We start from the raw sequence: 114,572 nt of genomic DNA, 5'->3' as shown, positions 1-114,572 counted from the left end.
CCCGCGGCGCCCGGCTGGGCTGCGGTCGAGGGTCAGAAGATCCTCGAGGAGTTCTTCGGCAAGGTGGCTGCGGGTGGCGACATCAACGCCCTCGCGAAGGAGTACGACCAGAAGATCGACGCCATCATCAACGGCTGATCTCCCGCTCCGGGTCCGGAGGCGACGCCTCCGGACCCGGAGCACCCCCTTGCCTCATCCGACATCCCCGACCTTGAAGGAGGTGCCCCATGGCGATCGCCGCCCCCACCACGAGTGTCACGGCGGGCCCCCGCTCGAATGACGCGGTCGGCTCCCGCCGTCGGCCCCTCACACACCTGTTCCTGCTGTTCCCGGCCATCGCGATCCTGCTGTTCGGCATGGGCTACCCGGTCGTCTGGCAGGTCGTCACCTCGTTCCAGAAGTACGGCGCCATGCAGCAGCTCGGGGGCAAGGCACCCGAGTTCATCGGCCTCGACAACTACATCGCCGTCGCCACGAGCCCCACATTCTGGGCGGTGGCCATCAGGTCCGTCGTCTTCTGCGTCGTCACGGCGGTCCTCACCGTCGTGATCGGCATGCTGCTGGCCGTGCTCATGAGCAAGGTGCCCGCGGCGATCCGCATCACGCTCCAGGTCGCTCTCCTGCTCGCCTGGGCGATGCCGGTCGTCGCTGCCATGACCGTCTGGATCTGGCTCTTCGACCGCCGCCGCGGCGTCGTCAACTATCTCCTGAACATGATCCCCGGCGTCGACATGCACAACTTCAACTGGATCGGCGGTGATCCCACCATCTTCTTCGGAGTGGCATCCATCATCGTCATCTGGATGTCGGTGCCATTCGTCGCCTTCTCGTCCTACGCGGGCCTGACCCAGGTGTCCGACGAGGTCATCGAGGCCTCTGAGCTCGACGGCGCGACCGGATGGCAGCGCCTCCGCTACATCCTGCTTCCGATGGTGCGTCCCGTCATCATGATCGTGCTGCTGCTCAACCTCATCTGGGACCTCCGGGTGTTCACGCAGATCACGATGCTGCAGGATGCCGGACCCCAGGCGAGCGACTACGACCTGCTCGGCACCTACATCTACAAGCAGGGCGTCGCCGGGCTCAACTTCGGCCAGGGCGCCGCCATGGCGATCTTCGTGCTCGCCCTCACGATCCTGATCAGCTGGTTCTACATCCGGAGCCTGCTCAAGGAGGACCAGGCCTGATGTCCACGCAGACCGCCACCGTGCCGGGCACCGCGCAGCGCGCGACCGCCTCGGCCACGCCGATCCCCCCGCGCCGTCACGGCCTCGGCCGCCCCGCCACCTGGGGCTGGAGCATCCTGGCCATCGTCATCGCCATCGCCTGGGCCTTCCCGGTCTACTGGATGGTCAACTCCGCGCTCCTGCCGAAGTCGGCGCTCGAATCGTTCACGCCGACCTTCGTGCCGTTCGGCGGCTCGTTCGCGAACTTCCGTGCCGTCATCGATGAGAGCTTCTTCGCCGCACTGGGCATCAGCCTCAGCGTGACGCTCATCGCGGTGTTCTTCTGCCTCGTGTTCGCGTTCCTCGCCGCGATCGCCATCAGCCGTTTCAAGTTCGGCGGTCGAACGACCTTCATCATCGCGATCCTGCTCATCCAGATGCTTCCGGCCGAGGGCCTGTTCGTCGCGCAGTACAAGATGATGAGCGAACTCGGGCTGCTCAGCAACATCGCGGGCCTGAGCCTGCTCTACATCGCGGCGGTCGTGCCGTTCACGATCTGGATGCTCCGCGGCTTCGTGGCCGGCGTTCCCGCCGAGCTCGAGGAAGCGGCGATGATGGATGGCCTCAGTCGCACCCAGGCGTTCATCCGGATCACGCTGCCCCTGCTCGCCCCGGGGCTGGTCGCATCCGCCGTCTTCGCCTTCCTGCAGTGCTGGAACGAGTTCACCGTCGCCCTCGTGATCATGAGCGCCGACAGCGAGACGCTCCCGCTCTGGCTGCGCGGCTTCGTCCAGGCGAGCGCGACGCGCGCGATCGACTGGGGCCAGGTCATGGCCGCCTCGACGGTCGTCGCGGTGCCCGTGATCATCTTCTTCCTGATCGTCCAGGGCCGCATGACGAGCGGTCTCGTGTCCGGGGCGGTCAAGGGCTGATGCGCGCGCACGCTGCAGCCGCCTTCCGCACGGAGGCCGGCCGATGAAGGTCGGGCTGGATGTCGGGGGCACCAAGACCGATGCGGTCCTGGTCGACGCGCAGGGAGCCATTGCCGGGCGGATCCGCCTCGCGACCGGGTGGGGCGGCGACGAGATCGTCCGCACCGTGGTCGCCGCGGTCCACGCGGTGGCGGCGGAAGCCGGGACAGACCTCCGCTCGATCAGCTCTGTCGGAATCGGCACCCCAGGTCAGGTCGACGCCATCACGGGCCGCGTCGTGCACGCGGTGAACCTCGGCGTCGAGGAGCTCGAACTGGCGGCCGAGGTCGCCCCCAGGCTCGGAATCGCCGTGCGGGTCGAGAACGATGTGAAGGCCGCGGCGCTGGGAGCCAACGCCCTGCGGGTCAGCGCTCGCGGCCTCGATCTGCACCGCGGGTCGATGGCCTATCTTAACCTCGGCACCGGGGTTGCGGCCGGAGTCGTGGTGGACGGCGACCTCTGGCGCGGCGCGCGCGGAACAGCGGGCGAGGTGGGGCACATCTCGATCGACCCCGCGGGTCCGCTCTGCCGGTGCGGGCAGCACGGCTGCATCGAGGCGCTCGCCGGCGGCGGTGCCGTCGCGCAGCGATGGGGACGCCGCGGGCCGCTGCCGGTGCTCGACGTCTTCGACGCCGCGGATGCCGGCGACCAGAAGGCCCGGGAACTGCGCAGCGGCATAGCCCGGGGTGTGGCCGCGGCGATCCGCGTGCTCGTCCTCACCGGCGATGTCGATGTAGTCGTCCTCGGCGGCGGCCTGACGGCACTCGGCGACAGGCTGAAGGCGGACGTCTCCGCCGAGCTCAGGGCCAGCGCCGAGGCGTCGTCGTTCATGCGCTCGCTGAGGCTCGACGAACGCGTGGAGCTCCTGCCCTCGGGTTCGCCCGCCGCAGCGCTCGGAGCGGCCCTCATCGGCGCCGCCCGGGATCCCGAGCCCGAGGAGGCGCTCACCCATGGCTGAGATCGTCATCGTCCCGGATGCAGCGACCGCCGGCTCGCTCGTCGCCGACGAGATCGTCCGACTCATCCGCGGCAACCCCGAGACCGTGCTGGGACTCGCGACCGGTTCCACCCCGCTCCCCGTCTATGAGGCTCTGCCGGCGCGCCTGCGCGGAGTCGACGTGTCGCGCGTGCGCGGCTTCGCACTCGACGAGTACGTCGGCATCGACCCCGGGCATCCCGAGTCGTATCGGTCTGTCATCACGCGCGAGGTCGTCCAGCCCCTCGAGCTCGACCCGTCGCTGATCCGCACGCCGGACGGGTCGCCTGCGGGCATCGAGCACGCCGGCGCCGACTATGACGCCGCGATCACGGAGGCCGGCGGCATCGACCTGCAGCTCCTCGGCATCGGCACGGACGGCCACATCGGCTTCAACGAGCCGGGTTCGTCGTTCGCATCGCTCACTCGGGTGAAGACCCTCACGCAGCAGACGCGCGAGGACAACGCCCGGTTCTTCGACTCGATCGACGACGTGCCGAAGCACTGCATCACACAGGGGCTCGGCACGATACTGCGTGCCCGCCACCTGGTGCTGCTCGCATTCGGCGAGGGCAAGGCCGAGGCGGTCGCCGGCGCCGTCGAGGGTCCGGTGACGGCGTCCCTCCCCGGTTCGGCGATCCAGCTGCACCCGCACACGACCGTCGTCGTCGACGAGGCGGCAGCGTCGCGCCTGCGCTTCGCGGACTACTACCGCTACACCTACGACAGCAAGCCGGCCTGGGAGAGGCTGTAGACCGCGGCGACCACGCGCGCGCCCGAGGCGAGTGCGGTCAGTCCGCGAACACCTTGCCCGGATTCAGGATGCCGAGCGGGTCGAACAGCCGAGTGATCTGACGTTGCAGCTCCCACTGGTCCTCGCCGAGCTCGTCGATGAGCCAGCGGCGCTTGAGCACGCCGACGCCGTGCTCGCCTGTGAGGGTGCCGCCGAGGCGCAGGGCGGCACGGAAGAGGTCGTCTGCGGCATCCCACACCGCTGCCGGCACCTGGATCGTCCCGTCGGCGCCCACGACGCCGTCGAAGATGAAGTTCGGATGCAGGTTGCCGTCGCCCGCGTGGGCGACCGTCGGGATGACGATGCCGTGCTCGCGTTCGACCCGGGCGATCTCGTCGAACATCGCCGGCAGCGCGCTGCGCGGCACGGAGACGTCCTCGATGAGGGTCGACCCGAGCCGCTCCATCGCGGGGTGCATCGACCGGCGGATCGCCAGCAGACGCTCGCCCTCATCGCGGTCGTGGGTCACGGCCACCGTTCCGCCCGCCGCACCGAGGGTCGCCGCGATCGCGTCGGCCTCGACGTCGGCGGCAGGCCCGTCGGTCTGGATCGTCAGCTGCGCGGCCCCACGAGTCGGCGGGTCGAGCTGCAGCAGGTCGTGCACGGCGCGCAGGGACTCGGCATCCATCAGCTCCATGATCGCGGGCTGCACTCCCGAGGCGGTGACGGCCGAGGAGGCCTCGGCCGCTGCGCGCACGTCGGCGAAGGTCGCCGCGATCGTGCAGACAGAGCCGGGAACGAGGCGCCGGAGCTTCAGCGTCGCCCCGACGACGACGCCCAGCGTCCCCTCCGAGCCGATGACGAGCGACGTCAGATCCAGGCCCGTCACGCCCTTCACCGTTCGATGCCCGAGCGTGAGGAGCCGGCCGTCGGCGAGCACGAGGTCGACGCCGAGGACGGCATCCCGCACCACTCCGTACTTCGCGCAGAGGAGCCCACCGGCTCCGGTGGCGATGTTGCCTCCTACCGTCGAGATCGCGCGGCTCGCCGGGTCGGGGGCCCACCACAGACCGTGCTCGCCAAGTGCTGCGTTGAGGTCGGCATTCAGGATGCCGGGCTCGACGACGGCGAGAAGATCAGCGGGGCGCACCTCGATGATGCGGTCCATCCGTCGCACCGACAGCGCGATCTCTCCGCCGCCCGCGTTGGCTCCGCCCGCGAGACCGGTCCCTGCTCCTCGGGTCACGACCGGTGTGCGCGTCTCCGTCGCGATGCGGAGCGTCTGCTGGACATCTTCGACCGAGCGGGCGTGCACGACCGCTATGGGGAGACCCGCGGCCGCGTGCCCCGACTTGTCGGCGCGTGCCGCATGACGGGCCGCCTCGGACACATCGACCCGGTCGCCGAGCGCCTCCTGCAGGGCGCCGACGACGTCGCGCGCGGCATCCGTCACGCGAATCGGCGCCGCCCGGCGATGACGCCGACCGTCACCGCGACGATTCCGAAGCCGAGCCCGATCCACGGTGCGCCCATGCTCCACCACGCCATGGTCGCGGACACGAAGACGAGCAGCTCGACCAGCGCCCGGATGAAGGGGTGCACGGCCAGCACGGCGCGTGGAGAGACGAAGAGCGCCCACACCAGGATCGCCACGATAGGGGCAGCGATGCCGACGACGATGTTCCAGGGGAAGGGCCAGAAGACGAATCCCCAGATCGCGAGCGACGCGAACGCGAAGAGCCCGCACAGGAAGGCGAGGATGTCGATCGCCGAGAGGGGCGCGCGGGTGCCGGGCACGGGCTCGGCCGGCTTCGCGGGAAGGACATGGGGCGAATCGGACATGCCCCAAGTTTAGGCGGGGCCTCAGTCCTGCTTCTCGGGGGCGGCCGACTGCCCGGAGGTCGCGGCGCCCACCGTATCGTCGGCGGGAGAGGACTGCGCGACGGCAGACGAGGGGATGGCGGGCTTCGTCGGGGTGGTGGCGGTCTTGGACGGCCCTGTGGCCTTTACGGCGGTCTTGGTGGGAGTGATGCCGGCGGGCGCGCTCGCGGTCGTCTGCGTGCCGCTCTCCGTCGCTTCCGTCTCGTCGCTGCCCGTGGAGGAGCCGTTCACGGCGCTCCCGGCGGATGCGCCGTCGGCCGGCGCGCCGGAGTCCGCGTTCGAGCCTGCCGGTCGCTGCCCGTTCGCGCCTGCCGGTCCCTGCCCGTTCGAACTTCCCTGTCCCTGCCCGTTCGTGCTGCCCGGTCCCTGCCCGTTCGTGCTGCCCTGGCCTGGGGGGTCCTGGTTCGCGCTGCCGCTGCCCTGTCCCTGCCCGTTGCCCTGGTTTCCGCCGCTCGGCGCAGCCGGGGGCACCTCCGCGTGGGTGCCCTTCATGACGGCGAGAACCGCGGCGAGATCGGCGAGGTCGCTCAGACGCACGGTGAGCGGCTGCCCGGTCAGCTCGCCGACGCGATACCGCGCGTTCACCGTGGCATCATTCGTGACATGGCCGACCGACGGCTGGAAGGCGAGAGTCCCCGCCCCGGCGGCATCCAGCAGAGTGGTGGCTTTGATGCCCCCATTGACGAGCAGCTCGACCGTGCTGCCGGGGGCACCCGACACGGGCACGCTGAAGGTCGCCTCGGTGCCGGCGTAGTCGATCCAGGCAGTCCCGATCGAGGGGATGCCGGAGGGCATCGCCGTCGGGGGTGCACCGGCGTCGCCGGACTCTTCACTCGCGGGGCCGGCGCCCGGCAATGTGCCGGGGGCGGCATCCGCTGCGGAATCCGCCACGGTGTCGGCGTCAGCCGCGGCTTCCGCGATCATCAAGGCTGCGGACTCGGCGGCCCAGGACGAGGGTAGGAGATCGGGGGCGGCGATCGAGGCGGTCACGGCCCCGCCGACGATGAGGGCGGCGACGGCGGTGGCGCCGATCGCGGCGCCGACGCTCGAGAAGATTCCGCCCGCGGTGGCGACGGCAGCGACCGTTGCGGCGGTCCCCGCTCCCACGGCGCCGGTCGTGGCGAGGGTGCCGCCGGCGACGGCCGAAGCGCTCGCGGTGAGCGAGCTGCCCGCGGCGACGGAGCCGCCGGCAGCCGCGGAGCCCCCGGCCGCGACCGTGCCGCTCGCGGCCATCGAGCCGGCGCCGGTCCCGCCCGCTGCCGTCGAGCCCGCGCTGGTGCCACCGGCGACCGAGACCGTGACGCCGGAGCCGGTTGCTCCGGGCGCGATTCCCTGGCCGGCGGCCAGCGCGACCGCCGGAACGCCGCCGCCCTGGAGAGTCGCGAGGTAGGCGGCAGACCCGGTGATGCCGAGGGTGAGGGGAAGGAGCACGAGCGCCAGACGACTCGAGACCTCCTTCGCCTCTGCCGCGACGATCGTGCACCGGGTGCACTCGCCGAGGTGTGCCTCGACCTTGGCCTGGTCGCGCCGCGAGAGATTGGCCCGGGCATGAGCGCCGAGGCGCTCGACGGTCCACTGGCAGTCCGAGCCGTCCGCGAGGCTCTGCAAGTGGACCTGGATCCAGGCCTCGCGCAGCCCTTCTCGCGCGCGGAACGCCAGCTGCGCGACGGCGGTCGGCTTCATCCCGAGCAGGGGCGCGATCTCAGCCGGCTTCATCTGCTCGATCTCGGTGTACCAGAGCACCTCCTGCCACCGTGAAGGAAGACTGCGGAACGCCCGGTGCGTCAGGCCCCGATCGAGCGCCGACTCGGTCGCCTCCTCGCTGGTGGCGGGGTCCACGACGGCGTCCAGGTCTTCCATCGCCGTCTCGCGGCCCGATCGTCCCCACGCCGCCGCCGTGTTGCGGATGCTGGTGAACAGGTACGCCCGGAAGGAACCGGTCGGACCGCCACCCCGGAGGATCGACTGGTAGATGCGGGCGTACGCCTCTTGCACGAGGTCGTCGGGGTCGAGTCCGGACATGGACCGCGCGACGGCGATCCCCGACCGGTAGTGGCGGTACCAGAGTTCGCCGAACGCGCCCCGATCACCCGAACGGGTGCGCAGTACGAGGTCGGCGTCCGCCGCCTCGGGCGCTCCCACCGCGGCGTCCTCGCCCCCGTTGTCGATGCTCGTCATCGCTGTCCCCAGATCGTCCCGGGATCGCGGGCGGCGCCGTCGCCGCCCGATCTGCCGTGCCCCGTCTATTCTGCGGCCCGCGCGCCGTCCGCGCCAGCGTCGAGCAGACCCCGCGATTGCGGGGTCGCGAGAATCGGCCGCAAGAAACTTCGCCGTTTCGCGTCATAGATCGGCCGGGTCTCCGTCTCTTGGTCAGGAGACATTGCCCGCTCCAATCCCGGAGTATTTCCGCGGGCACGACGACACGGGGAACGGAACGCCCCGAGTCGCCGCGGAAGAGAGATTCCGGGAGAGGACTTCTCCTCCCCGGAACTCTCCCGGGAACCTGCGGCCGTTGCATCTTGGGGATGCAACGGCCGCACTGATTTCCGCCAGGTCCTCGCCGGTGGTGCGAGCGCCCGGCAGCGACCGACCCGCCGGGCGAGTCGGCTCAGGCCGGAGCGCCCTCGACCCACACAGCGCGAACATCCAGCTCCGCCGAGAGCAGCACCGCGTCTGCGAGCATGCCCGGCGCCAGGCTTCCCAAGTCGTCGACGCGCCCGATGGCATGGGCGGGGACACGGGTGAGCGCCGCCACGGCGTCGGCGAGGGCGACTCCGGAGGCCACGGCGCAGCGGAGCGCAGCATCCTGGGTCAGCGTCGACCCGGCGATCGCGCCGCCGCCCGCGAGCCGTGCGATCCCGTCCGTGACCTCGACGGAGAGCGATCCCAGGTCGTAGTGCCCGTCGGACGCTCCCGCGGCCGCCATCGCGTCCGTCACGAGCGCGATCCTGCCGGGGGCGGCCGCGAAGGCGATGCGCACCACGGCCGGGTCGAGGTGCACGCCGTCGGCGATGATCTCAAGCGTCACTCGATCATCGGCGGCGGCGGCTCCGACCGGCCCGGGGAGCCGGTGGTGCAGGGGCGGCATCGCGTTGAAGGCGTGGGTCAGGATCGTAGCGCCGGCATCGAACGCCGCCCGCGTCTGCGCGGCATCGGCCGCCGTGTGCCCGACCGCCGCGGCGGCGCCTGCGGCGACCACGGCGCGGATCGCGTCGAGTCCCCCCGGGAGCTCGGGAGCGAGGGTCACCTGGCGGATCGTCCCGCGACCGGCCGTGAGGAGTCGCTCGACGTCGGCCGCCTCGGGTCGGCGGAGGAGCGACGGGTCGTGCGCGCCCTTGTGGCCAGGGTCGAGGAAGGGACCTTCGAGGTGCGAGCCGAGGATGTCGGCATCCGTCGTCATGAGGCCGGCGATCTCGGCGATCTGCTGCTCGAGCGTCTCGAGCGAAGCGGTGACGAGCGAGATGACGGCTCGGGTCGTGCCGTGGGCTCGGTGCAGAGCCCGTGCGCCCCGGATGGCGTCCGATCCGTCGCCGTACGAGAAGCCGCCTCCGCCGTGACCGTGCAGATCGATGAAGCCAGGGGTCAGCAGCGCACCGCCGCCCGCCGCAGCAGTGCCGTCGACGACGGTCGCAGCATCCGGGACATCTCGCCACGAGGCCCCCGTGCCCGTCTCGGCGACGCGACCGCCCTCGAAGCGCACCCAGGCGTCGTCGATGATGCGACCGTCGTCGACGAGTCGCACCGAGTGGACGAGGGTCGTGTTCATTGCGGTGACCATGAGATCTCCTCCGAGGGGTGGAACCCGATGCCGAGGCTCGTCCAGAGCGGCCCGAGCCCGCCGACCCGCTCGCGGAAGGACGGCCAGGTGCGCAGGGCGCTCTTGCCGGTCGGGGGCGACCACGCCGCTTCTGCGGCCGCCGCGATGCGGGGGAACGCGAGCTCGTCGATGTCCCGGAGGTCCCGCACGGTCTCACTCCACATGGGAGCCTCGACCCCGAGGATGTCGGCCTCCTGCACCCCGGCGATGATCGCCGAGGGCTCCCACGAGTACGCGCGCTCGACGCTCGTCGGGCCGTTCGCCCACGTGAGCCCGAGCCGCGCGTCGGCGTCGTACTTCATGTCGAGATAGATCGCGTCGGCGGGGGAGAGGATCAACTGCGCGCCGTTGCGGACGAACCCGCGCGCCTGCTCGTCCATCCCGTCGGTCGGGGTCACGTAGCCCCAGTACTGGCCGATCGTGTCGGGATGCAGCCCCGCTGCGGCACCCGCTTCGTGAAACGCCACCGGCGTCTTGCCGAGGTCGGCGACGATCGTCGAGGCGCGTGCCATGAACGCCGCGAAATCCTCAGGGTCGGTGCCGAGGGCCTCATCGCCTCCGATGTGCAGGTACGGGCCTGGGGTCATCCCGGCGAGCTCGCCGAGGACGTCGGCCACGAAGTCGTAGGTCGCCTCGTCGCCGATCTTGAGTGACGAGAAACCGACCGCCAAGCCGCCGTAGGGCACCCCGGCGGTGGGGATGCCCCCGCCGTATGTCTGCGCGATCTCGGTGATGTGCGCGCTGAGGACGGGTGCCTCGGCGAGCTCGGGGTAGGCCAGCGCGACGGCGTGCGTGTGCCCCGGCATGTCGATCTCGGGTACGACGATCAGGTGACGGGATGCCGCGTGCGCGACGATCTCCCGGTAGTCCGCGGCGGTGTAGAAGCCGCCAGGGTCGCCGCCGACCGAGGATCCGGACCCCACCTCGGTGAGCCGCGGATGCGACCGCAGCTGGAGCCGCCACCCCTGGTCGTCGGTCAGGTGCAGGTGCAGCGCGTTGAACTTGAGGCCGGCCGCACGGTCGATGTAGGCCTTGACCGTCTCCACCGTCTGGAAATGCCGCGCGACGTCGAGCATCACCCCCCGGTACGCGAACCGAGGAGCATCGTCGATCGTCAGTGCGGGGATGCTCCACCCCTCGTCGTCTCGGGCGATCACCTGTCCGAGCGTCTGGACGCCGTAGAAGAGTCCGGCCGCGTCGGCTCCGGTGATGACGACGGATGCCTCGTCCGAGGCGAGCCGGTACGACTCCGCATTCCCCGCCGCGGTCGAAGGGTCGATCCGCAGTGCGATGACCCGATCGTGCGAAGCGGCGCCCTCGGCCAGCGCCAGACCCGTGCGCGCGGTGATGAGCTCCATGAGGGCGGCTGCGGCATCCGGTTCCCCTGTGACGGCGACGGACCCGGTGAGCGCGAAAGGCGCCGAGTCGACTGCCTGAAGCGAGGACGGCGCAGGGACGACGGGGGGAGCGGTCACAGTGTCTCCGTTCGGGTCGAGCGTGACGCGAGCGACCGTGTTTGTCAATCGATGTAAGGGGTCCTAACAAAAGGCGCGACCAGCCTACCAGCGGCGCATCGGCGCACGTGCGGCATCCGTTATGCTCGAGAAGTCGCGACTGGCGTTGAGGTGGGACACCACCGGGGAGCGACCGACAACGGCATTCGACCGCACGCCTGGGCCGATGTGACCACCCGCCGGGCTCCCCGCCGGGAAGCGAATCAAGCCGTCGTCAGGAGAGATCGCCATGACCGATCAGTACTTCAACGCCCCGCTCGCCGAGGTCGACCCCGAGATCGCCGAGGTCCTCGACCGCGAGCTCGACCGCCAGCGCGGGTACCTCGAGATGATCGCGTCCGAGAACTTCGTGCCCGTCTCGGTGCTGCAGTCGCAGGGCTCGGTGCTCACGAACAAGTACGCCGAGGGCTACCCCGGCCGTCGCTACTACGGCGGCTGCGAAGAGGTCGACGTCGCCGAGGAGCTGGCGATCGCGCGGGCCAAGGCGCTCTTCGGAGCGAACTTCGCGAACGTCCAGCCGCACTCGGGCGCCACAGCCAACGCGGCCGTGCTCCACGCCATCGCGCGCCCCGGCGACACGCTGCTCGGCCTCTCGCTCGATCAGGGCGGCCACCTCACGCACGGCATGAAGATCAACTTCTCGGGGCGCCTCTACAACATCGTCGCGTACGGCGTCGATCCCGAGACCTCGATCATCGACCTCGACGAGGTGCGCCGTCTCGCGCTCGAGCACAAGCCGAAGGTCATCATCGCGGGCTGGTCGGCCTACCCGCGTCAGCTCGACTTCGCGCGCTTCCGCGAGATCGCCGACGAGGTCGGCGCACTGCTGTGGGTCGACATGGCGCACTTCGCGGGGCTCGTGGCCGCCGGTGTGCACCCCTCGCCCGTTCCGCACGCGCACGTCGTGTCGTCGACGGTGCACAAGACCATCGGCGGTCCGCGCTCGGGCTTCATCCTCACCAACGACGAGGACATCGCGAAGAAGATCAACTCGGCCGTCTTCCCGGGGCAGCAGGGTGGTCCGCTCATGCACGTGATCGCCGCCAAGGCGACCGCGTTCAAGCTCGCGGCGACTCCCGAGTTCAAGGAGCGCCAGGAGCGCGTGCTCCGCGGTGCGCACATCATCGCCGAGCGCCTCTCGCAGTCCGACGTCGCCGACGCCGGGATCACGGTCCGGTCCGGCGGCACGGACGTGCACCTGATCCTCGTCGACCTGCGCAACGCCGCGATCGACGGCAAGCAGGCCGAGGACCTCCTCCACGAGATCCACATCACGGTCAACCGCAACGCCGTCCCGAACGACCCGCGCCCGCCGCTGGTGACCTCGGGCCTGCGCATCGGAACCCCGGCGCTCGCCACGCGCGGCTTCGGCGACGAGGAGTTCACCGAGGTCGGCGACATCATCGCGAAGGCCCTGCTTCCGGATGCCGATGTCGAGGCTCTCCGCGCGCGCGTCGCCGTTCTCGCCGACGCGTTCCCGCTGTACCCCGGCCTCACGCACTGACGGTCAGTTCGAGCGCGAGACAGGGGATCTCGCCGACGCGGTGGCGCACGACGCCCTGTCTCGGCACGGTCCCCTGTCTCGGCAAGAGTAAGGACGCAACATGACGGCACAGAAGCTCGACGGGCGCGCAGCCGCTGCGGAGATCAAGGACGAGCTGCGCGCTCGCGTGGACGCGCTGAAGGCGCGGGGGATCACGCCGGGCATCGCCACGGTCCTCGTGGGGGCCGACCCCGGCTCACAGCTCTACGTGGGCATGAAGCACCGGGAGTCCGAGGCCATCGGGATGAACTCGATCCAGCGGGAGCTGCCGGCCGACGCGACGCAGGCTGACGTCGAGGCCCTCATCGATGAGCTCAATGCCGACCCGGCGTGCCACGGGTACATCGTGCAGCTGCCGCTCCCGAAGCACCTCGACACCGACGCGATCCTCGAGCGCATCGACCCGGCGAAGGACGCCGACGGCCTGCATCCGACCAACCTCGGGCGACTGGTCCTCAACGTCAATGCGCCCATCACGACGCCGCTCCCGTGCACCCCACGGGGCGTCATCGAGCTGCTCGTGCGCAACGGCTACGACCTCGCGGGCAAGCACGTCGTCGTCGTCGGGCGCGGGGTCACGATCGGGCGCTCGATCGGGCTGCTCCTCACGCGGCGCGAGTACAACGCGACAGTCACGCTGACCCACACCGGCACGGCCGACCTGGGGCACCATCTCCGCGAGGCCGACGTCATCGTCGCCGCAGCGGGCGTCAAGCACATCGTGCAGGCCGCCGACGTGAAGCCGGGCGCCGCGGTGCTCGACGTCGGCGTCACGCGCGAGACGGATGCCGAGACCGGCAAGCACCGCGTGTTCGGCGACGTCCACCCTGACGTGGCCGAGGTCGCCGGGTTCCTGTCGCCGAACCCCGGCGGGGTCGGCCCGATGACCGTGGCGCTGCTGATGACGAACGTGGTCGAGGCCGCGGAGCGCCTCTAGCCACAGCCGCGTCGGAGAATCGCCGCGACGTCGGACGATTCGGCGCAGGATGGCCGACATCCGCCGGATTCTCCGACGCGGCGGCCTCCGTGCGGCGGTTCACCCAGCGCTCAGGCCGTGAAGCGCGCGAGGAACGCCCTCGTCCGCTCTTCTCGAGGGGCGCCGAAGACCTCGCCGGGCGGGCCCTGCTCGAGGATGCGGCCCGCATCGAGGAACACCACGCGGTCGGCGACATCGCGGGCGAATGCCATCTCGTGCGTCGCCATCACGATCGTCATGCCGTCGTCGGCGAGCGAGCGGACGAGGTCGAGCACTTCGCCGACGAGCTCCGGGTCGAGCGCCGAGGTGATCTCGTCGAGGAGCAGCAGATCGGGCGAGGTGGCTATCGCGCGGGCGATCGCCACGCGCTGCTGCTGGCCGCCGGACAGGCGGTCGGGGTGCGACTGCGCCTTGTCGGTCAGGCCGACGCGTTCGAGCAGGGCGAGGGCCGCGGCATCCGCTGATCGTCTTCCCTGTCTGTGGACGTGGCGCAGCGCGAGGGTGATGTTGGCGAGCACGGTGAGGTGCGGGAAGAGGTTGTACTGCTGGAAGACCACGCCGATGCGCGCGCGGACGGCGTCAGGATCGACGCGGGGGTCGCTGATGTCCTCGTCGCGCAGCCAGATGCGGCCGTCGTCGAGCGGCTCGAGCAGGTTCACGGTGCGGAGGAGAGTCGATTTGCCCGAGCCGCTCGCGCCGATGAGGGCGACCACCTCGCCCGCGCCCACCTCGAGGTCGATCCCGCGGAGGACGGCGTGGTCCTCGAACGACTTCCAGACGCCCTCGACGCGCAGCACCGCGGTCATACGATGCCGCCGACCTGCTCGCGGGCCCGCACGCGCGCCGTGTACCAGTCGGTGAGACGGATCGTGGGAATCGCGAGCAGCACGAAGAGCAGACCGGCCACGACGTAGGGGGTGAAGTTGAAGTGCGTGGCGGTCTCGATCTGGGCGGCGCGGACGGCGTCGACCGCGCCGAGCACCGAGATCAGGCCGACATCCTTCTGCAGGGCGACGAAGTCGTTCATGAGGGCGGGCGTGACTTTGCGGATCGCCTGCGGGACGACGATCAGCCGCATCGTCTTGGCGTGGCTGAGCCCGAGAGAGCGTGCGGCCTGCCGCTGCGACGGGTGCACCGCCTCGATGCCGGCACGGAACACCTCCGCGACGTACGCCGAGTATGTGAGCGTGAGGGCGACGACACCCCAGAAGGCGAACGGCAGCCGCACCGGGATGAGGCCGAGACCCGGGATGCCGAAGCCGACGAGGTACAGCACGATGATGAGCGGCAGGCCGCGGAACAGGTCGGTGTAGCCGGCGGCGAGAGCCCGCAACGGCAGCCATACCGGTCCGCGGAGGGTGCGCAGGGTGGCGATCAGCAGTCCGAAGAGGACGACCAGGACCGCTGAGATCGCGAGCACCTGAAGGTTGAGGAGGAAACCCTGCCAGATGCGGGGGAACGAGGCGACGGCGACGTCCCAGTTGAAGAACGACTGCTTGACCTGCTCCCATCCGGGAGTGCTGATGAGCGTCACCCACACCACGCCCGCGAGGACGAGGGTGGAGACGACGCTGACCGCGACAGACTTGGCGCCCTGTCTCTTGCGGAACGCGCGGCGCTCGATTTCGATGTCGCTGAGGGGCCGGACAGCCGGATCCAGGGGCGGGGCCAGGGTCATCGGGCCAGGCTAGCCGAGGCGATCGGGCGCCGACCGCAGCGGGGACGGCGCCCGTCGCTCACTTGAGGAGGGGGGCCGTGTCGTCGCCGCCGAGCCACTCCGCTGCGAGGTCGTCGAGCGTGCCGGCGTCGCGGAGGGCGTCCACCGCTTCGGTGACCTGCGCGGTGAGCGGCGAGTCCTTTGCGAGGACGAGGCCGAACTGGTCGCCCGTCGTCCCCGCGGGGTTGGGGAGCTGACCGACGATAACGCCGTCGCTGAGCTCGGCGCCGGCGATGTAGAACGCGGTCGGCAGATCGACGACGAGCGCATCGATCTGCCCGTTCTCGAGCGCGAGCTTGGCATCCTCGTTCGTGTTGAACGCCTGGGCCCCCTGGCTCGGCTGGATGGTCTGCTCGATCGCGGTGAAGCTCGTCGTGCCGGTCTGGGCTCCGATCAGCAGGTCCTTGAGGTCCGCGATCGATGCGGCGTCGGCTGCGGCGGAGGAGCCCGTCGTGATCACGACCTGGGTCGTCTCGTAGTAGGGCGAGCTGAAGTCGACCGACTGCTTGCGCTCGTCGCTGATCGAGAACTGCTGGAGATTGACGTCGAAGTCTTTCGGCCCCGGGGCGATCGCCTCGTCGAAGCCGGTGCGCACCCAGACCACATCGTCCCTCGAGAACCCGAGCTCATCCGCGACGGCGTACGCGACCGCGGCTTCGAAGCCCTCACCGCTCTCGGGCTTGTCGTCGATCACCCAGGGGTAGTACGCCGGCTCGCCGGTCGCGATCGTGATCTTGCCGGGCGTGACCCAGCCCTCGTCGTCACCGGATGCCGTCGAGTCGCCGCCCGTCCCGGACGCGCAGCCGGCGAGGAGGAGCGCCGCGGCGACGCTCGAGGCGATCAGGGCGGAGCGCAGGGAACGCGACATGGAGGCCTCCGGGGTCGGGTACGGGCGCCGTGCTGTCGGCGCCGACACCCATTTTTCCCGTCGGCAGTCGGCGCGGCGCATCGCGCGTCGGATTGTTACGGGATGCCGGGGCACACGCGGGCCCGCAGGTGCTGGTCAGCTGCCGCCGAGCTCGTCCAGCATGCGGCGCTGCTCCGGCGTCAGGCCGTCATAGGCGTCCGGCTTGGCGCCGGCGGGTGGAGGGGACACCGCGGGTCCGGCCGACGGTGCCGRCACCGGGGGAGCTCCGGCATCCGTCGATCGTCCGACCTTCGCCGACGCGCGGTCGTAGATGACCGCTGCCCGCTCGTGCAGACGGTCGTCGACGGCGTCGTAGATCGCCCACGCGATGAGGAGGAAGACCGGTGGCAGCAGGTAGCCGAACAGCCAGTTGTGGACCTGAACCCCGGAGAACCACACCACGAGGATCCACAGGACGAGTTCGACGGCGAAGACGAGCCCGATCCGCACCATCGTCTCGCCGGCCTTGCTGCGTCGGCTCGCCGACTTCGCCGTCATGTCTCCGAACCACTTCTGGATGAGCGGCTTCACCCAGATGGCGCCCGCGGTGAGGATCACGCTCGCCCACAGGACGCCCCATCCGACGTTCACCCCGGGAGTGAGCAGGCCGATCAGCAGCAGGACGGCGAGGTTGAACACATAGAGGGCCGCGAAGCGCACGATCCAGTTCTTCATGAGACAAGATTCCCACGCCCGGCGCCGGGTGGGCGACACCTGCCCTCGGGTGGTTTCAGACGGTGGCGGCCTCTCGCGAGCGGGTGACGGATGCTGCGGCATCCCGTTTTCCGAGCTTCGCCGTCTCGGTGATCCAGCCGCCCCGCTGCTCATCCTCGCTGAATCGCACGGGCGTGAAGCGCGTGACGCCGATCGTCTTCACGCCGCAGTACCCGAGGATCGGCCGCTGGAGGCTGGTCTCGGCCGCGTTGCGATAGACCAGGCGGTTCCAGAACCGGGGCGAGTCCATCGTCATCACGATGCGGGCGGTCCGGCCCGCGAGCAGCCGCTCCGACAGCGCGGACTTCGGGCGGTAGCGGAACGCGAAGCCCGAAAGGAACACGCGGTCGACGAACGCCTTCAGGGCGGCGGGGTACGTGCCCCACCACTGCGGGTGGAAGAAGACCAGGTGGTCGGCCCACTCCACGTCATCGATGTACCTCGCGACCTCGGGGTCGAGTGCGCGGTCGGCGGCGGTGCGCGGCATCCGCAGCTCGTCGCGACTCGTCGGGTGCGCGGGGATCGGGTCGTTCACGAGGTCGATGACGCGCACGTCGGCGCCTCCCGCACGTGCGGCGTCGGTGTACGAGCCGGCGAGCGCGTGGTTGAGGCTGCCGGCGATCGGAGTGCCGATGATGACGAGGATGCGAGGGTTCATTGGGGTATGCCTTTCTCGGTGACGAGTTCCATGAGTGTCTGGAGCTGCTGGTTGAGGCGCGCGACGTCGATGCCCTCGGCCCCGAGACGGGGGTCGGAGAACAGCGACGTGAACTGGTCGTCCAGCCCGGCGCCGGCGGTGATGACGAGCTGCAGCGCGCGCGGGGTCAGCGTGAGGAGCACGCGCCGGCCATGCCGGGGGTCGTCCGACGTCGTGATCCAGCCCTCGGCGACGAGGGAGGGCACGCGCTTGCTGACGGCGGCCTTCGTGACGAAGAGGCAGCGGGCCAGCGTCGTGATGTCGACCGGCTGCAGATCGGCCACCGCCGCGAGGAACTGGAACTGGCTGAACGTCACGCCGTGGGCGGTCTGCAGCATCTCGTCGGCGTAGCTGTCCATGAGCGACACCAGATGGTGCAGGGTGACGGTGATCCGATCGGACATGCCGATAGTCAACCTGTTGACACTCCAGATGTCAACAGGTTGACATTATTTCCTCAGGAGATCGAGACCAGCTGCGTGATGTCGTCGTTGGGAAGGCTGTCGGCGACCGCGCTGACGGTCACCTCGCGGAGGTCTGCTCGGCCCGACAGGACGTTGAGGAACGCCGTGTCGGCGGCATCCCGTCCTGTCGCGATGCGCAGGAGCGTCTGGCGAGGAGCGAGGGTTGTCGCGTCGACCACGCACCAGCGCCCATCGACCCACGCCTCCGCCACCGCGTGGAAGTCCATCGGCGAAAGCCCGGGCGCGTAGACCGCGGCGAGGCGAGCCGGGATGCCGAGCGCGCGCAGGAATGCGACGCTGAGGTGCGCGTAGTCGCGGCACACGCCCTGGCGGTTGAGCAGCGTGCGGACGGCGCCGTCGGTGGGCAGGGATGAGCCGGATACGTAGGCCAGCCGCGTGCCTACCCACGACGAGACAGAGCCGAGCAGCTCCTCGCTGCCCGTGATGCCGAGGAACTCCGCGCCCGCGGTGGCAGCAAGCGAGTCGGACTCGGAATAGCGGCTGGGCCGCGTGTAGACGAGCAGATCGGCATCGGTGACGCTCGGCGGCTCGCTCGCGCCGTTGACGCTCGCCGTGTACTCGACCACCAGTTGGCCGGTGCCGCTGTGGATGCGGTGAAGGCGGGTGCCGTGGGCGTCCGCGACCTCCTCCACGTCGACGGGCGCGCCGTCGAGGGTGGCGATGAACGATTCTTCTGCGGGAAGGTGCTGCTGTGCGACGGCGATCGCGAAGACCAGGTGCGCCGGTTCGGTGACGGTCAGGACGATGTGTGCGGAGACATCCCTCTTCATATCTCCACGATGGCATGCCCGTGGACCCGGAAGGGGGTCCTTGACAGCGTCGGCCTGGCTCCGAGGTATCAGTAGGACGAGCGGATGCCGCCATCCGACGGGCGGACGAACCGGTCGGCCAGCGCCTCGGAGCCACGTGCCAGCAGCGAGACGTCGGCCCCCACCGCGATGAAGTCGGCGCCCGCATCGAGGTAGGCCTGGGCCACCCCCGGGTCGAAGGCGTTGACCCCGACAGGCTTGCCCGCGGCGCGGACCGCGTCGAACGTGCGCCGCACCGCGTCCACGACATCGGGATGGGTCTGCGCGCCGAGGACACCCATCGAGGCGGCCAGGTCGCTCGGACCGATGAAGACGCCGTCGACGCCCTCCACCGCGGCGATCTCGGCGGCGGCATCGACGCCGGCGGCCGTCTCGATCTGCACGAACAGCGAGACATGGTCGTCCGCTCGGGCCAGGTAGTCGTCGACCCGGTTCCAGCGTCCCGACCTCGCGAGCGCCGAGCCGACGCCGCGCGTGCCGCGCGGCGGGTAGCGGACGGCGGCGACGGCGGCCGCGGCATCCGTCGCCGACGAGATCATGGGAACGAGGATGTTCTGCGCGCCCACGTCGAGCACCTGCTTGATCGTCACGACGTCGCCGATCGGGACCCGCACGACCGGCGCGACCGGGTACCCCGAGACCGCGTGCAGCTGGGCCAGCACGGACTCGAGGCCGTTGGGAGCGTGCTCCATGTCGATCAGCACCCAGTCCATGCCGGAGCCCGCGCAGATCTCCGCGACGAGCGCGCTCCCGCTGCAGACCCAGATGCCGGCGAGGGGGCGGTCGGCGTCTCGGAGGGCGTCGCGGAAGGTCGGGTTCAGCGGAAGCGGCATGTGATGACTCCCATCGGTCCGTAGTCGCAGCGGACGGTGTCGCCGCGCGCCACCCACATGGGCCGGGTGAATGACCCGGCGAGGATGATCTCGCCCGCCTCGAGCCTGGCACCGTGCTGGTGGAACTTGTTGGCGAGCCACGCGACACCGGTCGCCGGGTGATCGAGCACGCCCGCGGCGACGCCGGTCTCTTCGATCTCGTCGTTCCGGTAGAGGAGCGCCGGCACCCAGCGCAGGTCGATCTCGTCGGGGCGCTTGTGCACTGCGCCGAGCACCATGCCGCCGTACGCGGCGTTGTCGGCGATCGTGTCGACGATCGTGCGGCCCTCGAGCTCGATGTGCGAGTTGAGGATCTCGAGGGCGGGAACGGCGTAGTCGATCGCCGCGAGGGCGTCCTGCAGCGTGCAGCCGGGCCCCTCGAGCGCCGTCTTCAGCACGAACGCCAGCTCGACCTCGATGCGGACGTTGGAGAAGTGATCGACCGGGATGTCGGCCCCCGACTCGTACACGGTGTCGTCGAACATGACGCCGTAGTCCGGCTCGGTGATGCCGGTGGCCTGCTGCATCGCCTTGCTCGTCAGGCCGATCTTCCGACCGACGAGCCGGCGTCCGGCCGCGAGGTTCGCGTCGCGCCACACCCCCTGGATCGCGTACGAGTCCTCGACCGTCGCGTCGGGGTAGCGCGCCGTGATGCGCGGGATCACGCTGTGCGCCCGGTCGGCATCGGCGAGCTCGGCCGCGATGGCCGTGATCTGGTCTGGTGGCAGCATCCGTCGTCCTGTCTTGTCGGCCGTCTGCATAACTCCTTCGATCCTCGACCCTCTCGCAGTGGCGACGGCGTGCCGCGAACTACGAGGAGGATTTCGAAGGAGTTCTGCAGAAGAAGGTGATGTCAGAGCTGCGCGCCGAGCTTGTACTCGGGCATCGACGCCGCCCCTTCAGCCGGCCGGGTGTACGAGAACCCGTCCGCCCCGATCGTGACCGCCATCTCGCTCGAGTCGGTGCGTGCGACCACCGGCTGCGGGTTGCCGTCGAGGTCGAGGACGAGGGATGCCTCTGTGTACCACGACGGGACGACGGGGTTGCCCCACCAGTCGCGGCGCTGGTTGTCGTGCACGTCCCAGGTGACGACGGGGTTGTCGGGGTCGCCCGTGTAGTAGTCCTGCGTGTAGATCTCGACGCGGTGCCCGTCCGGGTCGCGGAGGTAGAGGTAGAAGGCGTTCGACACGCCGTGGCGGCCGGGGCCGCGCTCGATGGCGTCGGAGCGGCGGAGAGCTCCGAGCTTGTCGCAGATCGCCAGGATGTTGTGCTTCTCGTGGGTCGCGAAGGCGACGTGGTGCATGCGCGGGCCGTCACCGCCGGTCATCGCGGTGTCGTGCACGGTGGGCTTGCGGCGCATCCATGCCGCGTAGACGGTGCCCTCGTCGTCCTGGATGTCCTCGGTGACCCGGAACCCGAGATCCTGCATGAACGCGACGGCGCGGGGGACGTCGGGGGTCACCTGGTTGAAGTGGTCCAGGCGCACGAGCTCGCCGGGGGTGTGCAGGTCGTAGCGCCAGGAGAGCCGCTCGACGTGCTCGGTCTGGTGGAAGAACTCGTACGGGAATCCGAGCGGGTCGGTCACGCGGACGGAGTCGCCGATGCCCTTCGTGAAGCCCTCGGGACGGCGCTCGATGCGGCATCCGAGCTCCTCGTAGAAAGCGACCGCCTTATCGAGGTCCTCCGCCGCCCGCACCCGGTACGAGAACGCGGCGACCGCCGCGACCGGACCCTGGCGCAGCACGAGGTTGTGGTGGATGAACTCCTCGGTCGAGCGCAGGTAGATCGCCTCGCCGTCCTCTTCTGTGACGTACAGGCCCAGGACGTCGACGTAGAACTCGCGGGATGCCGCGAGGTCGGTGACCACGAGCTCCATGTACGCGCACCGCAGGATGTCGGGCGGGCTCGCCTGGGGCGTGGGCACCGGGTTGTCGGAGTGGATCGGCGCCTCCTGCGAGACGTAGAAGCCGGAGGAGGTGCGGGTCTTGTCGTGTGTCATTTCGCGTCCTTGCGTGTGTGGCTGTCTGGTCCTCGAGTGGTCGATACACGCCGAGCGGATGCTGTCGGGTCGGCGTGTCTTAGCGACTCGAGTGGGCTGGGGAAGTGGTCAGCGCGGGTCGGGGTCGTCGAGGTCGGTGACGTCGTGGTGCGCGGCCTTGCCGAACGTCGGGTTGTGGACCTCGCCGAGCGTGATGTGCACGGCCTGCTGGTCGGTGTAGAAGTCGATCGAGCGGTAGCCGCCCTCGTGCCCGAGTCCTGAGGCCTTCACCCCGCCGAACGGGGTGCGGAGGTCCCGGACGTTGTTCGAGTTGAGCCACACCATCCCCGCCTCGACCGCCTGCGAGAAGTTGTGCGCGCGCTTCAGGTCGTTCGTCCAGATGTAGGCGGCGAGGCCGTACTTGGTGTTGTTCGCCAGCGCCAGCGCCTCTTCGTCCGAGTCGAACGGGGTGATCGCGACGACGGGTCCGAAGATCTCTTCCTGGAAGATCCGCGCGTCGGGCGCGACATCCGCGAACACCGTGGGCTCGACGAAGTTGCCGGTCTCGAAGCCGGCGGGGCGTCCGCCTCCCGCGACGAGCCGGGCCTCGGACTTGCCGATCTCGATGTACGAGACGACCTTGTCGTAGTGCTCGGGATGCACGAGCGCGCCGACCTCGGTGGCGGGGTCGTGCGGGTAGCCGACGACCACGCGCTTCGCCTGCGCGGCGTAGCGCTCGACGAACTCGTCGTACACCTCGCGCTCCACGAGGATCCGCGAGCCCGCCGTGCAGCGCTCGCCGTTGAGGGAGAACACGCCGAAGATCGTCGCGTCGACCGCGGCGTCGAGGTCCGCGTCGGCGAACACCACGGCGGGGGACTTGCCCCCGAGCTCCATCGACAGGCCCTTGAGGAACGGGGCCGCGTTGCCGAAGATCAGCTGCCCAGTCGAGCTCTCGCCCGTGAACGAGATGAGGGGGACATCGGGATGCTTCACCAGCGCGTCTCCGGCATCCTCGCCGAGTCCGTTCACGAGGTTGAAGACGCCCTTCGGGAGTCCGGCCTCTTCGAAGATCCCCGCCCACAGCGACGCCGAGAGCGGAGTGAACTCCGCCGGCTTCAGCACGACCGTGTTGCCGGTGGCCAGGGCCGGGCCGAGCTTCCACGATTCGAGCATGAACGGCGTGTTCCACGGCGTGATGAGCCCGGCGACGCCGATGGGCTTGCGGTTGACGTAGTTGATCTGGCGGCCCGGCACCTTGTAGGTGTCGTCGGCCTGCGCCACGATCAGGTCGGCGAAGAACCGGAAGTTCTCGGCCGCGCGCCGGGCCTGGCCGAGCGCCTGCGTGATGGGAAGGCCGGAGTCGAAGCTCTCGAGCTCGGCGAGCCGGGCGTCGCGGGACTCCACGATGTCGGCGATGCGGTGGAGGACCCGCGAGCGCTCGCGGGGCAGCATCCGGGGCCACGGTCCTTCGGTGAAAGCTCGCCGGGCAGCCGCGACGGCCCTGTCGATGTCGGCCTTCTTGCCGGCCGCGGCCTGCAGGTAGACCTCGTTGGACACCGGGTCGAGGACGTCGAACGTGTCGCCGTCCGCCGAGTCGACGAATTCGCCGTCGATGTAGTGCTGGATGCGCGTGGGCAGGTCGTCGGGCACGTGTCGGGTGCCGAGAGCGGTGGCGGTGTCGGTCATGAGTCGTCCTGTCGTCAGTGGTGCGAAGTATCGGGATGCCGGGCGTCGAGGAACGCGTTCATCGTGCGCCAGCGGTGATTGCGCGCCGCCAGCTCGACCTCGAGCGGGTCGGCGCCGGAGCGGATGAGATCGAGGATCTCGGCGTGCTCGTCGACCGAGTGCTGCGCCCGCCCGGGGACGAACGCGAACGTCGTGTCGCGCAGGCCCGAGAGGCGCGACCAGCCGCGGTGCACGAGGTCGAGGAGGAGGGGGTTCGGGCACGGCTCGTAGAGCACGGAGTGGAACTGCTGGTTGAGCTCGGTGAACGCGTGCGGGTCGAAGTGGTCGAGCAGCGCGTGCATCCGGTCGTTCACAGCCGCTGCGCGGTCGAGGTCATGCCCCGTGAGCAGGGGCGCCGACAGCGCTGTCGCCGAGCCTTCGACGATGCCGAGCGTCTGCATCGTGTGGACGTACTCGGTCTCGTCGACCAGCGTCACGCGTGCCCCCACGTTGCGCTCGAAGGTCACCAGCCCCTCGGCCTCGAGCTGGCGCACGGCCTCGCGCACGGGCACGACGCTCATGTCGAGCTCGCCGGCGATCGTGCCGAGGACGAGCCGGTAGCCCGGCGTGTACTCGTGGCGCGCGATGCGCTCCTTGATCCACTGGTAGGCCCGCTGCGACTTGCTGAACTCCGTGCGCCCTGTGGGTGCGGGGGCCTCGACCCGGGTCATCGGCCCGCACCGCCGTCGATCGCTGCACTCTCGCGCGGGGGCGGGGCAGTCGGTGCCGCGCGCTCGCCGGAAACGTCAGCTGTCCGTTCCGCCTCGAACCGCGCGCGCCACTCGGCGTTCATCGGGAAGAGCCCCTCGACGGGATGCCCCTCCGCGACGCGATCGGCGATCCAGGCGTCTTCGTCCTCCTGGGCGAGCGCGGCGTCGACGACCTCCTCCGCGATCCCCGGCGGGATGACGATGACCCCGTCGGCGTCGCCGACGATGATGTCGCCGGGCTGGACGGTCGTGCCGCCGCAGCCGATCGTCACGTCGGAGTCCCACGGGACGTGCCGGCGCCCGAGGACCGCGGGGTGGGCGCCGTTCGAGAAGACGGGGATGCCGACGGATGCGACGGCCTCGGCATCCCGCACCCCTCCATCCGTGACGATCCCGGCCGCCCGACGGGCGTGGGCGCGGATCGCGAGGACATCCCCGAGCGTGCCCGAGCCGGCCTCGCCGCGCGCCTCGATGACGATGACCTCACCGGCGCCGACGGTGTCGAACGCGCGCTTCTGCGCGTTGTACCCGCCGCCGTGCGAGGCGAAGAGGTCTTCGCGGTTGGGCACGAAGCGGAGCGTCTTGGCGGTGCCCACGAGCTTGACGCCCGGCGTGAGGGCCCGGACGCCGTCGATCGTCACGTTGTCGAGCCCGCGCTTGCGCAGCTGGGCCGAGAGTCCCGCGACCGGGGTGCGCTCGAGCTTGGACCGCAGCTCCGCGCCCAGGGCAGGCGTTCCGCCCGAGGCAGGCTCTTCTGCGCCGGATCGGCCTGCGCCGGGCAGATCTCCTGTTTCCCGTAGGGGAGCGGATGCTTCGGGCAGGGGAGCGGATGCTTCGCGCAGGGGAGCGGATGCCTCAGCAAGGCCGGTCTCCGCCGGAAGCCCCGCGGCCTCCCTCGACCCCCACGCCTCGGCGCGCTGCACGTCGTCCACGGCGGGCAGCGAGCCGATTGCGGGGTCGAAGCCGGCATCCGCTGCCTCGACCACCCTGGTGACCAGCCGCCCCGAGCTCGGCCCGTTCGGCACGTCGACCTCGACCTCGACGACGTCACCGGGGACGACGACGGATGATCCGGCCGGGGTGCCCGTGAGGATCACGTCGCCCGGCTCGAGGGTGAAGTGCTGCGACAGATCGGCGACGAACTGGGCGAGCGGGAAGATGAGTCCCGCGGTGGTGTCGTCCTGCACGACCTCGCCGTTGACCCACGTGCGCAGCCGCAGGGTAGAGGGATCCACTGAGCGGGCGTCGATCAGCGAGGGGCCGATCGGCGTGAAGCCGTCGCCGCCCTTGGACCTCACGTTCGAGCCCTTGTCGTTCGCGCGCAGGTCGTACAGCCCGAAGTCGTTCGCGGCCGTCACCCACGCGACGTGGTTCCAGGCCTCGGCGAGCGAAACCCTGCGTGCTGCCGTGCCGATCACGAGGGCGATCTCACCCTCGAACGCGAGCAGCTCGGTGCCCGCCGGGCGGGCGATGGTGCCGCCGGATACGGCAACCGAACTGGACGGCTTGAAGAAGTACGACGGGTCGGAGGGCCTGCGACCGCGCTGGTCGGCGCGCGAGGCGTAGCTCAGGTGGACCGCGATGATCTTGCCGGGGCGGGCCGGGAGCCCTTCGAACCTGGGGTCCGCAGCATCCGTCTCAGTGGTCATGAGCTCCCTCGCTCTTGCGTCGTATCTCAAATCGTATATCATCGACGGATATCGGGCAACAGCGATTCTCGGCCCGACCCGGACGATGAAGCCGAAACAGACGAGGACGTCACCAAATGAGTACACGAGACACCCGAGCTCCCGAGGGGTTCACCCCCACGGGGACCATCGCCACCACCGCCGACCGGCGGCGCGTCGTCTTCGCGACCGTCGTGGGCACCACGGTCGAGTGGTACGACTTCTTCATCTACGCGACGGCGGTGGGACTGGTCTTCGGCCAGCTCTTCTTCGCCCCCGCCGGTGAGGAGTTCGGCCAGATCCTGGCCTTCCTGACAGTGGGCATCAGCTTCCTGTTCCGTCCGCTGGGCGCCTTCCTCGCGGGGCACTTCGGCGACAAGTACGGTCGCAAGGTCGTGCTGATGCTGACACTCATCCTCATGGGCATCGCGACCGCACTGATCGGCCTGCTGCCCACCTATGAGGCGATCGGCGCATGGGCGCCGGCGCTGCTGATCCTCCTGCGCATCCTGCAGGGCATCTCGGCGGGCGGCGAGTGGGGCGGCGCGGTGCTGATGGCCGTCGAGCATGCCCCCAAGGCCAAGCGCGGGCTGTTCGGCGCCTCCCCGCAGATCGGAGTGCCGCTCGGCCTGCTGCTGGCCTCGGGCGTCATGGCGCTGATGGCCCTGATCGCTCCCGGTGACGCGTTCCTCGCGTGGGGCTGGCGCGTGCCGTTCCTGCTCTCGGTCGTGCTCATCGTGATCGGCTACTACGTCCGCCGGCGCGTCGAGGAGAGCCCCGTCTTCACCGAGCTCGCCGAGCGCAAGGAAGTCACCCGGATGCCGATCGTGCAGCTGTTCCGCAAGCACGCCCTGCTCGTCCTGATCGCCGCCCTCGTCTTCGCCGGCAACAACGCGGTCGGCTACATGACGACCGGCGGCTACATCCAGAACTACTCCACGAACCCCGACGGACCGATCGGACTCGAGCGCGGCCCGGTGCTCTGGGCCGTCGCCGGCTCGGCCGTGGTCTGGCTCCTGTCGACGTTCTTCGCCGGCTGGCTCTCGGACCGCATCGGCCGCCGCACGACGTACATCATCGGCTGGATCATGCAGCTCGTCGGCGTCTTCACCCTGTTCCCGCTGGTCAACACCGGCGAGCTCGGGATGCTGTTCCTCGGCCTCGCGATCCTGACGATCGGCCTCGGCTTCACCTACGGGCCGCAGGCGGCGCTGTACTCCGAACTGTTCCCGGCATCGATCCGCTTCTCGGGCGTCTCGATCTCGTACGCGATCGGCGCGATCATCGGCGGCGCGTTCGCACCCACGATCGCCGCGGCGCTCGTGGCGGCAACCGGTTCGACCTGGTCGGTGGCGTACTACCTCGCGGGCATGACGCTCGTGGGTCTCGTCGCGACGCTGCTGCTGCGGGACCGCTCGCGCATCCCGCTCGGACCCGACCACGAGGCCGAGCAGTCGGTCAGCCCGATCTACGGCATGGCGAAGGCCTGACGCGCAGCCTGATCACCTCGAAAGGGCGGTTCCGGATGCCGGGACCGCCCTTTCGGCGTGTGCCTCGGCGGGCGCCTACGCTACGAGTTCACCCGGATGATCTCGTGCTGATAGGGAGCGATCACCGCGCCCGAGATGCGGCAGTCGAGGAGGAAGAAGGGCCGGGATGCCGCATCCTCCGCAGCCCATGACTGAAGGCGATCCAGATCGGCGAGGGTCCGCACGATGACGCCCTCGGCACCGACAGACCGGGCGAGTCCCGCGAAGTCGACCTCGGGGATCAGCATCGGCTCCTGCGCCACCCCCTTGAGGCCGTAGAGGTTGACCTCGGCGCCGTAGGCGCCGTCGTTCCAGACGACAGCCATGCCCCGTCCACCGGCCACCCGGACCGCCGATTCGAGGTCGGCGAGGGCCATCAGGCCGCCGCCGTCGCCGGTCGTGAGGACGACCGTGGACTCGGGCTTGGCCAGGACGGCCCCGGGTACCGACGGGAACCCCAGGCCGATGGACTGGTAGGCGGTGCCGACCATCATCATGCGATCGGGCGACGCCACCGGCCAGTACATGTTCGCCCAGCCGATGAAGTGCCCGCCGTCCGAGACGACGACGCGGTCCTCCGGCAGGAGCTCGCCGATGCGCGCAGCGACGCTGCGCGGATCCAGCCTGCCGTCAGCTGCGACCTCATCGCCGGCGTCGTACGCTCGCAGCGGTGCGAGCTCGACCCGCTCGCGCCATCCGGACGGCGTCGCGTCGAGGCGGCGAAGCTCGTCGACGAGCGTCTGCGCGACGACGGTCGCGTCGGCGCGGAGATATCCGCCGACGTGCGGGTGGGTCGCGGCTGGCGCGACATCGACCTGCACGACCCGTGTCCCGGGCGCGAACAGCTCGCCGAACCGCATGGTGAACGGGTTGAGCGAGGCCCCGAACACCACCGCGACGTCGGCCTGGCGCACGAGCGCCATGGCGCCCTCGGCGCCGAACCCTCCTGTGACCCCCAGGTCGAACTCGGCCCGAGGGAAGACCCCGCGGCCGAGCGCGGTCGAGGCGGTCACCGCGCCGGTCGCGTCGGCCAGCGCGCCGAGCGCCGCACCCGCTCCCGAAACCCACGCGCCGCGCCCGGCGAGGAGGAACGGCCGCTCCGCTGACGCGAGAGCACGGGCGAGGTCGGCGACGGCGGCAGCGGCGAAGGGACCGGTCGGGGAGAGCGGCGCCGGCAGCACCGGAGCGGGCGCTTCGGGCACGGGACCCGCCTCACGGGTGGCGACGTCGTACGGGATCGCGAGCACCGCGGGCAGGCGGTAGGTCAGCGCGTGCTCGATGGCGATGACGGTCGTGGCAGCGGCATCCGCTCGTCCGACCGTGTAGGTCCGAGCTCCCACGGCCGAGGCGAGGGCGATCTGGTCGACGTCCCACGGACGCGGACCCGAGGTCGGCTCGTCTCCCACGACGAGCACGAGCGGCACGTGGGCCTGCACCGCCTCGGCGAGGGCCGTCAGCGTGTTCGTGAAGCCCGCCCCGTAGGTCGCGGTCGCCGCCGCGAGACCGCCGCCCGCCCGATAGTGAGCGTCGGCCGCGACGACGGCCCCCGCCTCGTGACGGACGGCGGTGTAGGTGGCGGCGGTGTCGCGCACGAGCGCGTCGAGGAACCAGGCGTTTCCGTTGCCCATCACCCCGAACACGTGATCGATGTGGTGGGCGAGGGTGACGGCGACGTGCGCGGACACGGTGGGCATGGGGACTCCCGGAGAGACAGGAACGGAGGATGAGGCCGTATGTGTCTCGCGCGCCCGGGTCTGACCGGATCGGCTGCGTGCCCATTTTTCGAGCACCGGCGGGTTCGCTCCCACCGGACACGTCGAGTATAGGGACCTGCGGCTGTGGGAGGATCGCCGAATGAGGACGATCCAGCTGCGCCGGTACACGCTCGTCGACGGAGAGTACGACGCCTTCCTCGCCTGGTGGGATGAGTGGATGCCGACCGTCCGTCCGGCCACGGGCTTCGCGATCGAGTATGCCTACGGGCTTCGCGACACGAACGAGTTCGTGTGGGCTGTGAGCGCCGAGGGTGACCGTGAGGCGTTCCTCGCCTTGGAGCAGGCCTACATGGCCTCACCGGAGCGAGCGGGGGCCTTCGAAGGGGTGCCTCAGCGGGTGGCCGCGTACGACATCGGCTTCGTCGACGACGTGCGGGGCGCGTCGCGCTGACCTGCCTGCCTCGACGCCCGGGCGTGATGACCTGCCCTGGCGCCCGCCGCCCCTGGCGCTGAGCGACCTGATCAGCCCCCGATCGCCGACCGGATCGCCGAGGCCACGCGCGTGAGCCGGGCGGCGATGTCGTCATCCGGGTGCGGGTCCGAGAGATAGACGACCGCGATCGCCGCACGCTCGCCCTTCGGGAGCATGAGCGGCACGGCGATCGACCGCAGGCCCGGGATCACCTCGTCGTGGCTGGTCGCCCATCCGCGCTCGCGCGCCCGTCGCACCTCATCGCGGTGTCCCTGGTCGAGATCAGCCGGCCACGCCGCCTCGGCGACCAGTGAGAGGATCGCCTTGCCCGGCGCTCCGATCGTGACGGGATGCCGGGTGCCGGGCCGCTGCGCGACCGAGGCGACGCCGTGGCGGGGCTCGACGCTCGCCAGCGTCACGCACTCGTCGCGGTCGAGGATCGACAGGAAGCAGGTCATTCCCAGTTCGTTCGCCGCGGCGGTGAGCTCGGGGAGCGCTTCGGCCTGCAGGTCGTGGGCGACACCGGCGGCGAGAGCCGCCATGCGTGCGCCGAGGGTGAGCCGTCCGCTGCCGTCGCGCACCACCAGCCCGTGCTCCTCGAGGGTCCGCACGAGCCGGTACGCGACCGAGCGGTGCACGCCGAGACGGTTCGCAACCTCGTCGATCGACAGCGCCTCGCGGGCGTCGGCGAGGATCTCGAGGATCCGGATGCCGCGACTCAGCGTCTGAGACGCGGGGGCGGTGTCGGGCACGGAGGGTCCTTCCGAGTGCGTGAAGCCTTGTGCCGAGCATCCGCTTCGTATACGATCTGTTCAATAGTAGAACGATGCGTTCGAATATAGAACGCATGGCCGACGCACGCAAGACCCTCGACGCCGACGTCCGAGGAAGGGATCGACGAAGATGCAGTTCCACCACCACGGGTACGTGTCGGGAGAACCTCGGGTTCAAGACGCGGCGGGGACGGGCATCGACCGGCCCGCCGACCTGCCCGACGAGATGGACGTGCTCATCGTCGGCTCCGGCCCCGCCGGCATGCTGCTGGCCGCGCAGCTCTCGCAGTTCCCCGACATCACGACGCGCATCATCGAGCGGCGGGACGGCCGCCTCGTGCTCGGCCAGGCGGACGGCATCCAGCCCCGCAGCGTCGAGACGTTCCAGGCGTTCGGGTTCGCCGAGCGGATCGTCGCCGAGGCCTACAACATCGCGTACATGAACTTCTGGGGTCCMGACCCCGAGAACCCGGGCGAGATCCACCGCATCACCCGCACCGACGACTACGCCCTGAAGATCAGCGAGTTCCCGCACCTCATTGTCAACCAGGCGCGCGTGCTCGACTATTTCGCCGAGGCCGCCGCCCACGGACCGGGCCGGATCGTCCCGGACTACGGCATCGAGTTCCTGGGGCTCACCATGCACCCCGAAGGGCAGCATCCCGTCGAAGTCCGGCTCCGGTACACGGCAGGCGAGCGCGCCGGTGAGGAGCGCACCGTGCGGGTGACCTATGTGGTGGGCTGCGACGGCGCGCGCAGCGGCGTGCGCGAAGCCATCGGCCGGGTGCACGTGGGCGGCATCTCGGCCCACGCCTGGGGTGTCATGGACGTGCTCGTCAACACCGACTTCCCCGACTGGCGGACGAAGTGCGCCATCAACGCCGAGGCGGGCAACATCCTGCACATCCCGCGCGAGGGCGGCTACCTCAGCCGCATGTACATCGACCTCGGAGCGGTGTCGGACGACGACGACCATCGCGTGCGCCAGACCCCCGTCGAAGACATCATCCGCAAGGCCAACGAGATCCTGCACCCCTACTCGATCGACGTGAAGCAGGTCGCATGGCACAGCGTCTACGAGGTGGGCCACCGCATCACCGACAAGTTCGACGACGTCGACCCGGGTAGCGACGACGCGCCGCACGTCTTCCTCACCGGCGACGCGTGCCACACGCACAGCGCCAAGGCCGGCCAGGGGATGAACGTCTCGATGCAGGACGGCTTCAACCTGGGCTGGAAGCTCGGGCATGTGCTCACGGGCCTCGCCCCGGAGTCGCTGCTGTCGACCTACTCCGCCGAGCGTCAGCCCGTCGCGCAGCAGCTCATCGACTTCGACAAGGAGTGGTCGTCGCTGATGGCCCGCAAGCCCGAGGAGATCGCTGACCCCGAGGACCTCGCCAACTACTACCTCGCCACGGCCGAATTCCCCTCCGGCTTCATGACCCAGTACGGCCCTTCGGCGATCACGGCCGACCCCGTGGATCCGGAGCTCGCCCCCGGCTTCCCCCTGGGCAAGCGGTTCCAGTCGGTCGAGGTGGTCCGCGTGTGCGACGGCAACGTCGTGCACCTCGGGCATCATGCGAAGGCCGACGGGCGGTGGCGCATCTATGCGTTCGCCGATGAGCCGGGAGCCGGCGAGCCCTCGCTGCTGGGTGCGTGGGCAGACTGGCTCGCGTCAGACGAGTCGCCGATCGCGCGGTTCACGCCGGAAGGCGCCGACGTCGATTCCGTGTTCGACGTCAAGGTGATCTACCAGCAGCGCTTCGAGAAGGTCGACATCTCCCAGGTGCCGCCGGTGTTCCTGCCCGAGACGGGGCCCCTCGGTCTTCGGGACTGGGAGAAGGTCTATTCGGGCGCACCGAGCACCTGGAGCACCGCCGACATCTTCGAGGAGCGGGAGCTGTCCCGCAGCGGCGTGGTCGTCGTCGTGCGACCCGATCAGTACGTCGCCGCGGTGCTTCCGCTGTCGGCGACTGCCGCGCTGGCCGACTTCTTCGCGGGTGCTCTCATCGAACAGCACCCCGTTTCCGCAGCGACGGTGTGATGTTGTCCATGGGGGCGGCTCCGCGGACCACGCTGTACACGGCGTCTAGCGGATGTTGATCCCTGTGGCGGGCAGAATTGGCCCCGAAACCAAGAACGAAGGGATGCGGCGGGAGCAGCATCCGGAACCGACGAGGGAGTCCTGGCGTGAGTGAGAACCGTGAGACCGCACTGCTGGCCAAGGTGCCGGACGGCCTCTACATCGGGGGCGAGTGGCTCGCCGCCGATGGGGGCAAGACGCTCAAGGTGTACGACCCTGCGACCGGCACCGTGATCAAGGAGATCGCGGATGCCTCGCCCGGCGACGGCGCGGCGGCCATGGATGCCGCAGCGGACGCGTTCCCCTCGTGGTCTCAGACGCCCGCGCGGGAGCGGGGCGAAATCCTCCGCCGCGCCTTCGACCTCCTGCAGGAGCGCAAGGAGGAGTTCGCGCTCCTCATGACGCTGGAGATGGGCAAGACGCTGGCCGAAGCTCGGGGCGAAGTGGGATACGGCGGTGAGTTCCTGCGGTGGTTCAGCGAGGAGGCCCCGCGCATCCAGGGCCGCTACGGAGCGAACCCCGAGGGCACCGGCCGGATCGTCGTGACGCAGCACCCGGTGGGGCCGTGCTTCCTGATCACGCCGTGGAACTTCCCGCTGGCGATGGCGACGCGCAAGATCGCCCCCGCTCTGGCGGCCGGCTGCACTGTCGTGATCAAGCCGGCCGAGCTCACTCCGCTCACCACCCTGTACTTCGTGAAGCTGCTGGAAGACGCGGGGCTCCCGGCCGGCGTGGTGAACGTCTTCACGACCTCGACCTCCGGTGGGGTCTCCGAGCCGATCATCCGCGACCCGCGGCTGCGGAAGCTCTCGTTCACGGGGTCGACGCCTGTGGGCGTGAAGCTGCTCGAGCAGGCTGCCAGCGGCATCCTGCGCACCTCGATGGAGCTTGGCGGCAATGCGCCGTTCATCGTCTTCGACGACGCCGATCTCGACAAGGCGGTGGAGGGCGCGATGCTCGCCAAGTTCCGCAACATCGGGCAGGCGTGCACCGCCGCGAACCGGTTCATCGTGCACCGCTCGGTCGCCGACGAGTTCGCCCGCCGTGTCACCGAGAAGGTGCAGGGCTTCACGATGGGGCGCGGCACCGAGGAGGGCGTCTCGATCGGCCCGCTCATCGATCACCGTGCCGTGGAGAAGGCGTCCGCTCTGGTCGAGGATGCCGTCTCGCGCGGCGCGACCGTCACGATCGGCGGCAGTGCCGTGGACGGTCCGGGGACCTTCTACGAGCCGACGGTCATCACCGACGTGCGGCCGGGGAGCGACATCCTGCGTGAGGAGATCTTCGGGCCGGTGCTCGCCATCGTCCCGTTCGATGACGAAGACGAAGCCGTGCGGATCGCCAACGACACCGAGTACGGCCTGGTGTCGTACGTGTACACCGAGAACCTCGGCCGCGGCCAGCGCATGATCGAGCGACTCGAGACCGGGATGATGGGCCTCAACGTCGGCGTCGTCTCCAACGCCGCCGCCCCGTTCGGGGGCTGGAAGTCGTCGGGCCTCGGCCGCGAGGGCGGCGCCGAGGGCATCCACGAGTACTTGCAGACGAAGTACACGCTGACGCCCAACCCGTTCTGATCGCGCTGCGCGGCCGCTCCTGGGCGTTCCGTTCGCGCGGGTAGCGGAGGAGATGTCCCGCAACGGAGGACGATACGCGGGTTCACGTCCTGCGATCTCCCACATCTCCTCCGAAAGGCACCAGTTCCCCGCGGGCGCGAGCGGCGGGGCTGGGCCAGGATGGGCCCATGGTTCCCACGCCTCCTCCCGGCGCGGCCGGCGCCTCAGCGGGAGACTCCGGGCGCGCGGCGGATGTCGCGTCCGTCCGTGCGGCACGGCTGCGGTCGCATCGGCTGAGCGCGCCGGCCGCCACCGTCGCCCAGGCGGCCGAGCACATGCTCGCGACGCAGGCTCAGGAGTTCTGGGGCGGGCGATTCGCGATCGCCGCGCGCACGCGAGGCGTCGTCACCGTGCGGGACGTGGACGCTGCATTCGACAGCGGCGAGATCCTCCGGTCGTGGACCATGCGGGGAACCATCCACATCATCCCCGCGCGGGAACTGGCCTGGGTCCTGTCCATCACGGGGGAGCGGCAGTTCCGCAAAGCGGCGCTCGTCCATCGCCGTGAGGGGATCGATGCCGGCGAGCTCGCGCGTGCGGAGGCTCTTGCCCGCGGCGCACTGCGCGGCGGCAACGGCCTCGCCCGCAAGGAGATGTTCGCCGTCTGGGAGGGCGGGGGCGTCTCGACCCAGGGTCAGCGCGGCTACCACCTGCTGTTCGCGCTGTCGGTGCGCGGCATCCTGTGCCAGGGCGGAGTGGTCCCGCGTGCGAGTGGCCCCACCCGGGAGCAGTACTTCGTGCTGCTGGAGGAGTGGGCCCCTGATCAGGTCATGCCCGCCGACCCCCTCGCGGAGTACTTCTTCCGGTACATCGCCTCGCACGGCCCTGCCGGAGCCCGCGACTTCGCGTGGTGGAGCGGGCTGCCGCTGGGTGTCTCACGCGCGGCGGCGGACGCGGCATCCGACCGCCTGCAGGTCGTCTACGACCAGCCCGAGCCGCAGTACATCAGCGCCGGCCCCGCGCCCCGTCGCGCGGCCACGGCGCCCGCCGTCCTGGCCCTGCCGCCGTTCGAGGAGTACTACCTCTCGTACGTCGATCGCACCGTGCCGTGCGCGCCGGAGTTCCTCGCGGCGATCGGCCCGAGCATGAACGGGATCGTGCGGCCCATCCTCGTCGCCAACGGCGAGGTCGTCGGCGTGTGGACGCACTCCCTCGCGGTCGGCCGTCACACGGACGACCCGACCCCGGAGCTGTTCTCGCCAGGTGCGCGCGTCAGCAAGCCGGGGGTTTGGGGTGGAGCCCCATTGGGTGCGGCGACGGATGCCGAGATCGGCGCAGCGCTCGACCGCTACAAGCGGTTCATCACGGCCTGAGCCGCCGTCTCTCACCGAGGCAGGGGATTCCGCCGAGGCAGAGCAGCGAGACGCCATGCCTCGACGAAGCACCATGCCTCGCGCGATGCGGGCCGGAGCCCGGCTCAGGCGTGCCGGTCGAGGAACGCGTAGACCTCGTTGTCATCGACACCAGGGAACGCGCCGCGGGGGAGCGGCGAGAACATCTGCATGTGCACGCGTGCGCTCGGCCAGGCCTTGCCCTGCCAGCGGTTCGCCACCTCGGTGGCTGGCCGCCGGCAGCACGATTCGTCCGGGCAGCGTGACACGGCCCGCTTCTGCGTCTCGCGCCCGCGGAACCACCGGGCGTCGTCGAACGGCACGCCGACCGTGATGGAGAACTCGCCCGCCGACGTCGTGCCCGTCTGCGTCGAGCACCAGAAGGTTCCGCTGGGGGTGTCGGTGTACTGGTAGTGCTCGGTGGTGCGGTTCTGCTCCTCGAACGCCGATCGAGCGAGGAACTTGCGGCAGACGATCTGACCCTCGACCGAGCCGGTGACATCCATCGGGACGGGCAGATCGTCGTTCTCGTACACGCGAGAGATCGCGCCCGACCCGTCGACACGAAGGAAGTGCAGCGGGATGCCGGTGTGCACGGTCAGGAGGTTGGTCATGCGCATGCCCGCCGCCTCGTGGGTCACGCCGAACGCGTCGCGGAAGTCTTCGACGGCGAGGTTGCGGTCCTTCTTCGCCTGCTGCAGGAACGCGGCTGACGCGCCCTCGGGCATGAGGCAGCATGCGGCGTAGTAGTTGATCTCGAGCCGCTGCTGCAGGAAGTCGGCGTAATCGGTGGGCGCCTTGTGGCCGAGCAGGCGGTGCGCCATCGCCTGCAGCGCCATCGACCGCAGACCGTGTCCACCGGGGATCGAGGCGGGCGGCAGGTAGATGCGGCCGTTCTCGAGGTCGGTCACCGAGCGCGCCGAGTGCGGCAGGTCGTTGACGTAGATGAGCTCGAAGCCGAGCTGGTCGGCCATGATGCTCACCGTCCGATGCGTGAGCGCCCCCGAGATGTGCCCCGCGGCCTTGAGCTGCTTCTCGGCGAGCTTCTCGATGTCGGGGAGATAGTTGCTGTGTGCGCGCATGCGAAGGCGCAGATCGGTGTTCGCGCGGCGGGCCTCTTCTGGGGTGGCGATCGCCTCGCGCTCCCGTCGCTGAAGCTCGCGGTGCAGGCCCAGGATCGACTCGAGCGTCTCGTCGCCCATCCCTTTGGTCACCTTGACCGGAGCGATGCCGAGCTGTCGAAAGACCGAGCTCGACTGAGCGCGCTCCAGCTCGATCTCGAGGGCCGCGCGTCGGTTGGGCGGTTCCGCTGAGAGCAGCTCGGTGACATCCACTCCCGTCACGTTCGCGATCGCCTGCAGGAGCGACAGTTTCGGCTCGCGCTTACCGTTCTCGATCAGGCTCAGCTGACTGCCCGCGACGCCGACCTTCTCGCCGAGCTCATCGAGAGTGAAGCCGTGCGAGACGCGCTGATGCCGGATGCGGTGACCGAGCGTCGAGAGCTCGAGAGGCGTCGGGGTCATTACTTGAGAATAGCGAAAGATCGTGCGTTCTTATGATGGCGGATGCCTGAAATCGTGGCCGGATCGTCGCAAAGTGGTATCAGAACCCACGCGAAACCGCAGTTCGAGGAGGAACATCGAATGGCACTTGCCGAAATCTTCACTCGCCCCACCCCGCAATCCACTGCCCCCATCGGTCCGGCGACTCAGAAGACCGGCGCGCGCCCCGAGATCGCCGGTCCCGGCATGGCCGCGCTCGCGGCATGGGTGGACGAGATCGCCGCACTGACCGAGCCGGCCGCCGTCCACTGGGTGGACGGCTCGCGCGGCGAGAACGAGGCACTTCTGCGCCAGATGGTCGACGAGGGCAAGCTGATCAAGCTCAACCCGGAGTGGCGCCCGGGCTCCTACCTCGCCCGTTCGCACCCCAGCGACGTCGCCCGCACCGAGGGGCGCACCTTCATCGCCTCCGAGAACGAGGAAGACGCCGGACCGACCAACAACTGGGCCCCGCCGTCCGAGATCCGCGCCACGATCACGCCCTTGTTCCAGGGCAGCATGCGCGGCCGCACGATGTACGTCGTGCCCTTCTCGATGGGGCCGGTGGGCGGGCCCCTCTCGCACATCGGCGTGCAGGTCACCGACAGCGCCTATGCCGTCACCTCGATCGGGATCATGACGCGCGTCGGCGCGCACGTCCTGCGCGAGATCGCGGCGGGCGCGCACTGGGTGAAGACGGTGCACTCCGTGGGGGCGCCCCTCGCCCCCGGCGAGAAGGATGTCGCCTGGCCCTGCAACGACGAGAAGTACATCGTCCACTTCCCCGACACGCTCGAAGTGTGGTCGTTCGGCTCGGGCTACGGCGGAAATGCGATCCTCGCGAAGAAGTGCTTCGCCCTGCGCATCGCCTCCGTCATCGGCCGCGACGAGGGGTGGCTCGCCGAGCACATGCTCCTCATCCGGGTGATCGACCCGGCCGGACGGGCGTACCACGTCGCGGCGGCGTTCCCCTCGGCGTGCGGCAAGACGAACCTCGCGATGCTGCGCCCCACCATCCCGGGATGGCGCGTCGAGACGCTGGGCGACGACATCGCGTGGCTGCGCCCCGGCGACGACGGGCGCCTCTGGGCCATCAACCCCGAGGCCGGGTTCTTCGGCGTGGCGCCCGGCACGGGCGAGTCGACCAACGTGACGGCCGTCGAGACGCTGTGGGGCAACACGATCTTCACCAACGTCGCGCTGCGCCCCGACGGGGACGTCTGGTGGGAGGGCCTCACCGACGAGGCGCCGGCCGAGCTCATCGACTGGGAGGGCAATCGCTGGACCCCCGACATGGACCGTCCGGCCGCCCACCCCAACTCGCGCTTCACGGTGAGCGCGGGGCAGTGCCCGCAGATCGCCGACGACTGGGATGCGCCCCAGGGGGTGCCGCTCGACGCGATCCTGTTCGGCGGGCGCCGCGCCACGAATGTGCCGCTCGTGGTGGAGGCGACCGACTGGACGCACGGCGTGTTCATGGGCTCCAACATCTCCTCCGAGCGCACGGCGGCCGCGGAGGGCACAGTCGGTGAACTGCGCCGCGACCCCTTCGCCATGCTGCCCTTCTGCGGCTACAACATGGCCGACTACTTCGGCCACTGGCTGAAGGTCGGTCAGAAGCTGCGCTTCGACCGCGCCCCCCGCATCTTCCAGGTCAACTGGTTCCGCAAGGGCACGGACGGCCGGTTCCTGTGGCCCGGCTTCGGCGACAACTCGCGGGTCGTCGACTGGATCATCCGCCGCATCGAGGGCGCGGTGCCCGCGGTCGCGAGCCCCATCGGCCGGCTTCCCCGCACCGAGGACCTGAACCTCGACGGACTCGATGTCTCGCAGAACGACCTCGACGAGCTGTTCGCCGTCGATGCGGTCTCGTGGCAGCGCGAGGCCGACCTCACCGAGGAGTTCTACGCGACCTTCGCCGGCCGCGTCCCCGCGGCGCTGCAGGCCGAACTCGCCGCTCTCCGCTACCGGCTGAAGGCCGCGCAGCAGTCCTGACGACGATGAGCGGATGCCTCGCCCCGCCCTGAAGCGGCGGGTCGAGGCGTCCGCTTCTCCGTGCGCCGGATCAGCCTCGGCCGGTCTTCTGCTGCAGCCGTTCGATGTGCTCGGATGCCTCGGCCTTGGTGATGTCGGCGGGGACCGTCTCGCCGGCCTCGCGGGCGAGCGTGTCGAGGTAGCTGCGCTGCGCGGCCGTGATCGGCTCGTCGCCCGTGACCCACTCGGACGGATCCTTCGCGGCGGGATTGCCCGTCGGCTCGGTCGCACCGAGCACGTCGCCCACCGCCGGGTCCTGTCCGGGGTCCTCCTGGCTGTTCTGCTTTTCGGTCATGCCTCCGACCGTAGGCCGGGAAGGGGCGGACCGGGCCGGGGTTGACAGAGAGAAGCAGCTGTCGCCTGCATCGCGCGACGGTCTCCGCCACTGCTAGCGTCCGACCATGGGACTCGTACGGTTCTCGCCCCCGGCAGGCATCGACGATACGGGCGGCGACTCCCGGTTCCTGGATCAGTGGCACGAACTGGTCAGCGGACTCGTCGCCGACACCACCGCCATCGCAGGACGTGGGCAGTACGTGAACCCGGCCCGGCGACAGGTGTCTCGCGACCGGCCGAGGGCGATCACGTGGACGGGGCTCTCGCGTCCGCTCCTGATGGAGCACCGGGATGACCGGCGGGCGGCCTATGTGGCCGCGGAGGACCGCGCGGTGCAGATCGAGTACCTCGAGTGGCACGTCGAGCGGATCGACGGGAAGATCTCGGCTGTCGTCTTCACGACCGAGACGCCGGAGTACTGGCGGCTGCTTGCGGCGCTGCACCCCGACGCCGTGCTCGACCTGTACCGCCGTCTCGTCTCGCCCGACGTGAAGCGCGAGGACCTCTTCGGGGACGACGGCGAATACGACCCGGCGAACAGCTGGAACACCACGGGCGGGGCTGTCCACTTCGTCATGCCGATCAACTCGCTGCGCGACCTCCTCGGGGTCTCGCAGGAGGTCGAGCCCTCACAGCACGCCGACGACGGCTACGACGCCCTCCCGTACTCGCGGGCCACGGGAGCGGATGCGCGGATCAACTTCGACCTCTGGGCGCTGTCGCGGCAGGGGCTCAGCATCGCCGCCGATGATCCGCCGGGGCTCTACATGATCGGCTGGGACGACTCGGGGTGGACCACGCCGGCCGGTCTTCCGGTCGGCCACTACTGGAGGATCGTCCGAGGGTGGCGCGGCGCGGCGCTCCGGGTCGAGTACCGGGTGCCTGAGAGCGAGGGATTCCTCGTCGGCGACATCTCGATCGGGGGACGGCCCATCGAGTTCGGCAGCCAGATCGCGGAGCACATCACGATGTCGGCGCACGTCATCACAGGAGCAGCGGCGTGAACGATCGGGCCTCCGCGGCGCTCGCGAACCTCGGCGGAGTGGGGGTGGAGCGGCTCTCAGGCATCACGCTGCCGCAGCCGGCGCCTGTCGAGCACGCATCATCCGGGCTGCTCGGCGAAGGCGAGCCTTCGGCGGAGAACGGGGTGGATGCCTCGGCAGAGCCGCTCTTCGACGCCGCGGCGACCGGCGACATCCAGGGGAACGTCATCCCGGGGTTCAACAAAGACCATCAGCGCTTCCTCTTCTTCACGGCGAGCGATGCGCCGCGGGCGCGCGAGTGGCTCCGCTGGCTCGCTCCTCGGCTCGCGAGCATGGCCGAGGTCCTCGACTTCCGCAGGGAGTTCCGGCGCGAGCGCCTCGAGTCGGGTGACGCGAAGCCGACCAACACGGCGACCTGGACGGCCTTCGCGCTGTCGCGGTCCGGTGTGGAGAAGCTCCTCGGAGGCGAGGCACTGCAGGAGATGGGCGATCAGGCATTCCGGCAGGGGATGGCCGCGCGGTCGACCTACCTCGGCGACCCCGCCGATCCCCGGACTCCTGGCCATCGCGACGGCTGGCGCGTGGGCGGGACGGCGACGGATGCCGACTTCCTCGTGATCGTCGCGTCGGACAGGCTCGATGAGCTCGAGGCAGCGGCATCCGAGATCGTCGGCGAAGCCTCGCGGCGGGGAGTCGCACTCGCCTTCGACCAGCTGGGCGAGAACCTCCCCGGGAACCTCTCCGGACACGAGCATTTCGGGTTCAAGGACGGTATCTCGCAGCCCGGGGTGCGAGGCATGACCGCGGACGGCGAGTACGTGAGCCCCCGCTACATCGATCCGCGCAACCCGCACTCGAGGATCTTCGGGAAGCCCGGGCAGCCTCTCGTCTGGCCGGGGCAGTTCGTCGTGGGCTGGCCGCGACAGAGTCCCGCCGACCCGCTCGTTCCCGACGCCGGAGCCGGCGCCTTCCCGGACTGGGCCCGCAACGGGTCGTACCTCGTCTTCCGGCGTCTGACGCAGGATGTGCCGGCGTTCTGGGACTTCGCCGCGCAGGCTGCCCAGGCGCACGGGACCGATCCCGTGCACTTCGCGGCCATGATGGTCGGCCGCTGGCCCAGCGGCGCCCCGATCTCGAGGACCCCCGACGCCGACGACCTGGCGCTCGCCGGCGACGAGTTCGCCCACAATCACTTCCAGTTCGACGACGACACCGGGGGATGGATGCCGAGCCCCGAACTCACTCAGGCGGGCTATGGCGGCGACCTCCACGCGCGGGCGCGCAGCGACATGTTCGGCCAGGCCTGTCCCGTCGCCGGGCACATCCGCAAGGTCAACCCGCGCGACAGTGCCACGGACTTCGGGGCGCCGGCCGACACGTTCCTGCGGCTGATGCTGCGTCGCGGCATCCCTTTCGGGCCGCCGCTCGCCGGCGTGTCCGACCCTTCGGCCGAGCTCGTGGCGACAGAGCGCGGTCTGCTGTTCGCCGCCTACATGACCTCGATCGAGGATCAGTTCGAGTTCGTCATCCGGCGCTGGGCGAACTCAGCGCTCCAGCCTCAGGCCGGCGGCCACGACCCGATCATCGGCCAGTCCGACGTGCACGGCGATCGCAGGCGGCACATCGACGTGTCCTCGCCGACGGGCCAGGCTCGCACCGTCGAGATCGATCGCGCGTTCGTGACGGCGACCGGCGGAGGCTACTTCTTCGCCCCCGGCATCTCGGCGGTGCGCGAGGTGCTCGGCACGCCGTAGCAGCCAGCCCGCCAGCCACGGTTCCGCTTGGCGAACCGATACATGGTGCGCGGGCCGATACGGCATGGACCGCCCGCGATGTATCGGCTCGTCCGGGACGTAGCGGCTCGCCACGAGGCCGGTTGAGTCAGACCAGCAGCTGGTGCCTCGCCAGGTCGCGATAGAGGGGGGTCGTCTCGACCAGCTCGGAGTGCGTCCCCTGGCCGACGACCTGACCGTGATCCATCACGACGATGTGATCGCTGTCGACGACGGTCGAGAGGCGGTGCGCGATGACGACCAGCGTGCGGCCGGTCGCGACCGCGTCGATGGCGTCGCRCATGCGCTGCTCGTTGAGACCGTCGAGCGACGAGGTCGATTCGTCGAGCAGCAGGATCGGGGGAGCGGCGAGCAGTGCGCGGGCGATCGCCAGGCGCTGACGCTCGCCGCCGGACAGCATCACCCCGCTCTCGCCCACGGGCGCCTCGATGCCCAGTGGGCTGCGCTCGAGCACTTCCCCGAGGTTGACCGCGCGCAGCACGCGCTCGCACTCGTCGTCGGATGCCGCCGGCGACGCCAGGCGGAGGTTCTCGGCGATGGTGCCGGCGAGGGTCGGGGCATCCTGCTCGACGTAGCCGAGCTGGGCCCGGAGGGCGATCCGGTCCAGAGTCCGGACATCGGCACCGTCGAGCAGAACCGCGCCTTCGGTCGGGTCGTAGAACCGCTCGATGAGTGCGAGCGTCGTGCTCTTGCCGGCCCCGGACGGGCCCACGAGTGCGACGCGCGCGCCCCGGGGGACCGAGAACGAGACCCCTCGCAGCACTTCACCGTCGAGCCGCGGCGTCGGGGTGGCAGGGTCCTCCCTTGCGAAGTCCTCGGCCACCACCCGGTCGACATGCGCGTTCTCGAGCACGGCGATCGCCTCGGACTCCGCCTTGCGGCGAGCGGCCACGACGGCTTCGGGGTAGCGGAAATGGACCCCCCGGAACTCGATCGCCGGCTGCGGGTGGCGCGTGGCGCCCGCAGCGAGGATCTCTTCCCGAGCGAGGAGGGAGGTGGCAGCATCCGTCCTCGTTTCGGCATCCATCCTCGCCTCGGTATCCGCCACCCCCTGAGCGCGCTCCCGAACCGAGACCGCGATCGCGGCATCGTCCTGCGTCTCGGTGGGCAGGTCGAGGACCTCTTGAATGCGCCCCAACGCGCCGAGCGCCTGGTTGACCGAGGTGATCGCGCCGAAGAACGAGCCGAGCGGCGCGATGAGCAGGAACAGGAACATGACGAAGGTCACGAGCGCTGCGACGGTGATGGCACCGGCGGCGACCCGCAGGCCACCGACTCCCAGGACCACGAGCAGCGACACCTGGAGTGCGATCCCCGCGATCGGCACGACGAGGGCCGACACCTTCGCGATCCGCACACCCTGGTCGTAGGCGTCTTCGGCGAGGCTCGCGATGGCTGCCTCTTCGCGGTCGCTCGCCCCGGCCGCGCGCACGGTGCGAATCGATCCGACCGCCCGCTCCACTCCCGAGGCGAGCTCGCCGACGCGCTCCTGCTGGTCGCGGGTGGCGGTGCGGATGCGGCCGCTCAGCAGCGTCACGACGGCGATCGACACGCCGATCACCAGCACGATGAGTCCGAGCAGCACCGGGTCGATGACCGCCATCGCGATCAGCGCGCCCACGAAGACGATCGAGTTGCCGATCGCATCGGCGAGGCCCTGCGTGAGGACGGCGTACAGGAGCGTCGTGTCGGTGCCGACGCGAGAGACGAGGTCGCCGGTTCGGCGCGCGTCGAACTCGCGGATGGGCAGGTGCAGGATCCGGCCGATCAGCCTGCGTCGCGACGAGTACACGACGGCGGTGCCGGTGCGCTGCAGGAGGAAGTGCTGGAAGCCCGACGTGATCGACGCGGCGATCACCAGCACCACGATTCCCCAGACGAGCATGCCGAGCGGCTCGCCGGCCTGGACGCGTCCGATCAGGACTCCGACCAGCAGAGGCTGCAGGAGCGTCGCGGCGGCGCCGATCACGCTCAGGATCGCGACGACGATGAGCACCCGCTTGTGCTCGAGCAGGAACGGCACGAGCTGCTTCAGGCTCGCGCGGGGGCCGTCTTCGGCTGAACGGCTGCCTCGTCGTGAACGCGCGGGGCGGGTGGTCGTGGACATGCGGATTCTCCGTCGTTGTTGCTGGGAGAGGAGGGCGATCGCCCTACCTTCGACCGTACTTCTTGTGAACGGCTTGCCTGCTCACTCCGAGGGCGTCGGCGATCGCGACCCACGAATACGCCTGCGCCCGCGCCCGCCGCACCTGCTCGGCTTCCGCACGAGCGAGCTCGGCGTGGAGGGCCCGCAGCCGTCGCAGCTCGGCCAGCGGCTCGCCGCCCTGGGCTGACGCGATTGCGGTGCGGATGTTGTCGCTCACGGTTGTCAACCTTAGTTGACACTCCGAATGCTGTCAACTCAGGTTGACGGCCGCGTGAATTCGGGAGGACTTGTGCCGTTCGGGAGGATCCGCGGACAGCATCCGTCCTCCGGAAGGGCACAATGCCTCCCGAAGGGCGCAAGCCCTTTGCGAGGATCGGTGGCCGGCATCCRTCCTCCGGAAGGGCACGAGACCTCCGGAGTCCCCTCCGGACTCCCGAGGCGACGTCGCACCCCGGCGCTAGGGTTGTCCAGTGCCTGCCCCCGTGATCGATGCGAAGAACCTCGTGAAGGCCTACAAGGTCAAGGGCAAGCCCGACTTCCTGGCGGTCGACGGGCTCTCGTTCGAGGTCGCGCCGGGCGAGTCCTTCGGCCTGCTCGGCCCCAACGGTGCCGGCAAATCGACCACCATGAAGATGATCGGCGCCGTCTCGACGCGCACTCAGGGCGACCTCACGATCCTCGGCCTCGACCCCGACCAGTACGGGCCCGAGATCCGCTCGCGCCTCGGGGTCGTCCCTCAGCAGGACAACCTCGACGGCGAGCTGAACGCGCGCGAGAACCTCTACATCTACGGCCGGTACTTCGGCCTGCCCCCGAAGGTCTGCCACGAGAAGGCCGACGAGCTGCTCGCCTTCGCCGCCCTCGAAGACAAGGCCAAGAGCAGGGTCGACCAGCTCTCGGGCGGCATGAAGCGACGGCTGACGATCGCCCGCGGCCTCATCAACGACCCCCGCATCCTCCTGCTCGACGAGCCGACGACCGGGCTCGACCCGCAGGCCCGGCACGTGCTGTGGGACCGCCTGTTCCGGTTGAAGGAGCGCGGGACCACCCTGGTGCTCACGACGCACTACATGGACGAGGCCGAGCAGCTCTGCGATCGGCTGATCGTGGTCGACAAGGGCCGGATCATGGCCGAAGGCACCCCTGCCTCCCTCATTCGCGAGCATTCGAGTCGCGAAGTGCTCGAGGTCCGCTTCGGCTCCGACCGCAACGAGGGGGTCGCCGCCGAGCTGACCGGCATCGGCGACCGCATCGAAGTGCTGCCCGACCGCATCCTCATCTACACCGACGACGGCGAGAAGGTGCTCGAGCACATCACCCACTCGGGCCACGAGCCGCTCACCTCCCTGGTGCGGCGCTCGAGCCTCGAAGACGTCTTCCTCCGGCTCACCGGAAGGTCGCTGATCGAATGAGCGACGCGCACGACCAGCCCGACGACGGATCCGGGATGCCGGTCCCGGCGTCGACGGGGGGAGCGGCATCCGCCACCGTGGTCCACCCGTCGCTCGACGAACTGCGTGCCGAGGCGATGGAATGGGGCCGCAAGCCTCGCGCTCTCGGCACCTGGTATGTCACCGAGCACATGGTGCGCGCGATGCGCGCCTACGGCTGGACGATCATCGTCGGCGCCGTGGGCCAGCCGGTCCTGTATCTGCTCGGTCTCGCGGTCGGTCTCGCGGCGCTCATCGAGGCGCCCGTCGACGATCGCGGCATGGAGGTGCCGTACCTCGTCTTCGTCGCGCCGGCTCTGCTCATGACGGCCGCGATCTCGGTGGCGTCCGAGGAGTTCACCTATCCGGTGATGGCCGGCTTCAAGTGGCGGCGCTACTTCTACGGGTTCAACTCGTCGGCGCTCTCGTCGAACCAGATCGCTGCCGGTGTGGTGGTCGGCGCGGCGGCGCGCATGCTGCTGACGGTCGGCCTCTACTACCTGTTCATCTGGTTCTTCTTCGCCTGGCTCCAGCCTGACGCGACGTCCCCCGAGACGGCATGGCTCATGATTCCGATCGGCGTGCTCGCCGGGCTCTCCTTCGGGATTCCGCTCATGGCATATGCCGCGTCACTCGAGGACGACCGGGGTCAGTTCGCGCTCGTGCAGCGCTTCATCTTCATGCCGATGTTCCTGTTCTCGGGCACCTTCTACCCGCTCGCCAACCTTCCGCTCTGGCTGCAGTGGATCGGCTGGATCTCGCCGCTCTGGCATGCATCCGAGCTCGGGCGGATCGTCACCTACGGCAGCTGGGCCGATGAGCCCATCGCCTGGGTGCATCTCGCCTACCTGCTCGTCCTCGCGATCGCCGGCTTCATCATGGGCCGTCGGGTGTTCACCAAGAGGCTCGCGAAATGACCGCGGTGACGACGACGGTTGCCTCGCCCCGGCGCGGCGGCGTACGGGCGCTGTGGGCCGGCAACCCCGGCGCGGTGGTGCAGCGGGGTCTGGTCGCCGCCCGATCGTCGAGCTGGGTCGTCGTGCTCTCGGGCTTCTTCGAGCCGGTCTTCTACCTGGCGTCGATGGGCTTGGGCCTCGGCTCGCTGATCGGCGACGTCGAGACGTCCGGCGGCGTCGAGGTGTCGTATGCCGCGTTCATCGCGCCGGCGCTGCTCGCCGTCTCGGCGATGAACGGCGCCATGTACGACTCCACCTGGAACGTCTTCTTCAAGCTCAACTACGGCAAACTCTACGAGGGCATGCTGGCGACCTCGCTCGGACCGCTGGATGTCGCGCTCGGCGAGATCCTCTACGCGCTGCTGCGCGGTCTGCTCTATGCCACGGGCTTCATGATCGTCATGCAGCTGCTCGGCCTCAACCTGGCGCCCACCGCGATCCTCGCGATCCCCGCCGTCCTGCTCATCGCGTTCGGCTTCGCGGCCCTCGGCATGGCCGTGACGAGCTACATGAAGACCTTCCAGCAGATGGACTGGATCAACTTCGTCCTGCTGCCGATGTTCCTGTTCTCCGCGACCCTGTACCCCATCACGGTCTACCCGGAGTGGATTCAGAAGGTGGTGATGGCATTCCCGCTGTGGCACGGCGTCGAGCTCGTCCGCGGCCTCACGACCGGGGTTCTCTCGCCCGACATGCTGTGGCACGTCCTGTACTACCTGGTGATGATCGCCGTGGGCCTGGTGTTCACGACCAAGCGGCTGCGGGCGCTCTTCCTCGACTGACGTGGCAGCCTGCACGGGCTCAGAGCAGCCCGCGCCTCGCAAGTTCCGGCCGCACGCCCTCGGCGAACCAGTACGCCTCCTCGAGGTGCGGGTAGCCCGAGAGCACGAATTCCCTGAAGCCGACCGCGCGATACTCCTCGATCAGGCCGGCGACCTCCGCATAGCTCCCGACCAGGGCAGTGCCGGCACCGCCGCGGACGAGCGACGCCCCGGCCCAGAGCCCGGGATGGATCTCGAGGTCGGCGCGAGTGGTGCCGCCGTTGGTCAGGGCGAACTGCCTCCGCTGGCCCGTCGATCCCGACGCGCCGAACGCGGCGCGGCGGTCCGCCACGAGCGCGGGATCCAGGCCTGCGATCAGCGAGTCGGCGATCTGCCACGCCTCTTCCGAGGTCGGTCGGGCGATCACGTGCAGCCGGATGCCGTAGCGCAGCGCGCGTCCGTATCCCGCCGCCCGCTCGGCCACGCGGTCGATCTTCTCGCCGGCCTGGACAGGCGGCTCGCCCCACGTCAGATACACGTCGGCGTGCTCGGCTGCGACGTCGATGGCGGCATCCGATGATCCCCCCAGGTAGATCTCGGGCACGCGCGAGATCTCCGGGATGTATGCGTCCTCGATGTCGAAGAAGGTGCCGCGATGCGTGACCCGCTCGCCGGTCCACAGGCGGCGCAGGATGCTGACGTACTCTGCGGCGCGCTGGTATCGCCCGTCGTGGCCGATGGTGTCGCCGAAGCGGCGCTGCTCGGCGTCCTCACCGCCGGCGACCACGTTGATCCGGAGGCGGCCTTCGCTCACGCTCTGGAAAGTCGCCGTCACTTGGGCCTGCAGGGTGGGGGAGACGAGTCCCGGCCGCACGGCGACGAGGTACTCGAGGCGCCGGGTGTGCTGGGTGAGGGCGGTCGCCATCGTCCAGCTTTCTTCGTTTCCGCCCCCGGTCGGAATGAGGACAGCCTCGTAGTCGAGCTGCTCCGCCGCCTGCGCGATCTGCGTGAGGTACCCGAGCGTCGGCTTTCGCGATGCCGCCTGCAGACGCGCCGGATCGTTGTCGGTCGCGCTGCCCAGCGCCAGGTTCGTCCTCGAGTCGCCCGTGAGCGGGAGGAACCAGTCGAGGATCACCTTCTGCGACGCATCCTGGATCTCGGCCACGGCTCCTCCTCGTCGCACCCGAGGGCCGGGCGCCGCCTCATGCTACGGCGCTGCCGCCGTGCGCTTGCTCCCGTTTCCGCGTGTGACACGGCACGCCCGCTCGATCCCCACAGCGTCCGGGGCCCACACGCGAAAGAACCGGCACCGGCGTCGGACGCCGGGTGCCGGTTTCTCCTGTGAGAAGGCGGATGCTGCGGCTCAGCGCCAGAGCACCGCGATCGCCGCGTTGCCCAGCGTGAGGACGCCGATCGACCAGAAGATGGCCGGCGGCACCGAGCCGTTCTTGCGCTGACGCGCCGCGCCGATTCCGAGCAGCGCCCCGATGATGACGAGGATGACCAGCTTGATGCCGATCTTGGCGTAGTTGAGGTCGTACTCGATGCCCCAGGGAGCCGCGAGGATGAGCCCGGCGAGACCCGCGACGGCGAGGCCCCAGTTCATGAGACGAGTGATTCCGCGGTGGCCGTTCACCGCTTCGACGGCCCACGCGCCGAAGAGCAGGGCGAAGCCGACGAGGTGGATCAGGACGACGAGGTGACGCAGGGTTTCCATGCCATCACGGTACCTTATGTACTACTGAAGGTTGAACGTCAGCACGCGGGAGCCGCCTCCCAACCCGGGCCCCACTCCCGGGCCTCAGAAGCCGACGGGCCTCCGCCGGCCGTCGCGCAGCTCACGGAGGACCAGCGCCGTGCGTATTGCGGCATCCGCCGCTTCGGCGCCCTTGTCCTCCTTCGATCCGGGAAGCCCCGCGCGCTGGATCCCCTGTTCCTCGTCGTCCAGGGTCAGCAGGCCGAACCCGACCGGCTTGCCGGTGTCGATCGCCACACGCGTGAGGCCGTCGGTTGCCGCCGACGAGACGTACTCGAAGTGCGGGGTTCCGCCGCGGATGATGACGCCGAGCGCCACGACGGCGTCGGCCCCCGCATCCAGAGCCGCCTTCGCCACGACCGGAAGCTCGAACGATCCCGCTACCCGCACCAGACGCCACGAGGCGCCCGATTCCTCGAGGGTGCGTTCGGCTCCGGCGATGAGTCCGTCGCTGATCACGTCGTGCCACGTTCCGGCGACGATCACGATGTCCAGGCCCGTGGCGTCGGTTCCGCCGACGATCGGCGCTCCCTTGCCGCTCATGCGCTCGCGCCTCCCGCCAGGTGGGTCTCCTTCATCTGGGCGAGGGCATCGCTGAGCTCCTGCTCGTCGATGATGTGGCCCATCCTGTCTCGCTTCGTGGCGAGGTACTGATGGTTGTTCGGGCCGACGCCGACCAGGAGCGGCACCTGCTCGACGATCTCAAGCCCCAGTTCGCGGAGCTGGAAGACCTTGTCGGAGTTGTTCGTGAGCAGACGCACCCTCTCGACGCCCAGGTCGGCGAGGATGCCGGCGGCCGCGGCGTAGTCGCGTGCGTCGGCGGGGAGACCGAGGGCGAGGTTTGCGTCGACTGTGTCGAGGCCGCGCTCCTGCAGGCTGTAGGCGCGCAGCTTGTTGATGAGGCCGATGCCGCGGCCCTCGTGCCCACGCATGTAGATGACGACGCCGCCGTCCCGGTCGATCGCATCGAGGGCGGCGAGGAGTTGTGGGCCGCACTCGCACTTCAGCGAGCCGAAGGCCTCACCGGTGAGGCACTCGGAGTGCACGCGCACGAGCGGTGCGTCCTCGAGGAGCTCGCCCGAGACCACCGCGATGTGATCGGTGCCCGTCACGCGATCCTTGTAGGCGAGGAAGCGGAATCCGCCGTGCGCCGTCGGCACATTGGCTTCCGCACGCAGGCTCACGCGGCGCTTCTGGGCGGAACGCTCTCCGTCGGAGAGGGGCTCGGTCTCGTCGAGGAATGCGATGAGCTGCTCGATCGTGATGACGGGCACGCCGTCGCGGGCGCCGAGGTCGATGAGCCCCGGAAGGCGCATCATCGAGCCGTCCTCGGCCACGATCTCCGCGATCCCGCTGACCGGCTGAAGACCGGCGAGGCGCATGAGCTCCACGGCGGCCTCGGTGTGGCCGCCGCGCTCGCGCACACCGCCGTCGACGGCTCGCAGCGGAAGGATGTGGCCCGGGCGCCGGACGCTCGACGGAATCGAGGTCGGGTCGGCGAGGACGTTGAGGGTGTGGGCGCGGTCGGACGCGCTGATGCCCGTCGTGGTGCGGTCGGCGGCGTCGACGCTCACCGTGTACGCGGTGCCGCGGGCATCCTCGTTGACGGCCACCATCGGCGGCAGGTCGAGACGGTCCGCCCACTCGGCGGGCATCGGGGCGCAGATGAAGCCGCTCGACCAGCGGACGGTCCACGCCACCCACTCGGGCGTGGCGAGCTCGGCCGAGAGGACGACGTCACCCTCGTTCTCGCGGTTCTCGTCGTCCGCCACGATGACGGGGCGCCCGGAGCGCAGCGCCTCGAGGGCTTCGGGGATGGTGGAAAGGCTCATCGTGAGCCTCCTTCCGTGGAGGCGGCCTCCGCCGCGGAACGTGGGAGTGCGGCCGGTGCCGGGAATGCGGCCTCGCGGAGCGCGGGTCCGGCCGGTGGCGGGAATGCGGCCTCGCGGAGCGCGGGTCCGGCCGGTGCCGGGAAAGGGCCCTCGCGGAGCGCGGGTCCGGCCGGTGCCGCAAAAAAGAGAAGCCGCTGCACATGGCGAGCAAGGATGTCGGTCTCGAGGTTGACGCGGTCGCCCGCTCGGCGGGCGCCCAGCGTCGTCGCCTCGAGCGTCTCGGGGATGAGCGACACCTCGAACCAGTGCGCGGTGGCCGCGGCGGTCGCGTCGCTCACGGCACTGACGGTCAGCGAGACGCCGTCGACGGCGATCGAGCCCTTGTCGACGACGAGAGGGGCGAGTTCGCGGGAGAGCGAGATGCGCAGCACACGCCACTGCTCGCCGCGCCGGACCTCCAGAACCTCGCCGGTGCCGTCGATGTGGCCCTGCACGATGTGTCCGCCCAGGCGTCCGTGAGCCTGCGTCGCACGCTCGATGTTGACCGCGCGGCCCGCACCGACCCCGGCCAGCGTCGACATGTCGAGGGTCTGCTTCATGACGTCAGCCGTGAACCAGTCCTCGCCTTGATCGACCACCGTCAGGCACACTCCGCTCACCGAGATCGAGTCTCCGTGGGCGGCGTCCGACACGGCCTGGGGTGCCCGCACGGTGACGCGGACGCCGTCGCCGTAGGGTGCGGCATCCGTCACTTCGCCGATCTCCTCGACGATTCCGGTGAACATCACTCGTCTCCTTCTGCGTGGTGTGCGGGGGCGCCGGTGGTGACGGCGGTGCGCGCGTCCGGCGTCGCGATGACGAGCAGATCGTCGCCGAGACGCTCGACGGACGACACGCTCAGACGCCGTGCCTCTCCGATGGTGCCGATGCCGATGTCTCCGAGCGCGAGCTTGTCGCCGCCGAGCAGCACCGGTGCGATGTACGCGAGCACCTCGTCGGCGAGGCCCTCTCGCAGGAACGCGCTGGCGATCGTGGGTCCGCCCTCCACGAAGACGCGCTGGACGCCCTGCTCGCGAAGGTCGGCGAGGGCGGCCGGCAGGTCATCGCCCCCGTACTGCAGGAGGGGGAGCGGATGCCGGAGCACGGCCGCGCCGGCGGGCACGGGCCGGACGCCGAGAACGACGGGCCGGGGCTGCTGCGGGAGAAGGTCGCCGGCGGCGTCCCGGGCGGTCAGTGCGGGGTCGTCTGCGAGCACGGTGCCGATGCCCGCGACGACGGCATCGGCCACGGCGCGGCGCCGGTGGACGTCCAGGCGCGCCGCGGAGCCGGTGATCCACTGGCTCGTGCCGTCGGACGCCGCAGCCCGGCCGTCGAGGCTCTGGGCCCACTTGACGGTGACGTGCGGCCGGCCGAGCCGCTGCACGGCGAGCCAGGACTCGAGCAGTGCCGACCCCTCGTCCCCGAGGACGCCAGGGACGACCTCCACTCCGGCTGCCCGAAGCCGCGCGCCGCCTCCGGACGAGTGATCGCCCGGGTCGGCGACGGCATAGACGACGCGTGCGACACCTGCGGCGATGAGCGCCTCCGAGCAGGGGCCGGTGCGACCCGTGTGATTGCAGGGCTCGAGGGTCACGACGGCGGTCGCCCCCTGGGCTGCGCCGGGGGCGAGCTTCGAGAGCGCGTCGACCTCGGCGTGCGGAGTGCTCGCACCCCGGTGCCATCCCTCAGCGAGGATGTCGCCGTCGGACGAGAGCAGCACGGCGCCCACCTGCGGGTTGACCCCGCGCGGGCCGTTCAGCGCGAGCGTGAGCGCACGCCTCATCGCGCTCTGCTCCGCGTCTGTCACGGTCATCCGTCTTCTCTGCCTGGCTTTCGAGACCCGGGGGCAAGGGCGAACGACGGCGCGCGCCGCGTCACCCGTGCGCCTCCCATCCGGACTAGCAGCGCGTGTGCACTGCATCACCGTCGGTTCCGGATTCTCACCGGATCGGCCTCGGCATCCTCCCGAAGGGAAGGAAGACCTCGGCTCGCGGACTGTCACCGCCGGTTCGGATTCCCACCGACCCCGGAGCACGTTTGATTCTCTGAGTGTAGTAAACGCGCCTTCGGATGATTCATTCCCGCGTCGTCCCGCGACACGTTGCCCCCCGAGGTCTTCGCCCGGTGTTCACGCGCAGGCCGCATCCGGGATCCCTCCTGCGCGGAACATGGGACATGCCGCCCGCTCGGCGCCGCTGTCGTCGGTGAGACGTAGCCTGGAGCAAGGAGGAACAGACCATGACTGATGGGGGATCCGGCTTCGAATCGCTCGCGGCGCGCCCGTCCGCCGATGTCCTGATCATCGGCGGCGGCATCAACGGACTCGCCACTTTCCGCGACCTCGCCCTGCAGGGAGTCGATGTCGCGCTGGTCGAGCGCTCGGACTTCGTCAGCGGCGCCTCGGCTGCCTCGTCTCACATGATCCACGGCGGCATCCGGTATCTCGAGAACGGCGAGTTCCGCCTCGTCCAAGAGGCGGTGAGCGAGCGCAACGCCCTCCTCCGGCTCGCTCCCCACTTCGTCCGCCCGCTGCAGACGACCATCCCGATCTTCACGACCTTCTCCGGGCTCGTCAGCGCCCCGCTGAGATTCCTGCGGCACGGCGGCGGCGCCAGGCCCCGCGAGCGCGGCGCGGTCCTGATCAAGGTCGGCCTCGTCATCTACGACGCCTTCTCGGGCGGTGGCGGTCGCGTGCCGCGTCACACGTTCCAGGGCCGGGCCGCCTCGCTCGAAGCCCTCCCGCGCCTCAACCCCAAGGTCAAGTACACCGCCACCTACTGGGATGCCTCGCTCCACGACCCTGAGCGGCTCGCGATCGACATCCTGGGCGATGCCCTGGCCATCGGACGAGGTCGCGCCCGGGCGGCCAACTACACCGCGGGTGCCCGCGTCGAGGGCGGCCGCGTCGTCCTCCACAACCTCGAGACGGGCGAAGAGGCGCCGTTCTCGGCATCCGTCGTCATCAACGCCTCGGGCCCCTGGACCGACGTGACGAACGCGGCGCTGGGCGAGCCGACGACGTTCATGGGCGGCACGAAGGGCTCGCACATCGTGCTCGACAACACCGAGCTCCTCGAGGCGACGGGCGGTCGCGAGCTGTTCTTCGAGCACAGCGACGGCCGGATCGTGCTCATCTACCCCCTCAAGGGCCGGGTGCTCGTCGGAACGACCGACCTCGAGCACGACATGGCAGACCCCATCGTGTGCACGGATGACGAGGTCGACTACTTCATCGATCTCGTGGGGCAGGTGCTGCCGGGGCTGCCGGTCGACCGGTCCGAGATCGTCTACCGCTTCGCCGGGGTGCGACCGCTTCCCGGTCACGGAGACGTCGCGACCGGCTTCGTCTCGCGCGACTACCGGATCGAAGCGGCACCGCTCGATGGCGATCCCGGCACGACAGTGCTCAGCCTGGTCGGCGGAAAGTGGACCACGTTCCGCGCATCGGCCGAGAATCTCACCAACCGCACCCTCGCTCTGCTCGGAAGCACCCGGGTGCGCTCCACCAAGCGACTCCCGATCGGCGGCGGCCGAGGCTACCCGATGACCGAGGCGGCCCGGCGCCAGTGGCTCGCTGCGCACGAAGGCGGCTTCGGCATCGACCGGGCCGAGGTGCTCCTCGACCGTTACGGCACCGTCGCCGCCGACGTCATCGAGGCGATCGCGGTCGACGAGGACGATCGGCCGCTGCGCACTCTCCCGGACTACTCCACCGGCGAGCTGCGCCATCTCGCCCGGACCGAGCGTGTGGTCCACCTCGACGACCTGCTCCTGCGGCGGACCAGCATCGCGTTCATCGGCGCGGCGACGGCGGACTCCGCTCAAGAGGTGGCGGATGCCGTCGCACCGGTGCTGGGCTGGAGCGAGCGCAAGCGGCACGCAGAAGCCGAGCGAGCGCTCGAACGCGTGCACGCCGCAGACCCGGGGTGGCCGGCCGCGGCATCCGTTCCGACCTCGCGATAGCCTGACGAGGTCGCCGGAGGGCGACTCTCGACGAGGAGGAGGCGCTGTGCCCGAGCATGTGCTGGCGATCGATCAGGGCACCACCTCGACACGGGCGATCGTCTTCGATGCGCGAGGCACGATCGTCGCGACGGCTCAGCGCGAGCACGAGCAGCTTCTGCCGCGGGCCGGCTGGGTCGAGCACGACCCCGTCGAGATCTGGACGAACACCCAGTGGGTCATCGCGTCCGCGCTCTCGCGGGCGCGGCTCGGGTCCGGCGAGCTCGCCGGCATCGGTGTGACCAACCAGCGCGAGACGGCGATCGTGTGGGATCGCCGGTCGGGTCGCCCGGTCTCCAACGCGATCGTGTGGCAGGACACCCGCACCCAGGAGCACATCGACCGGCTCGCGGCCGAGGGTGGCACCGATCGATTCGCGGAGGTCACCGGGCTGCCCCTCGCGACCTACTTCTCGGCATCCAAGGTCGCGTGGATCCTGCGCAACGTGCCCGGTGCGCGGGCGGCGGCCGAGGCGGGCGACCTGCTCTTCGGCACTCCCGACACGTGGGTGGTGTGGAACCTCACCGGCGGGGGCCGCGGGGGAATCCATGTCACCGATGTGACGAACGCCAGCCGCACGCTCCTGATGGACCTGCGGACCCTGGACTGGTCGGATGAGCTGCTCGAGCAATGGGGCATCCCTCGCCCGATGCTGCCCGAGATCCGCTCGTCGTCCGAAGTCCTCGGGGAAGCCCAGCTGCCGGGGGTCGTGCGAGGCGTGCCGATCGCCGGGATCCTCGGCGACCAGCAGGCGGCGACGTTCGGCCAGGCGGCATTCGAAGATGGGGAGTCGAAGAACACGTATGGCACGGGCAACTTCCTGCTTGTCAACACCGGCACCGAGATCGTGCGGTCGCAGCACGGGCTGATCACGACCGTGGCATACCGCTGTGCAGGGAAGCCGGCGCACTACGCCCTCGAGGGGTCGATCGCCGTCACCGGGTCGCTCGTGCAGTGGCTGCGCGACAATCTCGGCATCATCCAGCGGTCCGAGGACGTCGAGGTCCTCGCCGAGACCGTGGCAGACAACGGCGGGGCCTACTTCGTCCCCGCGTTCTCGGGCTTGTTCGCGCCATACTGGCGGCCCGACGCGCGTGGCGCCCTGGTGGGGCTGACGCGCTTCGTCAACCGCGGACACATCGCGCGCGCTGCGCTGGAATCGACGGCGTTCCAGACCCGGGACGTCATCGACGCGGTGGTCGCCGACAGCGGACGCGAGCTCGCGGAGCTCCGTGTCGACGGCGGGATGACCAGAGATGCGCTGCTCATGCAGTTCCAGGCCGACGTGCTCGGCATCCCCGTCATCCGGCCGAAGGTGGTCGAGACGACGGCCCTCGGTGCGGCGTATGCCGCGGGGCTGGCCACAGGGCTGTGGGCGGGATTCGACGAGCTGCGTGCCCACTGGCAGGAAGATGTCCGGTTCGAGCCCCGAATGCCGGCGGAGGATCGCGAGCGCCGCTACCGCCTGTGGAAGAAGGCGGTGGGCAAGGCGCTCGACTGGGTCGACGCGGACGTCACGGAATGACCGCTACTTGAGCAGTCTCGACAGCCGGCGATCCGCGAGGATCTTGCCACCGGTCTGGCACGTGGGGCAGTACTCCAGCGAATTGTCGGCGAAGAAGACGCTGCGCACCGTGTCGCCGCAGACCGGACAGGCTTCGCCACGCCGGCCGTGCACCTGCATGCCTCGCCGCTTCGCATCCTTCAGCTCGGCGGGCGGCTTGCCGGATGCCTCGGCTATCGCCTCTCGCAGCGTCACGGTCATCGCCGAGAACAGCCTGTCGATGTCGGCGTCGTCGAGGCTGGACGCCAGGGCGTACGGCGACATCTTCGCGGCGTGCAGGATCTCGTCCGAATAGGCGTTGCCCACCCCGGCGATGATCGTCTGGTCGCGGAGCACGCCCTTGATCTGCGTGCGACGCCCGGCGAGGAGCGACGCGAAGGTGTCGCGCGTGAAGTCGTCGTCGAGTGGATCGGGCCCGAGGCGCTGCACCCCGGGCACCTCCGCGGGCTGCCGGACCACGGAGAACGCGAGGGACTTCTTGGTGCCCGCCTCGGTCAGGTCGAACCCCGAGCCGTCGCTCAGGGCCACGCGCAGGGCGATGGGCGTCTTGCCCGGCTTGATGATCGTCGCAGGGAGCTGGTCGTACCAGCGCAGCCAGCCGGCCTTGGCCAGGTGGAAGACGAGATGCGGGCCGGGCGCGGCATCCGTCGTCTTCGTTGCGAGGTCGATGAACTTGCCATGCCGTTCGGCGCCCGTGATCTGGGCCGTCTGCAGAGCCTGCACCGGTGGATCGTAGGTCTTCAGCGCCGCGATGTTCGCGACCGAGACCCGCGTGATCTCGAGTCCGGTCACGCGCTCGCGCAGGAAGTCGACGAGCCCCTGCACCTCGGGCATCTCGGGCATGCGCCCATCCTGGCATGGCGCACCGAGGGGCGGGCTGGTCCTTGCCTGCGAAGCGCCGGTGTGCGTCGGCGCGTGCAGCCATGGACGCATCCGCTCGCGGGGCGCGTGAGGGTCAGTGCTCGAGGACCGACCAGGGCTGAGGGGTGCGGTCGTCCGTCGCGAGCAGGCCTGCGATCCATCCGTCGTCGCGCGCGCCCGAGCCGTTGCGCAGCGCCTGGCGAAGCGTGCCCTCGAACCGGAAGCCGAGCGTCCGCGCAGCGCGGGCAGAGAGGACATTGCCGACGACGGCGCGCCACTCGATGCGGACGAGTGCGAGCTCCTCTGGCGAGAACGCCCAGTCGATCACCGCTCGAGCGGCCTCGGTGGTGAAGCCGCGCGCCCGTGACCTGGGAGCGACCCAGTAGCCGAGCTCCGCTGTTCCGCCCCCCTGACGGTAGAGCCCCACCATGCCCGCGAGAGTCTCGCCGTCGCGCATCGCCCAGGTCTGCTCGGTTCCGGCGTCCCAGCCCTTCGCGACCCGCTGCACGAATTCCACCGCGTGGTGGCGCTCGTAGGGCGTGGGGACCGTCGTGTATCGCCGGATGTCGGGGTCCTGGCACGCCTCGAACAGCGCGTCCACGTCTGATTCGCGAAGGCCCGAGAGTTCGAGCCGCTGCGTTCGCAGGGTGGCCATCTGCATCTTCAGCCCCGGCGGAGGAGCCCGACCTTGTCGTACACGTCGTCGAGCGTCCGGCGGGAGACCGCCTCGGCTTTGGCGGCGTTGGCGGCGAGCACGCGGTCGAGCTCAGCCGGATCGTCCAGCAGCTCGAGCGCGCGGGCGCGCACCGGGCCGAACTCGCCCACGACCACTTCGGCGAGTCCCTTCTTGAAGTCGCCGTAGCCGCGACCCGCGTATTCGTCCTCGATCGCCGGGATCTGGCGACCTGTCAGAGCCGCGTAGATGACCAGCAGGTTCGAGACGCCGGGCTTCGCCTCACGGTCGTACCGCACCGAGCCCTCGCTGTCCGTGACCGCGCGCATGACCTTCTTCGCCGATACGGCGGGGTCATCGAGCATCCACAGAGTGCCGGCATCCGATTCGGCGGACTTCGACATCTTGGCGGTCGGGTTCTGCAGGTCGTAGATGCGGGCGGTCTCCTGCTGGATGACCGGCATCGGCACGGTGAAGGTCTGGCCGTAGCGGCTGTTGAAGCGCTCGGCCAGGTCGCGCGTCAGCTCGACGTGCTGCTTCTGGTCGTCGCCCACCGGCACGATGTCGGTCTGATAGAGCAGGATGTCGGCGGCCATGAGCACCGGGTAGGTGAACAGGCCCACCGAGGTCGCATCCGCACCGTAGCGCTGGGACTTGTCCTTGAACTGGGTCATGCGACTGGCTTCGCCAAACCCGGTGAGGGTCGACAGCACCCAGGCCAGCTCAGGGTGCGCGGGGACGTGCGACTGCACGTACAGCGTCGACTTCGACGGCTCGATGCCTGCCGCGATGTACTGCGCGGCAGTCCGGCGGGTCTTCTCGCGGAGCTCCGCCGGGTCGTTCGGCTGGGTCAGAGCGTGGAGGTCTACCACCGAGAAGAACGCGTCGTAGGACTCCTGCAGGTCGCGCCACTGCATGAGCGCCCCGATGTAGTTGCCGATCTGAAGCGAGTCGGCGGAGGGCTGCATGCCGGAGTAGAGGCGGGGTTTCGTCACCGGTCAATCCTATTGGCGGGCGTGCGCTGCCCCACCCACGGGCGTCACAGCCCCACGGCGTAGTCCGCGACGACCGGTGCGTGGTCGCTCCACCGGGTGTCCCACGAGGGCGCCCGCACGACCCGGTAGTCGGTCACGCGTGCGGCGAGGTCGGGTGTCGCCAGGTGGTAGTCGATGCGCCACCCGGTGTCGGTGTCGAACGCCTTGCCGCGGCTCGACCACCAGGTGTACGGCCCGTCCACCTCGCCGTGATGCCGGCGGCCGATATCGACCCACCCGAGCCCCTGGCCCGTCGAGCCGTCGACCCCCGTCACCTCGGTGCCGTCCGCACCGAGGAAGCGGTCGAAGTAGGCGCGTTCCTGCGGGAGGAAGCCCGCCTTCTTGACGTTGCCCTTCCAATTGCGGATGTCGAATTCGCGGTGCCCCACGTTGAGGTCGCCCATGATGAGGCTGAGCGGCCGTTCACGGCGGAGCAGCGGCATCCGCTTCTCCATCGCATCGAGGAACGCCCACTTCGCATCCTGCTTGGCCGTCCCCGCTTCGCCCGTCGGCACGTACGCGCTTACGATCGTGACGGTCTCGCCGTCGACGTCGAAGTCAGCCTCGATCCAGCGCCCGGCGGAGTCGAGGGTCTCGTCGTCGCCGAGGACGCGCCGGACCTCGACCGAGTCGGTGCGCGAGAGGATGGCGACGCCCGCGCGGCCTTTCGCCAGGGCCTCGTCGTTGACCGTCTGCCACCCCGGAAGCGATGCGGCGAGCTCGTCCGCCGTGGCCCGCACCTCTTGCAGGGCGAGGACGTCGACGTCGGCCTGCTCGAGCCAGGGGAGCATGCCCTTCCGGGCGGCGGCGCGGATGCCGTTGACGTTGACGGAGGCGATGCGAAGTCGGCGTGACACGGGGACGAGCCTACTTCTGGCCGAGGACAGTCTCGGGTGGCCAGAGTCCATGGGTGGTGGGTGCGGGGGCGGATGCCTCGACCTCGCGCAGCTCGAGCTCCGCCTGCTGCACGGCGCGGCCGGCCTGCCACCTGCGGTGCCACGGCGCGTGGGTCAGCGCCTCCTGCGCCGTCCGCAGCCGCACGTGCGCGGCGAGCACGAGCGCGGCGTGCTCTTCGCGCATGCGCTCGGCCTCGGTCTGCGGGATGAGGGGGATCTTCTCGTCGCTGGCGCGCACGGCGATCCACGCCGCCGCGACCAGCATGACGATCCCGTTGAGCCGGAACCACACCAGCAGCCCGATGAAGATCGCGAAGGTGGCCAGCAGCGCATCCGACGGCGTGTAGCCGAGCAGGAGTCCGGCACCCAGCTGCAGGACCGTGATGGCCGCGCCGCCCAGCAGCGATCCCGGCCACAGCACCCGCCACGCGAGGTGCGTGCCGGTGAGGAACCGGAACAGCGCCGCGAGCGCCGTCGAGTTGATCGCGAACGACACGAAGACCGAGGTGAGCTGCACCGAGCCGATGACCACTCCGCTCGCCGAGATGCCGAGAAGCGAGAGGATCGCGTTGATCGCGACCGCTCCGGCGGAGCTGACCACGGCGCCGAGGATGAGCGCGATGCCGAAGATCGTGGCCGCGAGGAGATCCCGCGCCTTCAGCACGACGTAGGACCGCAGATCGAACGGCAGCCCGAAGATGTCGCGCACGGCGCGGCGGCCGAAAGTGACCCAGCCGATCGCCGTCCAGATCAGCGTGCCGAGCGCGATGAGGCCCGTCACGCCGAGCACACCCGTGTTCTGGCTCACGATCTGCTCGACCTGGGCGGGGGTGATCGCGCCGCCGTCCTCGTCGATGAGCCCGGGGAGGTAGCCGTTGATGATGTCGATCAGGCCCTTCACGGCCTCGTCGCTTCCGCCGAGCCACAGGCCCACCGCGGCGAACGCGACATAGATCGCGGCGAAGATCGCGAAGAGCGCCTGATAGCTGACGCCCGCCGCGAGCAGGAACCCGTTGCTCAGCAGGAAGTGACGCCAGACCCGGATGGGGAACCATGCGAGGGTCCTGCGAGTGATGTCGGTCGCGCGCGAGATCGGAGCGTCGAGCCGCGTCCGCAGGAGTTCCTGCGTCGCCTCCCAGCGGGCCCGAAGAGTCTCCTCCTCCTGCCGCGCGCGCTCTGCCGCATCCCGCTTCGCGGGCGCCTGCGCCGAGCCGGGGCGAGGGGCGTTGGGCGAGCTCACGCGAACAGACTAGCGATCAGCAGACACCGGGCACCGGCATCCGTCACCCTGCGGATGAGCGGAGGAGCGGCTCAGGAACGACCGCGCAGGACGGCCTGCTTGACCTCGGCGATGGCCTTGGTGACCTCGATGCCGCGGGGGCACGCCTCGGTGCAGTTGAAGGTCGTGCGGCAGCGCCAGACGCCCTCTTTGTCGTTGAGGATGTCGAGGCGCGCGGCGCCCGCGTCGTCGCGCGAGTCGAAGATGAAGCGGTGCGCGTTGACGATGGCGGCGGGGCCGAAGTACTGTCCGTCGGTCCAGAACACGGGGCAGGACGACGTGCACGCGGCGCACAGGATGCACTTCGTGGTGTCGTCGAACACCTCGCGGTCGACGATCGACTGGATGCGCTCCTTGCCGGGAGTCGGTGCCAGGTTCGAGATCAGGAACGGCTGCACTTCGCGGTACGACGCGAAGAAGGGCTCCATGTCGACGATGAGGTCCTTCTCGAGCGGCAGGCCCTTGATCGCCTCGACGTAGATCGGCTGCGAGATGTCGAGATCCTTGATCAGCGTCTTGCAGGCCAGGCGGTTGCGCCCGTTGATGCGCATCGCGTCGGATCCGCAGATGCCGTGCGCGCACGAGCGGCGGAACGACAGCGAGCCGTCGACCTCCCACTTGATCTTGTGCAGGGCGTCGAGCACGCGGTCCGTCGAATACAGCTCGACGTCGTAGTCCACCCAGCGCGGCTCTTCGTCGACCTCGGGGTCGAAGCGGCGCACGATGAAGGTCACCAGGAACGACTGGATGCCGGTGTCGGCGCCGGCCTCCTCAGCCTTGGCCGGGGCATCGGCGTCGGTGCGCTCGATGATGTCGGTCGCGGATGTCGCCATCCTCAGTACTTCCTCTCCATCGGCTGGTACCTGGTGATGACCACAGGCTTCCAGTCGAGCCGGATGTGGTCCTCGGGGTGCGAGGACTGGGCATCCCCCGACAGGTAGGCCATCGTGTGCTGCATGTAGTTCTCGTCGTCGCGCTTGGGGTAGTCGTCGCGCATGTGACCGCCGCGGCTCTCCTTGCGGTTGCGCGCCGTGACGACGACCACCTCCGCGAGATCGAGCAGGAAGCCCAGCTCCACAGCCTCCAGCAGGTCGGTGTTGTACCGCTTGCCCTTGTCATCGACGTGCACGTTGCGATAGCGCTCGCGCAGCTCGGCGATGACGTCCATCACCTCGGACAGCGACTGGTCGGTGCGGAACACCTGGGCCTTGCGGTCCATCTCGTCCTGCAGCGTCTTGCGGAGGACGGCGATGCGCTCGGTCCCCGAGTTGTTGCGCAGGCCCTCCAGCAGCTCGCGCACCTCCTTGGCCGGGTCCTCGGGGAGGGGCACGAAGTCGGCCGTCTGCACGTACTGCACCGCGTTGCGGCCCGCGCGCTTTCCGAAGACGTTGATGTCGAGCAGCGAGTTCGTGCCGAGGCGGTTCGAGCCGTGCACCGAGACGCACGCGCACTCGCCGGCCGCGTAGAGGCCCGGCACCACGGTGGTGTTGTCGCTGAGCACCTGGGCGTCGTTGTTGGTCGGGATGCCGCCCATCGCGTAGTGCGCGGTGGGCATGACCGGGACGGGCTCGACCACCGGGTCGACGCCGAGATAGGTGCGAGCGAACTCGGTGATGTCGGGGAGCTTGGTCTCGAGCACCTCGGCACCGAGGTGCGTGCAGTCCAGCAGCACGTAGTCGCGGTGCGGGCCGGCTCCCCGGCCCTCCGCGACCTCCTGCACCATGCAGCGGCTCACGATGTCACGGGGCGCGAGGTCCTTGATCGTCGGCGCGTAGCGCTCCATGAAGCGCTCGCCCGAGACGTTGCGCAGGATCGCGCCCTCACCGCGGGCTCCTTCGGTCAGCAGGATGCCGAGGCCCGCCAGGCCGGTCGGGTGGAACTGGAAGAACTCCATGTCCTCCAGCGGCAGGCCCTTGCGCCAGATGACGCCCACGCCGTCGCCCGTGAGCGTGTGCGCGTTGGAGGTCGTCTTGAAGATCTTGCCGAAGCCGCCGGTGGCGAAGATGATCGCCTTCGAATGGAAGACGTGCAGGTCGCCGGTGGCGAGCTCGTAGGCCACGACGCCCGCCACCTGCGTGCCTCCGTCGTCGTCCTTCACCGTGATGAGGTCGAGGACGTAGAACTCGTTGAAGAAGTTGATGCCGAGCTTGACGCAGTTCTGGAACAGCGTCTGCAGGATCATGTGCCCCGTACGGTCGGCGGCGTAGCATGCGCGACGGACGGGCGTCTTGCCGTGGTCGGCCGTGTGGCCGCCGAACCGGCGCTGGTCGATCTTGCCCTCGGGCGTGCGGTTGAACGGCAGGCCCATGTTCTCGAGGTCGATGACGGCGTCGATCGCCTCCTTGGCGAGGATCTCGGCGGCGTCCTGATCGACGAGATAGTCACCACCCTTGACCGTGTCGAAGGTGTGCCACTCCCAGGAGTCCTCTTCGACGTTCGCGAGCGCCGCAGCCATGCCGCCCTGCGCCGCACCCGTGTGGGAGCGCGTGGGGTAGAGCTTGGTGATGACCGCGGTCTTGGCTCCGGGGCCGGCCTCGATCGCCGCGCGCATGCCGGCGCCGCCGGCACCCACGATGACGACGTCGAACTGGTGATAGTGGACGCCGTTCTTCACGACGCTGTCGGTGGTCTGGGTGCTCACGTGAGAGGTGCCTTCTTCGTCTTCGGGATGTCGTCGGGGATGCCGGGATCAGCTGAAGCCGAGCTCCTGGCAGGTCTCGAAGAACGAGCTGTCGGGAGTCACCCCGCTGCACGGGTCGAACGCGAACACGACCAGCGTGCCGAGCAGGATGAGGAAGCCGGCGGCGAGCCACAGAGCCCACACGAGGACCGTGCGCGTGCGGGGGTGCGTCACGTAGTCGTTGACGATGGTGCGCATGCCGTTGGCGCCGTGGATGAGCGCCAGCCACAGCATCAGGATGTCCCACCACTGCCAGAACGGGTTGGCGAGCTTGCCCGCCACGAAGCCCCAGTCCAGGCCGTGGATGCCTTCGCCCACCATCAGGTTGACGAAGAGGTGGCCGAAGATCAGGACGACGAGCACCACGCCCGAGGCGCGCATGTAGATCCAGCCCCACTTCTCGAGGTTGGGGCCTCTGCGGCGGGGAGCGGAGATCGGTGAGCGGGGGTCGGCGATCGCGGTGGACATCAGTGACCGCCTCCCGTCGACGCGAAGACGTTCATGAGGTGGCGCGGGGCGAAGCCCAGCATTGTGACGGCCCAGAGCCCCAGCACGCCCCACCAGAGGTGGCGCTGGTGGCGGGTCGCCCATGGCCAGAAGTCCACGAGGATGATCCGCAGCCCGTTGTAGGCGTGGTAGACGATGGCGGCGACGAGCACGACCTCGCCCAGGCCCATGATCTCGTTCTTATAGGTGCCGATCACCGCGTTGTACGCCTCGGGCGACACCCGGATCAGCGCCGTGTCGAGCACGTGCACCAGGAGGAAGAAGAAGATCGCGACACCGGTGATGCGGTGGAGAACCCACGACCACATCCCCTCGCGTCCGCGATAGAGCGTGCCCCTGGGCACTTTGGACGTGGTCTCGGTGACCGACGGTGTGACGCGTGCTGGTGCAGACACGGGCCGTCCTCCCTGACTAGAACATCGTGCGGGGGCGGTCTCTGCCCCGTGGGGAAAGGCGTTCCCCTGCGTCGCGCGGCGCGTCCACATCCTATTCCCGTCCCGTGCGGACGGGGGAGAAGGCCGTCCCAACTATCTCGACGTCGAGATAGTTGGCCGAGCCGGACACGGTGCTCGCGACCGTCTCTTCACGCGCCCGACCACTGGCCGACATTCGCCCGCAATGCCCGTCGGTAGCCTGGAGCCATGGCCGACCCGATCGCTGACTTCTATGCCGTCATCCCCGCAGGGGGCATCGGCAGCCGGCTCTGGCCGCTGTCCCGCGCCGATGCGCCGAAGTTCCTGCACGACCTCACCGGTTCAGGGCAGACACTCCTCCGCGACACGTGGGATCGCCTGGAGCCGCTGTCGGGTGCGGACAGGATCGCGGTCGTGACGGGTCGTGCGCACCGGGCCGCGGTCGAGCGCGAACTGCCGGGAGTGCCGGACAAGAACGTGTTCCTCGAGTCCGAGCCGCGTGACTCCGCCGCCGCGATCGGGCTTGCCGCGGCGATCCTCGCTCGCCGCGAGCCCGACGTGATCATCGGCTCGTTCGCCGCCGATCACGTCATCCGTGGCACGCAGGTCTTCGACTGGGCGGTGCGCCAGGCCGTGGCGACCGCCCGCGAGGGCTACATCTGCACGATCGGCATCCCCCCGGTAGAGCCGTCGGTGGGCTTCGGGTACATCAAGAAGGGCAGCGAGATCGTCATCGACGGCGCTCCAGAGGCGGCGCTCGTCGAGCGGTTTGTCGAGAAGCCGGATCTTGAGACGGCCAAGGCGTACTACGCGGACCGCTCGTATCTGTGGAACGCCGGCATGTTCATCTCCCGCGCCGACGTCCTGCTCGGCGAGATCGCCGAGAACCAGCCTCATCTGTACTCCGGTCTGATGGACCTCGCCGAGGCGTGGGACGACCGCGACATGCGAGGCCCGGTCGTGGATCGGGTGTGGCCATCGATCACCAAGATCGCGATCGACTACGCCGTGGCCGAGCCCGCCGCCGAGAAGGGGCGGCTCGCCGTCATCCCCGGGCACTTCGACTGGGATGACGTGGGCGACTTCGCGAGCCTCGCGAAGCTCAACGGCCGCGGCAACGAACTGGCGATCCTCGGCAAGAACGCACGCGTGCTCGCCGATGCGTCGAGCGGGATCGTCGTGACGCAGACGCAGCGGGTCATCAGCATCATCGGCGTGAAGGACATCATCGTCGTCGACACCGACGACGCGCTCCTGGTCACCACGAGCGAGCACGCGCAGCGGGTCAAGGGCGTCGTCGACGCACTCAAGCTCAACGGTCAGGGCGACGTGCTCTGATGACCCGCAGTCGCGCGGAATGCTGCATCCGGTTCCGCGCGTGTTGCGTCTTTGTAACCATTGGGCCCACCAGGCCTGGCGAGAATGCAAGTCCCCGGTCACAGTAGGTAACTTCGTTAGGCACCCGCGAGTTCGCGCGGGTCTTCTTCCCGTGGAGGCAGAGTTGACCATTACCACCCGAAAGCGAGTGCTCGGCAGCCTGGTGGCCGCCAGCATGTTCGTCGCCCTCGCGGGCTGTGCATCCGCACCTGAGGAGACCGCAGAGACGGCTGACGCGGGAGGTGCCGTCGACGGCTTCCTGCCCTGCATGGTCTCGGATGCCGGCRGCTTCGACGACAAGTCGTTCAACCAGCTGGGCTTCGAGGGGCTCAACCGCGCCGCGGACGAGCTCGGCGTGAAGCCCATCACGGTGCAGTCGGACTCCGAGTCGGACTTCGCGCCGAACCTCACGAGTCTCGTCGACCAGAACTGCACGCTCATCATCACGGTCGGCTTCGCGCTGGCTTCGGCAGCCGGTGAGTCGGCGACCGCCAACCCCGACATCGAATACGTCTCGATCGACGATGTCGTGGACAACGACTTCGACGGCAAGACCGATGCCGAGAACATCAAGCCGATCGTCTTCGACACCTCGCAGGCGGCGTTCCTCGCCGGCTACGCCGCAGCGTCGTACTCGACMGCCAAGAAGGTCGGAACCTTCGGCGGCATGAACTTCCCGACCGTCTCGATCTTCATGGACGGCTTCGCGCAGGGCGTGGAGTACTGGAACGAGCAGAAGGGCGACACCGTCCAGGTGCTCGGCTGGGATCGCGCAGCGCAGGACGGCGTCTTCACCGGTGGCTTCGTCGCCAACCAGGACGCGATCAACGCGGCGCAGAGCCTCGTCGACCAGGGTGTCGACGTGCTCCTCCCCGTCGGCGGTCCGATCTACCAGAGCGCCGCGGCGGTCATCCGCGACTCGGGTCGCGAGATCGCCCTGCTGGGTGTCGACGCCGATGTGTACGAGACCGACCCGACCGTGGCCGACCTCCTGCTGACCTCGATCCGCAAGCTCATCGACGTGGGCGTTGAGGACGCCGTGCTCTCCGCGGGCAAGGGCGAGTTCAGCAACGAGAAGTTCGTCGGCACGCTCGAGAACGAGGGCGTCGGCCTCGCGCCGTTCCACGACTTCGAGGGCAAGGTCTCGCCGGACCTGCAGGGTGAGCTGGATGCGATCACGGCCGGCATCATCGACGGATCCATCCCCGTCGAGTCGTACCTCCAGGGCTGAGTCCCGCCGCAGTGGGGAGGTCGGGTTCATCCCGGCCTCCCCACTCGTTTGCCCCACGGCGCGGTCCTTGCGCCCCCTGCCCGTCTCGGTGCGTCTGCGCACCCGCCTCACTAGGATCGGCACATGAAGCTCGAACTTCGCGGGATCACGAAGCGGTTCGGCAGTCTCGTCGCCAACGACCACATCGATCTCGTGGTGGAGCCCGGAGAGATCCACTGTCTGCTCGGCGAGAACGGCGCAGGCAAATCGACGCTCATGAACGTCCTCTACGGCTTGTACACGGCAGAAGAGGGAACCATCCTCCTCGACGGCCAGGTGCAGAACTTCCAGGGGCCCGGCGACGCGATGCGCGCGGGCATCGGCATGGTGCACCAGCACTTCATGCTCATCCCCGTGTTCAGTGTGGCCGAGAACGTCATGCTCGGACAGGAGTCGACGCGCGCGGGCGGACTGCTGGACGTCGGGGCGGCCCGCGAGCGCGTGCGCGAGATCTCGGCTCGGTTCGGATTCCACGTCGATCCCGACGCGCTGGTCGAGGAGCTTCCCGTCGGCGTCCAGCAGCGGGTGGAGATCATCAAGGCCCTCTCCCGCGACGCCCGGGTGCTCGTCTTCGATGAGCCCACGGCCGTGCTCACGCCGCAGGAGACCGACGAGCTGATGGAGATCATGCGTCAGCTCAAGGCATCCGGGGCATCCATCGTCTTCATCACCCACAAGCTCCGAGAAGTCCGCGAGGTCGCGGACCGCATCACCGTGATCCGCCTCGGAAAGGTGGTCGGCGAAGCCTCTCCCACCGCGTCGAACGCCGAGCTCGCCTCGATGATGGTCGGCCGCGCGGTCGAGCTCACCGTGCACAAGGACGCGCCCCAGCTCAACGACCGCGGGCTCGTGGTCGAGAAACTCACGGTCATCGACGCTGTCGGGCAGGTGATCGTCGACGATGTCAGCTTCGATGTGCGAGGCGGCGAGGTGCTCGCGATCGCAGGCGTCCAGGGCAACGGCCAGACCGAGCTCACCGAGGCGCTCATCGGCCTTCAGCCGCAGGCGCGAGGCTCGGTGACCCTCGACGGCGACCAGATCGCCGGACGCAGCGTCCGCCACATCCTGGACGAGGGCGTCGGATTCATTCCGGAGGATCGCAACGAGGACGGACTCGTCGGGGCGTTCACGATCGCCGAGAACCTGATGCTCGACCGAGCGAACGGCGCGCCATTCGTCAAGGCCTTCAATCTCCAGCGCAGCACCCTGGCGGCCTTCGCCAAGGAGAAGTTCACCGAGTTCGACGTCCGCGCTCAGAGCATCGACACCCCGGTGGGCCAGCTCTCCGGAGGCAACCAGCAGAAGGTCGTCCTCGCGCGCGAGCTCAGCCGTGACCTGTCGCTGCTGGTGGCCGCCCAGCCGACCCGCGGTGTCGACGTCGGCTCGATCGAGTTCATCCACAAGCGCATCATCGAGACGCGGGACGCGGGCGTTCCCGTGATCGTCGTCTCCACCGAGCTCGACGAGGTCGCCGCCCTCGCCGACCGCATCATGGTCATGTATCGCGGGCGGATCGTCGGAATCGTCCCGGGTGACACGCCTCGCGAGGTGCTCGGGCTCATGATGGCGGGCGAGAGCCCGGCCGGGGAAGGGGCTGCCGCGTGAGCACGGCGACACAGCAGAGCGAGGCTCCGCCTCCGTCGAAGTGGCATCAGACGTTCCTGAAGATCACGCAGGGCAATGCGATCATCTCGGTCCTCGCGATCTTCCTCGCGCTCGTCGTCGGCGGCATCCTGATCGCCGTCACCGATGAGGACGTGCAGGCGGCGGCCAAGTACTTCTTCGCCCGGCCCGGAGACACGATCGTCGCGATCTGGGATGCCGTGTCCGGCGCATATATCGCGCTGTTCCAGGGTGCGATCTACAACTTCGGCGCGCCGACCTTCGCGCGCGCCATCCGGCCTCTCACCGAGACCCTCACCTTCGCCACACCGCTGATCGCGGCCGGCCTCGGTGTCGCCCTGGCGTTCCGCATCGGAATGTTCAACATCGGCGGCCGGGGGCAGATGCTCCTGGCGGCAGCGGCTGCCGGCTACGTCGGCTTCGCCTACGACCTGCCGTTCCCCCTCCACATGATCCTGGCGCTCATCGCCGGTCTCATCGCCGGTGCGCTGTGGGCCGGCATCGCAGGCCTCCTGAAGGCCCGCACGGGCGCACACGAGGTGATCGTCACGATCATGCTCAACTACATCGCCTTCTACCTCGTCTCGTGGATGCTGCGCACCCCCGGATTGCTGCAGGCGCCGGGTTCGAGCAACCCCAAGACCCCGCCGATGAAGGACACCGCGGTCTTCCCTGAGCTCCTCGGCCCGCAGTACAACCTGCACTTCGGGTTCATCCTCGTGATCGCGGCGACCTTCCTCGTCGCCTGGATCCTCAACCGCTCGAGCCTCGGCTTCAAGTTCCGCGCCGTCGGAGAGAACCCGAACGCCGCGCGGGTCGCGGGCATCAACGTCAAGAACATGTACGTCTACGGGATGCTGATCTCYGGCGCGCTCGTCGGTCTGGCGGGCGTCAACCAGGTGCTCGGCACGATCACCACCGGGTTCTCGGCCGACATCGATGCCGGCATCGGCTTCGACGCGATCACCGTCGCTCTCCTCGGCCGGTCTACGCCGTGGGGGACGTTCGCCGCCGGAGTGCTCTTCGGCGCGTTCAAGGCCGGTGGGTTCTCGATGCAGGCCGCCGAGCAGATCCCGATCGAGATCGTCACCGTCGTCCAGTCGCTCATCGTCCTCTTCATCGCCGCGCCGCCGCTCGTGCGGACGATCTTCTTCCTCCCGTCCCCTGAGCGCGACCGCCGCCGGGCCGAGAAGGCGAGGCAGAAGGCGCTCAAGGCCGAGGTCAAGGCGACGAGCGCCCTCGAGGAGGTGTCCAAGTGACCACGCCCCTCGTCTCGACAGAAGGCCTGATGCCGCCGGAGGCGACGCAGAGGACCGTCGTCCGCAGCTGGAAGGCCCCCATCTCGCTGCTGGTGTTCGCGGCGCTCTTCGGACTCCTGCTGGTCCTCGCCCCCCGTGAGGGCTCAACCACCTTCCGCCTGTCGACGGACTCCGACCTGATTCAGCTGCCCGATCTCGTCGTGCCGGTCATGGCCACGGCGTGGGTCTGCTTCGTCTTCCTCGCGCTGCTGACGATCGCATCGGCGTATTTCGTCCGGGCAGGCGGCAAGTCGCCGCTGTGGATCGTCATCGTCTACATCCTCTTCTTCGTCGTCGGGTTCCTCACGTGGGCTGCGGCAGGGGCCACGATCCCGGTCCCCGGCCTGCTCGCCGGTTCGCTGGGCCTTGCTGTCCCACTGATCTACGGTGCGCTCGGAGGCGTGATCGGCGAGCGGGCCGGCGTCGTCAACATCGCCATCGAGGGTCAGCTGCTCGCCGGCGCCTTCACCGCCTCGGTCGTCGCGTCGCTCACCGGGCAGCCGATGCTCGGGCTCGTCGCCGCGATGGTGTCGGGAATGCTGGTGGCCGCGGTCCTCTCGCTGTTCGCGATCAAATACTTCGTCGACCAGGTCATCGTCGGCGTCGTGCTCAACGTCCTGGTGACCGGACTCACGAGCTTCTTCTACTCCCAGGTGCTGCAGCCCAACGCCGCGACGCTCAACAGCCCGCCGCGATTCGAGCGCATCCCCATCCCGGTGCTGAGCGAGATCCCGGTCATCGGCCCGGTGTTCTTCCGGCAGACGATCATCGTGTACATCATGTACTTCGCTGTGGCCGCGGTGTACATCGGGATGTTCCACACGCGCTGGGGTCTGCGCCTGCGGGCGGTCGGCGAGCACCCTCAGGCCGCCGACACGGTGGGCATCAAGGTCAACCGGACCCGGTTCCTGAACGTGCTGCTCGCCGGCGCCATCGCGGGTCTCGGTGGGACGGTGTTCACCATCGGCAACGGCATCGCGTTCAACAAGGAGATGACCGCCGGGGCCGGCTTCATCGCCCTCGCCGCGGTGATCTTCGGTCAATGGGATCCGATCAAGGCGACGCTGGCGGCACTGCTCTTCGGCTTCGCATCCAACCTGCAGAACACGCTGAGCGTGATCGGGTCCCCGGTGCCGAGCGAGTTCATGCTGATGCTGCCCTACGTCGTCACGATCTTCGTCGTGGCCGGGGTCGTCGGGAAGTCCAGAGCTCCCGCGGCCGACGGCAAACCATACATAAAGGGATGAGTCGCGTGACCGACATCGACTGGGACGAACTCCGGGCTGCCGCCACCGAGGCCATGCAGAGGGCGTACGCGCCGTACTCGCGCTACCGGGTCGGGGCTGCAGCGCTCGTGTCGGATGGGCGCATCATCCAGGGCTGCAACGTCGAGAACGCCTCCTATGGCGTCGGGCTGTGCGCCGAGTGCGGGCTGGTCTCCGAGCTGCACATGTCGGGGGGCGGTCGCCTGGTCGCCTTCGTGTGCGTCAACAACGACGGCGAGACGATCATGCCGTGCGGGCGCTGCCGGCAGCTGCTGTACGAGCACGCGCTCCCCGGGATGCTGCTCGAGACGGTGTCCGGCATCCGCACGATCGACGAGGTGCTGCCTGACGCCTTCGGCCCGCGCGATCTCGAGGACGTCTCGCGATGACGCGTTCGCCCGCCCTCGAAACGCCCGCCGTCGAGGCGTTCGATGCCGTCGATGTGATCCGCACCAAGCGCGACGGGGGAGCGGTCGCCGAGGACGCCCTCCGCTGGATGATCGACGCCTACACCCGCGGCTACGTCGCCGATTCGCAGATGGCGGCGTTCGCGATGGCGGTGCTCCTCAACGGCATGGAGCGCGACGAGATCCGCGTGATGACCGAGGCCATGATCGCCTCGGGCGAGCGGATGAGCTTCGGCGGGCTCGGCAAGCCCACGGTCGACAAGCACTCGACCGGCGGTGTCGGCGACAAGATCACGCTCCCGCTGGCTCCGCTCGTCGCGGCGTTCGGCGTCGCGGTGCCGCAGCTCTCGGGCCGCGGGCTCGGACACACGGGCGGAACCCTCGACAAGCTCGAGTCGATCCCGGGGTGGAGAGCAGCGCTCACGAACGACGAGCTCTTCCAGCAGCTCCGCGACGTCGGCGCCGTCATCTGCGCCGCCGGCTCCGGCCTCGCCCCCGCAGACAAGCGCCTCTACGCGCTGCGCGATGTCACCGGAACGGTCGAAGCCATCCCGCTCATCGCCTCGAGCATCATGTCGAAGAAGATCGCCGAAGGCACCGAGGCGCTCGTCCTGGACGTGAAGTTCGGCTCCGGCGCGTTCATGCGCGACGTCGACAAGGCGCGTGAGCTGGCGCGCACCATGGTCGCGCTGGGCACCGACTCGGGAGTGGCGACGACCGCCCTCCTCACAGACATGAACACGCCGCTCGGCCTTGCGATCGGCAACGCGAACGAAGTGCGCGAGTCCGTCGAGGTGCTGGCGGGCGGCGGCCCCGCCGATGTCGTCGAACTCACGATCGCGCTCGCCCGCGAGATGCTCTCGCTCGCCGGGAAGCCCGACGCGGATGTCGAGAAGGCGCTCCACGATGGGCGGGCGATGGATGCCTGGCGGGCCATGATCTCTGCCCAGGGCGGAGATCCGGATGCTGCCCTCCCGGCGCCGAACGAAACCCACACCGTGACCGCAGACGCCGACGGCTTCGTCATGAGCATGGAGGCGCTCCCGTTCGGCATCGCGGCATGGCGCCTGGGTGCCGGACGCGCTCGCGCCGAGGACCCGGTGCTGCACGCGGCGGGGATCGACCTGCACGTGAAGCCCGGCGCTCCGGTCTCGGCCGGTCAGCCGCTGTTCACCTTGCTCGGGCAGGATTCCTCGCGGTTCGACCGCGCGCTCGCCGCCCTCGACGGGGCGTGGGAGATCGGGGACGAGCCACCTGCAGCCGCCCCGCTCGTGCTCGAGCGCATCACCGCCTGAACCGACGTCCCACCCGCAGCGACAGCATCCGGTCCGCTTAGAATCTCTCTCTGCACGTCTCGATCACCAAGGAGCTTCACATGCCCATCGACCAGCACGGCGATGCCGTCATCCAGGGCGTCTCGATCCGGAGCCTGCCGAAGGTGTCGCTGCACGACCACCTCGACGGCGGAGTCCGGCCGGCCACGATCATCGAGCTCGCCGACGAGATCGGGCTCGACGTCCCGACGACGGATCCCGACGATCTCGCCGACTGGTTCGCCGAGAAGAGCGACTCCGGCTCGCTCGTGGAGTACCTCAAGACCTTCGACCTGACCACCGCCGTCATGCAGACCGCGGATGGCCTGCGCCGCGTCGCACGGGAGTTCGTCGAGGACCTCGCCGCCGACGGCGTCGTGTACGGCGAGGTGCGGTGGGCACCCGAGCAGCACCTTTCGCGCGGGCTGTCGCTCGAGGAGGCTGTCGAGGCGGTCCAGGAGGGCATCGAAGAGGCCGAGGATGCCGCCGACAGCGCGGGGCGCGACCTGCGCGTCGGCCAGCTCATCACCGCGATGCGCCACACCGATCGGTCGCTCGAGATCGCGCGGCTCGCGGTCGACTTCCGCGGCCGTGGTGCCGTGGGCTTCGATATCGCGGGGCCGGAGGACGGCTTCCCGCCTTCGAACCACCGTGCCGCCTTCGACTACCTGGCGTCGGAGTTCTTCCCGGTGACCGTGCACGCCGGTGAGGCTGCGGGTCTCGACTCCATTCGATCGGCGATCCTCGACGGCCGGGCCCTCCGCCTCGGCCACGGTGTGCGGATCGCCGAGGACCTCGAGATCGTCTCCAGCGAGGGCGAGGAGGTCTTCGTCACCTTCGGCGACCTCGCGCGGTGGGTGCGCGACCGCGAGATCCCGCTCGAGCTGTCACCGTCATCGAACCTTCAGACCGGCGCCATCGAGCGATGGGGCAACACGCTCGAGGACCACCCGTTCGACCTCCTTTACCAGCTGGGCTTCTGCGTGACGGTGAACGTCGACAACCGCACGATGAGCCGCACATCGCTCACGCGCGAGCTGGCGCTCCTGGCCGAGACGTTCGAGTACGACCTGGATGACCTCGAGACCTTCCAGCTCAATGCGGCCGCGGGCTCCTTCCTGCCCGTCGAGGAGCGCGAGGAGCTGATCGACATCATCAGCGAGGGCTTCGAGCAGTAGCCCGCGGGTTCACCCGCCCGGCCCAGTCCCGCCCGGCCCCGTCCCGCCTCGCCCCGTCCCGCCTCGCCCCGGCCCGCATCGCGGTCGCGGCCGAACTCCGTCGATCCACGGCCCGAACGACCGGTGCACCCGGTTGGGAGGCACTTCAGGGCCGGATCGACGGAGTTGTGCAGATCTACCGCGGGCCATGTGCCGCGAGGATCGCCTTCATCATCGCGAGGACTTCCTCGCGATGGTGGAGGATGTCCTCGGCCACCGGCCGGACCGTCGTATATCCCTGCGCGGCAGCGGCAAGATCTCGTCGCCTGTCCCGCTTCTGGGCGGCCCATCCCGCGTGATGGGCCTCGCTGTCGCACTCGACGATGAGCCACCCATCCACGATGAAGTCCACGCGACCGACTCGAGGTACCTGGACCTGCACGTCGACATCGCATCCCAGACCCCGCAGGAGGAGCCGCATGAGGGTTTCCGGGCCAGACTCGCTGCGCCGATCGAGCAGCCCGCGGAGCCGCTGGTACCGACGCGGAAGTCGCGCGAAGACCGCGGCCAGGGCTCCCTCGTCGACGAGACCCTGATGCCAGGCGCTGTCGAGAGTGGCGATCGCTTCGCGCGGAGGCTGGCAACGGCACGCCTGCGCCAATGCCTCGACAAGATCTGCGGCAAGATCCGTCCGGCGACCGGTCGATCGTCGCCAATGCGGGACGACGTCGGCTGCCCGGTGGGGCAGGCGGCTCGACTTCACCTCGATTTGGACATGCAGCCGGTCCTTCGCGAGGACGAAGACGCCGATGGCCGCCAGCAGCGAGAGGCAGTCGAGCCTCCCGCCCATTCGTCCCGCGCGGATCAGGTCCGGATGCGCGTCCGAACGAATGAGCCGGCCCTTGCGCAGACGAAGAAGCCTCCCCGCGCCGACGGCTTTGGCCACCAGGTGGCGAGTCAGGCCCAGCGCCTGCAGATCCTGCGGGGTGAGGAACTGCTGGCCGAGGATGAGATGAGGACCGGGTGGGGGAGTGTTCAGCACCTCCACAGTCCATCGACCTCGTCGGACGCAAGGGGTTGGCCGGTCGCGCTGTCTGGAAAGCTGCGCACGGTCGCCGATCCGGGAGGAGACGAGGCGGGCGAGGATCTGCGGAACTCCTTCAATCCGGTCGCGTCCCACCCGAGAAAGCTGATTCCCAGGCCGGCAGACGGCGGATCGACGGAGTTGTTCAGGCGGAGCCGAGCCTGACCGACGGGAAGGACTGCCCGCGCCCCGAGCCTGACCGACGGGAACGACTGCGCGCGCCGAGCCGGGCAGGGGAACGCGTCTGCGGAACTCCTTCAACTTCGCCGCAACCACGCCTCATGGGCCGATCCGATCGCCAGGAGGCGGCAGATCGACGGAGTTCTGCAAAAGCCGGGGCCTGCTGCCGAGCCCCGTGGATGCAGGACCGGCCACCCGTCGCGGCCGCTGTCGGCCAGCGAGAGCGAGTGGGACGGTCAGGATCGACGGATGCCGCGGCGCGGCGTGCGACGTGAGGGGGAGGCATCCCCGTCCCGCAGGCTGTCCGTCGCCCGCCGCACCGCGTGACGGTACGCGTCCTTGTTGACGTAGTACGACATGCGCGCGAGCCCGAGGTAGTGGTAGCCGCCCGTGAGATCCGGCCACGGCTCGCCGGTGGCACGTGACCGGAAGGCTTCCGCGCGCTCGGGGTGCCGCTCGAGTGCGGCGAGGTACTGCGCGATGAGGTCGGCCTGCTCGTAGCGTCCCTGCCAGCCGATTCCCGATGCCTCGAGCATGCCCATCACGTAGAGGCCGTTGAACGACGGCGGGAAGACGTTCAGGAAGAGCGTCGGCGACCAGCCCTTCCAGTTGAGCTCTTCGCGCGCGACGAAAGGGTAGTCCAGCGTGTACCCCGTGGCGAGGAGGACGGTGTCGTACTCGCCGCGGGATCCGTCGCGGAAGTGGACGGTCGAGCCGTCGAAGCGGTCGATGTCGGGGCGGATCCGCAGGTCGCCCTGACCGAGGTGATGGAGGATCAGCGTGTTGACGATCGGGTGCGACTCGTAGATCTTGTAGTCGGGTTTGGGGAAGCCGAAGCGCACCGGGTCGCCCGTGAAGGCGCGGAGCACCCTCCGATCGAGGAACTGCTTGATCGGCGCCGGGAGCGGCTTGCCCTGGTTGAGGGTGTCGGATGGCCGCCCGAAGAGGTATCGCGGCACGAAGTAGTAGCCCCGCCGCACGCTCATGTCGACGGATTCCGCGTGGTGCACCGCGTCCACCGCGATGTCGCACCCCGAGTTGCCGGCCCCGATGATCAGCACCCGCTTGCCGGTGAGCTGCGTCGCTCGCTTGTACTCGCTCGTGTGCAGCACCTCGCCCGCGAACTCGCCGCGGAAGGTTGGGATGTTCGGCTCGGCGAGGGTGCCGTTGGCGAGGATCACGCCGTCGTAGCGCTGCTCCGTCGAGGCGTCCCCGCCGGAGTCCGACGCGGACTCGGCGCGAAGCATCCACGCGCCGTCCACCCGTTCGAGGGCGGTGACCCTGGTCTCGAAGCGGAAGTGCTCGGCGAGGGCGAAGTGCTCCGCGTAGTCGCGGAAGTAGTCGATGAGCACGCGGTGGCTGGGGTAATCGGCATCCGTCCGCATGGGGAACTCGGCGAACTCGGTCGTCGTCCGCGAGGAGATGAGATGCGCCGACTCGTACATCGTCGAGCGCGGATTCTCGATGTCCCAGAGACCCCCGACGCCACGGGACGCCTCATACCCGTCGAACGCGATGCCCTCCTTCTGCAGGGCGCGGGCGGCGGCGAGGCCCGATGGCCCGGCTCCGATGATCGCGTACCGGGTCATGGGCGGATCCGACCGTGCATCATCGACGCGCTCAGCGCAGCGAGGCTGCGAGTGCGCCGACGAGCTCGGTGATCTGAGCCGTCATCTCGTCGTCCGAGATGCTCGGGGTGCCGTCGCCGGCCTGCAGCCCGTAGTCGCCGAACGACGAATGGCTCGCACCGTCGATCTCGACGAATTCCGCGTCGCCGGGAAGCAGCGGGCGGCCGTCGGCGATGTCCTCGGGCGCCGAGAGTCCGTCTTCGCTCCCGCTGATGCTGAGCACGGGAAGTCCCGACTCGGCGAGGTCTGTCGAGCAGTACGAGGCGAACAGTGCGAGCGCATCGGCCTGCGTGGCCAGCATGCACGAGCGCACGACGCCGAGCGAGTGTCCGCCGACGATCCAGGTGTCGACGTCGGGCGCGAGAGCGGTGAACGTGTCGAGCGGACGGAAGTCGAAGAAGGCGAGATTCAGCCACGGCTTCGTGATCACGACCGTGACACCCTGCTCAGCCACGACGCCGGACAGCTTCGCGGCATACGCGGCGGCCTCGACCTTGGCGCCGGGCACGAACACGAGCCCGACGCCCGACGCTCCTGAGGCGGGTGCGAGCACCACGGCCGCGGAGTCGTCCGTGATGATGATCCGATCGTCGGCCTTCACCGCGGCGAGCGGCTCGGCCTCGGGCGCCGCGACGCCGACCTGGCTCCAGATGAGGATGCCGATGACCGCCGCGAGAATGAGACCGCCCACGATCCCGAGCACCCACCAGAGGATGCGGAGGCCCTTGCGACGGCGCGGGGGCGGTGTCGCCGCATCCGCCGTCTCTCCTCCGGCACCCTCTTGCGCGTCGGGCGAGGCGAGGGCGGCGTCGGTCGTGTCGTCTGTGGTCACGCCCTAGAGCCTATGTCGGCCTGTCTGGCCGCTACGACGGCCTCCACATCGGCGAAGAGCGGATGCCCCGGCTCCAGTCCGGTCACGGACGCGGTCAGGGTCGCGGCATCCTGTTCGCGCAGCTGCGCCTGCAGTGCCACCGACTGCTCGTCCTCGGGGTCGTCGAACTCGAGGGCGGCGGCCATCGCGGCCACCAGAGCGCTCGTCGAGAGTCCCCGTTCTGCGGCTTCGGCCGCGGGACCGACGAAGCGCTCGTTCCGCGAGAGCTTGCGCAGCGGCTGCCGGCCCACGCGCCACACGGTGTCGGGAAGTGCCGCATTGCGGAAGCGCTGGAGGATCGTCGCGCGGTAGGACGTCATGTCGTCCGGGTCGAGATCGTGCTTGGCGACCAGGAGCGCCGAGGTCTCCGCCAGTGCGGCCGAGACCTTCTCGGCGATCGAGGGATCGGCGAGCGCCGCGGCGATCGTGTCGACGCCCGCCTGGGCGCCGAAGTACGCCGTCGTGGCGTGCCCGGTGTTGACGGTGAAGAGCTTGCGCTCGATGTAGGGCGCGAGGTCGTCGACGAAGTGCGCACCCGGAATGCTCGGCGGGTCGTCGCCGAAGGGCGGCCGCTCGATCGCCCATTCGTAGAACGGCTCGACGGTCACATCGACCCCCGAGCCCGCGGGCTGTGCGGGCACGATGCGATCGACCGCCGTGTTCGCGAAGACCGCCCGGCCCTGGATCGCCTCCCACGCGTCGCCCGAGAGCGCCCGGATCTCGTCGCGCAGCAGATCCGTCGCATTGATCGCGTTCTCACACGCCATGACCTGGAGCGGGGGAGCGGACGGATTGCGGAGCACGAGGCCCGCGAAGATGTGCGGGGCGACGAACTTCAGGATCGTCGGCCCGACCGCCGTGGTGACGACGTTGGCCGTGGAGATCTCGTCGACCACCGCATCGGCATCCGTCGCGCTGTTGATCGCGCGGAAGCCGGTCACGACGGTGTCGACGCCCCCGTCTCCGACCTCATGGACCGTGTAGGAGTCCACGCCGTTGATGGCATCGACGAGCGGAGCCGCCACATCCGAGAAGACGAGGTCGTACCCGCCCTGGTGCAGGAGCAGGCCGACGAATCCGCGACCGATGTTGCCGGCGCCGAAGTGAACGGCCTTCATGATTCGTTGACCGCGCTCAGGATCCCGTACAGCTCCTCGGGCGACCCCGCGGCCTTGAGGCGGGCGACGTCGTCCTCGTCCGAGAACAGGATCGCGATCTGCGACAGGATCTCGAGGTGCTCATCGCCCTTGCCGGCGATCCCGATGACGAAGGTGACCGGCTCGCCATCCCAGTCCACGCCGCCGTCGTAGCGGACGACCGACAGCGCGGACGCGAGGATCGTGTTCTTCGTCTCGTTCGTCCCGTGGGGGATCGCGAGCTCATTCCCCATGTACGTCGACACGGTCTGCTCGCGCTGCTGCATCGCGTCGAAATAGGCGCTCGTGACGGCGCCGGCAGCTTCGAGGATGTCGGCGGCCTCGCGCATCGCATCCTCTTTCGAGGCTCCCGACGAGTGGATGCGCACCTGACCGATGCTGAGGACCTCACGTGACATTTGCGTCGCCTTTCGTTGATTCCGGATGCTGTTCCCGCGCCGCCGACGCGGGCGTTGTGGCGAGGGGGCTGCGGGGCCGGGGGCCTCGCGCCGTCCCGGCCCCGCAGCGGTCTATCGTGTTGTCGTCTCCGGCCGCGGGGAGCACCGCGCGCGGACCCTTCGACGGCTGGCGCCGCGCCCCCTAAGCGCCACCCTCGTGCTGTCCCTTGACCAGGTCGACGACCTCGTCGTAGCGCGGCGAGTTCATGAAGTTGTCGACCGACACGTGGACCGAGTTCGGCGACTGCTGCCGGGCCCGCTCCGTGAGCTGGTTCTGGGTGATGACCAGGTCGGCTGTGCCGTCCAGGCTCGCGATGGCCTTGTTGACGACCGTGACGTCCTCGACTCCCGCCTTCTTGATCTTGTTGCGCAGAACGCTCGCGCCCATCGCGGAGGACCCCATGCCGGCGTCGCACGCGAACACGATGTTCTTGATCTCGCGTGCCGTCGTCGTCACCGCACCGACACCGCCGGCGACCGCCGCACCGGCGCGCAGGCCGGCCAGCGCATCCGAGGACTTGCCCTTCGCGGCCTCGGTCTGCGTGATCGCTGCGCCGAAAGCGTCGTCGGTCAGCGCCATCGCCTCGAGGTCGCGCTTGCGCGAGGCCCGGAGGATGACGGAGCAGACGAGGAACGAGACGGTTGCGGCGAGCACCACCGACAGGATGACGGCGAAGTACTTCCCCGGAGGTGTCTGCGCGATCACCGCGACGATGCTGCCAGGAGCCGCCGGTGCACGCAGCGCACCCTCGAGGAGCATGTTCGTGGTGACGCCCGTCATGCCGCCCGCGATGAGCCCCAGGATCAGCATCGGCTTCATGAGCGCGTACGGGAAGTACACCTCGTGGATGCCGCCGACGAACTGGATCAGGGCCGCCCCGGGCGCCGACGCACGTGCGGCGCCGATCCCGAAGAAGCTGAACGCCAGCAGGATGCCGAGACCGGGGCCGGGGTTGGCCTCGAGGAGGAAGAGGATCGACGATCCCTCCTCGGACGCCTGCTGGATCCCGAGCGGCGTCAGCACGCCGTGGTTGATCGCGTTGTTCAGGAACAGCACCTTCGCCGGCTCGATCACGATGCTCGTGAGCGGCAGCAGGTTGTTCTGCACCAGCCAGTTCACTGCGCCGGAGAGGATCTGCATGAGACCGTTGACGACGTACGCGATGGGGTAGAACCCGACGATGGCCATCACGAAGCCCCAGATGCCCGCCGAGAACATGTTGACGAGCATCTCGAAGCCGGCCCTGATCTTGCCGTCCCACAGGCTGTCGAGCCACTTCATCGAGTACGCGGCGATGGGCGCCATGATCATCGCGCCGATGAACATGTGCACCTGGCCGAGCTGGGACGCACCCTCCGGCAGCGTGGCGTTGTAGTTGGCGATCAGCAGGTCCGACCCCGCGATGGCGCCCATCGTCCCGATCGCCGCGACGACGCCCCCTCGGACTCCGTACACCATCGTTCCGCCTGTGTACGCGATGATCAGCGGCAGCAGGTAGTGGATGAACGGTCCGACGATCGTCGCGAGCGCGGCGTTGGGTGTGAACCCCGCCTCGATGAAGAACGCGGTGAAGATGCCCCACGCGATGAGCGCGGGGATGTTCGGCATGATCATGCCGGAGAGGAACGTTCCGAAGCGCTGGACGTGAACCTGCGCTTTCTTCGCTCCGGAGACGGGTACGGACGCCGTTGTCATGGTGTTCTCCTTCGTTCTTCGGTCTTCCCCGGCTAAGGGGAGGGGCCGATTGGGCAGCCGCGGGAGCGGCTACCCTGCGTGTGCGGCCTCGCGGGCCGCTGTTCGGGCTGATGTCGCGTCGTCTGCGGCCAATGCGGCCTCGGCGATGCCTCGGGCCTGGGCGAGCGTGTGCTCCAGGAGCGACGCGCGGACGTCCGCGAGAGCGGTCGGCGCCATCGACAGGCTCGTGGCGCCGAGGCCCACGAGCACGACGGCCAGCAGCGGATCGGCCGCCGCCTCGCCGCAGATGCCGACCGGCTTGCCGTTCTCGCGACCCGCCTGACCGACCTCGCGGATGAGCCGGAGGACGGCGGGGTGCCACGGGTCCTGGAACGCGGCCACCGAGCCGAGCAGGCGGTCGGCGGCCAGCGTGTACTGGGTCAGATCGTTCGTGCCGATCGACGCGAAGTCCGCGATCGCCAGGATGCGGTCGGCGAGCAGCGCCGACGAAGGCACCTCCACCATGACGCCCGCGGTCTTGATGCCGTACTCACGGCAGAGGTCGGTGAAGTAGCGCGTCTCCTCGACGGTCGCGACCATCGGCGCCATGACCCACAGATCGGCGGGCCCCTCCGGCGTCTTCCGGGTGGCGGCATCCGCCTCCGCAAGAGCCGTCAGCTGCTCGCGCAGGATGTCTTCGCTGGCTCTGAGGGCACGGATGCCTCGAAGGCCCAGCGCCGGATTCTCCTCGTGCGCGTCGTTGAGGAATGCCAGCGGCTTGTCCGCGCCGGCGTCGAGGGCGCGCACCACGACCTTCTGGCCGGGGAACGCCTTCAGCAGCTTCGTGTACGCCTCGCGCTGCTGCTCGACGGTGGGTGCCTGGGAGGAGCTCAGGAAGAGGAACTCGGTGCGGAAGAGCCCCACGCCCTCGGCGCCGAGTGCGACCGCATCGACGGCATCCTCGGGCTTCCCGAGGTTCGCAAGGAGCGGGATCGCGGTGCCGTCGGCGAGTGCGCCAGGCGTGAGAGGAGCGGCGGCCGCCGAGGCGCGCGCCTCAGCGCGCGTCAGCGCCCGCTCGAGCTCCTCAGCGGTGGGCTCCGTCGTGACGACGCCGGCCGCGGCATCCACGATCACGGTCTGGCCGTCGACGAGCGAGCTTGCACCGGCAACGCCCACGACCGCGACGATCGACTTCTCGCGCGCCAGGATCGCCGTGTGGGAGGTCGGCCCGCCCTCGGTCGTGATGAGCGCCAGAACCTTGTCGAGATCGAGGAGGGCGGTGTCGGCAGGCGCGAGATCCTTCGCGACGAGGACGAACGGGTGCCCGGGGTCGGGAACGCCCGGAGCGGGGACGCCCCGCAGTCTCGCGATCACGCGCTGGGCGACATCGTCCAGGTCGGCTGCGCGCTCGCCGAGGTAGCCGCCGAGCGCCGTCAGGGTCTCGCGGAACGACGCGAAGGCGTCGTACACCGCGAACTCGCTGGTCTTGCCCGCCGCGATGCGCGTGTTGACCTCGTCCTCGAGAGTCGGGTCCTCGGCCATCATCGCCTGAGCCTCCAGCACCTCGCGAGCGGCTCCGCCCGCGACAGCGCCGCGCTCCTCCAGTTCGCGAGCGACGGCCGCGACCGCCTCGCGCACCCGCGCCGTCTCCTCCTCGACGCTCAGCTCGCTCGGCCCGTCCGCCGGCGCCGGCAGAGGCTCCGCCATGCGCGCCACGGGACCCTGGCCGACGCCGAGTCCGATTCCCACTCCCCGCAGTTCAGCCATGGTCTACTCCGCGTCGTGGTCGGTGGTGAGCAGTTCGGCCAGCGTGTCGAGCGCTGCTTCAGCACCCTCGCCGTCCGCTGTGAGGGTCACGTAGTCGCCGTGCTCGGCGCCGAGCCCGATGATGCCGAGAATGCTGGCCGCATTCACGGGCGTTCCCGAGTCCTTCGCAATCGTGATCGGGATGCCGGCACCCTTCGCGGCCTGTGCGAACAGCTTCGCCGGGCGGGCGTGGAGTCCGTGTGACGAGCCGATCCGCACAGTGCGGGAGATCTCAGGCATGTCGTTCCTCTCAGTTGTTACAGCGTCGATCGGTCTTCGGCTTCAGTCTGTCGGAGGACCGGCCGCCTGTGGGGGAATCCTCTCGGCGCGCTCGAGGGCCTCCTGCACGAGCTGCAGGGTGCGGTTGCCGTCCAGGTCGGTGAAGATGTCGTCGGGCAGGAGCACCACGGTCGCGCCCCGGATGGCGGCATCCCTCTCGAGCGTGGGAATGACGTACGCGAGGTGGGGGCCGACCAGCACGACGTCGGCCGCGTCGATGTCGATCGGAAGCGAGACCTCGGTGCCCGCGAAGGCCGAGTAGGCGAGGCCGGCCTGGTGCGCAGCGTGACGCACGCGCTGCGCGACGAAAGTGCTCGACGCTCCTGCGCCGCAGACCACGAGGATCCTCATCGATCCGCCTCCTCTGTGGCCCCATTCTTGTGAAACAGCCCGAAGCCGACAACCAGGTCTCTTTCCGCCCCCGCGGAAGACCGGCACAGCCCGGCCGGGCTCGCTGCTCGCGCTCCGTGGTTGACTGGTGGCACGGGCCACAGGCGGCGCGCGACACGGAGGAAGCGGTGACCAGAGCGAGGCAGGATCGCCTTCTCTCCCTGCTGGTCCGCGACGGCGAATGGGCCACGGCGGCGACGCTCGCCGATGCCCTCGGAGTGACTCCGCGCAGCATCCGCTCGTATGTGACGGCGCTGAACTCCCGCGTCGCGTCCGGCGTCGCCGTCGAGTCCGGTTCGCTCGGCTACCGGGCGGGTGCAGAGGCCGGTCAGGCTCGAAGCAACGGGACGACGGATGCCGCCACCCCGCGCGACCGGCTGCACACCGTGGTGCGGTCGCTCCTCGATGCGCCCGAGGGGATCGACGTGTTCGAGACCGCTGAGCGGCTGCACGTCTCCTCGGCGACGCTCGACGCAGACCTCGCTCGCGTGCGGGGCCTCCTCGGCGGAACGCACCTGACGCTCGAGCGGTCGGCTTCACAGGCGCGGCTGCGCGGAACCGAGATGGCGCAGCGGCGGCTCCTCAGCCGCCTCGCCCACGACGAGATGGACGCGGGCTCGTTCGACCTCGAGGCCCTGCGCCGGACCCTCGGCGACGCGTCGGTCGGCTCGCGCGCGTTCGGCGCCTTCAAGACCGAGCTCGTCGCCCGCCTGGGCGCCCTCGGCTACTTCGTCAACGAGTACGGGATCGCCGACGTCGTGATGCACATCGCGATCTCCGCGGATCGCACGGCGCAGCATCGGGCGCTCGAGAGCGACACCGAGACGATCTCGCCGGCGAACGCCGAGGTCGGAACCATCCTCGATGAGCTCGCCACCGAGCACCTCGGCGTCGAGCTCGGCAGCGCCGACCTGCAGCATCTCTCCTCGCTCGTGCTGACGCGTGTCGTCGCGCCCGGTGCGACCGCGCCGCAGACGCATGTGAAGGAGCGCCTCGAACCGGACGTCGAACAAGCGGTTCGCGAGATCGTCGAGCGCGCGGCATCCCAGTTCCTGGTCGACATCGTCCACGAGGACTTCCTCCTGCGGCTCGCCCTGCACGTGCAGAACCTGCGCCTCCGCGCCCGCGAGCAGGCGTGGTCGCGCAACCCGCTCACGCGCTCGCTCAAGGCGTCGTACCCGATGATCTTCGAGGTCGCCGTCTACATCGCGAGCGGTCTGCACGAGAGCCTCGGCATTCCGCTGCTCGACGACGAGATCGCCTACATCGCCATGCACGTCGGAGGGCGGCTCGAGCGCAGCAGGCGTGCCGATCACCTGCTCACGGCCACGATCGTCTGCCCGGGGTACTACGAGCTGCACGAGCTGCTGCGCTCGTCGGTTGACCGATCGCTCGGCCAGGCGATCGAGGTCGTGGGGGTCGAGACGCGCGTCGACCCCGACTGGCCGTCGATCCAGACCGACCTGGTCCTCACGACCATCGACGCGCCTCCGTCGATCGCGGGCGACCGCGTGGTGCGCATTCAGCCGTTCCTGACCGACGGCGACATCGAGCACGTCCAGGCCGCGGCCGGGCGCATCCGGCGGGGCCGGCGCCTCGCGCGGCTGCGGGCGGAGCTGGGGGGCTACTTCGAGCCGACGGCCTTCGTCCGGGGGCTGGATGCCGAGTCCGGCGAGGAGGCAGTGATCCGTCGCCTCGGCGCCCCGCTCGTCGCGCGGGGGATCATCGACGACGACTACATCGAGCGGGCGATCGAGCGGGAGCGGCTGTCGTCGACCGCGTTCACCGACGCGCTCGCCGTACCGCATGCCCTCGGCATGACCGCCACCCGCACCGCGATCGCTGTCGGACTCGCGGAGCCCTCCGTGCGGTGGGGTGAGGGCCGGGTGCAGGTCGTCGCGCTCGTCGCCTTCTCGGAGACAGATCGGGAGGCCTTCCAGACGGTGTTCGAGCAGCTCGTCGAGGTCTTCTCCGAGCGCGAGAGCGTCTCGCGCATCCTGCGGCGCGGCACCGACTTCCCGGCCTTCCTCGACGAGCTCGTCGCCGTCGTCGACGGCTGACGCGGCATCGGTCCCCCACCCATCGACAGGTCAACCACGCATCGACAGGGGGAAACGCGCGGTTATGTCCTGCAGATGCGTGGTTGACCTGTGGACGCGTCGGCCCGGCAACCGGGCTAGCGAGGGCGGCAGCCCCGCCCCATCGCTGCCTCAGCGAGTGGCGGGTGGCCGGGGAACAGGGGGGCGGATGCCGCAGCGCGAGGTCAGCGCCGGGCGAGCCGCTGCTCGAGGCCCAGGCGGACAGCCGGCCACTCGTGCGGAAGGATCGAGAAGACCACGGTGTCGCGCAGGGAGCCGTCCGGGCCCAGGCGATGGTTGCGCAGGACGCCGTCCTGCTTGGCCCCCAGGCGGGCGATCGCCTCGCGCGACTGCCGGTTGTGCCAGTGCGTCCGCAGCTCGACCGCGATCGCGTCGCACGCCTCGAACGCGTGGCCGAGCAGCAGCAGCTTCGCGGCGGTGTTGACCTCGCTGCGCTGGGCGGAGGGCGAGAGCCAGGTGTAGCCGACCTCGACGTGCCGGTTGGGCTGGTCGATGTCGCAGAAGGTCGTCATGCCCACGACGCGGCCCGTCGACAGCCTGCGGACGGCCCACGGGTTCATGCGCCCCTCGGCCTGCCAGGTGAGCCGGCGCTCGATCTCAGCCGCGACGCCGTCCGGCGCCGGAGCCGAGGTGTACCAGGCGTACTCCAGGCCCGCGGTGGCCGCGGCGAGATCCTCTGCGTGCGCGTGCGAGAGGGGCTCCAGCCCCACCCACTCGTTCTCCAGCGTGATGGCGTCGGTCAGCAGCATCCCTCGAGCCTAGAACCCGGCTGGTGCCCGCGCCGACAGCGATCAGGAGACCCTGTCGAGCAGCTCCCTGACTCCGGCCGCGAGGTCTCCGATGCGGCTCCGCGCGTCGTCGGCCGAGTCGCCTCGCACGTCGAGGTAGGCCTTCAGCTTGGGCTCGGTGCCGCTCGGGCGCACGATCACCCGGGAGCCGTCCTCCAGCCACAGCCGCAGCACGTCACCCGGGGGCAGCTCGTCGAATCCGTCGAGCAGGTCGTCCACGTGCGAGACGGGCGTCTCGCCGATGGCGGACGGATGCTCGGCCCGGAGCGCCGACATGATCCGGTCGATGACGCCGAGGTCGTGGACGCGGATGGAGATCTGATCGCTCGCGAAGTATCCGAAGATCTCCTCGAACTCGTGCAGCAGTCCCGCCAGCGACGAGCCGCGTCCGTGCGCATCGGCGACGAGCCCCAGGATCGCGACCGCCGCCGAGATGCCGTCCTTGTCGCGCACGGTCTCGGGGTTCACGAGGTAGCCGAGCGCCTCCTCGAATCCGAACACGATGCCCGGCGCGCGAGCGATCCATTTGAATCCGGTCAGCGTCGCGTGGAAGCCGAGGCCGTAGTACTCGGCGATCGTCTGCAGTCCGGGGGACGAGACCAGCGAGCAGGCGAGGGAATCGCGGGCGTGCCCGGCATCCCGTTCCGCTGTCGCGGTGCGCTCCTCGGCACCGCCGTGCTCCTCTGCCTGGCCGTGCTCCTCTGTCTCGCCGTGCTCCTCTGCCTCAGCGTGCTCCTCTGCCTCGCCGCCTTCGGCGTCGCCGCGCTCCTGCTCCTCGACCTGCCGCCGCAGGCTCACGAGCTGCGCTGCACGCCACCCCAGCAGGAGCCCGATCTCGTTGCCGGTGAGTCGCCTCCAGCCGCCGTCCGCGGACTCGTCCGGCAGCGCGACCGCGAGCCGATCGGCATCCGGGTCGTTGGCGATGATCAGGTCGGCCCCCATCTCCCGCGCGGTCTCGAACGCGAGGTCCATCGCACCCGGCTCTTCGGGATTCGGGAAGGCTACGGTCGGGAACGTCCCGTCGGCGCGGGCGCCACGGCGGCGGTCGCCGCCACGTAGGCCTCGACGACGGACTCCGCCGCGATCTCATAGCCGAGCGACCGGGGGATCGCGGGCACGTTCGCCTCGTCGGCGACGCGGTGGATGTGCGCGGCGATCTCCGCGTCGACGGGGGGCACGATCTGGGCGCCGTCGTCCGCGCCTCCGAGATAGACCTTGTAGCCGTTGTCGTCGGGCGGGTTGTGGCTCGCCGTCACCATGACGCCCGCGTCGGCGGCGAAGTGCCGCACGGCGAAAGCGAGCACCGGCGTCGGCAGCAGACGGGGGAGGAGAAGGGCCCGGATGCCGGCCCCGGCGAAGATCTCCGCCGAATCCCGCGCGAACACATCGGAGTTGCGCCGCCCGTCGTAGCCGATGACCACGGTGGGCGCGGCATCCGTCTCGGCACGCTCGATCAGGAAGGACGCGAGCCCGGCCGCGGCCTGCGCGACGAGCACGCGGTTCATGCGGTTGCTTCCGGCTCCGAGCCGACCTCGGAGGCCCGCGGTGCCGAATGCGAGGCGCCCCGCGAAGCGGTCGTCCAGGTCGGCCTCCGCGGCGGCATCCCCCTCTTCGGCCTGCGCGATGAGCGTCTCGAGCTCTTCGCGGGTGCGGGGATCGGGGTCCTGGGCGAGCCAGGCGCGAGCCTGCTCCAGGAAGCCGCTCACATCGCTCCGATCACGCGAGCGAGCAGCGACGAGATCACGGGGCCGGCGGCATGACCGGCCTCCATCACCTCCTCGTGGCTGAGCGGCGTGGTCTGTATCCCGGCGGCCATGTTCGTGATGAGTGAGAAGCCGAGGATCTCCATGCCGGCCTGGCGGGCGGCGACGGCTTCGAGCGCGGTCGACATGCCGACGATGTGGCCGCCGATCGCCTTGGCCATCTGCACTTCGGCGGGGGTTTCGTACTGCGGTCCGGTGAACTGGCAGTACACGCCCTCGTCGAGGCTCGGGTCGATGGAGCGGGCGAGGTCGCGCAGGCGCAGCGAGTAGAGATTGGTGAGGTCGATGAAGGTCGCACCCTCGAGCGGGGTCGCGGCCGTGAGGTTGATGTGGTCGCTGATGAGCACCGGGGTTCCCGGCGTCCAGGTGCGCTTGATGCCGCCCGCCCCATTGGTGAGCACCATGACCTTCGCACCGGTGGCGGCGGCGGTGCGCACGCTGTGGACGACGCGGCGAACGCCATGGCCCTCGTAGAAGTGCGTGCGGGCTCCGATGACGAGGACGCGCGTGCCGCGCGGGGTCAGGATGCTCCGCAGAGTGCCGACATGTCCCGCGAGTGCGGGCGCACTGAACCCCGTGACCTCGGTCGCGGGAAAGTTCGCGGTGGTCTCGCCGATGAGCTCGGCCGCACCTCCCCAGCCGCTGCCGAGTGTCAGAGCGATGTCATGGCGCTCGACGCCGGTGATGCGCGCGATGTCGGCAGCCGCATCCGCCGCGACGGCGAAGGGGTCGGCGGACGGGTCGTCGAGGGGATTGTCGGTCTGGTCTGACATGGACCCACTCTAGGAGTGGCACGTTCCCGGGGCCAGAACGCCCCGACCGTCGACCCCGTGCGGGCGGGGGTAGACGGCCGAATGTGCTCCTGCGGGATCGACTGTGAGAATGGGGGCATGTCTGTGAGCTTCGAGCGCACCCAGAGTGTCGCGATCATCGGCGGCGGCCCCGGCGGCTACGAGGCGGCGCTCGCCGGCGCCCAGCTCGGGGCCGAGGTGACGCTGGTCGAGAGGGCCGGCGTCGGAGGTTCGGCGGTCATCACCGATGTCGTGCCGTCGAAGTCCCTCATCGCCACGGCCGACGCCGCCGTCGCGATCAAGGGTGCGAGCGAGCTCGGCGTGCAGCTGTTCTCGAAGGGCACCGACGGCAAGCCGCTCAAGCCCGAGATCGCTATCAACCTGCTGGCCGTCAACAAGCGGCTGCTGTCCCTTGCCCGGCAGCAGTCCGATGACATGCGGGCGGCGCTCGTCGAGGCGGGGGTCCGGATCATCTCGGGCCACGGCCGGCTCGAGGGGGAGAACGCCGTCATCGTCTCGACCGGCCCCGGGGGAACGGACTTCGATCGCATCGAGGCCGACACCCTCGTCATCTCCGTCGGCGCCTCGCCGCGCATCCTGCCGACCGCCAAGCCCGACGGTCAGCGCATCCTCACGTGGACCCAGCTCTACGACATGCCTTCGCTGCCCGAGCACCTCATCGTGATCGGCTCGGGCGTGACGGGTGCGGAGTTCGCCGGCGCCTACATGAACCTCGGCGCACAGGTGACGCTCGTGTCGAGCCGCGACCAGGTGCTCCCGGGTGAGGACGCGGATGCCGCTGCCGTGCTCGAGAAGGTGTTCCGGCGGGGCGGCATGGAGGTTCTCGCCAAGAGCCGTGCGGACAAGGTCGAGAACACCGGGACCGGCGTCGTCGTCACCCTCTCGGACGGGCGCACGATCGAGGGCAGCCACTGCCTCATGGCTGTCGGAGCGGTCCCCAACACCGCCGGAATAGGGCTGGAGGAGGTCGGCGTACAGATGACCGAATCGGGCAACATCCAGGTGAACCGGGTCGCTCGCACCTCGATCCCCAACATCTACGCGGCAGGGGACTGCACCACGTTCATCCCGCTCGCCTCGGTCGCCTCGATGCAGGGCCGCACGGCGGTGTTCCATGCGCTCGGGGATGTGGTCATCCCGCTCGAGCGACGCCGGATCGCGTCGAACATCTTCACCGCACCTGAGATCGCGACGGTGGGGTGGCAGGAGAAGGACATCGCCGAGGGCCTGATCCAGGGAGTCGTGCACAAGCTCCCGCTCGCGGCCAATGCGCGCGCGAAGATGATGGGCATCAAAGAAGGCTTCGTCAAGCTCATCGCACAGAAGGGAAGCGGTGCCGTCATCGGCGGCGTCATCGTCGGCCCCCGTGCATCTGAGCTCATCTACCCGATCGCGATCGCCGTCGAGCGCCGGCTGACGGTCGATCAGGTGTCCCGCGTCTTCGCCGTGTACCCATCGCTCTCGGGAAGCATCACGGACGCGGCCCGCGCCATGCACGTCGTGGACCACACGATCTACGGCGGCGCCTGACCAGGTCGGATGCGACGGATGCCTCTGCCCCGGCATCCGGTCGCCCTCGAGCAGACGGGCGAGCAGCCCTCAGGAGATCGTGAGCAGCTGGTGACCGGCGGACACCGTCGTGCCGGCGGTGGCGTTGATCGCGCCGATCACGCCGTCCTTGTGCGCCTGGATCGGCTGCTCCATCTTCATCGCCTCGAGCACGACGACGAGATCGCCCTTGACGACGGACTGGCCGTCCTCGACCGCGACCTTGACGATCGTCGCCTGCATCGGCGACTTGACGGCATCTCCCGATGCGCCGGCGACGACGGTCTGCGCGTGGGAGCGGCGTGACGGCGGGACGGCGGCGGGGCGCCCCGCTGCCGGTGTCGCGACGATGCGGTCGGGCAGGCTGACCTCGAGGCGCTTGCCGCCGACCTCCACCACCACCGTGTGGCGGTTCTCGGCCGGCTTCGGGCCGTCGAGCTCCCCGTCCCACGGCGGGATGTCGTTGACGAACTCCGTCTCGATCCACCGCGTGAAGACGCCGAACGTGCCGTCCTCGGCAGTGAAGGCGGGGTCGCGCACCACCTTGCGGTGGAACGGCAGCACTGTCGGCAGCCCTCCGACCTCGAACTCGTCGAGGGCGCGGCGCGAGCGCTCGAGGGCTTCGGCGCGGTCGCGGCCGGTGACGATGATCTTGCCGAGCAGCGAGTCGAAGGCTCCGCTCACGCTGTCGCCGGCCGTGACGCCGGAGTCGAGGCGGATGCCGGGGCCGCCGAACGTCTTGAAGACCTTGATCGGCCCCGGTTGCGGCAGAAACCCGCGACCGGGGTCTTCGCCGTTGATGCGGAACTCGATCGAGTGCCCGACGGGCTCGGGGTCGTCGTAGCCGATCTCCTCGCCTTCGGCCAGGCGGAACTGCTCCCGCACGAGGTCGATGCCCGTGACCTCTTCTGAGACCGGATGCTCGACCTGCAGTCGAGTGTTGACCTCGAGGAACGAGATCGTGCCGTCGGCGCCGATGAGGAACTCGCACGTGCCCGCTCCGACGTAGCCGACCTCTTTCAGGATGGCCTTGGACGCCGAGTACAGCGTCTCGTTCTGCTCGGGCGAGAGGAACGGCGCGGGAGCCTCTTCGACCAGCTTCTGGTGCCGGCGCTGCAGAGAGCAGTCGCGCGTCGAGACGACCACGACGTTGCCGGCCGCATCCGCCAGGCACTGGGTCTCGACGTGACGCGGCTTGTCGAGGTACTTCTCGACGAAGCACTCGCCGCGCCCGAAGGCCGAGATGGCCTCACGCGTCGCCGACTCGAACTGCTCGGGCACCTCGTCGACCGTGCGGGCGACTTTGAGGCCCCGACCGCCGCCGCCGTAGGCGGCCTTGATGGCGATCGGAAGGCCGTGCACCTCGACGAACTCCAGCACCTCCGCGGCGCCGGACACCGGACCAGGGGTACCGGGGGCGAGCGGGGCGCCGACCTTCTCGGCCACGTGACGGGCGGTCACCTTGTCGCCGAGTGCCTCGATCGCATCAGGGCTCGGGCCGATCCACACGAGACCGGCTGCGATGACAGCGCGCGCGAACTCGGCGTTCTCGGCGAGGAACCCGTAGCCGGGGTGCACCGCGTCGGCGCCGGCGCGGCGGGCGACGGAGAGGATCTTCTCGATCGACAGATACGTCTCGGCGCTTGTCGCGCCTTCGAGGGCGTACGCCTCGTCGGCGAGACGCGCGTGGAGGGCGTCGCGATCCTGGTCGGCGTAGACGGCGACCGAGGCTCTGCCCGAGTCGCGCGCCGCACGGATGACACGGACGGCGATCTCGCCGCGGTTCGCGACAAGGACCTTGGCGATCTTGGGCATCTTGCCAGCCTACCCAGGGCAGGGGGTGCCCCTTTGGTCGCCCTGCACAAGAAACAACCAGAAAGGTGTGGGGACGTCTACGAGGCGGACCAGAGGTCCGGCCAGTCGACGGCGAGGTCCCGGACGAGGCCCCGAAGCGTCGAGAGCGACATTCCCACCACGGTCGAGGGATCCCCTTCGACCCGCTCGATGAACGCTCCGCCGAGACTGTCGATCGTGAACGCGCCCGCCACGTGCAGCGGCTCGCCCGAGGCGACGTACGCGGCGATCTCGGCATCCGTGACATCCGAGGCGAAGGTGACGGATGCCTCGGCCACCGCATGCGCCTCCTGCGGCACTGCATCGGGCTGGAGGCGGTACACCGAGTGCCCGGAGTGCAGCACGCCCGTGCGGCCCCGCATCGCCCTCCACCGCGCCGTGGCGGCCTCGGCCGTGTACGGCTTGCCGAGCACCTCGCCGCCGAGCTCGAACATCGAGTCGCCCCCGATGACGATGCCGTCGAAGGCGGGGTCGTCCTCCGCCACGCGGGCCGCGACGTCCGCCGCCTTCCGCCGAGCGAGCAGCAGCACGTGCTCTGACGGCGTGAGGACTCGCCCCTCGGATGCCTCGACCGCCGCGATGACGGCCTCTTCATCCACATCCGGAGCCGCCGTCTCCGGCTCGATGCCCGCCTGCCGCAGGAGCATGAGCCGAGCCGGCGAGGTCGAGGCGAGCAGCACGCGCATGCGCCCACGCTACCGCCGGGGGTCTGAACGGCCGAGATCGATCAGGTCACGCCGGCGAAGCGCGGCTGGACATCGCCCAGGGATCGCCGCCACTCCTGTGCGAGAGTCGAAGGCATGCATGCGGACTTCATCGACCTCGACATCACGGACGTCGCCCACGGCGGCGTCTTCGTCGGACGCCACGAGGGCCGGGTCGTCTTCGTGCCGGACGCCATCCCGGGCGAGCGCGTCCGCGTCAGGCTGACGGATGCCGGCGCATCGGGCGACTCGCGCAGCTTCTGGCGCGGCGAGGCGATCGAGATCCTGGATGCTTCGCCCCACCGCCGCCCGCACGTGTGGCGCGCGGCCGATGTGGACGTGGCACCGGAGGAGCGCCCCGGCGGCGCCGATTTCGGTCACATCCGGCTCGAGCATCAGCGCGAACTCAAGAGACACGTCCTCTCGGACGCGCTGACGCGCATCGGCAAGCTCGACCTTCCGGTGTCACTCGCCGCACCCGCCGAGGAGTCCGCCGACGGCACGGGCTGGCGCACCCGGGTCAGCCTGCACGTCGACGACGACGGTCGCATCGGCCCGTTCGCCGCGCGGAGCCACCGCGTGATCCCGGTCGAGGATCTCCCGCTCGCGACAGCTGAGGTCGCCGAGGCGGCGCGGCGGCTCGACTCGGCGCGGCCCGGCCGGGTCGACCTGGTGCAGCCCGCTGATGGGCGGGTGCGGGTCATCCCACGTCCCGAGACGCCCAAGGCGCCGCGGCGCCCCGCCGGTCGTGGGCGCGGGCGCTCGTCGCGGCCGCAGCCCCCGGTCGAGAACAAGGCTGCCAAGGAGGTCGTTGTCGAGGAGGTTGCCGGCCGCTCCTTCCGGGTCGACGCGGGCGGCTTCTGGCAGGTGCATCGACGTGCCGCGCAGACGCTCACCCAGCTCGTGGCGGACGAGCTTCGAAAGGCAGGTTCGGTGGATCCGGATGCCTGGCACCTCGACCTCTACGGCGGCGTGGGGCTCTTCGCGGCGACGCTGGGCGAGCTGGGCGGACCCTCGACCCGGGTGACGACTGTCGAGTCCGACGCGCGGGCCACCGAGCGCGCCGGCGAGAACCTGGCCGAGTGGGTGGGCGCCAGGGCCGAGACGGCGCGCGTCGACCGCTGGGTCGCCTGGCTGGAGGACGAGGCATCCGAGGTGCAGCGGGACCGGCTGTCGGGCGGTGTCGTGCTGCTGGACCCGCCGCGCTCCGGCGCCGGACGCGAGGTCGTCCAGGGTGTGGCGGCGCTCGGTCCCGCGACCGTCGTCTACGTGGCATGCGATCCCGTGGCGCTGGCGCGGGACCTCGCGACCTTCCGGGCCGCCGGCTACGAGGCCTCTCACGTGAGCGCGCTCGACCTCTTCCCGAACTCGCACCACATCGAGGCCCTCGCCACCCTCACCCGGGCAGCCGCCGCACGCTAGATTTGGCCGCATGACGCGTGTGGCCCTCATCGACGACCACGAGTCCGTGCGGCTCGGGCTCGAGGCCGCGTGCGCGCGAGGGGGAAGCGAGGCGGTCGTCTTCTCGGGCAGCACCGTGACCGACTATCTCGACTGGCGGCGGTTCAGTCGAGCGGTGCCGGCGGACGTCGTCGTCCTCGACCTGACGCTCGGAGACGGCACCACGGTCACCGAGAACGTCCGGCGGCTCGCCTCCGACGGCTCGAGCGTGATCATCCACAGTGTCGCCGACCGGCCCTCGGCGGTGCGCGAAGCTCTGGCGGCCGGTGCGGCCGGCGTGGTGAGCAAGGCCTCGCCGATCGGCGAGGTGATCGCGGCGATCCGCACGGTCGCGCACGGCGAGCCGCTCAACAACGTCGAGTGGGCGAGTGCCGTCGACGGCGACCGTGCCTTCGCGGACGCCCAGCTCTCCACCCGCGAGCGCGAGGTGCTGCGCCTCTACGCGGCAGGACTCCCGCTCAAGGTCGTCGCCGAGCGCCTCGGCGTCGCGTACTCCACCGCGAAGGAGAACATCACGCGGGTGCGGATCAAGTACGTGGAAGTCGGGCGCCCGGCGCCGACGAAGGTCGACCTGCTGAGGCGTGCGATGGAGGACGGCATCCTGTCGCAGCCTGCCGGGGGCGGTGCGGGTGACGGCTGACGCCGAATCGGCGGTGCTCGCCGACGCCTGGGGCCACATTCCGCAGACGCGGGAGACGACCGCCGGACTGGGCTCGTTCACGCGCCGCCGGATCGAGCGCTCGATCGGCGTCGCCGCCGGCGTCGGGTCGCTCGTGCTCGGCCTCCAGGCGTTCCTCGCGTCGCTCGCGCCGGGCGACGAAGCCCCCGGATGGCACAATTCGCTCGTCGTCGTGACGTTCGGCACGCTCGCGCTCATGGTGATCGCCTGCTTCATCGGGCGGGGGGTCAAGGCGTTCGCGACCCTGTTCGCGCTCGCATACCTGGCGGCGCTCGTCCTCTGGCCTTTCGCGACGCTCGGCTCGAGCCCCGATCCGGTCACCGAGCCCTGGATCTGGTACCTCGTCAACGTCGCCACGATCGCGGGGGTGCTGGCGTTCCCGTTCACCCTGCAGCTCGCCTGGACGATCCTGCTCCCGCTGGCGTTCGGGACGGTGCGGCTGATCCAGGGTGGGTTCGGTGGCGAGTACTGGGTCCCGGTCGTGCTGGACGTGTCGTTCGCGCTGATCCTCGGCGGCATCATCCTCGCCCTCGCGTGGCTCTTCCGCAGGATCGCCGCGAACGTCGATGAGACGCGCATGCGCGCCGTCGAGTCGTATGCGGCCGCTGCCGCCGCCGACGCCGCCGAGGAGGAGCGCATCGCGGTCGCCGCGCTGATGCACGACAGCGTCCTCGCGGCGCTCATCGCGGCTGAGCGCGCCCACACCGATCGCGAGAGCGCGCTCGCGGTGACGATGGCGCGCGAGGCCCTCACGCGCCTCGCGAACGCCGAGCAGGATCCCGAAGAGGGCACCGACGAGCCGACGGATGCCGCGACCATCGCCGATCGGATCGAGAAGGTCGCGCACGAGCTGGGGGTCGAGGTCACCGCCGAGCGCACGATCATGGGCGACCGTGCCATCGTGCCCGGGCGCGTCGCGCGGGCCTTGTCGCTCGCCGCTATGCAGGCCATCACCAACGCCGTCGAGCACGCCGACGGGGAAGGACTCGCGCTGTCGGTGCGCGCCCTGCCCGACCCCGCGCGCGTGCGCATCGAAGTGCGCGACAACGGCGCCGGCTTCACGCTCGAGGACGTCCCGGACGACAGGCTCGGCATCCGGGGATCCATCATCGCGCGGGTGGCGGCCGTCGGAGGCACGGCGAGGATCATCTCGGGCGAACGCGGCACGACGGTGCGGCTGGACTGGCGAGAGGCGGGCCCGTGATCAGCGTCCGCACCGTGCTGGTGTCGCTCGGCGTCGCCTTCACCGCGTACCTCGCCGTGCGCGGGCTGGCGTGGACGGCGGCGGTCGCCTACCCGATCGTGATCGTGATCGCGCTGAGCATGTATCTCATCACGACCTGGCTCTGCATCTTCTGGGACCCGCGTGAGGCACCTCGCGCCGACGGGGAGCATCCGTCGCCGCCGGTCGGCGTGCGGGGCCCGACGACTCTGCCCCGCTGGGCCTGTGTCCTCGCGCTCGCGTGCGCCGTCCTCGTGCCGAGCAGCATCGCGCTCGGAGTCGGTGCCGACTCACGGACCGAGCCGTTCGCCACCTGGTATCTCGGCGGGATCGGCGTGCTCATGACGATCGTCATGGTCCGTCGCCGCCCGCTGGTGGCCTGGGCCGGGATCGTGGTCCTCGCCGCGGCGGCGATGGCATGGATGGGCGTGGTCCCCGCGCTGCAGCTGGGTCTCGTCGGCTCGATCGTCTGGGTGGTCGTCGCTCAGCTGCTGCTGTTCTCGATCGACCGGGCGGCGCGCGACACCGCTCACCTCGCGCAGCTCCAGCGCGCAGCATCCGCTTGGCAGGCGTCTCAGGCCGGCCGGCAGCGCGAGCGCCGTGTGCAGGTGCAGCGTGCGCTCGCCGTGGCTGGACCGGTCCTGAGCCGCACGGTGGCCACCGGGGGCCGGCTGGACGACCAGCAGAGGCTCGAAGCGCGCGTCGCCGAGGGGGCGCTCCGCGACGAGATGCGCGGCCCCCGCCTGCTCGACGACGAGGTCCGGTCGCAGCTGGAGGCGGCGCGCCGCCGCGGTGCGACCGTCACGGTTCTCGACGAGGGCGGTCTGGATGGAACGGATGCCGCGTCCCTCGCACTCATCCGGGCGCAGCTCGCCGAGACCGTCAGCACCTCGCAGTCGGACCGGCTGTACATCCGCACGTCGCCGGACGAGCACGTCGCCGTGACCGTCGTCGGCCGCTCGGCGGCCGCCTCGGGCCACGCCGATGAGGACGTCGTCGAGCTCTGGCACGAGATCGAGCATCCCGACTGATCGGGTCGGCGCCTGACGGTGCCGCGCCGCTGCCCGGAGGCAAACTCGCTCCCCGTCCCGGTGGGGGAGGGGAACCGGGGCGGGGAGCGGAATCGAAGTGGCGGGGGGCGGCAGAACGCCAGCCCCCCGCCGTGCGGACAGTTACCCGAAAACCGTCCGCGTGGCCGAGCCTGAAGCTGCTTGGGACAGTCAGGTCAGCCGAACGCCTAAGCGTTCCAGCAGTTCAAGTATCCCGGGGCGCACGCACGGCGTCTGTAGGTATTTCGGGGGACAAATCGGAGGGATTTCGGGGGACACAACGGCGTCGAGAGCCGCGCCGGAAGCCTCAGCCCCGGGTCCAGCCGACCTCTCGGCGCAGCGGCTCGCGGAACGACCGCTGGCTGACCGACCAGGCCGAGCGCACGGCGGTCTCGTCCGCCACGGCGGCGGCGGCTTCCTCGACGTAGGCCTCGCTCACGACGGCCACGAGAGCCGCGAGCTCCAGATCCGTCGGCGCGCCGCGCAGCACGTCGACGGTGATGCCGTCGGCGGGGTGGCTCCCCTCGGCGCTCACAGCGGGATGTTCCCGTGCTTCTTGGGCGGAAGGCTCGCGCGCTTGCCGCGGAGGGCCCGCAGCGCCTTGGCGATCGACACGCGCGTCTGGGCAGGCTCGATGATGCCGTCGAGCTCGCCGCGCTCGGCAGCGAGGAACGGCGAAGCCACGTTGTAGGTGTACTCGTTCGCGAGGCGCGTGCGCACCGCGGCGACGTCCTCGCCTGCCTCCTCCGCGCGCTTGATCTCGCCCCGGTAGAGGATGTTGACAGCGCCCTGACCGCCCATGACGGCGATCTCGGCCGTCGGCCAGGCCAGGTTCACGTCGGCGCCCAGCTGCTTCGAGCCCATGACGATGTATGCGCCGCCGTAGGCCTTGCGGAGGATCACGGTCACGAGCGGAACGGTCGCCTCGGCGTAGGCGTACAGGAGCTTCGCGCCGCGGCGGATGACGCCGGTCCACTCCTGATCGGTGCCCGGAAGATAGCCGGGCACATCGACGAGCGTGACGATCGGGATCGAGAAGGCGTCGCAGAACCGGACGAAGCGGCTCGCCTTCTCGCCGGCCTCGATGTTGAGCGTGCCGGCCATCTGCGAGGGCTGGTTCGCGATGATCCCGATCGTGCGACCCTCGATCCGGCCGAAGCCGATCGCGATGTTCGGTGCGAACAGCGGCTGCACCTCGAGGAACTCGCCCGAGTCGACGATGTGCGAGATGACGGTGTGGATGTCGTACGGCTGGTTGGGGGAGTCGGGGATGACGTGGTTCAGGGTGCGATCGGCATCCGTCGTCTCCCATTCGAACCCGGACTCGTACACCGGAAGCTCCGACATGTTGTTGTCGGGCAGGAAGCTGAGGAGGGTGCGGACGTAGTCGAGCGCGTCTTCCTCGTCCTCGGCCAGGTAGTGGGCGACCCCGGAGCGGGTGTTGTGCGTGTAGGCGCCGCCGAGCTCCTCCATGCCGACGTCCTCGCCGGTCACGGTCTTGATGACGTCGGGGCCGGTGACGAACATCTGGCTGGTCTTGTCGACCATCACGACGAAGTCGGTGAGGGCGGGGGAGTAGACCGCGCCGCCGGCGGCGGGGCCCATCACGATCGAGATCTGCGGGATGACACCGGATGCCGCGGTGTTGAGGCGGAAGATCTCGCCGTACTTGCCGAGGGCGATGACCCCCTCCTGGATGCGGGCGCCGCCGGAGTCGAGCATCCCGACGCACGGCATGCCGCCCCGCATCGCGAACTCCATGATCTTGATGATCTTGTCGCCGGCCGCCTCGCCGAGCGATCCGCCGAAGGTCGAGAAGTCCTGCGCGTAGACGGCCACCGTGCGGCCATGGATCGTGCCGACGCCCGTGACCACCGAGTCGCCGTAGGGCCTCGACTTGTCCATGCCGAACGCGGTCGTGCGGTGCCGCACGTACTCGTCGAACTCGACGAACGAGCCGGTGTCGACGAGCTGCTCGATGCGCTCGCGAGCCGTCCCCTTGCCCTTCGCGCTCTGCTTCGCGTGCGCTGCCAGCTCCGCGTCGACGACGGCCTCCTGGTAGCGCGCGCGGAGGTCGGCGATCTTGCCGGCGGTCGTGAAGAGGTCGGGCTGGTCGGTCACGCTTTCCAGACTATCGGCGGGGGCAGGCAACCCGTTGGAGGGTTCGCACAAGGGGTGGCGGCATCCGCTGTTCCGTGTCTGTGCCGGTCGCGACCGCCGTCTCGGTCCGCCGACCGCCGTCAAGCCCCGCGGTCGCATGCGCGCGGCGCGTAGGGTGTCGAGCATGTCGATGCCCGCCGAAGGCTTTCCTCTCGCCGCCGCCGTGAGTCCCCGTGTCCAGGTCGTCGAGTCGACCGGGTCGACCAACGAGGACGTGGTGGACGCCGTCATCAACGATCCCGAGCAGTGGCCGCACCTCTCGCTCCTCCTCACGCACGATCAGCGAGCCGGTCGCGGGCGGCTCGATCGCACCTGGACCACACCGCCGGGCACCGCGCTCGCCGTCTCGCTCGTCGTCCGCGTGCCCGATCTGCCGGTGCAGGCGCGCGGGTGGATCCCGCTCATCGCCGGGGCCGCCATGACGCGGGCGATCAGGGAGCAGGTGCTCACCACCGGGCACGAGGCAGACCTCAAATGGCCCAACGACGTGCTGCTGGACGGGTCGAAGATCTGCGGCATCCTCGCCGAGGTGGTTCCGGATCACCCGGACGCCGTGGTCATCGGGGCGGGTGTCAACACGCGCATGCCGCGTACCGACCTCCCCCTTCCCACCGCGACGTCCTTCGAAGCCGCCGGCCTCGTCTGCGACGAAGACCGTCTGCTCGCCGACTACGTGCGCGAGGTGGATGCCCAGTTGACGGCACTGACGGATGCGGGAGGGGATGCTGTCGCCGCAGGGCTGCTGGCCGACATCGAGGCGCTCTGCTCCACCGTCGGCCGTGACGTGGTCGTCTCCCTCCCGGACGGGTCGAAGCTCGAGGGCAGGGCCTCGGCGATCGACATCGAGGGCCGGCTGGTGGTCGTCGACGAAACCTCCCTGGCTGCGGTGTCGGCAGGGGATGTCGTCCACGTCCGGTGAGCTCGTCGTTGCGAAGGCATTGACCGGCGACCGCGGGGTCGTCCGGGTGGATTTCGGCGGGTGAGCACCACAGTGTCCGCCGCTCGCTCCACAATGGGAGCATGACCCAGCCGGCGACGTTCGGGGGAAGACCCCAGACCCCGGCACCGGGCGTGCCCACCCCCGAGCTTCGCGTGGCCGAGTTCCGCAGTCATGCGCGCCGGCTCTTCTGGTCGGCGCTCGTGGTCATCGCCGTCGCGGGCGCGGTCGGCTTCTTCTACGGAAACCTGCCTGCGCCGTTCGAGAACTGGATGCTGCTGACCGCCGCAGCCGTCGTGCTGTTCTTCCTGGTGCTGCTGCCGTTTCTCGCGTGGTGGTCGCGCCGCTGGACGATCACGACCAAGCGCGTGATCGAGCGCTCGGGCGTCTTCGTGCCGCGACGCCGCGAGCTGACCCACGTGCGCGGCTACGCGATCCAGCTCACTCGCGGTCCCCTCCAGCGTGTGTGGCGCGCGGGAACTCTCGTGCTCTCCAACGGCGTCGACGAGCCGATGCGGCTCGCGAACATCCCGAGTGCCGATCTCGTGAATGAATGCCTCGTCGACCAGGTCGAGGTGAACCAGATCCTGGCGCATCGCGAGCTTCCGCTGCCCCAGATGCCGCCCAGCCCCTGACCTCGCGGGCGGCCTCCCGTGCGGGATGATGGAGGTTCCGTGAGAGAGGGAGTCCCATGCCTTTGCGTGTCGGAGTCGTCGGCGGCGGTCAGCTCGCCCGCATGATGATCGCGCCTGCCGTCGAGCTCGGAGTCGAGCTCCGCGTGCTCGCCGAGGACGAGGGGATGGCCGCGTCCCTTGCGGCCTCGGCCGTGGGGGACTACCGAGACGCCGAGATCGTGCTCGCATTCGCGCGCGAGGTCGACGTCATCACGTTCGATCACGAGCACGTCCCGCAGGACGTCCTCTCGGCCCTCGTCGATGCCGGTGTGACGGTCCGCCCGGGCCCGGGCGCGCTGCGCATCGCGCAGGACAAGCTCGTCATGCGGGCGCGTCTCGACGAGCTGGGGATGCCGCAGCCCGAGTGGGCGGCCGTCACCGGACCCGACGAGCTCCAGGCTTTCCTCGATGCCCACGGCGGTCGCGCGGTCGTGAAGACGCCTCGCGGCGGCTACGACGGCAAGGGTGTGCGCGTGGTCTCTGCGGGGACCGAGGCGGACGACTGGTTCGCTGCGCTCGCTGAGGATGCCCGAGGCGGTGCGCTGCTCGTGGAGGAGCTCGTCGACTTCTCGCGGGAGCTCGCACAGCAGGTCGCCCGCCGGCCCTCCGGCCAGATCATCGCCTATCCGGTCGTCGAGACGGTGCAGCGCGACGGCGTCTGCGCGGAGGTCATCGCCCCTGCACCCCACGCGAGCGAGCGCTGCCTCGAGGTCGCCGCGCAGATCGGTGCGGCCATCGCCGGCGGCCTGGATGTCACCGGGATGCTGGCCGTCGAGCTCTTCGAGACCACCGATGAGCGGCTGCTGGTCAACGAACTGGCGATGCGGCCGCACAACAGCGGCCACTGGAGCCAGGACGGCGCCGTCACCAGCCAGTTCGAGCAGCACCTGCGGGCGGTGCTCGACCTTCCGCTGGGGGACACCTCGCCCCGCGCCGAGTGGACGGTGATGGTCAACATCCTGGGCGGGCCGGTCGACGGGACGCTCGACGACCGCTTCCCGGCCGCTCTCGAGGCCTACCCGGCGGTCAAGGTCCACACCTACGGCAAGGCGCCCCGGCCCGGACGAAAGGTGGGCCACGTGAACATGGTGGGCGACGATCTCGACGACATCGTCTACCAGGCGCGAGCCGCGGCGTCCCACTTCCTCGACTGAGGCGGGGAGGGGCGGGTCTGGCCGACGCCCGCGGCGTTGCGGGGATCTTCCAGCCTCGCGCCCTAGCCTTGACGAGTGACTCGCCCCCTTCATTCCTCGGATGCACCGATCGTCGGCGTCGTGATGGGCTCCGACTCGGACTGGCGCGTCATGAGCGATGCCTCGCAGGTGCTCACCGATTTCGGGATCGCCCACGAAGTCGAGGTGGTCTCGGCCCACCGCACGCCCGACAAGCTCCTCCGCTACGGCCGTGAGGCCCGGGCGCGGGGCATCCGCGTGATCATCGCGGGAGCCGGCGGCGCCGCTCACCTCCCCGGAATGCTCGCGTCCGTCACCGCCGTTCCCGTCGTCGGCGTGCCGGTGCCGCTCGCATACCTCGACGGCATGGACTCGCTGCTCAGCATCGTCCAGATGCCCGCCGGGATCCCCGTCGCCACCGTGTCGATCGGCGGCGCGAAGAACGCCGGCCTCCTCGCGGCCCGCATTCTCGGGACATCGGATGCCGAACTCGGCGATCGCGTCGAGGAGTACGCGCGAGACCTCGAGGCGCAGGTGGAGGCGAAGAACCAGCGGCTCAAGGAGTCCCTGTGAGCGTCATGAGCCCGCCGCGGTCGCCGCGGCCTGCCGCATCCGTTCCCCGCAGTGTCGTGGAGGAGCAGCCGCTTCGCTACCCGGACGCCTCGTCGCGTGGATTCATGACCCGGCGCGGCTGGTGGCTGGTCCTGCTCAACTTCCTGCTGCCGGGGTCGGCGCAGGTCGTCGCCGGCAATCGCAGGCTCGGTCGCATCGGGGTCACCGCGACCCTTGTGATGTGGGGGCTGGCGGTGCTCGGCATCCTGTCGGCCCTGGTATGGCGGACCGCGTTCGTGACCCTCGCGACCAACTGGTTCTTCCTCCTCGCCGCGCAGGCGGTCCTCCTCGCGTATGCAGTGCTGTGGGTGGTCCTGACGATCGACACGCTGCGGCTCGTTCGGCTCGTCCGGACCGGGCGCGGGGCCCGCTTCGCGATCGCGGGGGTCTCGGTGATGCTGCTCGTGCTCTCCGGCGGGGGAGCGGTGTACGCGGCCCAGGTCGCCGGCGGCCTGCGCGACACGCTCGGCTCGATCTTCGGTGCGAGCGCGGCGTCAGTTCCTCCTTCCGACGGCTACTACAACATCCTGCTCCTGGGTGCCGACAGCGGTGAGGGCCGCGACTCCATGCGCTACGACAGCATCTCGGTCGTGTCCGTGAACGCCGACACCGGAGCAGTCCACATCACCGGCATCCCGCGTGATATCCCGCACTTCCCATTCGCCGACGGGCCGATGAAGGACCTCTACCCGGACGTGCACTCCGGCCATTCCGACCCGACGTGCGGATGGGGCAGCGGCATCAACCAGCTGCGCACCGAGGTCGAGGTATGCCGCGACGGGAATGAGCTGTACCCGGATGCTGTCTCGCAGGGATCAACACCCGCGGTCGAGGCGACGAAGGATGCGGCGGAGGGGATCCTCGGCATCGACATCCCGTACTACGTGTTCATCGACATGCACGGCTTCGCGGCGCTCGTCGACGCGCTCGGCGGCGTCGACATCACCGTGGAGCAGCGCCTTCCGGAGGGCGGCGGTCCCGCGTACGAAGGGCAATCCGCCGAGGAGTGGGCGACGGGCTGGATCGAGGCCGGCGCGCAGCACATGGACGGCGACACCGCGCAGTGGTACGCCCGATCGCGGTACACGACGAGCGACTGGGACCGGATGAAGCGTCAGCGAGAGCTGCAGGAGGCGATCCTCGCCCAGTTCACGCCGACCACCGTCCTCACGCGGTTCAACGAGATCGCCGCCGCCGGCACCGCCATCGTCGAAACCGATCTGCCCCAGTCGATGCTCCCGTACTTCGCCGACCTCGCCCTCAAGGCGAAGGAGCAGCCCGTGTCAACGCTGGAGCTCACCCCCGAAAGCGGAATCGACGAGCTCGACCCCGATTACGCGTACATCCGGCAGCTCATCCAAACCACGCTGCATCCACCGTCGCCGACTCCGTCGGGGGGCTGACGATGGTCGCGACCCTGCGTGTGATGCTCGATCAGGTCGCGGCACCGACCGACCCTGATCTGGCGTCGGCGGCGCGCGAGCTCGCGCGGGCTCTCGTGGCCGGTGCGCCTGCCGGTTGCGAGGTCGAGGGGATCGTGCCCGGGGTCTCCGCCGATCGCGTCGACGTGGTTGCTGCCGAAGTGCCGGGCCTCGCCCGCCTGCACAAGGTCGCCCTCGCGCGCCGCGAGCTGGCTGCCGCGCTCCAGCTGGGCGTCGCCACCGGGGTCGGTGGCGGGATGCTGCACTCGCCGACGCTGTTCGCGCCACTCGTGAAGCACGACCGCGTCCATGACAACGACCAGACCGTCGTGACGATCTGGGATCTTCGTGCGTGGGAGGCTCCGGACGAGCTGTCGCGGACGTCCGTCGCCTGGCAGCGGGCGATGCTCAAGCGGGCGGTGAAGCACGCGGATGCCGTCGTGGTGCCGACGCACTCCATGGCCGCGCGGCTCGAGGAGCTTGCGCCGAAGCTGGGGGAGCGGGTGCGGGTGATCGCGGGAGCGGCGCCTTCGGGGTTCGCCGTTCCCTCGGACGAGGTCGGGCGGCGCCGGGTGCTCGATGTGCCGGAGGGCTTCGTGCTCCTGTCGGGCGGCGTGGCGGCCTCGGATGGGTTGGCGCTCGGGTTCGCGGCTGTCGTGCAATCCGGCCTCGATGTGCCGGTGCTGGTGATCGATGCGGGCGAGGGCGAAGAGCCCGCTGTCGCGGAGCTCGCTGCCGCCGCCGGAATCGCCGACAGAAATGTGAATGTGAGAGGGGCGCTCGATGCTGCTGACCGCGCCGCGGTGTACGGAGCGGCCGTGGCGCTCGTCGCACCCGCTGTGCGCGGCGCGTTCCCCTGGCGAGTGGTTGAGGCGCTGACGCTCGGCGTGCCGGTGATCGCGGCTCAGTCGCCGGTGCACCGCGAGATCATCGTCGACGGCGGTGTGCTGGTGATCCCGGATGCCGGCGCCCTCGGTGAGGCGTTGGCCTCGGCGCTGGGGTCAACCGCAGCGGCGGATCGGCTGGGCGTGCTCGCGGGTGACCGTGGGCGGGTCTTCGCGTGGCGCGATGCCGCCGACAGGGTCTGGCAGCTGCACGCCGATCTGTAGCCAACGCGCCGCACACGTGCCGATCGAGGGGCGACGGTAGGCTTTTCGGATGCCCAACCGCGTTGCCGTGATCGTGCGGACCAAGGACCGACCCACGTTCCTGCGACGCGCACTCGCCGACATCGCAAGCCAGTCGTTCCGGGACTTCTCCACGGTCGTCGTCAATGACGGGGGAGATCGAGCCGTCGTCGATGGAGTGGTCAGGGAGTCGACGATCGCGCACAATGTCCAGGTCTTCGACACCAGCGCGCCAGGCGGCCGATGCGCGGCGGCCAATGCCGGAGTGCGGATGGCAGAGGCGCCCTACGTCGTTCTTCATGACGACGACGACCTCTGGCATCCCGAGTTCCTCGCTCGCACCGTCGCACTGCTTGATGCGAGTCCTTCCGATGCCGGGGTGATGGTCGCGACCGAGATCATCTACGAGCAGGAGCAGGCGGACGGCTGGGTGGAGACGTCACGCGTACCGTTTTGGGACGGGCTCACCTCGGTGAACTTCACGAGCCTCCTGTCGATGAATCGTGCAGTGCCGATCTCGTTCCTCTACCGGCGTTCGCTGCACGATGAAGTCGGCTACTACCACGAAGGCATCGACACCGTGGAGGATTGGGAGTTCTACCTCCGGCTGACGGCCAAGCATCCGATCTCCTTCCTCGGAGGGACCCCGCTCGCGTACTGGACTCAGCGGCCGAACGCCCGGGGCGCGGCGGGAAACAGCATGTATGAGTTGGTGGATGCTCACGAGCGGGACGATTTGGCGGTGCGGGATGCGGAGCTGCGTGGGTGGGTGGAGGAAAACGGCATGGGATTGCCGCTGTACATCGCTCTGGTCGAGCGGCGACTCCGCGAGGACCTGACTCGCGAGCTGGCCGTCCAGCAGCACCGGATCGTGGATGAGATCTACGCGCGGCATCCGGTGTGGCGGCGACTCCGGCGTCTGCGCGCCCTCGTTCGCCGACCGGACGGACCGCGCGCCGCAGATCCCTCGTGAACATCGCGCGTCTTCGAGCTCGCGTCCGCGCCTCCCGTGAGGTGCCCGTCGCCGGGGCGCTGGTCCGGGCGGCAGACCGCCTCTGGTGGTGGTGGATCATCCGCCGGTCGGGTCTGATCGATGCCGAGTTCTATGCGGCCCAGCTCGGTATCGCCCGAGTCGCCAGGGACCCGGCGATCTGGCACTACGTCGCCCGCGGTTTTCGCAGGGGGCTGAGCCTGAATCCTCTGTTCGATGAGACCTTCGCCGGCGGAGGTCTGCCGGAAGTGTTCCGGGTCCCTGCGCTCTACGCATATCTCGTGGGAGAGCGCTCGACAATAGCGGTGCATCCCTGGTGGGATGCCGTCGGCACCGCGAATGCCGACGGCGCACCTGCTCTGGAGCGGGTCTGGAACGACCATTCGCTGGAGCTGACCCTGCATGCGGGCGACCGGGAGGCGCGCATGACGGTGTCGGCACTGAGAGAACTTGCGATCCGCGCTGCCCGGGACTGGACCCGTCGGCGGCCGGGCGGGCCCGAGGCGGTTCAGCCTGCGGGGCCTCCACCGGCTTCTCGCTGGCTCGTCCGATTAGTCCAGGCGCGGGATCGCCGCTACCACCGCAAGCTCGATCAGGCGGCGCGATTGGTGCAGACCGGTTCGGCGGCGGTGTCGATCGCCATGGTGGGAGTGGATGCCTCGCAATGGGTGTCTGCGTCGGTACTGGCTGCGATTGAGCCCGGCGTCTCGGTGCGGCTTCACCGTCCGCGGAGAACGTGGGGGAGCGTGCTGGCGGAGGAAGTCTCCGCGATAGGGCCCGATGGGCTGCTGGCGGTGCTCGATGCGCGTGCAGAGTTCAGCATGAGTGAGATCGAGGCGCTCTGGACGGAGGCGCAGGCGTCGTGCGCGATTCCGGCGCACCGTGCACTCGACGGCACGCTCGCGGGCCTCGGGGCTGCCCGAGTAGGTGCGGGACAGCCCTACCGAATCCTCTCCGAACACCCGCACGAGGATGCCGGGGCTATCGCCGATCGTGTTCTGGAAGTTCCGCTTGCGACCGGACGCACGTTCGCGGTCGACCTGCGCGCTTACCGGGCTGCGGGCGGAGTCAGCGCGGCGGGCGGCCGGGAGCTCGAGGCGTTCTCAGCGAGGCTCGGACTCCAGGGGATTCCTTCGCGCGTCCTCTTGGACGTTCTTCCCGTGCTGGAGGAGCCCGAGGTCGCGTTCCGTCCTCGGGGCAGGCGTGCGTCGGGCGGTGCGACCCCGCTTGTCGATGCGGATCGGCGGCGGGCCGAGGGCATCATCGCCGACGCGGGGTTCGATGTTCTCGGATGGCGATCCGGGGCTCAGGATGGGCCGGTGCCGGTCCTCGCCTGGCGACGCCCGACCCCGGACGCACGCCGGTGGGCCATCAAGATCTGCGCACCAGCGGGCAGACAGGGCGCTGTCTGGGGCGACACCCACTTTGCGACGGGCCTGGCCAACGCCCTTCGACGGCGCGGGCACATGGTTGTCATCGACGCCTACGACGCTCGCGACCGCGAAACCGGCTATCTCGACGATGTGAGCGTCGCCATCCGCGGGCCGTACCGTATCGACGCGCCTCGGTGGGGAGTGGGCATCGAGTGGATCATCAGTCATCCAGACGAGGTCTCGCGCACCGAGGTGGCGGGTTTCGACCGGGTGTTCGCCGCATCGGTCGGCTGGGCGCAGCGGGCCAGCGATAGGTGGGGACTGCGGATCGAAACGCTGCTGGAGGCGACCGATACCGATCAGTTCCGGCCGGCAGGACTCAGACGGGGCGACGACATCGTTTTCGTGGGAACTGCCCGTGGCGTCCCCAGGCCGAGCGTCGTGGCGCCGTTGGCTGCCGGCATCCCGGTGCGGGTCTATGGGCCCGATTGGCGCCCATTCATCCCGCAGTCCGCGATTGCGGCGCGGTCGATCCCGAACGCCGACCTCCCCGCGCGGTACGAGACCGCGGCGATCGTGCTGAATGACCAGTGGCCGGCCATGCGGCGCGAGGGCTTCATCGCGATGCGGCCATTCGACGCAGTGGCCGTCGGCGCACGAGTCGTGTCGGAGGCCGTCGAGGGCATCGAGGAGGTCTTCGAGGGTGCGGTGGTCGCCTACCGCGACGCCGAGCACCTCGTCGAGCTGCTGCGGAGCGATCCGGACGATCTCTTTCCCTCTGACGAGCGGATGGCCGAGATATCCAACCGGATCCGCCGCGAGCATTCATTCGATGCGCGGGCAGCCGCACTCGACGAGGCGGCCGCCGAGGTGGCCGCGGAAGCACCGCGAACGCAACGATAGGATCGTATGGGCCTGCCGCCGGTATCGGTGATCCTTCTGCGACGACTCGACCGCGACCAGTGCAGTGGGCGACGCCCCGGCTCATCGCTTCCCCCCGATCTGGTGCCGCCGGTAATCGCGCGCTCCAGCGCTTCCAACCAGACCACGTGGATGAACGCATGACGATACGAACCCTCCTCAGAAAGCTCGAGTGGCAGATCAATGCCATCCGTCACCGGGATCCGCTGTCCCCCCGGACGTTCATGCGGATCTTCGGTGCACCGCGCCGACGAGCCTGGGAACCCGGCCGGATTCCGAAGAGGGTGCTCCTGCTGCGCAGTGATGAGATCGGCGACACCGTCACCACGCTCGCCCTGCTGGCAGAGATGCGGGCTCAGTGGCCGGCCGCCAAGCTGCACCTCGTCGTCAAGCCCGGTCCCGCGACGATCTTCCATGCGACGCCTTCCGTTGACCGGCTCATCCCCTGGGTGCCGATCACCGAGGGTTCCGCCCTGAAACGACAGGTGCTCACGGCACGGCAGGGGCTCCGTCGGTTCGGTCTTCGGGGTTATGACCTCGCGGTGCTTCCGCGGTGGGACTTCGACGACACGCCCGTCCGCTACCTCGCGGTTGCGTCGCGGGCCAGGTCGATCGTGGGGTTCGCGCCCGTGCCGGATCGGGAGCCGATCTGGCTGGGAGATCAGGCACAGCTCCTCACCGACGTGATCGCGCGTGGCGAGACGCCCTTGCTCACCGTCCAGCAGTTGCGACGCGTTGCGCAGCACCTCGGACTTACGTGGTCCCAGCCTTCGAGCCCCGCAATCGGGACCGGACTCTTCGATGCCACCGACCTGCGGCGCGCCACCGAACTGGCGCATCTGCCCGAGGAACATGGCCTCGTGATCGGTGTCGGAATCGGCGCTCGAAATGCCAAGCGACAGTGGCCCATCGAAGAGGTCCTCGCCACGATGACCCGCCTTGCCGAGGCCCGCCCGATCAGCGTGCTGGTGCTCGGGGGCGAAATGGACAAGACGCGCGCCGCCGAACTGACCGCCGCGCTGCGCGACCAGCGCATCGTCGCCGCCGATCTCGCCGGCGCGCTCACTCTGAGCGAAAGTGCGGCTGCGATCTCGCGGTGTGACCTGTTCCTCGGGAACGACTCCGGGCTTCACCACATCGCGAGCAGCTTGGACGTCCCCACTGTGGTCGTGACCTGCCATCCGGCGACGGGGTCCCCCTGGAGCGACAACGCGCCGGAGCGGTTCGGCCCCTGGTCCCGTCGTGCTGTCGTGCTTCAGCCGGAACACCCCGCGGCCGGCTGCGTCGATGAGTGCATGGCCGACGAACCGCACTGCATTCTGTCCGTGCATTCCTTCGAGGTCGTGCCGGCGATGGAACAGCTGCTCCGGGAACCCGTGAGCTGAGTCGGCTACGCTCGTTCGGTCCGTGCCCCCGCCCGTGCTGCCTGAGGAAGTCTGGATCACCCATGTCTGTTCTGCCGCCGATCACTCCGCATCATGTCCTCGGCTTCGAGGCGGCGCGGGTCATCGTGATCGGTGACGCGATGCTCGACCGCTATGTCGACGGAACCGTGAGCAGGATCTCGCCCGAGGCGCCGATCCCCGTGTTGCGGGTCCGACAGGACCGCAGCGTCGCCGGTGGCGCCGCGAATGCTGCGATGAACATCGCCGCGCTCGGTGCGACGACGACCGTGATCGCATCATGGGCCGAAGACGAGTCCGGTCGCGAGCTGGAGCGGCTTTTGGCCGCTGCCGGCGTCGCTGCGACGCGGGTCGTGCGGGGCGCCGCGCCGACGATCGAGAAGCTGCGCGTCGTGGCCGGCCAGCAGCAGATCGTCCGGGTCGACCGCGAGGACACGGTGGAATTGGATGCCGTGGGCGCAGCGTCCGTGCTCCAGGCACTCCAGGCAGCTCTCGCACACGGGACCGAATCGACGGCGATCGTGATCTCGGACTACGCCAAGGGCATGCTCAATCACGACCTGGTGGACAGCATCATGACGGTCGCCAAGGGGCACAGCATTCCGGTGGTCGTCGATCCGAAGTCATCGGACATCGGCAAATATCGAGGCGCGACGGTCGTCAAGCCGAACTTCGCCGAAGCGGTGCGCATGGCCGGTCTCCACGCGGCCGCGCCGGATGACGCGACGCTCGACGCGATCGCCGACCGGCTCATGACGGATGGAATCGGATCGCTCGCCGTCTCATTGTCGGCCGTCGGCGTCGAGGTGATCGAAGACTCGGCGCGCACACGCATTCCCACTCGCGCACGCCTCGTCTCCGACGTCTCCGGCGCGGGGGACTCGATGATCGCCGGCATCGCAGTCGGCCTCGCCAGCGGGCTCACGACGCTCCAGGCCGTCCAAGTCGGGAACATGGCGGCGGGCATCGCCTGCGGGCGCCCGGGAACCGCGGTGGTCACGAGCGTGGATCTCCTCAACGAGATGCTCATCGACGCGTCTCCTGAGCGTCGTCCCGGCACCGTGGAGAACTGGGATGAACTGGCACGGCTCGTGTCCGTCGAAAAGGCGGCGGGGAAGCGAGTGGTGTTCGCAAACGGCGTCTTCGACCTGCTTCACGCGGGACACGTTGCGCTGCTGAAGGAAGCCCGATCGCTCGGCGACGTGCTCGTGGTAGGTGTCAATTCCGACGCTTCCACGACTCGCCTGAAGGGACCGTCCCGCCCGCTTCAGCCGCAGAGCGACCGCATGGCGGTCCTCGACGCGGTCCGATTCGTCGATTTCGTCACGGTTTTCGAGGAGGACACCCCCCGCGCGCTGATCCTCGCAATTCAGCCCGATGTGATCGTCAAGGGATCGGACTACCGACCCGATCAGGTTGTCGGCGGAGACGACGCGAAAGCCTGGGGCGGTCGAGTGCACATCGTGTCCCTGCTCGACGGAGTATCGACGACCCGGCTGTCGCAGGGCGAACAGGTCCGCCGCGGCTGACGCCGCAGCGGGGAGTGGAAGGAAACAGCATGGGGCTTGCCCAGGAGAATCTCCTCGAGAATGCGCGTCGGATGACCGCTCTCGCGGAGGACGCGGCCTTCGCTGACGCGTTCGAGCGCGCGGCCGGGGTCATGGTCACCTCACTGCGGGACGGCGGCACGCTCTTCGCCTGCGGCAACGGCGGATCGATGACGAATGCTCAGCACTTCGCCGAGGAGCTGACAGGTCGATTCCGGGGGAGTCGTCCGCCGCTTCGCGCGATGGCGATATCGGACCCCTCGCATCTCACATGCGTCGCGAACGACTACGGGTACGAGTTCGTGTTCTCGAAGTTCATCGAGGCATTCGCCCGGCCGGGCGACGTGCTGCTCGCCTTGAGCACGAGTGGGAAGTCTCCGAATGTGCTCCGTGCGGCGGAGGCCATGAAGGCCGCGGGTGGAATCGTCATCGCCTCGTCAGGGACGACGGACACTCCGCTTGCCGAGGTAGCGGACGTGGCCTTCGCGCTGGGAGCGAGCCGTTGGGCAGACCGGATCCAGGAGTCCGAGCTCGTCGTGATCCACTCTCTGATGCAGGCGATTGAAGACGGGCTCGGCTACTCCGCCGAGTAAACCTCCGCGCTTTCCGCACCGGGGAGGAACACTCCGACCGCCGCGGCGAAGTCGGTGAGGCTTCCGTACGTCGCGTCGGATAGCGGGTCCTCGCGTCCGTCGATGCGGACGTTGACGCACCCGCCGGTGATGCGCGCGAGCCGTCGCCCCATTTCCATGTCGGATTCCGTGTCGCCGACCATCACGGACAACGACGGGTCGATCTCGGGATGGGCGTCGAGGTACGCCTGCGCCATCCGCGGGTTGGGTTTCCTGCAGTCGCACTCGTCACCTGCGAGGTGCGGGCAGGACTGGATGGCGTCTATCCGGCCGCCGGCCTCTGCGACGGCTCGGCGCATCCGGTCGTGGATGTCCGTGAGGTCGACAGGGCTCATCAGCCCTTTGCCGACGCCCTGCTGGTTCGTGACGACGACGACGTGAGGCGCCCATCGTGCGAGTGTCCCGAGAGCACCGAGGGCACCGGGTACGAAGTCGAACTCCGCCCAGCTTCTGACGTAGCCGTCGAGAATGCGGGTGTTGATGACGCCATCGCGGTCGAGGAAGAGGCACCAGGACTTCCCGGCGCGATGTTCGACGATTCTCGCCAGCGCCCGGTCGGTCATCCTTCGACGGTAACAGTCGCTCGCGCGCCGACGGATCGGTGAAGCAGGAGGTGCCCGGTTCGACGATCTCCTCGTCAAGTTCGTCGGGGTGGGCCGACTTCCTCAGCTCCGGCTGCCACTGGATATCGTGGGTGCGAACTGCCGTCACTCGCGCGTGCGATATTCGAAGCCGGGGAGCAACACGGTCGGGACACTCGAGACGAACAACACGGTCGCAATAGAGTTCGTTTAGCGCACCCTTACGGACATGATAGATTTCCCTGGGAGACACTGCTGTCAGCGCTACCTCGAAGGAGGGGCGCCGCAACCCGTGCACCGGTCAATGCCTGTGCGTGCTGGCAGATCGCACCAGGTATCACAAAAGGGAGATGGCACGCATGGCTAAGAGCAGGCGCGACGACGATGCGGCAGATGCTCTTCCTCTGACCGCAGCAGGAGTCTTCGTGGGCAGTTCGCGCGGCGCGCTTCGGCGCCCATTCGCCATCGCCGTTGGCGTCCTGGTCATCGCACTCGGCGGGGGAAGCATCACGCCGGCAGCGGCGTACGAGGCGTCAGAGACCACCTCGATCTCCGGCACCGTCAGCCTCCCGGAGGACGTTCCCGGGGAGTGGGTGAACGCGGTCCATGTTTCGGCGAATCCGATGAATGGTGCTGGCTCAGGCGGATACTCCAACATCGACCCTGAAACCGGTCAGTACACCATCGGTGGCTTGCCGCCGGGCGACTACCGTGTGCAGTTCTCGGCGTCCAGCTACTGGGATTCCGCCGCCRGTCAGTCTGTGCCGGTGAATCTCATTTCGGAGTATTTCGAGAACACCGTCGATTACAGCAGTGCTACGGCGGTCACGACGAGTCCCGGTGCTCAGGCGTCCGGCATTGACGCCGCCCTCGAATACGGATCGCCCATCGGCGGCACGGTCACCCTCCCGGCAGACGCCCCCGTGGAA

Annotated in this window: 100 protein-coding genes, 2 pseudogenes and 2 riboswitches (1 of these 104 running past the window's edge); of the genes and pseudogenes, 46 read left to right on the top strand and 56 right to left on the bottom strand. The window is 69.6% G+C overall.

What is annotated here, in order from left to right; all coding sequences use genetic code 11:
* From AC1DP3_RS12875 to AC1DP3_RS12855, 5 genes are all read left to right on the top strand, one after another.
* Positions 1-138 carry the 3' end of an extracellular solute-binding protein gene (locus tag AC1DP3_RS12875; RefSeq protein WP_477293858.1) on the top strand. It extends 1,197 nt beyond the left edge of the window, so 138 of the gene's 1,335 nt are visible here — the last part of the coding sequence; its start codon lies beyond the left edge, outside the window; it ends in the stop codon at positions 136-138.
* Between the two features lie 89 nt (positions 139-227).
* Complete coding sequence (locus tag AC1DP3_RS12870; protein WP_477293856.1) at positions 228-1,187, top strand: carbohydrate ABC transporter permease; 960 nt, start codon at positions 228-230, stop codon at positions 1,185-1,187.
* Complete coding sequence (locus AC1DP3_RS12865; protein ID WP_477293854.1) at positions 1,187-2,098, top strand: carbohydrate ABC transporter permease; 912 nt, start codon at positions 1,187-1,189, stop codon at positions 2,096-2,098. The genes AC1DP3_RS12870 and AC1DP3_RS12865 overlap by 1 nt, the downstream gene beginning before the upstream one ends.
* A gap of 43 nt (positions 2,099-2,141) precedes the next feature.
* On the top strand, positions 2,142-3,095 hold the full coding sequence (locus tag AC1DP3_RS12860) for an ROK family protein (protein WP_477293852.1): 954 nt from the start codon (positions 2,142-2,144) through the stop codon (positions 3,093-3,095).
* The gene (locus AC1DP3_RS12855) at positions 3,088-3,867 is read left to right on the top strand and encodes a glucosamine-6-phosphate deaminase (protein ID WP_477293850.1); all 780 of its coding nucleotides are present in this window, start codon (positions 3,088-3,090) and stop codon (positions 3,865-3,867) included. The genes AC1DP3_RS12860 and AC1DP3_RS12855 overlap by 8 nt, the downstream gene beginning before the upstream one ends.
* A gap of 37 nt (positions 3,868-3,904) precedes the next feature.
* On the opposite strand, the gene AC1DP3_RS12850 is transcribed toward AC1DP3_RS12855, so the two are convergent.
* The 5 genes from AC1DP3_RS12850 to AC1DP3_RS12830 form a co-directional block, all read right to left on the bottom strand.
* Positions 3,905-5,299, bottom strand: coding sequence for an FAD-binding oxidoreductase (locus AC1DP3_RS12850; protein WP_477293848.1), 1,395 nt, complete (start codon positions 5,297-5,299; stop codon positions 3,905-3,907).
* The gene (locus AC1DP3_RS12845) at positions 5,296-5,688 is read right to left on the bottom strand and encodes a YrdB family protein (RefSeq protein WP_477293847.1); all 393 of its coding nucleotides are present in this window, start codon (positions 5,686-5,688) and stop codon (positions 5,296-5,298) included. Before AC1DP3_RS12845 ends, AC1DP3_RS12850 begins: the two co-directional genes overlap by 4 nt.
* A gap of 21 nt (positions 5,689-5,709) precedes the next feature.
* Positions 5,710-7,905: a sigma-70 family RNA polymerase sigma factor gene (locus AC1DP3_RS12840; RefSeq protein ID WP_477293845.1), complete on the bottom strand. Its 2,196-nt coding sequence runs from the start codon at positions 7,903-7,905 to the stop codon at positions 5,710-5,712.
* A gap of 430 nt (positions 7,906-8,335) precedes the next feature.
* Entirely contained in the window at positions 8,336-9,505 is a 1,170-nt protein-coding gene (gene nagA / locus AC1DP3_RS12835) for an N-acetylglucosamine-6-phosphate deacetylase (protein WP_477293843.1), read from the bottom strand.
* Entirely contained in the window at positions 9,490-11,019 is a 1,530-nt protein-coding gene (locus AC1DP3_RS12830; RefSeq protein WP_477293841.1) for a beta-N-acetylhexosaminidase, read from the bottom strand. Before AC1DP3_RS12830 ends, nagA begins: the two co-directional genes overlap by 16 nt.
* Before the next feature lie 125 nt (positions 11,020-11,144).
* A riboswitch (ZMP/ZTP riboswitch) is annotated at positions 11,145-11,229 on the top strand.
* 58 nt (positions 11,230-11,287) lie between these two features.
* Here AC1DP3_RS12830 and glyA point away from each other — a divergent pair.
* Together glyA and AC1DP3_RS12820 are read left to right on the top strand one after the other, a co-directional pair.
* Complete coding sequence (glyA, locus tag AC1DP3_RS12825) at positions 11,288-12,562, top strand: serine hydroxymethyltransferase (RefSeq protein ID WP_477293839.1); 1,275 nt, start codon at positions 11,288-11,290, stop codon at positions 12,560-12,562.
* A 100-nt stretch (positions 12,563-12,662) separates the two neighbouring features.
* Positions 12,663-13,538, top strand: a complete 876-nt coding sequence (locus AC1DP3_RS12820; RefSeq protein WP_477293838.1) for a bifunctional methylenetetrahydrofolate dehydrogenase/methenyltetrahydrofolate cyclohydrolase — start codon at positions 12,663-12,665, stop codon at positions 13,536-13,538.
* 110 nt (positions 13,539-13,648) lie between these two features.
* Here AC1DP3_RS12820 and AC1DP3_RS12815 read toward each other — a convergent pair whose 3' ends face one another.
* The 13 genes from AC1DP3_RS12815 to AC1DP3_RS12755 form a co-directional block, all read right to left on the bottom strand.
* Entirely contained in the window at positions 13,649-14,383 is a 735-nt protein-coding gene (locus AC1DP3_RS12815; RefSeq protein WP_477293836.1) for an amino acid ABC transporter ATP-binding protein, read from the bottom strand.
* The gene (locus AC1DP3_RS12810) at positions 14,380-15,255 is read right to left on the bottom strand and encodes an amino acid ABC transporter permease (protein WP_477293834.1); all 876 of its coding nucleotides are present in this window, start codon (positions 15,253-15,255) and stop codon (positions 14,380-14,382) included. Before AC1DP3_RS12810 ends, AC1DP3_RS12815 begins: the two co-directional genes overlap by 4 nt.
* Positions 15,256-15,313: 58 nt before the next feature.
* Positions 15,314-16,162 carry an ABC transporter substrate-binding protein gene (locus AC1DP3_RS12805; RefSeq protein ID WP_477293832.1) on the bottom strand — a complete coding sequence of 283 codons (849 nt, stop codon included), beginning with the start codon at positions 16,160-16,162 and terminating at the stop codon, positions 15,314-15,316.
* Between the two features lie 135 nt (positions 16,163-16,297).
* Positions 16,298-16,876, bottom strand: a complete 579-nt coding sequence (locus AC1DP3_RS12800; protein ID WP_477293830.1) for a hypothetical protein — start codon at positions 16,874-16,876, stop codon at positions 16,298-16,300.
* A gap of 55 nt (positions 16,877-16,931) precedes the next feature.
* Entirely contained in the window at positions 16,932-17,573 is a 642-nt protein-coding gene (locus AC1DP3_RS12795) for an NAD(P)H-dependent oxidoreductase (RefSeq protein ID WP_477293829.1), read from the bottom strand.
* On the bottom strand, positions 17,570-18,016 hold the full coding sequence (locus AC1DP3_RS12790) for a MarR family winged helix-turn-helix transcriptional regulator (protein ID WP_477293827.1): 447 nt from the start codon (positions 18,014-18,016) through the stop codon (positions 17,570-17,572). The genes AC1DP3_RS12795 and AC1DP3_RS12790 overlap by 4 nt, the downstream gene beginning before the upstream one ends.
* A 53-nt stretch (positions 18,017-18,069) precedes the next feature.
* Positions 18,070-18,867 (bottom strand): transglutaminase-like domain-containing protein, encoded by a 798-nt coding sequence (locus tag AC1DP3_RS12785; RefSeq protein ID WP_477293825.1) that lies wholly within the window; start codon positions 18,865-18,867, stop codon positions 18,070-18,072.
* Positions 18,868-18,935: 68 nt separating this feature from the next.
* The gene (locus AC1DP3_RS12780; protein ID WP_477293823.1) at positions 18,936-19,739 is read right to left on the bottom strand and encodes an HpcH/HpaI aldolase family protein; all 804 of its coding nucleotides are present in this window, start codon (positions 19,737-19,739) and stop codon (positions 18,936-18,938) included.
* Positions 19,724-20,509, bottom strand: coding sequence for a 2-keto-4-pentenoate hydratase (locus tag AC1DP3_RS12775; RefSeq protein ID WP_477293974.1), 786 nt, complete (start codon positions 20,507-20,509; stop codon positions 19,724-19,726). The genes AC1DP3_RS12780 and AC1DP3_RS12775 overlap by 16 nt, the downstream gene beginning before the upstream one ends.
* Before the next feature lie 122 nt (positions 20,510-20,631).
* Entirely contained in the window at positions 20,632-21,777 is a 1,146-nt protein-coding gene (gene hpaD / locus AC1DP3_RS12770) for a 3,4-dihydroxyphenylacetate 2,3-dioxygenase (RefSeq protein WP_477293821.1), read from the bottom strand.
* Between the two features lie 108 nt (positions 21,778-21,885).
* Positions 21,886-23,445 (bottom strand): 5-carboxymethyl-2-hydroxymuconate semialdehyde dehydrogenase, encoded by a 1,560-nt coding sequence (hpaE, locus tag AC1DP3_RS12765; protein ID WP_477293819.1) that lies wholly within the window; start codon positions 23,443-23,445, stop codon positions 21,886-21,888.
* 14 nt (positions 23,446-23,459) lie between these two features.
* A complete protein-coding gene (locus tag AC1DP3_RS12760) occupies positions 23,460-24,155 on the bottom strand; it encodes a GntR family transcriptional regulator (RefSeq protein ID WP_477293817.1) in 696 nt (231 codons plus the stop codon).
* On the bottom strand, positions 24,152-25,843 hold the full coding sequence (locus AC1DP3_RS12755) for a fumarylacetoacetate hydrolase family protein (RefSeq protein ID WP_477293815.1): 1,692 nt from the start codon (positions 25,841-25,843) through the stop codon (positions 24,152-24,154). Before AC1DP3_RS12755 ends, AC1DP3_RS12760 begins: the two co-directional genes overlap by 4 nt.
* 116 nt (positions 25,844-25,959) lie before the next feature.
* Between AC1DP3_RS12755 and AC1DP3_RS12750 the strand changes: the two genes are divergently transcribed.
* Positions 25,960-27,351 carry an MFS transporter gene (locus tag AC1DP3_RS12750; RefSeq protein WP_477293813.1) on the top strand — a complete coding sequence of 464 codons (1,392 nt, stop codon included), beginning with the start codon at positions 25,960-25,962 and terminating at the stop codon, positions 27,349-27,351.
* Positions 27,352-27,431: 80 nt separating this feature from the next.
* Here the strand turns inward: AC1DP3_RS12750 and AC1DP3_RS12745 are convergent, their stop codons facing one another.
* Positions 27,432-29,084 carry a thiamine pyrophosphate-binding protein gene (locus tag AC1DP3_RS12745; RefSeq protein ID WP_477293811.1) on the bottom strand — a complete coding sequence of 551 codons (1,653 nt, stop codon included), beginning with the start codon at positions 29,082-29,084 and terminating at the stop codon, positions 27,432-27,434.
* 160 nt (positions 29,085-29,244) lie between these two features.
* Between AC1DP3_RS12745 and AC1DP3_RS12740 the strand changes: the two genes are divergently transcribed.
* Positions 29,245-29,556: a hypothetical protein gene (locus AC1DP3_RS12740; RefSeq protein WP_477293809.1), complete on the top strand. Its 312-nt coding sequence runs from the start codon at positions 29,245-29,247 to the stop codon at positions 29,554-29,556.
* A 71-nt stretch (positions 29,557-29,627) separates the two neighbouring features.
* Here the strand turns inward: AC1DP3_RS12740 and AC1DP3_RS12735 are convergent, their stop codons facing one another.
* A complete protein-coding gene (locus tag AC1DP3_RS12735) occupies positions 29,628-30,329 on the bottom strand; it encodes an IclR family transcriptional regulator (protein WP_477293807.1) in 702 nt (233 codons plus the stop codon).
* Between the two features lie 151 nt (positions 30,330-30,480).
* Here AC1DP3_RS12735 and AC1DP3_RS12730 point away from each other — a divergent pair, with 151 nt between their 5' ends.
* From AC1DP3_RS12730 to AC1DP3_RS12720, 3 genes are all read left to right on the top strand, one after another.
* Complete coding sequence (locus tag AC1DP3_RS12730) at positions 30,481-32,394, top strand: FAD-dependent monooxygenase (RefSeq protein ID WP_477293805.1); 1,914 nt, start codon at positions 30,481-30,483, stop codon at positions 32,392-32,394.
* A gap of 146 nt (positions 32,395-32,540) precedes the next feature.
* Positions 32,541-34,010, top strand: coding sequence for an NAD-dependent succinate-semialdehyde dehydrogenase (locus tag AC1DP3_RS12725; protein WP_477293803.1), 1,470 nt, complete (start codon positions 32,541-32,543; stop codon positions 34,008-34,010).
* Between the two features lie 167 nt (positions 34,011-34,177).
* Positions 34,178-35,362, top strand: a complete 1,185-nt coding sequence (locus tag AC1DP3_RS12720; RefSeq protein WP_477293801.1) for a winged helix DNA-binding domain-containing protein — start codon at positions 34,178-34,180, stop codon at positions 35,360-35,362.
* A gap of 104 nt (positions 35,363-35,466) precedes the next feature.
* On the opposite strand, the gene AC1DP3_RS12715 is transcribed toward AC1DP3_RS12720, so the two are convergent.
* Positions 35,467-36,903: a helix-turn-helix domain-containing protein gene (locus tag AC1DP3_RS12715; RefSeq protein ID WP_477293799.1), complete on the bottom strand. Its 1,437-nt coding sequence runs from the start codon at positions 36,901-36,903 to the stop codon at positions 35,467-35,469.
* Between the two features lie 120 nt (positions 36,904-37,023).
* Between AC1DP3_RS12715 and AC1DP3_RS12710 the strand changes: the two genes are divergently transcribed.
* On the top strand, positions 37,024-38,916 hold the full coding sequence (locus AC1DP3_RS12710) for a phosphoenolpyruvate carboxykinase (GTP) (protein WP_477293797.1): 1,893 nt from the start codon (positions 37,024-37,026) through the stop codon (positions 38,914-38,916).
* Between the two features lie 70 nt (positions 38,917-38,986).
* On the opposite strand, the gene AC1DP3_RS12705 is transcribed toward AC1DP3_RS12710, so the two are convergent.
* Positions 38,987-39,250 (bottom strand): DUF3072 domain-containing protein, encoded by a 264-nt coding sequence (locus AC1DP3_RS12705; RefSeq protein ID WP_477293795.1) that lies wholly within the window; start codon positions 39,248-39,250, stop codon positions 38,987-38,989.
* Between the two features lie 106 nt (positions 39,251-39,356).
* Here AC1DP3_RS12705 and AC1DP3_RS12700 point away from each other — a divergent pair, with 106 nt between their 5' ends.
* Entirely contained in the window at positions 39,357-40,295 is a 939-nt protein-coding gene (locus tag AC1DP3_RS12700) for a hypothetical protein (protein WP_477293793.1), read from the top strand.
* Positions 40,292-42,028 (top strand): Dyp-type peroxidase, encoded by a 1,737-nt coding sequence (locus AC1DP3_RS12695; RefSeq protein WP_477293791.1) that lies wholly within the window; start codon positions 40,292-40,294, stop codon positions 42,026-42,028. The genes AC1DP3_RS12700 and AC1DP3_RS12695 overlap by 4 nt, the downstream gene beginning before the upstream one ends.
* A gap of 127 nt (positions 42,029-42,155) precedes the next feature.
* On the opposite strand, the gene AC1DP3_RS12690 is transcribed toward AC1DP3_RS12695, so the two are convergent.
* Both AC1DP3_RS12690 and AC1DP3_RS12685 read right to left on the bottom strand, forming a co-directional pair.
* Positions 42,156-44,174, bottom strand: coding sequence for an ABC transporter ATP-binding protein (locus tag AC1DP3_RS12690; protein WP_477293789.1), 2,019 nt, complete (start codon positions 44,172-44,174; stop codon positions 42,156-42,158).
* Between the two features lie 43 nt (positions 44,175-44,217).
* A complete protein-coding gene (locus tag AC1DP3_RS12685; protein WP_477293787.1) occupies positions 44,218-44,430 on the bottom strand; it encodes an AsnC family protein in 213 nt (70 codons plus the stop codon).
* 253 nt (positions 44,431-44,683) lie between these two features.
* Between AC1DP3_RS12685 and AC1DP3_RS12680 the strand changes: the two genes are divergently transcribed.
* The 3 genes from AC1DP3_RS12680 to AC1DP3_RS12670 are packed head-to-tail and all read left to right on the top strand — an operon-like array spanning position 44,684 to position 47,381.
* A complete protein-coding gene (locus AC1DP3_RS12680) occupies positions 44,684-45,625 on the top strand; it encodes an ABC transporter ATP-binding protein (RefSeq protein ID WP_477293785.1) in 942 nt (313 codons plus the stop codon).
* A 35-nt stretch (positions 45,626-45,660) separates the two neighbouring features.
* Positions 45,661-46,560 (top strand): ABC transporter permease, encoded by a 900-nt coding sequence (locus AC1DP3_RS12675; protein WP_477293972.1) that lies wholly within the window; start codon positions 45,661-45,663, stop codon positions 46,558-46,560.
* Positions 46,557-47,381: an ABC transporter permease gene (locus AC1DP3_RS12670; protein WP_477293783.1), complete on the top strand. Its 825-nt coding sequence runs from the start codon at positions 46,557-46,559 to the stop codon at positions 47,379-47,381. The genes AC1DP3_RS12675 and AC1DP3_RS12670 overlap by 4 nt, the downstream gene beginning before the upstream one ends.
* A 19-nt stretch (positions 47,382-47,400) precedes the next feature.
* Here AC1DP3_RS12670 and AC1DP3_RS12665 read toward each other — a convergent pair whose 3' ends face one another.
* The 6 genes and pseudogenes from AC1DP3_RS12665 to ribD form a co-directional block, all read right to left on the bottom strand.
* Positions 47,401-48,525, bottom strand: a complete 1,125-nt coding sequence (locus tag AC1DP3_RS12665; protein WP_477293781.1) for an LLM class flavin-dependent oxidoreductase — start codon at positions 48,523-48,525, stop codon at positions 47,401-47,403.
* A 198-nt stretch (positions 48,526-48,723) separates the two neighbouring features.
* The gene (locus tag AC1DP3_RS12660) at positions 48,724-49,077 is read right to left on the bottom strand and encodes a Fe-S protein (protein ID WP_477293779.1); all 354 of its coding nucleotides are present in this window, start codon (positions 49,075-49,077) and stop codon (positions 48,724-48,726) included.
* A gap of 84 nt (positions 49,078-49,161) precedes the next feature.
* On the bottom strand, positions 49,162-49,659 hold the full coding sequence (gene ribH, locus AC1DP3_RS12655; protein WP_477293777.1) for a 6,7-dimethyl-8-ribityllumazine synthase: 498 nt from the start codon (positions 49,657-49,659) through the stop codon (positions 49,162-49,164).
* Positions 49,656-50,948, bottom strand: a complete 1,293-nt coding sequence (ribA, locus tag AC1DP3_RS12650; protein ID WP_477293775.1) for a GTP cyclohydrolase II — start codon at positions 50,946-50,948, stop codon at positions 49,656-49,658. Before ribA ends, ribH begins: the two co-directional genes overlap by 4 nt.
* Positions 50,949-51,112: 164 nt before the next feature.
* Positions 51,113-51,733 (bottom strand): annotated as a pseudogene (locus tag AC1DP3_RS12645) (riboflavin synthase); the annotation flags it as partial.
* The gene (gene ribD, locus AC1DP3_RS12640; RefSeq protein ID WP_477293773.1) at positions 51,733-52,800 is read right to left on the bottom strand and encodes a bifunctional diaminohydroxyphosphoribosylaminopyrimidine deaminase/5-amino-6-(5-phosphoribosylamino)uracil reductase RibD; all 1,068 of its coding nucleotides are present in this window, start codon (positions 52,798-52,800) and stop codon (positions 51,733-51,735) included. The gene ribD and the pseudogene AC1DP3_RS12645, both read right to left, overlap by 1 nt.
* Before the next feature lie 64 nt (positions 52,801-52,864).
* Positions 52,865-53,025: riboswitch (FMN riboswitch) on the bottom strand.
* Positions 53,026-53,225: 200 nt separating this feature from the next.
* Here ribD and AC1DP3_RS12635 point away from each other — a divergent pair.
* Complete coding sequence (locus tag AC1DP3_RS12635; RefSeq protein WP_477293771.1) at positions 53,226-54,950, top strand: glycerol-3-phosphate dehydrogenase/oxidase; 1,725 nt, start codon at positions 53,226-53,228, stop codon at positions 54,948-54,950.
* Between the two features lie 46 nt (positions 54,951-54,996).
* On the top strand, positions 54,997-56,514 hold the full coding sequence (gene glpK, locus AC1DP3_RS12630) for a glycerol kinase GlpK (RefSeq protein ID WP_477293769.1): 1,518 nt from the start codon (positions 54,997-54,999) through the stop codon (positions 56,512-56,514).
* A gap of 3 nt (positions 56,515-56,517) precedes the next feature.
* On the opposite strand, the gene AC1DP3_RS12625 is transcribed toward glpK, so the two are convergent.
* From AC1DP3_RS12625 to sdhC, 9 genes are all read right to left on the bottom strand, one after another.
* Positions 56,518-57,396 carry an Fpg/Nei family DNA glycosylase gene (locus AC1DP3_RS12625; RefSeq protein ID WP_477293767.1) on the bottom strand — a complete coding sequence of 293 codons (879 nt, stop codon included), beginning with the start codon at positions 57,394-57,396 and terminating at the stop codon, positions 56,518-56,520.
* Positions 57,397-57,508: 112 nt separating this feature from the next.
* Positions 57,509-58,075 carry a GNAT family N-acetyltransferase gene (locus AC1DP3_RS12620; RefSeq protein WP_477293765.1) on the bottom strand — a complete coding sequence of 189 codons (567 nt, stop codon included), beginning with the start codon at positions 58,073-58,075 and terminating at the stop codon, positions 57,509-57,511.
* A 2-nt stretch (positions 58,076-58,077) separates the two neighbouring features.
* Positions 58,078-59,082 (bottom strand): tryptophan--tRNA ligase, encoded by a 1,005-nt coding sequence (gene trpS / locus AC1DP3_RS12615; protein ID WP_477293763.1) that lies wholly within the window; start codon positions 59,080-59,082, stop codon positions 58,078-58,080.
* A 44-nt stretch (positions 59,083-59,126) separates the two neighbouring features.
* Positions 59,127-59,978 (bottom strand): exodeoxyribonuclease III, encoded by an 852-nt coding sequence (locus AC1DP3_RS12610; protein ID WP_477293761.1) that lies wholly within the window; start codon positions 59,976-59,978, stop codon positions 59,127-59,129.
* A gap of 10 nt (positions 59,979-59,988) precedes the next feature.
* Positions 59,989-61,257, bottom strand: coding sequence for a YihY/virulence factor BrkB family protein (locus AC1DP3_RS12605; protein ID WP_477293759.1), 1,269 nt, complete (start codon positions 61,255-61,257; stop codon positions 59,989-59,991).
* A gap of 71 nt (positions 61,258-61,328) precedes the next feature.
* Positions 61,329-62,129, bottom strand: coding sequence for a succinate dehydrogenase iron-sulfur subunit (locus AC1DP3_RS12600; protein ID WP_477293757.1), 801 nt, complete (start codon positions 62,127-62,129; stop codon positions 61,329-61,331).
* A 2-nt stretch (positions 62,130-62,131) separates the two neighbouring features.
* Positions 62,132-63,937: a succinate dehydrogenase flavoprotein subunit gene (sdhA, locus tag AC1DP3_RS12595; RefSeq protein WP_477293755.1), complete on the bottom strand. Its 1,806-nt coding sequence runs from the start codon at positions 63,935-63,937 to the stop codon at positions 62,132-62,134.
* A 48-nt stretch (positions 63,938-63,985) separates the two neighbouring features.
* Positions 63,986-64,444: a succinate dehydrogenase hydrophobic membrane anchor subunit gene (locus AC1DP3_RS12590; RefSeq protein ID WP_477293753.1), complete on the bottom strand. Its 459-nt coding sequence runs from the start codon at positions 64,442-64,444 to the stop codon at positions 63,986-63,988.
* A complete protein-coding gene (sdhC, locus tag AC1DP3_RS12585; protein ID WP_477293751.1) occupies positions 64,444-64,878 on the bottom strand; it encodes a succinate dehydrogenase, cytochrome b556 subunit in 435 nt (144 codons plus the stop codon). The genes AC1DP3_RS12590 and sdhC overlap by 1 nt, the downstream gene beginning before the upstream one ends.
* A 246-nt stretch (positions 64,879-65,124) precedes the next feature.
* On the opposite strand from sdhC, the gene AC1DP3_RS12580 reads away from it, so the two are divergent.
* The 8 genes from AC1DP3_RS12580 (at position 65,125) to AC1DP3_RS12545 (ending at position 74,627) form a co-directional block, all read left to right on the top strand.
* Positions 65,125-66,234, top strand: coding sequence for a mannose-1-phosphate guanylyltransferase (locus AC1DP3_RS12580; protein ID WP_477293749.1), 1,110 nt, complete (start codon positions 65,125-65,127; stop codon positions 66,232-66,234).
* 163 nt (positions 66,235-66,397) lie between these two features.
* A complete protein-coding gene (locus tag AC1DP3_RS12575) occupies positions 66,398-67,504 on the top strand; it encodes a BMP family lipoprotein (protein WP_477293747.1) in 1,107 nt (368 codons plus the stop codon).
* Between the two features lie 123 nt (positions 67,505-67,627).
* Positions 67,628-69,148 (top strand): ABC transporter ATP-binding protein, encoded by a 1,521-nt coding sequence (locus AC1DP3_RS12570; RefSeq protein WP_477293745.1) that lies wholly within the window; start codon positions 67,628-67,630, stop codon positions 69,146-69,148.
* Positions 69,145-70,425: an ABC transporter permease gene (locus AC1DP3_RS12565; protein ID WP_477293743.1), complete on the top strand. Its 1,281-nt coding sequence runs from the start codon at positions 69,145-69,147 to the stop codon at positions 70,423-70,425. The genes AC1DP3_RS12570 and AC1DP3_RS12565 overlap by 4 nt, the downstream gene beginning before the upstream one ends.
* 29 nt (positions 70,426-70,454) lie before the next feature.
* Positions 70,455-71,711, top strand: a complete 1,257-nt coding sequence (locus tag AC1DP3_RS12560; RefSeq protein WP_477293971.1) for an ABC transporter permease — start codon at positions 70,455-70,457, stop codon at positions 71,709-71,711.
* Positions 71,712-71,716: 5 nt separating this feature from the next.
* Complete coding sequence (locus AC1DP3_RS12555) at positions 71,717-72,118, top strand: cytidine deaminase (protein ID WP_477293741.1); 402 nt, start codon at positions 71,717-71,719, stop codon at positions 72,116-72,118.
* On the top strand, positions 72,115-73,431 hold the full coding sequence (locus AC1DP3_RS12550; RefSeq protein ID WP_477293739.1) for a thymidine phosphorylase: 1,317 nt from the start codon (positions 72,115-72,117) through the stop codon (positions 73,429-73,431). The genes AC1DP3_RS12555 and AC1DP3_RS12550 overlap by 4 nt, the downstream gene beginning before the upstream one ends.
* An 80-nt stretch (positions 73,432-73,511) precedes the next feature.
* Complete coding sequence (locus AC1DP3_RS12545; protein ID WP_477293737.1) at positions 73,512-74,627, top strand: adenosine deaminase; 1,116 nt, start codon at positions 73,512-73,514, stop codon at positions 74,625-74,627.
* A gap of 175 nt (positions 74,628-74,802) precedes the next feature.
* Here the strand turns inward: AC1DP3_RS12545 and AC1DP3_RS12540 are convergent, their stop codons facing one another.
* The 9 genes from AC1DP3_RS12540 to AC1DP3_RS12500 form a co-directional block, all read right to left on the bottom strand.
* Positions 74,803-75,648 carry an endonuclease domain-containing protein gene (locus AC1DP3_RS12540; protein WP_477293735.1) on the bottom strand — a complete coding sequence of 282 codons (846 nt, stop codon included), beginning with the start codon at positions 75,646-75,648 and terminating at the stop codon, positions 74,803-74,805.
* Between the two features lie 458 nt (positions 75,649-76,106).
* The gene (locus AC1DP3_RS12535; protein WP_477293733.1) at positions 76,107-77,459 is read right to left on the bottom strand and encodes a flavin-containing monooxygenase; all 1,353 of its coding nucleotides are present in this window, start codon (positions 77,457-77,459) and stop codon (positions 76,107-76,109) included.
* A 31-nt stretch (positions 77,460-77,490) separates the two neighbouring features.
* On the bottom strand, positions 77,491-78,213 hold the full coding sequence (locus tag AC1DP3_RS12530) for an alpha/beta hydrolase (protein ID WP_477293969.1): 723 nt from the start codon (positions 78,211-78,213) through the stop codon (positions 77,491-77,493).
* Positions 78,214-78,326: 113 nt separating this feature from the next.
* Complete coding sequence (locus AC1DP3_RS12525; RefSeq protein ID WP_477293731.1) at positions 78,327-79,487, bottom strand: mannitol-1-phosphate 5-dehydrogenase; 1,161 nt, start codon at positions 79,485-79,487, stop codon at positions 78,327-78,329.
* Positions 79,484-79,924, bottom strand: coding sequence for a PTS mannitol transporter subunit IIA (locus tag AC1DP3_RS12520; RefSeq protein WP_477293729.1), 441 nt, complete (start codon positions 79,922-79,924; stop codon positions 79,484-79,486). Before AC1DP3_RS12520 ends, AC1DP3_RS12525 begins: the two co-directional genes overlap by 4 nt.
* A 181-nt stretch (positions 79,925-80,105) precedes the next feature.
* On the bottom strand, positions 80,106-81,659 hold the full coding sequence (locus AC1DP3_RS12515; RefSeq protein WP_477293727.1) for a PTS mannitol transporter subunit IIBC: 1,554 nt from the start codon (positions 81,657-81,659) through the stop codon (positions 80,106-80,108).
* 69 nt (positions 81,660-81,728) lie between these two features.
* A complete protein-coding gene (gene ptsP, locus AC1DP3_RS12510) occupies positions 81,729-83,405 on the bottom strand; it encodes a phosphoenolpyruvate--protein phosphotransferase (protein ID WP_477293725.1) in 1,677 nt (558 codons plus the stop codon).
* A 3-nt stretch (positions 83,406-83,408) separates the two neighbouring features.
* Entirely contained in the window at positions 83,409-83,684 is a 276-nt protein-coding gene (locus tag AC1DP3_RS12505) for an HPr family phosphocarrier protein (protein ID WP_477293723.1), read from the bottom strand.
* 42 nt (positions 83,685-83,726) lie between these two features.
* Positions 83,727-84,074 (bottom strand): PTS sugar transporter, encoded by a 348-nt coding sequence (locus AC1DP3_RS12500; protein ID WP_477293721.1) that lies wholly within the window; start codon positions 84,072-84,074, stop codon positions 83,727-83,729.
* Positions 84,075-84,241: 167 nt separating this feature from the next.
* On the opposite strand from AC1DP3_RS12500, the gene AC1DP3_RS12495 reads away from it, so the two are divergent.
* On the top strand, positions 84,242-86,173 hold the full coding sequence (locus AC1DP3_RS12495) for a BglG family transcription antiterminator (protein ID WP_477293719.1): 1,932 nt from the start codon (positions 84,242-84,244) through the stop codon (positions 86,171-86,173).
* Positions 86,174-86,376: 203 nt separating this feature from the next.
* Here the strand turns inward: AC1DP3_RS12495 and AC1DP3_RS12490 are convergent, their stop codons facing one another.
* From AC1DP3_RS12490 to AC1DP3_RS12480, 3 genes and pseudogenes are all read right to left on the bottom strand, one after another.
* Positions 86,377-86,961, bottom strand: coding sequence for a GNAT family N-acetyltransferase (locus AC1DP3_RS12490; protein WP_477293717.1), 585 nt, complete (start codon positions 86,959-86,961; stop codon positions 86,377-86,379).
* 42 nt (positions 86,962-87,003) lie between these two features.
* A pseudogene (locus AC1DP3_RS12485) lies at positions 87,004-88,706 on the bottom strand (phospho-sugar mutase).
* Complete coding sequence (locus tag AC1DP3_RS12480) at positions 88,703-89,536, bottom strand: purine-nucleoside phosphorylase (RefSeq protein ID WP_477293715.1); 834 nt, start codon at positions 89,534-89,536, stop codon at positions 88,703-88,705. The pseudogene AC1DP3_RS12485 and the gene AC1DP3_RS12480 overlap by 4 nt, the downstream one beginning before the upstream one ends.
* A 117-nt stretch (positions 89,537-89,653) precedes the next feature.
* Here AC1DP3_RS12480 and AC1DP3_RS12475 point away from each other — a divergent pair, with 117 nt between their 5' ends.
* A complete protein-coding gene (locus AC1DP3_RS12475; RefSeq protein ID WP_477293713.1) occupies positions 89,654-91,105 on the top strand; it encodes an NAD(P)H-quinone dehydrogenase in 1,452 nt (483 codons plus the stop codon).
* Between the two features lie 69 nt (positions 91,106-91,174).
* Here the strand turns inward: AC1DP3_RS12475 and AC1DP3_RS12470 are convergent, their stop codons facing one another.
* Positions 91,175-92,938, bottom strand: coding sequence for an acetyl/propionyl/methylcrotonyl-CoA carboxylase subunit alpha (locus tag AC1DP3_RS12470; RefSeq protein WP_477293711.1), 1,764 nt, complete (start codon positions 92,936-92,938; stop codon positions 91,175-91,177).
* A 77-nt stretch (positions 92,939-93,015) separates the two neighbouring features.
* A complete protein-coding gene (locus AC1DP3_RS12465) occupies positions 93,016-93,663 on the bottom strand; it encodes a Maf family protein (RefSeq protein WP_477293709.1) in 648 nt (215 codons plus the stop codon).
* A 114-nt stretch (positions 93,664-93,777) separates the two neighbouring features.
* Here AC1DP3_RS12465 and AC1DP3_RS12460 point away from each other — a divergent pair, with 114 nt between their 5' ends.
* Genes AC1DP3_RS12460 through AC1DP3_RS12445 form a run of 4 tightly spaced genes read left to right on the top strand, consistent with a single transcriptional unit; the run spans position 93,778 to position 98,074 of the window.
* Positions 93,778-95,103: a class I SAM-dependent RNA methyltransferase gene (locus AC1DP3_RS12460; RefSeq protein WP_477293707.1), complete on the top strand. Its 1,326-nt coding sequence runs from the start codon at positions 93,778-93,780 to the stop codon at positions 95,101-95,103.
* Between the two features lie 10 nt (positions 95,104-95,113).
* The gene (locus AC1DP3_RS12455; protein WP_477293705.1) at positions 95,114-95,782 is read left to right on the top strand and encodes a response regulator; all 669 of its coding nucleotides are present in this window, start codon (positions 95,114-95,116) and stop codon (positions 95,780-95,782) included.
* Positions 95,772-97,025, top strand: coding sequence for a sensor histidine kinase (locus AC1DP3_RS12450; protein ID WP_477293703.1), 1,254 nt, complete (start codon positions 95,772-95,774; stop codon positions 97,023-97,025). Before AC1DP3_RS12455 ends, AC1DP3_RS12450 begins: the two co-directional genes overlap by 11 nt.
* Positions 97,022-98,074: a hypothetical protein gene (locus AC1DP3_RS12445; protein WP_477293701.1), complete on the top strand. Its 1,053-nt coding sequence runs from the start codon at positions 97,022-97,024 to the stop codon at positions 98,072-98,074. Before AC1DP3_RS12450 ends, AC1DP3_RS12445 begins: the two co-directional genes overlap by 4 nt.
* Positions 98,075-98,399: 325 nt before the next feature.
* Here the strand turns inward: AC1DP3_RS12445 and AC1DP3_RS12440 are convergent, their stop codons facing one another.
* Positions 98,400-98,627 (bottom strand): acyl-CoA carboxylase subunit epsilon, encoded by a 228-nt coding sequence (locus tag AC1DP3_RS12440; protein WP_477293699.1) that lies wholly within the window; start codon positions 98,625-98,627, stop codon positions 98,400-98,402.
* Entirely contained in the window at positions 98,624-100,213 is a 1,590-nt protein-coding gene (locus AC1DP3_RS12435) for an acyl-CoA carboxylase subunit beta (protein ID WP_477293697.1), read from the bottom strand. The genes AC1DP3_RS12440 and AC1DP3_RS12435 overlap by 4 nt, the downstream gene beginning before the upstream one ends.
* Before the next feature lie 163 nt (positions 100,214-100,376).
* Here AC1DP3_RS12435 and AC1DP3_RS12430 point away from each other — a divergent pair, with 163 nt between their 5' ends.
* From AC1DP3_RS12430 to AC1DP3_RS12380, 11 genes are all read left to right on the top strand, one after another.
* Positions 100,377-101,171 carry a biotin--[acetyl-CoA-carboxylase] ligase gene (locus tag AC1DP3_RS12430; RefSeq protein ID WP_477293695.1) on the top strand — a complete coding sequence of 265 codons (795 nt, stop codon included), beginning with the start codon at positions 100,377-100,379 and terminating at the stop codon, positions 101,169-101,171.
* Between the two features lie 101 nt (positions 101,172-101,272).
* On the top strand, positions 101,273-101,824 hold the full coding sequence (locus AC1DP3_RS12425) for a PH domain-containing protein (protein WP_477293694.1): 552 nt from the start codon (positions 101,273-101,275) through the stop codon (positions 101,822-101,824).
* A 56-nt stretch (positions 101,825-101,880) separates the two neighbouring features.
* Positions 101,881-103,017 (top strand): 5-(carboxyamino)imidazole ribonucleotide synthase, encoded by a 1,137-nt coding sequence (locus AC1DP3_RS12420; protein WP_477293692.1) that lies wholly within the window; start codon positions 101,881-101,883, stop codon positions 103,015-103,017.
* A gap of 123 nt (positions 103,018-103,140) precedes the next feature.
* Complete coding sequence (gene purE / locus AC1DP3_RS12415; protein WP_477293967.1) at positions 103,141-103,608, top strand: 5-(carboxyamino)imidazole ribonucleotide mutase; 468 nt, start codon at positions 103,141-103,143, stop codon at positions 103,606-103,608.
* Positions 103,605-105,050 carry an LCP family protein gene (locus AC1DP3_RS12410; RefSeq protein WP_477293690.1) on the top strand — a complete coding sequence of 482 codons (1,446 nt, stop codon included), beginning with the start codon at positions 103,605-103,607 and terminating at the stop codon, positions 105,048-105,050. The genes purE and AC1DP3_RS12410 overlap by 4 nt, the downstream gene beginning before the upstream one ends.
* A 2-nt stretch (positions 105,051-105,052) precedes the next feature.
* On the top strand, positions 105,053-106,177 hold the full coding sequence (locus AC1DP3_RS12405; RefSeq protein ID WP_477293689.1) for a glycosyltransferase: 1,125 nt from the start codon (positions 105,053-105,055) through the stop codon (positions 106,175-106,177).
* 49 nt (positions 106,178-106,226) lie between these two features.
* On the top strand, positions 106,227-107,168 hold the full coding sequence (locus AC1DP3_RS12400) for a glycosyltransferase family 2 protein (protein WP_477293687.1): 942 nt from the start codon (positions 106,227-106,229) through the stop codon (positions 107,166-107,168).
* Positions 107,165-109,462: a glycosyltransferase family protein gene (locus tag AC1DP3_RS12395; RefSeq protein ID WP_477293685.1), complete on the top strand. Its 2,298-nt coding sequence runs from the start codon at positions 107,165-107,167 to the stop codon at positions 109,460-109,462. Before AC1DP3_RS12400 ends, AC1DP3_RS12395 begins: the two co-directional genes overlap by 4 nt.
* A 59-nt stretch (positions 109,463-109,521) precedes the next feature.
* On the top strand, positions 109,522-110,865 hold the full coding sequence (locus AC1DP3_RS12390) for a glycosyltransferase family 9 protein (RefSeq protein ID WP_477293683.1): 1,344 nt from the start codon (positions 109,522-109,524) through the stop codon (positions 110,863-110,865).
* A 62-nt stretch (positions 110,866-110,927) separates the two neighbouring features.
* Entirely contained in the window at positions 110,928-112,412 is a 1,485-nt protein-coding gene (locus AC1DP3_RS12385; RefSeq protein ID WP_477293682.1) for a PfkB family carbohydrate kinase, read from the top strand.
* A 29-nt stretch (positions 112,413-112,441) separates the two neighbouring features.
* The gene (locus AC1DP3_RS12380) at positions 112,442-113,023 is read left to right on the top strand and encodes a D-sedoheptulose-7-phosphate isomerase (protein ID WP_477293680.1); all 582 of its coding nucleotides are present in this window, start codon (positions 112,442-112,444) and stop codon (positions 113,021-113,023) included.
* Here the strand turns inward: AC1DP3_RS12380 and AC1DP3_RS12375 are convergent.
* Positions 113,008-113,625 carry a D-glycero-alpha-D-manno-heptose-1,7-bisphosphate 7-phosphatase gene (locus AC1DP3_RS12375; RefSeq protein WP_477293678.1) on the bottom strand — a complete coding sequence of 206 codons (618 nt, stop codon included), beginning with the start codon at positions 113,623-113,625 and terminating at the stop codon, positions 113,008-113,010. The genes AC1DP3_RS12380 and AC1DP3_RS12375 overlap by 16 nt on opposite strands.
* A gap of 377 nt (positions 113,626-114,002) precedes the next feature.
* Here AC1DP3_RS12375 and AC1DP3_RS12370 point away from each other — a divergent pair.
* Positions 114,003-114,572, top strand: a 570-nt coding sequence (locus AC1DP3_RS12370; RefSeq protein ID WP_477293676.1) for a carboxypeptidase-like regulatory domain-containing protein, incomplete at its 3' end; no start/stop codon positions are given.

The organism is Microbacterium sp. P5_B6, assembly GCF_056400345.1.
Note: the sequence above shows the minus strand (reverse complement) of the source record. Positions and strands in the feature narration are given on the sequence as shown.

Excerpts from the sequence above, each read along its gene's own strand:
- AC1DP3_RS12870 (WP_477293856.1), top strand. The coding sequence starts at position 228 with ATGGCGATCGCCGCCCCCACCACGAGTGTCACGGCGGGCCCCCGCTCG.
- AC1DP3_RS12865 (WP_477293854.1), top strand. The coding sequence starts at position 1,187 with ATGTCCACGCAGACCGCCACCGTGCCGGGCACCGCGCAGCGCGCGACC.
- AC1DP3_RS12860 (WP_477293852.1), top strand. The coding sequence starts at position 2,142 with ATGAAGGTCGGGCTGGATGTCGGGGGCACCAAGACCGATGCGGTCCTG.
- AC1DP3_RS12855 (WP_477293850.1), top strand. The coding sequence starts at position 3,088 with ATGGCTGAGATCGTCATCGTCCCGGATGCAGCGACCGCCGGCTCGCTC.
- AC1DP3_RS12845 (WP_477293847.1), bottom strand. The coding sequence starts at position 5,688 with ATGTCCGATTCGCCCCATGTCCTTCCCGCGAAGCCGGCCGAGCCCGTG.
- AC1DP3_RS12840 (WP_477293845.1), bottom strand. The coding sequence starts at position 7,905 with ATGACGAGCATCGACAACGGGGGCGAGGACGCCGCGGTGGGAGCGCCC.
- nagA (WP_477293843.1), bottom strand. The coding sequence starts at position 9,505 with ATGGTCACCGCAATGAACACGACCCTCGTCCACTCGGTGCGACTCGTC.
- glyA (WP_477293839.1), top strand. The coding sequence starts at position 11,288 with ATGACCGATCAGTACTTCAACGCCCCGCTCGCCGAGGTCGACCCCGAG.
- AC1DP3_RS12820 (WP_477293838.1), top strand. The coding sequence starts at position 12,663 with ATGACGGCACAGAAGCTCGACGGGCGCGCAGCCGCTGCGGAGATCAAG.
- AC1DP3_RS12815 (WP_477293836.1), bottom strand. The coding sequence starts at position 14,383 with ATGACCGCGGTGCTGCGCGTCGAGGGCGTCTGGAAGTCGTTCGAGGAC.
- AC1DP3_RS12810 (WP_477293834.1), bottom strand. The coding sequence starts at position 15,255 with ATGACCCTGGCCCCGCCCCTGGATCCGGCTGTCCGGCCCCTCAGCGAC.
- AC1DP3_RS12805 (WP_477293832.1), bottom strand. The coding sequence starts at position 16,162 with ATGTCGCGTTCCCTGCGCTCCGCCCTGATCGCCTCGAGCGTCGCCGCG.
- AC1DP3_RS12795 (WP_477293829.1), bottom strand. The coding sequence starts at position 17,573 with ATGAACCCTCGCATCCTCGTCATCATCGGCACTCCGATCGCCGGCAGC.
- AC1DP3_RS12790 (WP_477293827.1), bottom strand. The coding sequence starts at position 18,016 with ATGTCCGATCGGATCACCGTCACCCTGCACCATCTGGTGTCGCTCATG.
- AC1DP3_RS12785 (WP_477293825.1), bottom strand. The coding sequence starts at position 18,867 with ATGAAGAGGGATGTCTCCGCACACATCGTCCTGACCGTCACCGAACCG.
- AC1DP3_RS12780 (WP_477293823.1), bottom strand. The coding sequence starts at position 19,739 with ATGCCGCTTCCGCTGAACCCGACCTTCCGCGACGCCCTCCGAGACGCC.
- AC1DP3_RS12775 (WP_477293974.1), bottom strand. The coding sequence starts at position 20,509 with ATGCTGCCACCAGACCAGATCACGGCCATCGCGGCCGAGCTCGCCGAT.
- hpaD (WP_477293821.1), bottom strand. The coding sequence starts at position 21,777 with ATGACACACGACAAGACCCGCACCTCCTCCGGCTTCTACGTCTCGCAG.
- hpaE (WP_477293819.1), bottom strand. The coding sequence starts at position 23,445 with ATGACCGACACCGCCACCGCTCTCGGCACCCGACACGTGCCCGACGAC.
- AC1DP3_RS12760 (WP_477293817.1), bottom strand. The coding sequence starts at position 24,155 with ATGACCCGGGTCGAGGCCCCCGCACCCACAGGGCGCACGGAGTTCAGC.
- AC1DP3_RS12755 (WP_477293815.1), bottom strand. The coding sequence starts at position 25,843 with ATGACCACTGAGACGGATGCTGCGGACCCCAGGTTCGAAGGGCTCCCG.
- AC1DP3_RS12750 (WP_477293813.1), top strand. The coding sequence starts at position 25,960 with ATGAGTACACGAGACACCCGAGCTCCCGAGGGGTTCACCCCCACGGGG.
- AC1DP3_RS12745 (WP_477293811.1), bottom strand. The coding sequence starts at position 29,084 with ATGCCCACCGTGTCCGCGCACGTCGCCGTCACCCTCGCCCACCACATC.
- AC1DP3_RS12740 (WP_477293809.1), top strand. The coding sequence starts at position 29,245 with ATGAGGACGATCCAGCTGCGCCGGTACACGCTCGTCGACGGAGAGTAC.
- AC1DP3_RS12720 (WP_477293801.1), top strand. The coding sequence starts at position 34,178 with ATGGTTCCCACGCCTCCTCCCGGCGCGGCCGGCGCCTCAGCGGGAGAC.
- AC1DP3_RS12715 (WP_477293799.1), bottom strand. The coding sequence starts at position 36,903 with ATGACCCCGACGCCTCTCGAGCTCTCGACGCTCGGTCACCGCATCCGG.
- AC1DP3_RS12710 (WP_477293797.1), top strand. The coding sequence starts at position 37,024 with ATGGCACTTGCCGAAATCTTCACTCGCCCCACCCCGCAATCCACTGCC.
- AC1DP3_RS12705 (WP_477293795.1), bottom strand. The coding sequence starts at position 39,250 with ATGACCGAAAAGCAGAACAGCCAGGAGGACCCCGGACAGGACCCGGCG.
- AC1DP3_RS12700 (WP_477293793.1), top strand. The coding sequence starts at position 39,357 with ATGGGACTCGTACGGTTCTCGCCCCCGGCAGGCATCGACGATACGGGC.
- AC1DP3_RS12675 (WP_477293972.1), top strand. The coding sequence starts at position 45,661 with ATGCCGGTCCCGGCGTCGACGGGGGGAGCGGCATCCGCCACCGTGGTC.
- AC1DP3_RS12670 (WP_477293783.1), top strand. The coding sequence starts at position 46,557 with ATGACCGCGGTGACGACGACGGTTGCCTCGCCCCGGCGCGGCGGCGTA.
- AC1DP3_RS12660 (WP_477293779.1), bottom strand. The coding sequence starts at position 49,077 with ATGGAAACCCTGCGTCACCTCGTCGTCCTGATCCACCTCGTCGGCTTC.
- ribH (WP_477293777.1), bottom strand. The coding sequence starts at position 49,659 with ATGAGCGGCAAGGGAGCGCCGATCGTCGGCGGAACCGACGCCACGGGC.
- ribA (WP_477293775.1), bottom strand. The coding sequence starts at position 50,948 with ATGAGCCTTTCCACCATCCCCGAAGCCCTCGAGGCGCTGCGCTCCGGG.
- ribD (WP_477293773.1), bottom strand. The coding sequence starts at position 52,800 with ATGACCGTGACAGACGCGGAGCAGAGCGCGATGAGGCGTGCGCTCACG.
- AC1DP3_RS12635 (WP_477293771.1), top strand. The coding sequence starts at position 53,226 with ATGACTGATGGGGGATCCGGCTTCGAATCGCTCGCGGCGCGCCCGTCC.
- AC1DP3_RS12625 (WP_477293767.1), bottom strand. The coding sequence starts at position 57,396 with ATGCCCGAGATGCCCGAGGTGCAGGGGCTCGTCGACTTCCTGCGCGAG.
- AC1DP3_RS12620 (WP_477293765.1), bottom strand. The coding sequence starts at position 58,075 with ATGCAGATGGCCACCCTGCGAACGCAGCGGCTCGAACTCTCGGGCCTT.
- AC1DP3_RS12600 (WP_477293757.1), bottom strand. The coding sequence starts at position 62,129 with ATGGCGACATCCGCGACCGACATCATCGAGCGCACCGACGCCGATGCC.
- AC1DP3_RS12590 (WP_477293753.1), bottom strand. The coding sequence starts at position 64,444 with ATGTCCACCGCGATCGCCGACCCCCGCTCACCGATCTCCGCTCCCCGC.
- AC1DP3_RS12580 (WP_477293749.1), top strand. The coding sequence starts at position 65,125 with ATGGCCGACCCGATCGCTGACTTCTATGCCGTCATCCCCGCAGGGGGC.
- AC1DP3_RS12570 (WP_477293745.1), top strand. The coding sequence starts at position 67,628 with ATGAAGCTCGAACTTCGCGGGATCACGAAGCGGTTCGGCAGTCTCGTC.
- AC1DP3_RS12560 (WP_477293971.1), top strand. The coding sequence starts at position 70,455 with ATGCCGCCGGAGGCGACGCAGAGGACCGTCGTCCGCAGCTGGAAGGCC.
- AC1DP3_RS12550 (WP_477293739.1), top strand. The coding sequence starts at position 72,115 with ATGACGCGTTCGCCCGCCCTCGAAACGCCCGCCGTCGAGGCGTTCGAT.
- AC1DP3_RS12545 (WP_477293737.1), top strand. The coding sequence starts at position 73,512 with ATGCCCATCGACCAGCACGGCGATGCCGTCATCCAGGGCGTCTCGATC.
- AC1DP3_RS12535 (WP_477293733.1), bottom strand. The coding sequence starts at position 77,459 with ATGACCCGGTACGCGATCATCGGAGCCGGGCCATCGGGCCTCGCCGCC.
- AC1DP3_RS12525 (WP_477293731.1), bottom strand. The coding sequence starts at position 79,487 with ATGAAGGCCGTTCACTTCGGCGCCGGCAACATCGGTCGCGGATTCGTC.
- AC1DP3_RS12520 (WP_477293729.1), bottom strand. The coding sequence starts at position 79,924 with ATGTCACGTGAGGTCCTCAGCATCGGTCAGGTGCGCATCCACTCGTCG.
- AC1DP3_RS12515 (WP_477293727.1), bottom strand. The coding sequence starts at position 81,659 with ATGACAACGGCGTCCGTACCCGTCTCCGGAGCGAAGAAAGCGCAGGTT.
- ptsP (WP_477293725.1), bottom strand. The coding sequence starts at position 83,405 with ATGGCTGAACTGCGGGGAGTGGGAATCGGACTCGGCGTCGGCCAGGGT.
- AC1DP3_RS12505 (WP_477293723.1), bottom strand. The coding sequence starts at position 83,684 with ATGCCTGAGATCTCCCGCACTGTGCGGATCGGCTCGTCACACGGACTC.
- AC1DP3_RS12500 (WP_477293721.1), bottom strand. The coding sequence starts at position 84,074 with ATGAGGATCCTCGTGGTCTGCGGCGCAGGAGCGTCGAGCACTTTCGTC.
- AC1DP3_RS12490 (WP_477293717.1), bottom strand. The coding sequence starts at position 86,961 with ATGCTGCTGACCGACGCCATCACGCTGGAGAACGAGTGGGTGGGGCTG.
- AC1DP3_RS12480 (WP_477293715.1), bottom strand. The coding sequence starts at position 89,536 with ATGTCAGACCAGACCGACAATCCCCTCGACGACCCGTCCGCCGACCCC.
- AC1DP3_RS12475 (WP_477293713.1), top strand. The coding sequence starts at position 89,654 with ATGTCTGTGAGCTTCGAGCGCACCCAGAGTGTCGCGATCATCGGCGGC.
- AC1DP3_RS12470 (WP_477293711.1), bottom strand. The coding sequence starts at position 92,938 with ATGCCCAAGATCGCCAAGGTCCTTGTCGCGAACCGCGGCGAGATCGCC.
- AC1DP3_RS12465 (WP_477293709.1), bottom strand. The coding sequence starts at position 93,663 with ATGCGCGTGCTGCTCGCCTCGACCTCGCCGGCTCGGCTCATGCTCCTG.
- AC1DP3_RS12460 (WP_477293707.1), top strand. The coding sequence starts at position 93,778 with ATGCATGCGGACTTCATCGACCTCGACATCACGGACGTCGCCCACGGC.
- AC1DP3_RS12455 (WP_477293705.1), top strand. The coding sequence starts at position 95,114 with ATGACGCGTGTGGCCCTCATCGACGACCACGAGTCCGTGCGGCTCGGG.
- AC1DP3_RS12430 (WP_477293695.1), top strand. The coding sequence starts at position 100,377 with ATGTCGATGCCCGCCGAAGGCTTTCCTCTCGCCGCCGCCGTGAGTCCC.
- AC1DP3_RS12425 (WP_477293694.1), top strand. The coding sequence starts at position 101,273 with ATGACCCAGCCGGCGACGTTCGGGGGAAGACCCCAGACCCCGGCACCG.
- AC1DP3_RS12420 (WP_477293692.1), top strand. The coding sequence starts at position 101,881 with ATGCCTTTGCGTGTCGGAGTCGTCGGCGGCGGTCAGCTCGCCCGCATG.
- purE (WP_477293967.1), top strand. The coding sequence starts at position 103,141 with ATGGGCTCCGACTCGGACTGGCGCGTCATGAGCGATGCCTCGCAGGTG.
- AC1DP3_RS12405 (WP_477293689.1), top strand. The coding sequence starts at position 105,053 with ATGGTCGCGACCCTGCGTGTGATGCTCGATCAGGTCGCGGCACCGACC.
- AC1DP3_RS12400 (WP_477293687.1), top strand. The coding sequence starts at position 106,227 with ATGCCCAACCGCGTTGCCGTGATCGTGCGGACCAAGGACCGACCCACG.
- AC1DP3_RS12385 (WP_477293682.1), top strand. The coding sequence starts at position 110,928 with ATGTCTGTTCTGCCGCCGATCACTCCGCATCATGTCCTCGGCTTCGAG.
- AC1DP3_RS12380 (WP_477293680.1), top strand. The coding sequence starts at position 112,442 with ATGGGGCTTGCCCAGGAGAATCTCCTCGAGAATGCGCGTCGGATGACC.
- AC1DP3_RS12375 (WP_477293678.1), bottom strand. The coding sequence starts at position 113,625 with ATGACCGACCGGGCGCTGGCGAGAATCGTCGAACATCGCGCCGGGAAG.